General features: G+C 58.8%; 106 protein-coding genes, 3 tRNA genes, 1 pseudogene and 3 riboswitches (1 of these 113 running past the window's edge). Of the genes and pseudogenes, 79 read left to right on the forward strand and 31 right to left on the reverse strand.

Annotation, left to right across the window (positions count from 1 at the left end; genetic code table 11):
• The first annotated feature begins 469 nt into the window (after positions 1-469).
• The 23 genes and pseudogenes from WMO17_RS02700 (at position 470) to WMO17_RS02805 (ending at position 21,617) form a co-directional block, all read left to right on the forward strand.
• A complete protein-coding gene (locus tag WMO17_RS02700; protein ID WP_349137429.1) occupies positions 470-790 on the forward strand; it encodes an Hpt domain-containing protein in 321 nt (106 codons plus the stop codon).
• 105 nt (positions 791-895) lie between these two features.
• Positions 896-1,108, forward strand: a riboswitch (cobalamin riboswitch).
• A 168-nt stretch (positions 1,109-1,276) separates the two neighbouring features.
• A complete protein-coding gene (locus WMO17_RS02705; RefSeq protein ID WP_349137430.1) occupies positions 1,277-2,509 on the forward strand; it encodes a sirohydrochlorin cobaltochelatase in 1,233 nt (410 codons plus the stop codon).
• Positions 2,510-2,626: 117 nt separating this feature from the next.
• A complete protein-coding gene (locus WMO17_RS02710; protein ID WP_349137431.1) occupies positions 2,627-3,478 on the forward strand; it encodes an iron transporter in 852 nt (283 codons plus the stop codon).
• A 107-nt stretch (positions 3,479-3,585) separates the two neighbouring features.
• Positions 3,586-4,725 carry an ABC transporter substrate-binding protein gene (locus WMO17_RS02715; protein WP_349137432.1) on the forward strand — a complete coding sequence of 380 codons (1,140 nt, stop codon included), beginning with the start codon at positions 3,586-3,588 and terminating at the stop codon, positions 4,723-4,725.
• A 30-nt stretch (positions 4,726-4,755) separates the two neighbouring features.
• Positions 4,756-5,775, forward strand: coding sequence for a FecCD family ABC transporter permease (locus WMO17_RS02720; RefSeq protein WP_337679381.1), 1,020 nt, complete (start codon positions 4,756-4,758; stop codon positions 5,773-5,775).
• Positions 5,775-6,275: pseudogene (locus tag WMO17_RS13185) on the forward strand (ABC transporter ATP-binding protein); the annotation flags it as partial. The gene WMO17_RS02720 and the pseudogene WMO17_RS13185, both read left to right, overlap by 1 nt.
• 168 nt (positions 6,276-6,443) lie before the next feature.
• Positions 6,444-7,724: a cobalt-precorrin-5B (C(1))-methyltransferase CbiD gene (gene cbiD, locus WMO17_RS02725; RefSeq protein WP_435387694.1), complete on the forward strand. Its 1,281-nt coding sequence runs from the start codon at positions 6,444-6,446 to the stop codon at positions 7,722-7,724.
• Entirely contained in the window at positions 7,712-8,416 is a 705-nt protein-coding gene (gene cobI / locus WMO17_RS02730; RefSeq protein WP_349137434.1) for a precorrin-2 C(20)-methyltransferase, read from the forward strand. Before cbiD ends, cobI begins: the two co-directional genes overlap by 13 nt.
• A gap of 4 nt (positions 8,417-8,420) precedes the next feature.
• A complete protein-coding gene (gene cobM, locus WMO17_RS02735; RefSeq protein ID WP_005943270.1) occupies positions 8,421-9,182 on the forward strand; it encodes a precorrin-4 C(11)-methyltransferase in 762 nt (253 codons plus the stop codon).
• Positions 9,179-10,174, forward strand: a complete 996-nt coding sequence (locus WMO17_RS02740) for a cobalt-precorrin 5A hydrolase (protein ID WP_349137435.1) — start codon at positions 9,179-9,181, stop codon at positions 10,172-10,174. Before cobM ends, WMO17_RS02740 begins: the two co-directional genes overlap by 4 nt.
• Positions 10,167-10,934, forward strand: a complete 768-nt coding sequence (cobJ, locus tag WMO17_RS02745) for a precorrin-3B C(17)-methyltransferase (protein ID WP_154256020.1) — start codon at positions 10,167-10,169, stop codon at positions 10,932-10,934. Before WMO17_RS02740 ends, cobJ begins: the two co-directional genes overlap by 8 nt.
• Positions 10,931-11,677, forward strand: coding sequence for a precorrin-6A reductase (gene cobK / locus WMO17_RS02750; RefSeq protein ID WP_097781490.1), 747 nt, complete (start codon positions 10,931-10,933; stop codon positions 11,675-11,677). Before cobJ ends, cobK begins: the two co-directional genes overlap by 4 nt.
• Positions 11,665-12,861 carry a precorrin-6y C5,15-methyltransferase (decarboxylating) subunit CbiE gene (gene cbiE, locus WMO17_RS02755; protein ID WP_154256021.1) on the forward strand — a complete coding sequence of 399 codons (1,197 nt, stop codon included), beginning with the start codon at positions 11,665-11,667 and terminating at the stop codon, positions 12,859-12,861. The genes cobK and cbiE overlap by 13 nt, the downstream gene beginning before the upstream one ends.
• Positions 12,858-14,195 carry a cobyrinic acid a,c-diamide synthase CobB gene (locus tag WMO17_RS02760; protein WP_349137436.1) on the forward strand — a complete coding sequence of 446 codons (1,338 nt, stop codon included), beginning with the start codon at positions 12,858-12,860 and terminating at the stop codon, positions 14,193-14,195. The genes cbiE and WMO17_RS02760 overlap by 4 nt, the downstream gene beginning before the upstream one ends.
• Before the next feature lie 5 nt (positions 14,196-14,200).
• Positions 14,201-15,265 (forward strand): nicotinate-nucleotide--dimethylbenzimidazole phosphoribosyltransferase, encoded by a 1,065-nt coding sequence (gene cobT / locus WMO17_RS02765; protein WP_349137437.1) that lies wholly within the window; start codon positions 14,201-14,203, stop codon positions 15,263-15,265.
• On the forward strand, positions 15,259-15,780 hold the full coding sequence (locus tag WMO17_RS02770) for a bifunctional adenosylcobinamide kinase/adenosylcobinamide-phosphate guanylyltransferase (protein WP_154256023.1): 522 nt from the start codon (positions 15,259-15,261) through the stop codon (positions 15,778-15,780). The genes cobT and WMO17_RS02770 overlap by 7 nt, the downstream gene beginning before the upstream one ends.
• Positions 15,777-16,529, forward strand: a complete 753-nt coding sequence (locus WMO17_RS02775; RefSeq protein WP_097775034.1) for an adenosylcobinamide-GDP ribazoletransferase — start codon at positions 15,777-15,779, stop codon at positions 16,527-16,529. Before WMO17_RS02770 ends, WMO17_RS02775 begins: the two co-directional genes overlap by 4 nt.
• Positions 16,526-16,846 carry a bifunctional adenosylcobinamide kinase/adenosylcobinamide-phosphate guanylyltransferase gene (locus WMO17_RS02780; protein ID WP_005943245.1) on the forward strand — a complete coding sequence of 107 codons (321 nt, stop codon included), beginning with the start codon at positions 16,526-16,528 and terminating at the stop codon, positions 16,844-16,846. Before WMO17_RS02775 ends, WMO17_RS02780 begins: the two co-directional genes overlap by 4 nt.
• Positions 16,840-17,439 carry a histidine phosphatase family protein gene (locus tag WMO17_RS02785; protein WP_349137438.1) on the forward strand — a complete coding sequence of 200 codons (600 nt, stop codon included), beginning with the start codon at positions 16,840-16,842 and terminating at the stop codon, positions 17,437-17,439. Before WMO17_RS02780 ends, WMO17_RS02785 begins: the two co-directional genes overlap by 7 nt.
• The gene (gene cbiB / locus WMO17_RS02790; protein ID WP_349137439.1) at positions 17,436-18,389 is read left to right on the forward strand and encodes an adenosylcobinamide-phosphate synthase CbiB; all 954 of its coding nucleotides are present in this window, start codon (positions 17,436-17,438) and stop codon (positions 18,387-18,389) included. Before WMO17_RS02785 ends, cbiB begins: the two co-directional genes overlap by 4 nt.
• The gene (locus tag WMO17_RS02795; protein WP_349137440.1) at positions 18,386-19,453 is read left to right on the forward strand and encodes a pyridoxal phosphate-dependent aminotransferase; all 1,068 of its coding nucleotides are present in this window, start codon (positions 18,386-18,388) and stop codon (positions 19,451-19,453) included. The genes cbiB and WMO17_RS02795 overlap by 4 nt, the downstream gene beginning before the upstream one ends.
• Entirely contained in the window at positions 19,450-20,946 is a 1,497-nt protein-coding gene (locus tag WMO17_RS02800) for a cobyric acid synthase (RefSeq protein WP_349137441.1), read from the forward strand. Before WMO17_RS02795 ends, WMO17_RS02800 begins: the two co-directional genes overlap by 4 nt.
• Positions 20,943-21,617, forward strand: coding sequence for a precorrin-8X methylmutase (locus WMO17_RS02805; RefSeq protein ID WP_005943225.1), 675 nt, complete (start codon positions 20,943-20,945; stop codon positions 21,615-21,617). Before WMO17_RS02800 ends, WMO17_RS02805 begins: the two co-directional genes overlap by 4 nt.
• A 162-nt stretch (positions 21,618-21,779) precedes the next feature.
• Here the strand turns inward: WMO17_RS02805 and WMO17_RS02810 are convergent, their stop codons facing one another.
• Positions 21,780-22,016 (reverse strand): hypothetical protein, encoded by a 237-nt coding sequence (locus WMO17_RS02810; RefSeq protein WP_349137442.1) that lies wholly within the window; start codon positions 22,014-22,016, stop codon positions 21,780-21,782.
• 165 nt (positions 22,017-22,181) lie between these two features.
• Positions 22,182-22,289, forward strand: a riboswitch (TPP riboswitch).
• Positions 22,290-22,580: 291 nt separating this feature from the next.
• Between WMO17_RS02810 and thiW the strand changes: the two genes are divergently transcribed.
• The 6 genes from thiW to WMO17_RS02840 all read left to right on the forward strand — a co-directional run bounded on the left by thiW (position 22,581) and on the right by WMO17_RS02840 (position 28,192).
• Positions 22,581-23,096 carry an energy coupling factor transporter S component ThiW gene (gene thiW, locus WMO17_RS02815; protein WP_118528981.1) on the forward strand — a complete coding sequence of 172 codons (516 nt, stop codon included), beginning with the start codon at positions 22,581-22,583 and terminating at the stop codon, positions 23,094-23,096.
• Between the two features lie 15 nt (positions 23,097-23,111).
• The gene (gene thiM, locus WMO17_RS02820; RefSeq protein ID WP_294648101.1) at positions 23,112-23,933 is read left to right on the forward strand and encodes a hydroxyethylthiazole kinase; all 822 of its coding nucleotides are present in this window, start codon (positions 23,112-23,114) and stop codon (positions 23,931-23,933) included.
• The gene (gene thiE, locus WMO17_RS02825) at positions 23,920-24,555 is read left to right on the forward strand and encodes a thiamine phosphate synthase (protein ID WP_097775043.1); all 636 of its coding nucleotides are present in this window, start codon (positions 23,920-23,922) and stop codon (positions 24,553-24,555) included. Before thiM ends, thiE begins: the two co-directional genes overlap by 14 nt.
• Before the next feature lie 202 nt (positions 24,556-24,757).
• Positions 24,758-26,068, forward strand: a complete 1,311-nt coding sequence (thiC, locus tag WMO17_RS02830; RefSeq protein WP_044953845.1) for a phosphomethylpyrimidine synthase ThiC — start codon at positions 24,758-24,760, stop codon at positions 26,066-26,068.
• Positions 26,069-26,435: 367 nt separating this feature from the next.
• Positions 26,436-26,573 carry a hypothetical protein gene (locus WMO17_RS02835; RefSeq protein ID WP_165852596.1) on the forward strand — a complete coding sequence of 46 codons (138 nt, stop codon included), beginning with the start codon at positions 26,436-26,438 and terminating at the stop codon, positions 26,571-26,573.
• 233 nt (positions 26,574-26,806) lie between these two features.
• Entirely contained in the window at positions 26,807-28,192 is a 1,386-nt protein-coding gene (locus WMO17_RS02840; protein WP_005943194.1) for an alanine/glycine:cation symporter family protein, read from the forward strand.
• Between the two features lie 52 nt (positions 28,193-28,244).
• On the opposite strand, the gene brnQ is transcribed toward WMO17_RS02840, so the two are convergent.
• A complete protein-coding gene (gene brnQ / locus WMO17_RS02845) occupies positions 28,245-29,525 on the reverse strand; it encodes a branched-chain amino acid transport system II carrier protein (protein WP_294648092.1) in 1,281 nt (426 codons plus the stop codon).
• A 239-nt stretch (positions 29,526-29,764) separates the two neighbouring features.
• Between brnQ and WMO17_RS02850 the strand changes: the two genes are divergently transcribed.
• Complete coding sequence (locus tag WMO17_RS02850; protein ID WP_207698390.1) at positions 29,765-30,532, forward strand: ABC transporter permease; 768 nt, start codon at positions 29,765-29,767, stop codon at positions 30,530-30,532.
• Positions 30,526-31,101 (forward strand): ATP-binding cassette domain-containing protein, encoded by a 576-nt coding sequence (locus tag WMO17_RS02855; RefSeq protein WP_349137443.1) that lies wholly within the window; start codon positions 30,526-30,528, stop codon positions 31,099-31,101. Before WMO17_RS02850 ends, WMO17_RS02855 begins: the two co-directional genes overlap by 7 nt.
• 112 nt (positions 31,102-31,213) lie before the next feature.
• Here the strand turns inward: WMO17_RS02855 and WMO17_RS02860 are convergent, their stop codons facing one another.
• Both WMO17_RS02860 and WMO17_RS02865 read right to left on the reverse strand, forming a co-directional pair.
• Complete coding sequence (locus tag WMO17_RS02860; protein ID WP_165852915.1) at positions 31,214-31,972, reverse strand: M23 family metallopeptidase; 759 nt, start codon at positions 31,970-31,972, stop codon at positions 31,214-31,216.
• A gap of 275 nt (positions 31,973-32,247) precedes the next feature.
• Positions 32,248-32,958: a Bax inhibitor-1/YccA family protein gene (locus WMO17_RS02865; RefSeq protein ID WP_349137444.1), complete on the reverse strand. Its 711-nt coding sequence runs from the start codon at positions 32,956-32,958 to the stop codon at positions 32,248-32,250.
• A gap of 111 nt (positions 32,959-33,069) precedes the next feature.
• On the opposite strand from WMO17_RS02865, the gene hemW reads away from it, so the two are divergent.
• The 11 genes from hemW to WMO17_RS02920 all read left to right on the forward strand — a co-directional run bounded on the left by hemW (position 33,070) and on the right by WMO17_RS02920 (position 45,182).
• On the forward strand, positions 33,070-34,152 hold the full coding sequence (hemW, locus tag WMO17_RS02870) for a radical SAM family heme chaperone HemW (protein ID WP_349137445.1): 1,083 nt from the start codon (positions 33,070-33,072) through the stop codon (positions 34,150-34,152).
• An 86-nt stretch (positions 34,153-34,238) separates the two neighbouring features.
• A complete protein-coding gene (locus WMO17_RS02875) occupies positions 34,239-35,531 on the forward strand; it encodes a BaiN/RdsA family NAD(P)/FAD-dependent oxidoreductase (protein ID WP_207698387.1) in 1,293 nt (430 codons plus the stop codon).
• A gap of 346 nt (positions 35,532-35,877) precedes the next feature.
• A complete protein-coding gene (gene cmk / locus WMO17_RS02880; protein WP_097781510.1) occupies positions 35,878-36,555 on the forward strand; it encodes a (d)CMP kinase in 678 nt (225 codons plus the stop codon).
• On the forward strand, positions 36,552-37,163 hold the full coding sequence (locus WMO17_RS02885; protein WP_005944723.1) for a lysophospholipid acyltransferase family protein: 612 nt from the start codon (positions 36,552-36,554) through the stop codon (positions 37,161-37,163). Before cmk ends, WMO17_RS02885 begins: the two co-directional genes overlap by 4 nt.
• A gap of 3 nt (positions 37,164-37,166) precedes the next feature.
• Positions 37,167-39,077 carry a bifunctional 4-hydroxy-3-methylbut-2-enyl diphosphate reductase/30S ribosomal protein S1 gene (locus WMO17_RS02890; RefSeq protein ID WP_298638223.1) on the forward strand — a complete coding sequence of 637 codons (1,911 nt, stop codon included), beginning with the start codon at positions 37,167-37,169 and terminating at the stop codon, positions 39,075-39,077.
• 141 nt (positions 39,078-39,218) lie between these two features.
• Positions 39,219-39,839, forward strand: coding sequence for a GtrA family protein (locus WMO17_RS02895; protein WP_349137446.1), 621 nt, complete (start codon positions 39,219-39,221; stop codon positions 39,837-39,839).
• A 59-nt stretch (positions 39,840-39,898) separates the two neighbouring features.
• Complete coding sequence (locus WMO17_RS02900) at positions 39,899-40,033, forward strand: hypothetical protein (RefSeq protein WP_005944717.1); 135 nt, start codon at positions 39,899-39,901, stop codon at positions 40,031-40,033.
• A gap of 16 nt (positions 40,034-40,049) precedes the next feature.
• Positions 40,050-40,715, forward strand: coding sequence for a deoxyribose-phosphate aldolase (deoC, locus tag WMO17_RS02905; protein ID WP_120080940.1), 666 nt, complete (start codon positions 40,050-40,052; stop codon positions 40,713-40,715).
• Positions 40,716-40,956: 241 nt separating this feature from the next.
• Complete coding sequence (locus WMO17_RS02910) at positions 40,957-42,132, forward strand: GGDEF domain-containing protein (protein WP_349137447.1); 1,176 nt, start codon at positions 40,957-40,959, stop codon at positions 42,130-42,132.
• A 76-nt stretch (positions 42,133-42,208) separates the two neighbouring features.
• A riboswitch (SAM riboswitch) is annotated at positions 42,209-42,307 on the forward strand.
• Positions 42,308-42,425: 118 nt separating this feature from the next.
• Positions 42,426-43,580, forward strand: coding sequence for a methionine adenosyltransferase (metK, locus tag WMO17_RS02915; RefSeq protein WP_338428076.1), 1,155 nt, complete (start codon positions 42,426-42,428; stop codon positions 43,578-43,580).
• A gap of 459 nt (positions 43,581-44,039) precedes the next feature.
• Entirely contained in the window at positions 44,040-45,182 is a 1,143-nt protein-coding gene (locus WMO17_RS02920) for a ribose-phosphate pyrophosphokinase (protein ID WP_044954082.1), read from the forward strand.
• 71 nt (positions 45,183-45,253) lie between these two features.
• Here WMO17_RS02920 and WMO17_RS02925 read toward each other — a convergent pair whose 3' ends face one another.
• Positions 45,254-46,588 carry an MATE family efflux transporter gene (locus WMO17_RS02925; protein ID WP_349137448.1) on the reverse strand — a complete coding sequence of 445 codons (1,335 nt, stop codon included), beginning with the start codon at positions 46,586-46,588 and terminating at the stop codon, positions 45,254-45,256.
• A gap of 20 nt (positions 46,589-46,608) precedes the next feature.
• A complete protein-coding gene (locus WMO17_RS02930; protein ID WP_097781517.1) occupies positions 46,609-47,523 on the reverse strand; it encodes a pyridoxal-phosphate dependent enzyme in 915 nt (304 codons plus the stop codon).
• Between the two features lie 224 nt (positions 47,524-47,747).
• Between WMO17_RS02930 and WMO17_RS02935 the strand changes: the two genes are divergently transcribed.
• The 8 genes from WMO17_RS02935 (at position 47,748) to uvrC (ending at position 54,456) form a co-directional block, all read left to right on the forward strand.
• Entirely contained in the window at positions 47,748-48,128 is a 381-nt protein-coding gene (locus tag WMO17_RS02935; protein WP_097775061.1) for a sigma factor-like helix-turn-helix DNA-binding protein, read from the forward strand.
• A gap of 24 nt (positions 48,129-48,152) precedes the next feature.
• Positions 48,153-49,508 carry a signal recognition particle protein gene (gene ffh, locus WMO17_RS02940; RefSeq protein ID WP_120080934.1) on the forward strand — a complete coding sequence of 452 codons (1,356 nt, stop codon included), beginning with the start codon at positions 48,153-48,155 and terminating at the stop codon, positions 49,506-49,508.
• Positions 49,509-49,600: 92 nt separating this feature from the next.
• A complete protein-coding gene (gene rpsP / locus WMO17_RS02945; RefSeq protein WP_005944692.1) occupies positions 49,601-49,843 on the forward strand; it encodes a 30S ribosomal protein S16 in 243 nt (80 codons plus the stop codon).
• Between the two features lie 17 nt (positions 49,844-49,860).
• Positions 49,861-50,094 (forward strand): KH domain-containing protein, encoded by a 234-nt coding sequence (locus WMO17_RS02950; protein WP_005934928.1) that lies wholly within the window; start codon positions 49,861-49,863, stop codon positions 50,092-50,094.
• A gap of 60 nt (positions 50,095-50,154) precedes the next feature.
• A complete protein-coding gene (rimM, locus tag WMO17_RS02955) occupies positions 50,155-50,691 on the forward strand; it encodes a ribosome maturation factor RimM (RefSeq protein WP_005944690.1) in 537 nt (178 codons plus the stop codon).
• Positions 50,692-50,694: 3 nt separating this feature from the next.
• Positions 50,695-51,942: a tRNA (guanosine(37)-N1)-methyltransferase TrmD gene (gene trmD / locus WMO17_RS02960; RefSeq protein ID WP_154256038.1), complete on the forward strand. Its 1,248-nt coding sequence runs from the start codon at positions 50,695-50,697 to the stop codon at positions 51,940-51,942.
• A 341-nt stretch (positions 51,943-52,283) separates the two neighbouring features.
• Positions 52,284-52,547 (forward strand): HPr family phosphocarrier protein, encoded by a 264-nt coding sequence (locus WMO17_RS02965; protein ID WP_005920365.1) that lies wholly within the window; start codon positions 52,284-52,286, stop codon positions 52,545-52,547.
• 61 nt (positions 52,548-52,608) lie between these two features.
• The gene (gene uvrC, locus WMO17_RS02970; protein ID WP_349137449.1) at positions 52,609-54,456 is read left to right on the forward strand and encodes an excinuclease ABC subunit UvrC; all 1,848 of its coding nucleotides are present in this window, start codon (positions 52,609-52,611) and stop codon (positions 54,454-54,456) included.
• 231 nt (positions 54,457-54,687) lie between these two features.
• Here uvrC and WMO17_RS02975 read toward each other — a convergent pair whose 3' ends face one another.
• From WMO17_RS02975 to WMO17_RS02985, 3 genes are all read right to left on the reverse strand, one after another.
• On the reverse strand, positions 54,688-55,536 hold the full coding sequence (locus WMO17_RS02975) for a transporter substrate-binding domain-containing protein (protein ID WP_120120608.1): 849 nt from the start codon (positions 55,534-55,536) through the stop codon (positions 54,688-54,690).
• Positions 55,537-55,673: 137 nt separating this feature from the next.
• Positions 55,674-56,486 carry an amino acid ABC transporter ATP-binding protein gene (locus tag WMO17_RS02980; protein ID WP_005944678.1) on the reverse strand — a complete coding sequence of 271 codons (813 nt, stop codon included), beginning with the start codon at positions 56,484-56,486 and terminating at the stop codon, positions 55,674-55,676.
• Positions 56,487-56,504: 18 nt separating this feature from the next.
• On the reverse strand, positions 56,505-57,188 hold the full coding sequence (locus WMO17_RS02985) for an amino acid ABC transporter permease (protein ID WP_097781520.1): 684 nt from the start codon (positions 57,186-57,188) through the stop codon (positions 56,505-56,507).
• A 217-nt stretch (positions 57,189-57,405) separates the two neighbouring features.
• Here WMO17_RS02985 and WMO17_RS02990 point away from each other — a divergent pair, with 217 nt between their 5' ends.
• The 12 genes from WMO17_RS02990 (at position 57,406) to WMO17_RS03045 (ending at position 73,163) form a co-directional block, all read left to right on the forward strand.
• Positions 57,406-58,581, forward strand: a complete 1,176-nt coding sequence (locus WMO17_RS02990) for an NAD(P)H-dependent glycerol-3-phosphate dehydrogenase (protein WP_353963375.1) — start codon at positions 57,406-57,408, stop codon at positions 58,579-58,581.
• Positions 58,582-58,796: 215 nt separating this feature from the next.
• Positions 58,797-59,594, forward strand: a complete 798-nt coding sequence (locus WMO17_RS02995; protein ID WP_349137450.1) for a zinc dependent phospholipase C family protein — start codon at positions 58,797-58,799, stop codon at positions 59,592-59,594.
• 209 nt (positions 59,595-59,803) lie between these two features.
• Positions 59,804-61,060, forward strand: a complete 1,257-nt coding sequence (locus tag WMO17_RS03000; protein WP_349137451.1) for an MFS transporter — start codon at positions 59,804-59,806, stop codon at positions 61,058-61,060.
• Between the two features lie 392 nt (positions 61,061-61,452).
• On the forward strand, positions 61,453-64,203 hold the full coding sequence (locus WMO17_RS03005; protein WP_349137452.1) for an insulinase family protein: 2,751 nt from the start codon (positions 61,453-61,455) through the stop codon (positions 64,201-64,203).
• 377 nt (positions 64,204-64,580) lie between these two features.
• Entirely contained in the window at positions 64,581-65,942 is a 1,362-nt protein-coding gene (gene mgtE / locus WMO17_RS03010; RefSeq protein ID WP_349137453.1) for a magnesium transporter, read from the forward strand.
• A 487-nt stretch (positions 65,943-66,429) separates the two neighbouring features.
• The gene (locus WMO17_RS03015; protein WP_097775073.1) at positions 66,430-67,476 is read left to right on the forward strand and encodes a substrate-binding domain-containing protein; all 1,047 of its coding nucleotides are present in this window, start codon (positions 66,430-66,432) and stop codon (positions 67,474-67,476) included.
• A gap of 163 nt (positions 67,477-67,639) precedes the next feature.
• A complete protein-coding gene (locus WMO17_RS03020) occupies positions 67,640-69,181 on the forward strand; it encodes a sugar ABC transporter ATP-binding protein (protein ID WP_349137454.1) in 1,542 nt (513 codons plus the stop codon).
• Between the two features lie 18 nt (positions 69,182-69,199).
• The gene (locus WMO17_RS03025) at positions 69,200-70,198 is read left to right on the forward strand and encodes an ABC transporter permease subunit (RefSeq protein WP_120080912.1); all 999 of its coding nucleotides are present in this window, start codon (positions 69,200-69,202) and stop codon (positions 70,196-70,198) included.
• A 99-nt stretch (positions 70,199-70,297) separates the two neighbouring features.
• Positions 70,298-70,618: a hypothetical protein gene (locus WMO17_RS03030; RefSeq protein ID WP_349137455.1), complete on the forward strand. Its 321-nt coding sequence runs from the start codon at positions 70,298-70,300 to the stop codon at positions 70,616-70,618.
• A gap of 100 nt (positions 70,619-70,718) precedes the next feature.
• Complete coding sequence (locus WMO17_RS03035; RefSeq protein ID WP_349137456.1) at positions 70,719-71,705, forward strand: TAXI family TRAP transporter solute-binding subunit; 987 nt, start codon at positions 70,719-70,721, stop codon at positions 71,703-71,705.
• Positions 71,706-71,719: 14 nt separating this feature from the next.
• Positions 71,720-72,907: a sodium/glutamate symporter gene (gene gltS, locus WMO17_RS03040; RefSeq protein WP_097775078.1), complete on the forward strand. Its 1,188-nt coding sequence runs from the start codon at positions 71,720-71,722 to the stop codon at positions 72,905-72,907.
• A 52-nt stretch (positions 72,908-72,959) separates the two neighbouring features.
• Positions 72,960-73,163 (forward strand): hypothetical protein, encoded by a 204-nt coding sequence (locus WMO17_RS03045; RefSeq protein WP_005944644.1) that lies wholly within the window; start codon positions 72,960-72,962, stop codon positions 73,161-73,163.
• 138 nt (positions 73,164-73,301) lie between these two features.
• On the opposite strand, the gene WMO17_RS03050 is transcribed toward WMO17_RS03045, so the two are convergent.
• Positions 73,302-74,672 (reverse strand): NCS2 family permease, encoded by a 1,371-nt coding sequence (locus WMO17_RS03050; RefSeq protein WP_349137457.1) that lies wholly within the window; start codon positions 74,670-74,672, stop codon positions 73,302-73,304.
• A 381-nt stretch (positions 74,673-75,053) separates the two neighbouring features.
• Here WMO17_RS03050 and WMO17_RS03055 point away from each other — a divergent pair, with 381 nt between their 5' ends.
• From WMO17_RS03055 to WMO17_RS03100, 10 genes are all read left to right on the forward strand, one after another.
• Entirely contained in the window at positions 75,054-75,335 is a 282-nt protein-coding gene (locus tag WMO17_RS03055) for a chemotaxis protein (RefSeq protein ID WP_097775081.1), read from the forward strand.
• The gene (locus tag WMO17_RS03060; protein ID WP_097781530.1) at positions 75,332-76,780 is read left to right on the forward strand and encodes a phage terminase large subunit; all 1,449 of its coding nucleotides are present in this window, start codon (positions 75,332-75,334) and stop codon (positions 76,778-76,780) included. Before WMO17_RS03055 ends, WMO17_RS03060 begins: the two co-directional genes overlap by 4 nt.
• A gap of 12 nt (positions 76,781-76,792) precedes the next feature.
• Entirely contained in the window at positions 76,793-78,607 is a 1,815-nt protein-coding gene (locus WMO17_RS03065) for a portal protein (RefSeq protein WP_349137458.1), read from the forward strand.
• A gap of 16 nt (positions 78,608-78,623) precedes the next feature.
• Positions 78,624-79,712: a ribosomal-processing cysteine protease Prp gene (locus WMO17_RS03070; protein WP_349137459.1), complete on the forward strand. Its 1,089-nt coding sequence runs from the start codon at positions 78,624-78,626 to the stop codon at positions 79,710-79,712.
• A 22-nt stretch (positions 79,713-79,734) separates the two neighbouring features.
• A complete protein-coding gene (locus WMO17_RS03075; RefSeq protein ID WP_154256053.1) occupies positions 79,735-80,739 on the forward strand; it encodes a N4-gp56 family major capsid protein in 1,005 nt (334 codons plus the stop codon).
• 13 nt (positions 80,740-80,752) lie between these two features.
• Positions 80,753-80,968 carry a hypothetical protein gene (locus WMO17_RS03080; RefSeq protein ID WP_097775085.1) on the forward strand — a complete coding sequence of 72 codons (216 nt, stop codon included), beginning with the start codon at positions 80,753-80,755 and terminating at the stop codon, positions 80,966-80,968.
• 71 nt (positions 80,969-81,039) lie between these two features.
• A complete protein-coding gene (locus tag WMO17_RS03085) occupies positions 81,040-81,423 on the forward strand; it encodes a hypothetical protein (protein WP_005944627.1) in 384 nt (127 codons plus the stop codon).
• A gap of 12 nt (positions 81,424-81,435) precedes the next feature.
• On the forward strand, positions 81,436-83,319 hold the full coding sequence (locus WMO17_RS03090; protein ID WP_097776398.1) for a hypothetical protein: 1,884 nt from the start codon (positions 81,436-81,438) through the stop codon (positions 83,317-83,319).
• A gap of 3 nt (positions 83,320-83,322) precedes the next feature.
• Positions 83,323-83,508 (forward strand): hypothetical protein, encoded by a 186-nt coding sequence (locus WMO17_RS03095; protein ID WP_005944623.1) that lies wholly within the window; start codon positions 83,323-83,325, stop codon positions 83,506-83,508.
• 14 nt (positions 83,509-83,522) lie between these two features.
• Positions 83,523-84,887: a cell envelope biogenesis protein TolA gene (locus tag WMO17_RS03100; protein WP_349137460.1), complete on the forward strand. Its 1,365-nt coding sequence runs from the start codon at positions 83,523-83,525 to the stop codon at positions 84,885-84,887.
• Positions 84,888-85,229: 342 nt separating this feature from the next.
• Here WMO17_RS03100 and WMO17_RS03105 read toward each other — a convergent pair.
• The 4 genes from WMO17_RS03105 to WMO17_RS03120 form a co-directional block, all read right to left on the reverse strand.
• Positions 85,230-85,306: transfer RNA gene (locus WMO17_RS03105), tRNA-His, on the reverse strand.
• An 8-nt stretch (positions 85,307-85,314) separates the two neighbouring features.
• Positions 85,315-85,388: transfer RNA gene (locus WMO17_RS03110), tRNA-Arg, on the reverse strand.
• Between the two features lie 144 nt (positions 85,389-85,532).
• On the reverse strand, positions 85,533-86,069 hold the full coding sequence (locus WMO17_RS03115; RefSeq protein ID WP_243138972.1) for a phosphatase PAP2 family protein: 537 nt from the start codon (positions 86,067-86,069) through the stop codon (positions 85,533-85,535).
• Between the two features lie 32 nt (positions 86,070-86,101).
• Positions 86,102-86,665, reverse strand: a complete 564-nt coding sequence (locus tag WMO17_RS03120; protein WP_005944615.1) for a DUF1643 domain-containing protein — start codon at positions 86,663-86,665, stop codon at positions 86,102-86,104.
• A 172-nt stretch (positions 86,666-86,837) separates the two neighbouring features.
• Between WMO17_RS03120 and WMO17_RS03125 the strand changes: the two genes are divergently transcribed.
• Positions 86,838-88,763 (forward strand): BMP family ABC transporter substrate-binding protein, encoded by a 1,926-nt coding sequence (locus WMO17_RS03125; protein WP_349137461.1) that lies wholly within the window; start codon positions 86,838-86,840, stop codon positions 88,761-88,763.
• Between the two features lie 37 nt (positions 88,764-88,800).
• The gene (locus WMO17_RS03130; protein WP_097775089.1) at positions 88,801-89,457 is read left to right on the forward strand and encodes a metallophosphoesterase family protein; all 657 of its coding nucleotides are present in this window, start codon (positions 88,801-88,803) and stop codon (positions 89,455-89,457) included.
• A 132-nt stretch (positions 89,458-89,589) separates the two neighbouring features.
• Here WMO17_RS03130 and WMO17_RS03135 read toward each other — a convergent pair whose 3' ends face one another.
• From WMO17_RS03135 to WMO17_RS03180, 10 genes are all read right to left on the reverse strand, one after another.
• Positions 89,590-89,898: a DUF6465 family protein gene (locus WMO17_RS03135; protein ID WP_005944609.1), complete on the reverse strand. Its 309-nt coding sequence runs from the start codon at positions 89,896-89,898 to the stop codon at positions 89,590-89,592.
• Between the two features lie 298 nt (positions 89,899-90,196).
• Positions 90,197-90,676, reverse strand: coding sequence for a hypothetical protein (locus tag WMO17_RS03140; RefSeq protein ID WP_349137462.1), 480 nt, complete (start codon positions 90,674-90,676; stop codon positions 90,197-90,199).
• A gap of 244 nt (positions 90,677-90,920) precedes the next feature.
• Positions 90,921-91,559: a GDSL-type esterase/lipase family protein gene (locus tag WMO17_RS03145; protein ID WP_005944601.1), complete on the reverse strand. Its 639-nt coding sequence runs from the start codon at positions 91,557-91,559 to the stop codon at positions 90,921-90,923.
• A 6-nt stretch (positions 91,560-91,565) separates the two neighbouring features.
• Positions 91,566-92,495, reverse strand: coding sequence for an ROK family protein (locus WMO17_RS03150; protein WP_097781538.1), 930 nt, complete (start codon positions 92,493-92,495; stop codon positions 91,566-91,568).
• A gap of 15 nt (positions 92,496-92,510) precedes the next feature.
• A complete protein-coding gene (locus tag WMO17_RS03155; protein ID WP_097781539.1) occupies positions 92,511-93,215 on the reverse strand; it encodes an N-acetylmannosamine-6-phosphate 2-epimerase in 705 nt (234 codons plus the stop codon).
• Positions 93,216-93,218: 3 nt separating this feature from the next.
• Positions 93,219-93,668 (reverse strand): NanQ anomerase/TabA/YiaL family protein, encoded by a 450-nt coding sequence (locus tag WMO17_RS03160; RefSeq protein WP_097781540.1) that lies wholly within the window; start codon positions 93,666-93,668, stop codon positions 93,219-93,221.
• Positions 93,669-93,739: 71 nt separating this feature from the next.
• Complete coding sequence (locus WMO17_RS03165) at positions 93,740-94,669, reverse strand: dihydrodipicolinate synthase family protein (RefSeq protein WP_207698363.1); 930 nt, start codon at positions 94,667-94,669, stop codon at positions 93,740-93,742.
• A gap of 204 nt (positions 94,670-94,873) precedes the next feature.
• On the reverse strand, positions 94,874-95,848 hold the full coding sequence (locus WMO17_RS03170; protein ID WP_005944590.1) for a carbohydrate ABC transporter permease: 975 nt from the start codon (positions 95,846-95,848) through the stop codon (positions 94,874-94,876).
• Between the two features lie 15 nt (positions 95,849-95,863).
• Positions 95,864-96,787: a carbohydrate ABC transporter permease gene (locus tag WMO17_RS03175; protein ID WP_005944588.1), complete on the reverse strand. Its 924-nt coding sequence runs from the start codon at positions 96,785-96,787 to the stop codon at positions 95,864-95,866.
• 110 nt (positions 96,788-96,897) lie between these two features.
• Positions 96,898-98,247, reverse strand: coding sequence for an ABC transporter substrate-binding protein (locus tag WMO17_RS03180; RefSeq protein WP_120080885.1), 1,350 nt, complete (start codon positions 98,245-98,247; stop codon positions 96,898-96,900).
• A 473-nt stretch (positions 98,248-98,720) separates the two neighbouring features.
• Between WMO17_RS03180 and WMO17_RS03185 the strand changes: the two genes are divergently transcribed.
• Together WMO17_RS03185 and WMO17_RS03190 are read left to right on the forward strand one after the other, a co-directional pair.
• A complete protein-coding gene (locus WMO17_RS03185) occupies positions 98,721-99,566 on the forward strand; it encodes a MurR/RpiR family transcriptional regulator (RefSeq protein WP_349137463.1) in 846 nt (281 codons plus the stop codon).
• 727 nt (positions 99,567-100,293) lie between these two features.
• Positions 100,294-100,995, forward strand: a complete 702-nt coding sequence (locus WMO17_RS03190; RefSeq protein ID WP_349137464.1) for a hypothetical protein — start codon at positions 100,294-100,296, stop codon at positions 100,993-100,995.
• A gap of 199 nt (positions 100,996-101,194) precedes the next feature.
• Here the strand turns inward: WMO17_RS03190 and WMO17_RS03195 are convergent, their stop codons facing one another.
• The 7 genes from WMO17_RS03195 to WMO17_RS03225 form a co-directional block, all read right to left on the reverse strand.
• Positions 101,195-102,181: a TRAP transporter substrate-binding protein gene (locus WMO17_RS03195; RefSeq protein ID WP_349137465.1), complete on the reverse strand. Its 987-nt coding sequence runs from the start codon at positions 102,179-102,181 to the stop codon at positions 101,195-101,197.
• Positions 102,182-102,306: 125 nt separating this feature from the next.
• On the reverse strand, positions 102,307-103,608 hold the full coding sequence (locus tag WMO17_RS03200; protein WP_005939307.1) for a TRAP transporter large permease: 1,302 nt from the start codon (positions 103,606-103,608) through the stop codon (positions 102,307-102,309).
• A 3-nt stretch (positions 103,609-103,611) separates the two neighbouring features.
• Positions 103,612-104,166 carry a TRAP transporter small permease gene (locus tag WMO17_RS03205; protein WP_005939311.1) on the reverse strand — a complete coding sequence of 185 codons (555 nt, stop codon included), beginning with the start codon at positions 104,164-104,166 and terminating at the stop codon, positions 103,612-103,614.
• Between the two features lie 11 nt (positions 104,167-104,177).
• On the reverse strand, positions 104,178-105,212 hold the full coding sequence (locus WMO17_RS03210) for a TRAP transporter substrate-binding protein (protein WP_291015385.1): 1,035 nt from the start codon (positions 105,210-105,212) through the stop codon (positions 104,178-104,180).
• 216 nt (positions 105,213-105,428) lie between these two features.
• Positions 105,429-106,220 carry a response regulator transcription factor gene (locus WMO17_RS03215; RefSeq protein ID WP_291015383.1) on the reverse strand — a complete coding sequence of 264 codons (792 nt, stop codon included), beginning with the start codon at positions 106,218-106,220 and terminating at the stop codon, positions 105,429-105,431.
• Complete coding sequence (locus WMO17_RS03220; RefSeq protein ID WP_291015381.1) at positions 106,217-107,704, reverse strand: sensor histidine kinase; 1,488 nt, start codon at positions 107,702-107,704, stop codon at positions 106,217-106,219. The genes WMO17_RS03215 and WMO17_RS03220 overlap by 4 nt, the downstream gene beginning before the upstream one ends.
• Before the next feature lie 393 nt (positions 107,705-108,097).
• Positions 108,098-108,181 (reverse strand) — tRNA-Leu (locus WMO17_RS03225).
• Positions 108,182-108,523: 342 nt separating this feature from the next.
• Between WMO17_RS03225 and WMO17_RS03230 the strand changes: the two genes are divergently transcribed.
• The 3 genes from WMO17_RS03230 to WMO17_RS03240 form a co-directional block, all read left to right on the forward strand.
• Complete coding sequence (locus WMO17_RS03230; RefSeq protein WP_349137466.1) at positions 108,524-110,446, forward strand: response regulator; 1,923 nt, start codon at positions 108,524-108,526, stop codon at positions 110,444-110,446.
• Between the two features lie 155 nt (positions 110,447-110,601).
• Positions 110,602-111,651, forward strand: a complete 1,050-nt coding sequence (locus WMO17_RS03235; RefSeq protein ID WP_349137467.1) for a SpoIID/LytB domain-containing protein — start codon at positions 110,602-110,604, stop codon at positions 111,649-111,651.
• 130 nt (positions 111,652-111,781) lie between these two features.
• On the forward strand, positions 111,782-113,960 hold the 5' portion of the coding sequence (locus WMO17_RS03240) for a glycosyltransferase family 2 protein (RefSeq protein ID WP_337678934.1). Its footprint extends 245 nt past the window's final position; the window shows 2,179 of its 2,424 coding nt (coding positions 1-2,179); the start codon lies at positions 111,782-111,784; its stop codon lies off the right edge, out of view.

The raw sequence follows: 113,960 nt of genomic DNA on the forward strand, positions 1-113,960 counted from the left end.
GATTCGAACCACCGAAGCTGAAAGCAGCAGATTTACAGTCTGTCCCCATTGGCCACTCGGGAACACGCCCATATTCACTTTTTGTGTCCTTCGCCGGACGACTTGTTTATTCTATCATGCAGAAAGGCTTTTGTCAACTGTTTTTTTACCTTTTTCTTCAAATGCGTTTTCCGTGCAGAGAAACGGCGGGAAAAGCCCTGCAGCCATGCAGGCACGGTAAAGTCGGAGAAAAAAGCCAGCCGGAAGAAATTGATAGGCAAATTGCAAGAAAAACTCGGGACAATATGTGAAAAGTGCAAGACTTTTTGTCTCTGCATTGAAAAACGCAGTAAGGCGTGATATATTTAAAACGCAACAAAGTGCAACAAAATGGATGGCGCTTTTGTCACTCTGTGGCAAATCAGGCGGGATAAGTAGAAAAAGAAAGGCATAGCGACAAACCATGACGATTCAGGAATGTTATAGACAGATGGGCGCAAATTATGAGGACGTGCTCAAGCGGCTTTACAACGAAGGCATGATCTGCAGATTTACGCTGATGTTTTTGAACGACGACAGCTATCCGAAACTGGAGCAGGCATTGAAGAAAGAAAATGTGAAGGAAGCATTCCGTGCGGCACACACGCTCAAGGGCGTGTGCCAGAACCTGGGCTTTACCAACCTGTATCAGCCCACCTACGATTTGACCGAGGTGCTGCGCACAGGCACACTGGAAGGTACCAAGGAGCTGTTTGACAGCGTGGCCTGCCAGTACAAAATCACCATCAATGCGATCCGTGCGCTCCAGTAAGCTCCGCATTTGGCTCGATCTCCAAACGGCATCCTTCCTTATAAAAAGGCAGGATGCCGTTTTTTATTGCATTCTGCGCAGTTTTATGATATAATGCCGGACGAACTGAACAGAAAAACAGCAGGTGCCTTTTGCCGATGCACTGCACGGCGGAAAGGGTAAAAGGGAAGCGGGTGCAGATCCCGCACGATCTCGTCACTGTGATAAGGGAGTCCGCATCAGGGTGCTTTGCACCAGCCACTGGAGCTTATGCTCTGGGAAGGAGATGACGGGCGGCGATCTTTCAGTCAGGAAACCTGCCTGCTGTTGGTACGGGGGTGCAAACCCCAGATCACGAGGAATTGGTTGTACCAAAAAGCCCTGAAACAACAGAGGTCTTTTTGTCATGCCATCCGCAGGACAGAAGGGCCTCTTCTTTCATCTTTCTTTCCTGTACCCTTTGTTTGGTTCAAACCGCAATTTATCCAGCAGGAAAGGACAAGAACAATGAGAAAGATCGAAACCAAAAAGCTGGCCGCAGCTGTTACGGCTCTGGCTCTGTGCGCCGGCGTGCTCACCGGCTGCGGCGGTGCTGCTTCCAGCACTGCATCCAGCACCGCTGCGTCTTCCGCTTCCAGCGAAGCGAGCAGCGAGGAGGCTGACGAAATGGCAGCAAAGAACGTGGCAGACCTGATCGATGCCATCTATGTGCAGGAGCGCAATGAGGATACCGATGCTCAGTGCGAAGCCGCCAAGGCTGCATGGGATGCCCTGACCGACACCCAGAAGGAACTGGTGGAAGGTGAGAACGCCGACCCCGACTACTTTGGCCGTGACACCGGCGATGCTTCCAAGGATGATGCCCGCAATCAGGACGACATTGGCGACAACGAGCTGCTGGTGGTCTCCTTCGGCACCTCCTTCAACGACAGCCGCGTGAAGGACATCAAGGGCATCGAGGATGCCCTGCAGGCCGCATACCCGGACTGGAGCGTGCGCCGCGCCTTCACCGCACAGATCATCATCAACCATGTGCAGGCCCGTGACGGCGAAAAGATCGACAACATGCAGCAGGCCATGGACCGCGCTGTGGAAAACGGCGTGAAGAATCTGGTCGTCCAGCCCACCCACCTGATGCACGGTGCTGAGTACGACGAGATGATGGAAATGATCGACACCTACCGCGACAAGTTTGAATCTGTCGCTGTGGCTGAGCCCCTGCTGGGCGAGGTCGGTTCCGATGCCACCATCATCAATCAGGATAAGGAAGACGTTGCCAAGGCTGTCACCGCTGCTGCCGTGAAGGAAGCCGGCTACGACAGTCTGGATGCCGCTGCTGCGGACAAGGTCGCCTTTGTCTTTATGGGCCACGGCACCTCGCACACCGCAAAGGTGAGCTACAGCCAGATGCAGACCACTATGCAGACTCTGGGCTACGACAATGTGTTCATTGGCACCGTTGAGGGCAAGCCGGAAGAGACTGCCTGCGAGAACGTCATCGAGGCTGTTAAGGCTGCGGGCTACACCAAGGTCATCCTGCGCCCGCTGATGGTGGTTGCCGGCGATCACGCCAACAACGATATGGCCGGTGAGGATGCCGACTCCTGGCTGAGCCAGTTCAAGGCTTCCGGTGCTTTCGACAGCATCGACTGCCAGATCGCTGGTCTGGGCGGGATCGAGGATGTCCAGAAGCTGTATGTCGCCCACACCAAGGCGGCGATCGATTCTCTGAACGGTTGATCAAACGAACCCTCTCCGTCTCGCGGCCGCTTTGCGGCATCCGGTGGAGAGGGTTCATTTTTTATCTGAACAATGGTATAATAAAAGCTGATTTCTTATAATGTAGAGGTATTTCCTATGAAACGCGTTTTTTCCTGTATTGTCGCTGCTTCTCTGGCACTGAGTCTGCTGGTGGGCTGCGGCGCTTCTTCCACGGCATCTTCTGCAGCTTCCAGTGCTGCTTCTTCCGAGGCGGCATCCTCTGTGGCTTCTTCTGCCGCTGAGACCGCCGCTTTGCCGGATGGTGTGTATACCGCCGAGTTTGACACCGACAGCAGCATGTTCCACGCCAACGAAGCCTGCGACGGCAAGGGCACCCTGACCGTGGAGAACGGCCAGATGACCTTCCATGTCAGCCTTGCTTCCACCCATATCGTCAACCTGTATCTGGGCAAGGCTTCCGATGCCGCCGACCACGAGGCCGACTGGCTGCAGCCCACCACAGATACCGTCACCTATTCCGACGGCACCTCGGAGGAGGTGTACGGCTTTGACATTCCGGTCACTGCTGTGGATACGGACTTTGACCTTGCCATTCTGGGCACCAAGGGCAAGTGGTACGATCATGTCGTCAGCGTGCGTGATGCCGTGGAAAAGGCTGCGGAAGCCGAGACCCCGGCAGACGGCACCTACACCTGTGATGTGACGCTGGAGGGCGGCTCCGGCCGTGCCACCGTGGAGAGCCCCGCCGCCCTGACCGTGGCAGACGGCAAAATGACCGCCACCATCGTGTGGAGCAGCCCCAACTACGACTATATGCTCGTGGACGGCGAGAAGTATCTGCCCACCAACACCGAGGGCAATTCCACCTTTGAAATTCCGGTATCGGCGCTGGATACCGCACTGGATGTCACCGCCGACACCGTTGCCATGAGCACCCCCCACGAGATCGAGTATACGCTGACCTTTGATTCCGCAAGTCTGAAGTGACTCCTCCAGTCACCTTCTTTGGCAAAAAGATAAACTTTACCGTACTGCCAAAGCCTCCCTCTATGAGGGAGGTGGCACGGCGCAAGCCGTGACGGAAGGAGTTACCTATGAAAATCACTCGCAACCAATTTCTGAAACTGATCCCCGCTGCGGCGCTGACGCTGACCGGCTGCGGCAGCAAGGCTCAACCTGCCAATACGGAAAGTCTTGTTTTCTCCCATCATTACAAGCTGGACTATGCACAGCAGTTCACAGCGGACTGCTATGAGGGCGGCTATACCATGCTGACCATCGCGGAGTCGGATGCACGGTTCCTTGTTGTGCCGGAAGATGCTGCGGAGGTGGACGGTCTGCCTGCTGATGTGACTGTGCTGCGCCAGCCGGTGGAGAATATTTATCTGGTCTCCACCTCGGTGATGGATCTGCTTTTGCATCTGGATGTACTGGACAGCGTGGCCTTTTCCGGCACCAAGGCCGAGGGCTGGTATCTGCCCGAGGTGAAGCAGGCCATGGAAGAGGGAAAAATTGCCTACGCCGGCAAGTACAGCGCCCCGGATTACGAGCAGATCCTGGCAGCGGGCTGCCGCCTTGCCATTGAGAATACTATGATCCTGCACACGCCGGAGGTAAAGGAGCAGCTGGAACACTTTGGCATCCCGGTGCTGGTGGAGCGTTCCAGTTACGAGAGCGACCCGCTGGCCCGCATGGAGTGGATCAAGCTTTACGGCATCCTGCTGGGCAGGGAAGAACAGGCCGAGCAGGTGTTTTCCGCGCAGGAGACAGCCGTTCAGCCCATCCTCTCGCAGGAACCCACGGGAAAAAGCTGTGCCTTCTTCTCGCTGACCACCAACAACCTTGCCACTGTGCGCAAGGGCAGTGACTATGTGGCCCGCATGATCGAAATGGCGGGCGGCAGCTATGTCTTTGCGGACCTGACGGACAATGGCAACAGCCTTGCTACCATGAACCTGCCGCTTGAGGACTTCTATGCAGGTGCAAAGGATGCCGATGTGCTCATCTACAACAGCGCCATCGAGGGCATGATCGCATCGGTGAGCCAGCTGACCGAGCGTTTCCCACTGTTGAACGAGTTCAAAGCGGTGCAGAACGGTCAGGTGTGGTGCACCACCCAGAGCCTGTTCCAGCAGAGCATGGAGCTGGCAGACCTGATCGTGGATATGAACCGGGTGTTTACCAAGGGCACACCTGCCGCCAGTACCCTGAAATTCCTCACCCATGTGGACTAAAGAAGGAAAATTTTACAGAAAGGAAAGCCTATGACCCGTACCAGACGCCTTGCAGCCGCCTATATTGCCCTTGCGGCAGCCGTGGCTGTGCTTTTTGCGCTGAACCTGTTCTGGGGCAGCGTATCCCTTGCACCGGGTGCGGTGCTGACGGCACTGCTGGGCAAGGGCGGCGATGCGCTTGCGGGGAACATCATCCTGCAGCTGCGCCTGCCCCGCGCGGTCATGGCGGCGCTGCTGGGGGCAGCCCTCAGCGCAGCGGGATACCTGCTGCAGACTTTTTTTGCAAACCCCATTGCCGGGCCATTTGTTATGGGCGTTTCCAGCGGCGCAAAGCTGGCGGTGGCCCTGACCATGGTGGTGTTTCTGGACCGCGGGATGCTGACCAGCTCGGCCACGATGATCGCGGCTGCCTTTGCGGGTGCCATGGCTTCCATGGCCTTTGTGCTGGCGGTGGCCCGGCGGGTGCAGCGCATGAGCATTCTGGTCATCTGCGGTGTGATGATCGGCTATATCTGCTCCGCCATCACCGATATCGTGGTGGCCTTTGCGCAGGATTCCAACATCGTCAACCTGCACAACTGGTCGCAGGGCAGCTTTTCCGGCGTGACATGGGCCAATGTGCAGGCTGCGGCACTGGTGGTGCTGCCTGCGCTGGCGGCATCCTTTCTGCTTTCCAAGCCCATGGCCGCCTACCAGATGGGCGAAGCATATGCCCGCAGCGTGGGCGTGAATGTCAAGCCTTTCTCGGTAGCGCTGGTGCTGCTATCCAGCCTGCTGGCGGCCTGCGTCACCGCCTTTGCGGGGCCGATCTCCTTTGTAGGCATCGCGGTGCCGCACCTTGTCAAGCAGCTGCTGGGCAGCGCAAAGCCGCTGTATGTGCTGCCGGGGTGCTGCTTGGGCGGTGCGGCTTTCTGCCTGTTCTGCGACCTGCTGGCCCGCAGTCTGTTCGCGCCCACGGAGCTGTCCATCAGCTCGGTCACGGCCGTGTTCGGCGCACCGGTGGTCATCTGGCTGCTGGTGCGGCGCAATTCAGAGCGGGAGGGCGCATGATGAACGAAAAAGCACTTTGCACTGCGCGGTGTCTTGCCATCGGCTACGGCAAGACACCGCTGCTCTCGGATATTTGCCTCGGGGTGCAGCCGGGGCAGATCCTGACCTTGATCGGCCCCAACGGCGCAGGCAAATCCACCTTACTGCGCACACTGGCGGGCCAGCTGGCCCCCATGGGCGGCACAGTGCTGCTGGCGGGGAAGGATCTTACTGCCTATACCGGTACCCAGCGGGCGCAGAAGCTGGCCCTCATGGCTCCCCACAGCCGCCGGATGGAGCTGACCACCTGTTTTGACTTTGTTTCGGCGGGGCGCTATCCCTACACCGGACGGCTGGGCATTTTGTCTGCCGAGGACAGGCAGCAGGTGCACAGAGCTTTGGAGCTGGTGGGCGCGGCACACCTTGCAGACCAGGATTTTAACCGCATCAGCGACGGCCAGCGCCAGCGCATCCTGCTGGCCCGGGCACTGTGCCAACAGCCGGAAGTGATCCTGCTGGACGAGCCGACCTCTTTTCTGGATATCAAGGGCAAGATCGAGCTGCTCACCATTTTAAAGGAGCTGGCCCATACCGGTCAGCTGGCGGTGATCCTGAGCCTGCACGAGCTGGAATTGGCTGAAAAAATAGCGGACACGGTGGTGTGCGTTTCGCCCGGTGGTGTTTCCGGCGTGCTGACCCCGGAACAGGCGTTTCAGCCGGAGAACATCCGCACCCTGTACGGCCTGACCGAACAGCAGTACACGGCTCTGTTCGGCACACCGGAGCCGGAAGCCGAAAAGGCACCCGCCGGAAAACCTCAGTTTGAGCATTACGTCCGCAGCGGGCAGAAGTTGCTGCGCTGCGGCTATACCACCGGCACCTGTGCCGCGCTGGGGGCTGCAGGGGCGGCGCGTCTGCTGCTGACCGGCCGCGAACCGGAAACGGTGGCTCTGCGCACGCCCAAGGGCATTGTGGTGGAGGTGGCTCCCATTTACTGCCGCAGCACGGACACAGGTGCCGCATGTGCCATCCGCAAGGACGGCGGCGACGATGTGGATGTGACTACGGGCCTGCCGGTGGTCGCATCAGTGGTACTGGAACCGGATGCCCCCGGCGTGCGCATCCTTGGCGGCGAGGGGGTGGGCCGGGTGACGAAGCCCGGCCTTGACCAACCCGTAGGCGAGGCCGCCATCAACCATGTGCCCCGCCAGATGATTGCCGAAGCGCTGGAACGGGAAGCTGAAAATGCTGCCTACACCGGCGGCTTTGCGGTGACCATCTCTGTGGAAGGCGGTGCCGAGACGGCAAAGCGCACCTTCAACCCGCACATCGGGGTGGAGGGCGGGCTTTCCATTCTGGGCACCAGCGGCATCGTGGAACCCATGAGCCAGCAGGCCATTCTGGATACCATCCAGCTGGAAATGAATCAGGCCGCACTGCGCGCAAAAAATGCCCCCGGCCCCCGGCGGCTGGTGCTGGCCCCCGGCAACTACGGGCTGGATTATCTGGCCAGCGCTCTGCCGCAGTTCGAGCGGTTCCCGGTGGTCAAGACCTCCAACTTCATCGGGGATACGCTGGATATGGCGGCAACGGCAGGATTTGAACAGGTGCTTCTGGTAGGCCACGTGGGCAAGCTCTGCAAGCTGGCGGCAGGGGTCATGAACACCCACTCCCACACGGCGGATGGCCGTGCCGAGGTGTTCTGTGCCCATGCGGCGCTGTGCGGTGCCGCGCATGAGGTGTGCGCCGCCCTGATGGATGCCGCCACCACCGATGCCTGCCTTGACATTCTGGACGGCGCACAGCTGCGTGCACCGGTGCTGGAAAGCATCCTTGCCGCCATCCAGATGCATCTGGACCGACGGGCAGGCGGGGCGTTCCGGGTGGGCGCGGTGCTGTTCTCCAACCAGCACGGCCCGCTGGGCGAGACAAAAACGGCAAAGGAGCTGATGCAGGAATGGCAGAACTGAAAGGTACATTTTACGGTGTCAGCGTCGGCCCCGGCAACCCGGAGCTGATGACGCTGCAGGCTGTGCGGCTCATCCGGCAGTGCCCGGTGCTGGCCGCGCCGCAGACTGCTTCCGGCCAGATGCTGGCGCTGGACATCGCCCGCAGTGCGCTGGGAGAAGCGTTGGACGGCAAGACCATCGTCCCGCTGTACTTTGCCATGAGCCGTGACCCGGCCGCGCTGGCGGCTTCGCACGAAAAAGCCGCCGCCGCGGTGCGGCAGTATCTGGATGCCGGGCAGGACGTTGCCATGCTGAACATCGGTGATGTTTCCATCTATGCCACCTTTGGTTACCTGCAGGAGATCTTGCGGGCCGGGGGTTATGCCACCGCCATGGCGGCAGGCGTGCCCAGCTTTTGTGCGGCGGCGGCGCGGCTGAATGTGCCGCTGACCGGCGGCATGGATACGCCGCTTACCATTGCGCCCGGCGGCTGGACAGACCGCGTGCTGGAAATGCCCGGCACCAAGGTATTGATGAAAGCCGGCAGGCAATTGCCTGTCTTATTGGATACCCTGCAGCAGGCAGATAAGCTGAAAAAAAGCGCACTTGTGTGCAACTGCGGTCTGCCGGACGAGCGGGTCTACCCGGATCTTTCCCTTGAACGGCCGCAGGAACAGGCCGGTTATTTTGCCACCGTTTTGGTAAAGGAGTAACGTTATGGTACATTTTGTTGGTGCAGGCCCCGGCGCACCGGACCTCATCACCCGGCGGGGCGCGGCCCTGCTTCAGAAAGCCGACTGCATCATCTATGCGGGCAGTCTGGTGAACCCGGCCCTGCTGGGCCTTGCAAAGGCAGACTGCGCCATTTATAACAGCGCTGAAATGACGCTGGAGCAGGTGCTGGATGTGATGCGGCAGATGGAAGCTGCGGGTAAGATCACCGTGCGCCTGCACACCGGCGACCCCTGCCTTTACGGTGCCATCCGGGAGCAGATGGATGTGCTGGACGCCGAGGGCATTCCCTACGATGATACCCCCGGTGTGTCCAGCTTCTGCGGCGCAGCGGCGGCACTGAATGCAGAGTACACGCTGCCCACCGTCAGCCAGACCGTCATCATCACCCGCATGGAGGGCCGCACCCCGGTGCCGGAAAAAGAAAAGCTGGCAAGCCTTGCCGCCCACGGGGCAACGATGGTCATTTTCCTATCCATCGGCCTTGTGGACAAAGTACAGCAGGCGCTTCTGGAAGGCGGTGCCTATACGCCGGATACCCCGGCAGCGGTGGTGTATAAGGCCACATGGCCGGAGGAAAAAACGGTGCGCTGCACCGTAGGTACGCTGGCGGAAAGCGTTCATGCAGCGGGCATCACCAAAACGGCGCTCATTGTGGCAGGCGGCTTTCTGGGGCGGAATTATGAGCGCAGCAAGCTCTACGACCCGGCCTTTACCACCGAGTTCCGCAAGGGGACAGACCAGTGACCCGCGCCTATCTGGCCTTTACGGCAAAGGGCCTTGCACTGGCCCAAAAACTGGCGGCGGCATATCCCGGCAGCGTGGCCCGCTGCGGCCATGAAGCCGGGCAGGTGCACCTTGCCGATTGGACGGCCCGCCAGTTTGCCGGGAGCGATGCCCTTGTTTTTGTAGGTGCTGTGGGCATTGCGGTGCGGGCCATTGCGCCCCACTGCCAAAGCAAGGCGCAGGACCCTGCCGTTGTGGTGCTGGACGAGTGCGGCCGCTTTGCCGTGCCCATCCTCTCAGGCCACCTGGGCGGTGCCAACGACCTTGCCCGGGCGCTTGCCGCTGTGTGCGGTGCGGTGCCGGTGATCACCACAGCCACCGACGCAAACGGTGTGTTTGCGGTGGACGAGTGGGCAAAGCACCAGAACTGCACCGTGCTGGAGCCGGAGCGCATCAAGCTTGTCAGCGGTGCACTGCTGGCGGGCAAAACGGTGCAGTTTGCATCCGACTGGCCCATTGCTGGTGCACCGCCTGATGGGATCACGGCGGGAGATGACCCGGACTTTGCCCTCACCCTCTGCCCGGCGGGGGATGCGCTGCATCTGGTGCCGCGCATCGGCGTGCTGGGCGTGGGCTGCAAACGCGGCACCAGCACCGAAACGCTGGCCGAAGCCTTTGCAGCTTTCTGTGACCAGAACCGCCTTGCGCCGCAATGCATCACGGCGGCGGCAAGCATCGACTTAAAACAAAACGAGGCGGGCCTGCTGACCTTCTGTAAGAGCCACAGCTGGCCGGTGCAGTTTTTCACAGCGGAACAGCTGCGTGCCGCCCCCGGCAGCTTTACGCCTTCGGCCTTTGTGCAGAGCGTTACCGGCGTGGACAATGTCTGTGAACGGTCGGCAGTGCTGGCCGCAGACGGGACACTCGTTTTTCACAAATATGCCCATACCGGCGTGACCTTTGCGCTGGCCGTGCGGCCCTATGCCCCGGACTGGAGGTGGCAGAATGTTTGATCCGATGAAATTTGAAATCGACGAACCGGAAAAGGTAGTCTACGTGGTGGGCATTGGCCCCGGAGATGTTTACTACCTGACGCAGGAAGCCCAGAACGTTCTGGAACACGCAGATGCCATCTGCGGCTATAAACTTTATCTTGATCTGATCGAGCCGGAGTTCCCATGTGAGGAATATTATTCCACCGGCATGACCAAGGAGATCGACCGCTGCCGCTGGGCGCTGGAAAAGGCGAATACCGGTAGGCGCGTGGTGATGGTGTGCAGCGGCGACGCAGGCGTTTACGGCATGGCCAGCCCTGTGCTGGAACTGGCGCAGGATTACCCGGACGTTGCCGTAGAAGTGGTGCCCGGCCTTACGGCCGCCCTCAGCGGCGGGGCTGTGCTGGGCGCGCCGCTGGCCCACGATTTCTGCGTGATCTCCCTTTCCGACCGGCTTACCCCGTGGGAGGTCATCGAAAAGCGGCTGGCCTGCGCAGCGCAGGGAGATTTCTGTGCTGCACTCTATAATCCTTCCTCCAAGGGCAGGCCGGACTACCTGCAAAAGGCAGTGCGCATCCTGCGCGCAAACGGCAAGGCGGATGATACCGTCTGCGGCCTTGTGCGCAACATTGGCCGCGAGGGCCAGAGCGCCCGGGTGCTGACGCTGGCCGAGCTGGAAAACACGCCGGTGGATATGTTCACCACCGTGTATATCGGCAACAGCAATACCCGCGCCCTTTCGGGCCGGATGGTCACGCCGCGGGGGTACCGTAAGTGAAGGCGGTCGTGTTCAGCGGCACCACCGAGGGCCGTCGCTTTTCCAAAAAGCTGGCAGAGCTTGGCGTTGCGGTAACGGTGTGCGTGGCAACGCCGCTGGGGGCCGAGGAGCAGGGCGAAATGGCGGGCATCACGGTGCACGCCGGGCGGCTGCAGCCGGATGCCATGGCGGCATTGCTGGCGGGAGCTGATCTCTGCGTGGATGCCACCCACCCTTATGCAGTGGATGCCACCAGGAATATCCGCGCTGCAGCGGTGCAGGCGGGCGTGGAATACCGCCGCCTGCTGCGTGCGCAAAGCCCCTTGCCGCCCGGCTGTGCGGTGTTTGAAACAGCAGCGCAGGCTGCAGAATATCTGGCCGGGACAGAGGGCAATATCCTGCTTGCCACCGGTGCCAAGGAGCTGGCTGTGTTTGCCGGGCTGGAACCGGCGCGGCTTTACCCGCGCGTCCTGCCCACGCCGGAGGGCATTGCCGCCTGTGAAGCAGCCAATGTCCCGCACCGGAACATCATTGCCATGCAGGGACCGTTCAGTCTGGCGCTGAATAAGGCGTTGATAACACAGTTCCAGATCCGGTACCTCGTCACCAAGGACGGCGGCGCAGCGGGCGGCTTTGCCGAGAAGGTGCAGGCCGCTGCCGATACCGGCGCACAGCTGGTGGTGCTGCGCCGCCCGCCGGAAACTGGCGAGACGGAAACACAAATTTTAGCGTATTGCAAGGAGATTTTGCAATGGTCACACTGATCGGCATGGGCAGCGGAAAATGGGAAGCCCTTTCGGCGCAGGCACAGCAGGCTGTGCGCAGCGCGGGCCTTGTGTTCGGTGCAAAGCGGCTGCTGGCGGGCCTGCCTGCAGACTGCACGGCCCGGCAGTTCGCGCTCTACCAGCCCGCTGACATTCTGGAAACGCTGGCACAAAACCCTGGGCAGGATGCTGCCGTGCTTTACAGCGGCGATACCGGATTTTACTCCGGTGCGTCCGGTCTGCTCACGCCGCTGCGGGTGCTGGGCATCCCCGCGCGGGTGTATCCGGGCGTTTCCAGCATCCAGCTGCTTTCAGCGGCGCTGGGCCGACCGTGGCAGGACTGGAAGCTGGTCTCGGCCCATGGCTGCGCCTGCGACCCGGTGGCCGAGTGCATGATGAACCGTTCGGTGTTCTTCCTCACCGGCGGCACTGAAACGCCCGCCTCTCTGTGCCAGAAGCTGACCGATGCCGGTATGGGCGAAGCCCACGGCGTGGTGGGCGAAAACCTTGGCACCGAGGCGGAAGCCATCCGCTACGGCTCTGCTGCAGAGCTGGCGGGGCAGAGCTTTGCACCACTCAGCGTGCTTCTGGTGGAAAACTTTGATCTGCCGCAGCTGCGTGCGCCGGGCTTCCCGGACGAAAGCTTCATCCGGAGCGAGGTGCCCATGACCAAGCAGGAGGTGCGCGCTGCTGCGCTGGCAAAGCTGGCGGTAATGCCCACCGACACTCTGTGGGATGTGGGTGCAGGCACCGGCAGTGTGAGCGTGGAGCTTGCGCTGGCGGCACCCAAAGGCCGCGTTTACGCCGTGGAGTGTGAACCGGATGCCTGTGAACTGATCCGTAAAAACCGGGCAAAGTTCCATGCTTGCAACCTCATCCTCATCGAGGGCCGCGCACCGGATGTGCTGGCAGACCTGCCTGCGCCGGATGCCGTGTTCATCGGCGGCACCAAAGGCGGCATGGAAGCCGTGCTGGATGAAGTGCTCGGCAAGAATCCGAACGCACGCATCTGCATTTCGGCCATTGCGCTGGAAACGCTGGGCGCTGCCATTGCCGCCCTCACGGCCCGGGGCCTGACCGCAGAGGTAACGCAGATCGCCGTCAGCCGCACAAAACCGGCGGGCCGACTGCACCTGCTCATGGCCAATAACCCCATCTTCCTCATTACGGGTACACGCAAATGATGCAATTCCTCATCGCCGCGCCTTCTTCCGGCAGCGGCAAGACCACTGTTGCCTGTGCAGTGCTGGCGGCGCTGAAAAAGCGCGGGGCCGACCCCTGTGCGTTCAAAAGCGGGCCGGACTACATCGACCCCATGTTCCACCGCTCGGCTCTGCAGGTGGACAGCCACAATCTGGATCTGTTTCTTTCCAACAGGGATATGGTGCGGGCCATTTTTGCCCGCTATGCCGCCGGGCATGGTGCCGCCGTGTGCGAGGGCGCTATGGGCTTTTATGATGGTCAGGGCCTGACCACCCGTGCCAGCGCTTGGGAACTGGCGGATACGCTGGGCCTGCCGGTGCTGCTGGTGGTACAGCCCAAGGGTGCCAGCGTGACACTGGCCGCGCAAATTCAGGGCCTTATGAACTTCCGCAAAAACAGCCATGTTTCGGGCATCCTGCTCAATGATTGTTCCGAAAAGCTGTATAAAATGCTCAAGGCCCTGCTGGAAAGGGAGACCGGCCTGCCGGTGCTGGGCTATCTGCCCCATTTGCCGCAGGCAGCGGTAGAAAGCCGACACCTCGGCCTGAAGACTGCAGATGAAATTGCCGACCTGCAGGAAAAGATCGCCCTGCTGGCCGATGCACTGGTACTGGATTGGCAGCGCCTTGCCGTGCTGACCGAAAAGCCTGCGCCGGAAGCTTTGCCGGGAGCAGCTGCACCCACATCCGTCCGCATTGCGGTGGCAAAGGACGAGGCGTTCTGCTTTACCTATGCCGAAACGCTGGACGCACTGCGGGATGCCGGGGCGGAGCTTGTGCTTTTCAGCCCGGTGCAGGATGCGGTTTTGCCGGAAAATATAGGCGGGCTGTATCTGCCCGGCGGCTACCCGGAGCTGTACGCCAAAACGCTGAGTGAAAACAAAACCATGCTGGCTTCCATCCGGCAGGCCGTGCAGGCGGGCCTGCCCACAGCAGCCGAATGCGGCGGCTTTTTGTATCTGGGCCGGAGCCTTGAGGATGCCGACGGTAAGGCGTGGCCCATGGCAGACGTTCTGCCGGGCGATGGCATCCGGGTGGGAAGGCTGGTGCGCTTTGGCTATGCCGAAATGACCGCCAAGGCGGACAGTATGCTCTTCTGCGCCGGAGAAACGCTGCCCATCCACGAATTCCACCACTGGGATTCCACCGCAAACGGCACTGCATTTACTGCCTGCAAAAACGAAAAAATGCAGTGGGAATGCGGCTTTGCAAACGAGAATTTCTATGCGGGGTTCCCGCATTTATACTGGGCGGGCACGCCCCTGCCGGGCCGCTTTGTGCGCGCGGCAGAACGATACAGCAAAACAAAAGGATGACCAAAATGACCGAAACGGAACTGAATGCACTTTTGGCGGGTATCACCCCTGCCAACGAAGCTGCCCGCGCGGCGGCACACGCCCACTGGGCCAGCCTTGCAAAGCCTCTGGGCGGGTTGGGCCGGCTGGAGAACATGCTGGAGGATGCCGCCGCCCTTACCGGCAGTGCGGAGCTTGATCTTTCCCGCCGGGTGGTGGTGGTGCTCTGCGCGGATAACGGCGTGGTGGCGCAGGGCGTGAGCCAGACCGGGCAGGAAGTGACCCGTGCCGTGGCCGAAAACCTTGCTATGCGGCGCACCAGTGTGTGCCAGATGGCCCGCACGGCCCACTGCGATGTTCTGCCCGTGGATATGGGCATGGCAGGCGAACCGGTGCCCGGCGTGCGCAGCTGCCGCATTGCCGCAGGCACGGCGGATTTTACCCAAGGCCCTGCCATGAGCCGGGCCGAGGCCGTGCAGGCCGTTGGGGAGGGCATTGCCCTTGCCCGGGAACTGGCAGAGGATGGCTACAGGCTCATCGCCACCGGTGAAATGGGCATTGGCAATACCACCACTTCCAGCGCGGTGGCGGCAGTGCTGCTGGGCCAGCCCGTGGAGCTTATGACCGGGCGCGGTGCGGGCCTCTCGGACGAAGGGCTTGCCCGCAAGGTGGATGCCATCTGCCGCGGCATCCTTTGCAATGAGCCGGACCCGGAAGACACATTGGATGTTCTTGCAAAGCTTGGCGGCTTTGATATCGCGGGCCTGTGCGGTGTGTTTCTGGGCGGTGCACTGGCCGGTGTGCCGGTGCTGGCAGATGGCTTTATCAGCGGGGTGGCCGCGCTGTGCGCCGTGCGGCTGTGTCCGGCGGCGGCAAAGGCTGTGTTTGCAAGCCACTGCTCGGCAGAGCCTGCCGCGCGCATCGTGCTGGAAGCACTGGGCAAGGCACCCATCATTACGGCGGGGCTGCATCTGGGCGAGGGCACCGGCGCGGTGGCCAGCATCCCGCTGTGGGATATGGCGCTGGCCGTATACGGCGGGTGCTACTCCTTTGCGGAGGGCGGCATTGCGCCGTATACGCCCCAATGCTGACGCTGGTTCTGGGCGGTGCAGCCAGCGGCAAAAGTGAATACGCCGAGAGCCTTGTGCTGAAAACCACCGGCCCGCGCTACTATCTTGCCACCATGCAGGTGTGGGATGCCGAGTGTGCCGCCCGGGTAGAAAAGCACCGCAAAATGCGGGCCGCAAAGCAGTTTGAAACGGTGGAGTGCCCCTTGCATCTGGACAATGTGCGCCTGCCTGCGCGGGGCACCGCCTTGCTGGAAGACCTTGGCAACCTTGCCGCCAACGAGCTGTACGACCCGGCGGGAGCAGGGGAAAACGCGGCCAAAGCCATCCTGCACGGGCTGGAAAGCCTTGCAGCCCAGTGCGAAAACCTCATCGTTGTTTCCAACGAGGTGTTCAGCGGCGGGGCCGACTATGCCGGTGACACAGGCCGCTATCTGCTGGCACTGGCGCAGGTAAACAATGCCTTTGCCGCCCGGGCAGATGCGGTGGTGCGGGTGGTATGCGGCATCCCCGTGTACTATAAAGGAGTGGAAAAATGATCGTTTTGCAGACCATTGCGGTGGCCTTTGCCATGTTTTCGGCCATCCCGGTGCCGCAGTTCGACTGGAACGAAAAAAATATGCGCTACGCCATGTGCGCCTTCCCGCTCATTGGTGTCGTTATTGGTGCGGCGTGGTGTGTGTGTGGCGCGTTGCCCCTGCCGGGCCTTGCCAAGGCGGCAGGCTTTGCGCTGATCCCGGTATGGATCACCGGCGGCATCCATCTGGACGGCTATGCCGACACCTGCGATGCCCTTTCCAGCTACGGCGACCGAGAAAAGAAGCTGGAAATATTAAAAGACCCCCACTGCGGTGCCTTTGCGGTCATCCGACTGTGCAGCTATTTTCTGGCCTATTTTGCCCTGTGCACCTGTGTGAGTTTTACACCCCGCGTGGGTGTGCTGTGGGTTCTGGCACTGGTGCTGGAACGGGCGCTTTCGGGCCTTGCGGTGGCATCGTTCCCCATGGCAAAAAACACCGGTCTTGCACACACCTTTGCCACTGCAGCAGACAAAACTGTGGTGCGCCGGGTGCTGGCGGTGCTGGCCGCAGTGCTATGCGTGGGCATGGCGGCGCTGGGCGGCTGGGCGCTGGTGCTGGCAGCGCTGGTGGTGCTCTGGCGCTACCATGCCGTGAGTTGGAAGCAGTTCGGCGGCATCACCGGCGACCTTGCCGGGTGGTTTTTGCAAAAGGCCGAGCTCTGGATGCTGGCGGCGCTGTGTGCCTGCCAGTGGGGAGGGCTGCTATGATCTTTATTACCGGGCCGCTCTACAGCGGCAAGCGCACCTTTGCGCAAACACTTCCCGGCAAGCGTCTTTCGGACGTGCAGGTATTGGCTGCCGATGCCGCCGACCTGCCTGCCTTGGCAGACAAGCTTGCCCATGAATACGATATCCTCATCGCCACCGAGGTAGGCGGCGGTGTTGTGCCGATGGATGTCAAACAGCGCGCAGACCGCGAGGCGGCGGGCAGGCTTGCCTGCCTGCTGGCCGCACGGGCAGAGTGCGTGGTGCAGATGTTCTGCGGCATCCCCACGGTTTTGAAAGGAGAATTGTCTCAATGCTGATCTATCTTCTGCGTCATGGCCAGACGGAATACAACGCCCAGAAGCGTTATCAGGGCCAGCGCAACATCCCGCTCTCACCCGAAGGCGCTGCCCAGCTGCGCCGGGCAGATTTTGACCCCGATGTGGTCTATGTTTCCACCCTGCAGCGCACCAGCCAGACGGCGCGCATCCTGTTCCCGGAGGCAAAGCTTGTGCCGGTGGACGGCCTGAAAGAGATGTGCTTTGGCAGCTTTGAGGGCCGCAATTTCATCGAGATGGAAAAGGACCCCGAGTATCAGGCATGGGTGAAGGCCAACTGCGAAAGCCCCTGCCCGGATGGAGAGCGCAAGACGGATTTTTCAGACCGCATCTGCCGCACCGTGGCAGAGCTGATCGATAAAGCTCTTGCCGCAGGCGAAGAACGGCTGGTCATTCTGGCCCACGGCGGCACCCAGATGGCCGCCATGGAGCGGTTTGCCGTCCCCCACAGGGACTATTACGCATGGTGCGGACCCAACGCGGGCGGCTTTGTTCTGGATGCAAAGGACTGGACGGAAAAGCATCTGCTGTATCTCGTGAAGACCGTCCAGTACACAAAGGAGAGCAGGGCATGATCCTTCAGGCAGTTGTCGGCAGTTTTGTGCTGGACGCGCTCTTCGGCGACCCGGCGTGGCTGCCGCACCCGGTGGTGCTTATGGGCAGATGCATCTCCCGGCTGGAAAAATTCCTGCGCGCTCGCCTGCCCGGCACCCCGCAGGGCGAGCTGCTGGGCGGTGCCGTGACGGCGTTCTGCCTGCCGGTGGGCACCTTTCTGGTCACGAGCCTTGTGTGTCTGGCGGCGGCAAAGCTCAGCCCGTGGCTGGGCCTTGCGGTGCAGATGTTCTGGTGCGGGCAGGCGCTGGCGGCAAGGGGCCTTGCGCAGGAGAGCAGGAATGTGTACGCTCAGCTTATTAAAAACGACCTGCCCGCCGCTCGCAAAGCCGTGAGCCGCATCGTGGGCCGCGACACCCAGAACCTGACCGCAGAGGGTGTGACCAAAGCTGCGGTGGAAACGGTGGCCGAAAATGCCAGCGACGGCGTCATTGCGCCGCTGCTGTATATGCTCATCGGCGGGGCACCGCTGGCGCTGACCTACAAGGCCATCAACACCATGGACAGCATGCTGGGCTACAAGAACGAAAAGTACCTTTATTTTGGCCGCGCAGCCGCGAAGCTGGACGACCTTGCCAACTACATCCCCAGCCGCCTTGCCGCCCTTTTGTGGGTGGCCGCTGCGGCCTTTACCGGCAACGATGCCAAGGGCGCATGGCGCATCTGGCGGCGGGACCGGCACAACCACGCCAGCCCCAACAGCGCCCAGACCGAAAGCGCCTGCGCCGGTGCACTGGGCGTGCAGCTGGCCGGCCCGGCTTACTATTTTGGCGAATATTACCCCAAGCCCACCATCGGTGATGCCCTGCGCCCCATTGAACCGCAGGACATCCTGCGCGCCAACCGCATGATGTATGTGGCAAGCGGCTTTGCGCTGGCATGGGGTGCAGCAATACGGGGGTTCCTTGCATGAAACAATTGACCCATGGCGGCGACTGGGCGGGCTACCGCGCCGAGTTTGGCCGCGACCCGCTGGATTTTTCGGCTAATGTCAGCCCGCTGGGCCTGCCGGAAGGGGTGGCAAAGGCCATTACGGCAGTGCTTGCCACGGCCGACCGCTACCCCGACCCGCTGTGCCGGGCCCTGCGTGAAAAGCTGGCTGTGGCTGAGGGTGTGCCCGCCGAATGGCTGCTGTGCGGCAACGGCGCGGCAGACCTCATCTTCCGGCTGGCGCTGGCTGCAAAGCCCCGCACTGCACTGGTAACGGCCCCCACTTTTGCCGAGTATGCCACCGCCCTTGAAACGGAAGGCTGCACGGTGGAACGGCATTTTTTGCGGGAAGAAAACGATTTTGCGGTGACGAAAGATCTCCTGAACGCGGTGCACCCGGGTACAAATATGGTGTTCCTCTGTCAGCCCAACAACCCCACCGGTCAGCTGGCAGAGCCTGCCCTTGTGGAAGCGCTGCTACGCAGATGCGAAGCCGTGGGTGCGGTGCTGGCCGTGGACGAATGCTTTCTGGATTTTCTGCCGGAGGGCGAAGGCCTTTCGGCAAAGCATCTGCTGAAAAACAGCAAAAAACTGATTATTTTAAAAGCCTTCACCAAGCTTTACGGCATGGCAGGCGTGCGTCTGGGCTATTGCCTGTGCTCTGATACAGAGCTGCTTGCCCGGATGCGGGCAGCGGGCCAGCCGTGGGCGGTTTCCAGTCTGGCACAGGCGGCGGGCATCGCTGCGCTGGACGAGACGGAATATGTGGCGAAGGTGCGTGCATTGATCGAAGCACAGCGGCCTGTGCTGGCAGACGGCCTGCGGGCGCTGGGCCTGCGGGTGATCGAGGGCCGGGCTAACTATCTGCTGTTCCGCGCGCCGGAAGCGCTGGGCGAAGCGCTGCGCCGCAAGGGTGCGGTACTGCGCAGCTGCGGCAATTATCCGGGCCTTGATGCCAGCTGGTACCGCACCGCTGTGCGCACAGAAAACGAGAACCGGCAGCTGCTTGCGCTGCTGGCCGAGACCCTGCCGGAGGTGGCGCAATGAGCAAGGCAAAATGCATTATGGTGCAGGGCACCATGAGCGGTGCGGGCAAAAGCCTGCTGTGCGCGGCGCTGTGCCGCATCTTTGCGCAGGATGGCTACCGCGTGGCCCCTTTCAAAAGCCAGAACATGGCCCTGAACAGCTTTGTCACTCGCAACGGTGCAGAGATGGGCCGTGCGCAGGTGGTGCAGGCACAGGCTGCAGGCGTGGAGCCGGATGTGCGCATGAACCCCATCCTGCTCAAGCCCAGCAGCGATGTGGGCAGTCAGGTGATCGTGAACGGCAAGGCCCGGGGCCAGATGTCTGCTGCCGCCTACTTTAAAATGAAGCGCAGCCTTATCCCGGACATTCTGGAAGCCTACAACAGCCTTGCCGCCGAGAACGACATCATCGTGATCGAAGGCGCGGGCAGCCCGGCAGAGATCAACCTGAAAGCCGACGATATCGTGAACATGGGCCTTGCAAAGCTGGTGGATGCGCCGGTGCTTCTGGCGGGCGATATCGACCGGGGCGGCGTATTCGCCCAGCTGTACGGCACTGTGGAGCTGCTGGAAGCCGACGAGCGTGCCCGCATCAGGGGCCTGATCATCAACAAGTTCCGGGGCGATGTGGAGATCCTGCGGCCCGGCCTTGCCATGCTGGAAGAAAAAACACACCTGCCCGTGCTGGGCGTAGTGCCGTACCTGCGGGTGGAGATCGAGGACGAGGATTCTCTCTCCGACCGGCTGGATACAAAAGCTGCGGTCAAGCCGCTGGATATCGCCATCCTGCGCCTGCCGCATGTGTCCAACTTCACCGACTTTATCCCGCTGGAACAGCACCCGCTGCTGGGCGTGCGGTATGTGCAGCGCACCCGCCAGCTGGGTGCACCGGATCTCGTCATCCTGCCCGGCACCAAGAACACCATGGACGACCTGCGCTGGCTGTGGGAAAGCGGACTGGAAGCGGCGGTGCTCAGGCTTTCGGCAGCCGGTACGCCGGTGCTGGGCGTGTGCGGCGGCTACCAGATGCTGGGCGAACAGCTCTGCGACCCGGCAGGGGAGGAGAGCGGTACCCCCTGCACCCTGCGGGGCCTTGGCCTGCTGCCCACCACGACGGTGTTCGGCACCGAAAAGCACCTGACCCAGACCGCAGCCTGTGTGACCACAGAACCCTTTGCAGGCGCAAAGCTGACGGGCTACGAGATCCACGCAGGCCGCACCGAGGTGTGGGGCAGTGCGTTCTGCATCCTTGCAGACGGCACGCCGGAGGGCTGTGTGCAGGACAGTGTATTCGGTACCTACCTGCACGGCCTGTTCGACACCGGCGAACTGACCGAAAAACTGACCGCATTTTTGTGCAAACGGAAGGGCATCGATCCGGCCGGGGCCGAGCTTATCCCCATGGAGCAGTACCGTCAGCAGCAGCTTGATCTGCTTGCCGATGGTGTGCGTGCGGCACTGGATATGCCCGCCATCTATGCCGCTATGGGAATGCAAAAAGGAGACAACACATGACACCGCAGCATCATCTGCCCGCCGACATTGAACGGACGAGCATCTCCATTATCACAAGGGAATTGGACGAGCTGGGCCTGACCCCGCCGCCGGAGACGGCTGCGGTGGTCAAGCGGGTCATCCACACCACCGCGGATTTCGACTATGCCAAAAATCTGCGCTTTACACCCGGCGCGGTGGAAGCCGCAGTCAAGGCCCTGCACGCGGGTGCTTTCATCGTTACCGACACCAATATGGCGCTGGCGGGCATCACAAAGCCGGGCCTGAAAAAACTGAACGGTGAAGCCATCTGCTACATGGCAGACCCCGCTGTGGCCGAAGCCGCAAAGCAGGCGGGCACCACCCGTGCCGTTGCCGCCATGCACCGCGCTGCCCGGGAGCACCCGGGGGCCATTCTGGCCATTGGCAATGCGCCCACGGCCCTTTTGACCATTGCGGAGGAAATGGAAGCCGGTCTGCGGCCTGCGCTGGTCATTGGCGTGCCGGTGGGGTTTGTGAATGTGGTGGAAAGCAAGGAAGTACTGTTTGCCGCCTGCGAGCGATACGGCGTGCCTGCCATCGCCGCCATGGGCCGCAAGGGCGGCAGCAATGTGGCTGCAGCCATCTGCAACGCCCTCATTTACTCTGCCACCGAAATGCTGGACCCCTCTGCCAGAGGGTGGAACGGATAAGGCGGAAACGGCATAACATCAAAAACCCGGAACCCTTTTTGAGCCGTTTTGGCCGAGAAAAGGTTCCGGGTTTTGTTCATGATTTTTTCAGAGAGCTATTTTGCAACAGCCCCATTTTCACGGAAAAGGTCCGAACCGAGCACGGCATCCACACTGCCGGCATCAGGCTGCGGGGAATGTCTTGTTCCACACTTCGATCACCTTGAACTTCGGGGTCCAGCCTTCGGGTTCAAAGCGGTCGCCCTTGGCAGCCATGGTGCCCTGCTCGGTGCACCACTGTGCGGCCTTGGCCATATCAGGGTCGGTCACATCCGCAAAGGCGGGTGCGCACACGCTCAGCACCATGCACAGCGCCACGAGGGCCGAAAGCAGCCTTTGGGTCAGGGTCGTCTGCTTCATACGGAATTCCTCCTTTTTGCTTACGGGGGGGGTATGCGTCCACCTTGAAAATACCATATTTCACCTTCTTTTGCAATAAAACCTGCGTGAAAAACGTTTTGCACCGTTGTGCGCGCCTTTGCCCCCTCTTGCAATTTGTGCGCAAAGGGTGTAAAATACAGTCACAATCAAATACAGGGGAGCTTGTAAAGCAGGCTGAGAGGAAGTGCCCAAACTTCGACCCTTTTACCTGATGCGGATAATGCCGCCGTAGGAAGTCAGAATGGATGATTTTTTGCAGGAGGCACCGCGGAAGGTGTCTCCTGTTTTTTTGTTGTGTACCTATTACCATTAAGGAGGATGCCTTGTACTTTTCTGCGGAAGTGCCGCAGCGGGCTGAGGGGGAGCGCCCTGAGCTTTGTGACCGTCAGCGATGGGAAGCCGTGTTCCGGCGTGAGAGGAGACCAGCAAGTCTCGACCGCTTCTTATAGTTCCTGCGCCGGGTCTGGCACCGGGTGCGGGCTGTTTGCGGAGGCGCTGTATGGTTTTTGCTGCTTCCGCAGGTTTGGAAAGGAGCCTTGCCTTATGAAAAAACTCTCTGTGAAAAAGCTGGCGCTGGCCGGCATGCTGTGCGCTCTGTGCGTGGTGGGCAGCGTATTCAGCTTCCCCATGTTCGGCAGCAAATGTGCACCCATCCAGCACATGGTCAATGTGACCTGCGCGGTGCTGCTTGGCCCGTGGTGGGGCGTGGGCGTGGCCTTTGTGGCCTCGCTGCTGCGCAATCTGCTGGGTCTGGGCAGCCTGATGGCCTTCCCCGGCAGCATGTTCGGCGCACTGCTGTGCGGCCTTGTGTACCATAAGACCAAAAACATCCTTGCCACCATGGTGGGCGAGGTGTTCGGCACCAGCATTCTGGGCGGCCTGTGCGCTTACCCGGTGGCCATCTTCCTCATGGGCAAGAGCGCCGGCGACATCGCGTTCTATGCCTACATCGTGCCGTTCCTCATCTCCACTGCAGTGGGTTCCATCATTGCGGGCGTGCTGGTGTACAGCCTGCAGCGCTCCGGCGCACTGCGCTCCATGCAGAACAGTCTTTCCTGACGGAGGGGCACCCGAATGTTCAAAACAGAATTCGAGAACCTGCGCCGCACCTGCCCGCTCATCCATAACATTACCAACTACGTCACCGTGAACGACTGCGCCAACATGGTGCTGGCCTGCGGTGCTTCGCCCATCATGGCCGACGATGCCGCCGAGGTGGAGGATATCACCACCATCTGCGGCGGTCTGAACATCAACATCGGCACCCTGAACAGCCGCACCATCACCAGCATGCTACTGGCGGGCAAAAAGGCAAACCAGCTGGGCCATCCTGTGGTGCTGGACCCGGTGGGTGCGGGTGCATCCCGCCTGCGCACCGACACGGCTTTCCGCCTGCTCAGGGACGTAAAGTTCACCGTGATCCGCGGCAACATCTCGGAGATCAAAACGCTGGCCTCCGGCGCGGGAACCACCAAGGGCGTGGATGCCGATGTGGCCGATAAAGTTACTGAGGCCAATCTGGATTCTGCCGTGGCCTTTGCCAAGGCCTTTGCAGCCCAGACGGGTGCCGTTATTGCCATTACCGGTGCCATCGACATCGTGGCGGATGCCGAAAAAGCCTACTGCATCCGCAACGGCAATGCTATGATGAGCAGCATCACCGGTACGGGCTGCCAGCTTTCGGCCCTGACGGCGGCGTTCGTCACCGCAAACCCCGGCCATCCGCTGGAAGCCGCTGCAGCTGCAGTGTGCGCCATGGGCCTTGCGGGCGAGACCGCCCACAAGCGCCTGACCCCGCTGGACGGCAACTCCACCTACCGCAATTATATCATCGATGCCATTTACAATATGACCCCGGATCAGCTGGAAGAAGGAGCAAACTATGAAGTGCGATAAGCAGAACATGCTTCTGTATGCCGTCACCGACCGCGCATGGGTGGGCAAACAGACCCTCTATGAACAGGTGGAGAGCGCCCTGAAGGGCGGTGTCACCTGTGTGCAGCTGCGTGAAAAAGAGCTGGACGACGAAGCTTTTCTGAAAGAGGCTGTGGAGATCCATGCTCTGTGCCAGCGCTACGGCGTGCCGTTCTTTGTGAACGACAATGTGGACATTGCCATCCGCTGCCACGCCGAGGGCGTGCATGTGGGGCAGGAGGATATGGCCGCAGCGCAGGTGCGCGCCCGTGTGGGCGAGGGTATGATGATCGGCGTTTCCGTCCACAGTGTGGAGGAAGCACGGGAAGCCGTCAAGCACGGCGCAGACTGCCTTGGCGTGGGCGCAGCCTTTGCCACCCACACCAAGACCGATGTGGATGTTCTGCCCCACGAGACCCTGAAGGCCATCTGTGATGCCGTGGACATCCCGGTGGTGGCCATTGGCGGCATCCACAAGGAGAACATCCTGCAGCTCAAGGGCACCGGTGTGGATGGCGTGGCCCTTGTGAGCGCCATCTTTGCAGCAGACGACATCGAGACCGAGTGCAAAGAGTTGAAAGCCCTGTCGGAGCAGATCATCTGACCGATCCCGCGGCAAACCGGGGACACCACCTTGGGCCGCGTTATAAAATTCATGGAGAAAACCAACATGAAAAGCGCATTTTGCGCAGGTGCCGGCATCCAGAACGTTCTGTTTTTTCTGAATGACGGCTGCCTTTCCCTACCCTTGTATGACCAGCACCCTGCTGTTCAGAGATAAACTGTCATTTGGAGGAACAGAGCGTATGCAGACTTATACCACTCAGATGGATGCTGCCCGCAAGGGCATCATCACGCCGCAGATGGAGATCGTGGCTAAAAAAGAGTATCGCACCACCGAGGAGATCCGCCAGTGGGTGGCCGAGGGCAAGGTAGCCATCCCCGCCAACAAGCACCACGAGTGTTTGAACCCCGAGGGTGTCGGCTCCATGCTGCGCACCAAGATCAACGTGAACCTTGGTGTCTCCCGCGACTGCAAGGACTACAACGTGGAGATGCAGAAGGTGATGAGCGCCGTCAACATGGGTGCCGAAGCCATTATGGATCTGTCCAGCCACGGCAACACCCAGCCCTTCCGCCAGAAGCTGACCCACGAGTGCCCGGTGATGATCGGCACCGTGCCGGTGTACGATTCGGTCATCCACTACCAGCGCGATCTGGCTGAGCTGACCGCACAGGACTTCATCGATGTGGTGCGCCTGCATGCAGAGGATGGTGTGGACTTTGTCACCCTGCACTGCGGCATCACCCGCAAGACCATCGAGCAGATCCGCAAGCACAAGCGCAAGATGAACATTGTCAGCCGCGGTGGCTCTCTGGTGTTTGCATGGATGAGCATGACCGGCAACGAGAACCCCTTCTACGAGCACTTTGACGAGATCTGCGAGATCTGCGCCGAGCACGATGTGACCATCTCGCTGGGCGATGCCTGCCGTCCCGGCTGTCTGGCTGACGCCACCGATGTGTGCCAGATCGAGGAGCTGGTGCGTCTGGGCGAGTTGACCAAGCGCGCATGGGCACACAACGTGCAGGTGATGGTGGAAGGCCCCGGCCATGTGCCCCTGAATCAGGTGGCTGCCAACATGGAGGTGCAGAAGAGCATCTGCATGGGCGCACCCTTCTATGTGCTGGGACCCCTCGTCACCGATATCGCCCCCGGTTACGACCACATCACCGCTGCCATCGGCGGCGCTGTGGCTGCAGCCAGCGGTGCAGCTTTCCTGTGCTATGTGACCCCCGCCGAGCATCTGGCTCTGCCCAATGTGGACGATGTGAAGCAGGGCATCGTGGCCTCCAAGATCGCTGCCCACGCCGCCGATATCGCCAAGGGCATCCCCCACGCCCGGGACATCGACGATAAGATGGGCGATGCCCGCCGTGTGCTGGACTGGGATGCACAGTTCGCCTGCGCACTGGACCCGGAGACCGCAAAGGCCATCCGCGATGCCCGCCTGCCGGAGGACGACCACAGCGACACCTGCAGCATGTGCGGCAAGTTCTGTGCTGTGCGCAGCATGAACAAGGCGCTGGCCGGTGAGTACATCGACATTCTGTAAAAATCTTCTGTTTTGCGCGCAGCAGCGTGCATCTTCCTCCGCCGCCCGGTATGACCGCCGGGCGGCTTTTGTGTTGTAATTCCAAAAAGATTGTGTTAAAATAACAATAAGGCGCTGATTGCAAAATTGGTGGTCATGCTTTCTATCCCGTATCGCTGGTTTTTCTATTTCTACATAGAACAAGCAGAGGTCCGGGAGGAAACTTTTTTGAAAGTACCCTGCCCGGAGCCTTGAAGGCGAAGAGCAACGGCAACGACCGCCGCCAGTGGCGGAAACAGGGAGTTGCTGTTGGGGCCGCGGCCTGCAAGATGCGAGTGCCGCCCAAGGCACGAAGCAGATGCAGGGAGCCGCAACCCGGATATATCGAATGAATCTGCTGGAGACTCTCGCATTGCTCACGTTCATTCTCGCGTTGTTGAGCTTGGTCGTGGATGTGATCCGTCTGACCGTTGAGGTCATGGCAAAGTTTTCCCAGATGAAAAGCGATGATAACAAAAAAGATTGACCGCCTCACAGTTCCCCAACTCGAGCGGTCAATCTTTTTGACTAACGGGATGGAAAGCTGACCTTTGCAGTCAGCGCCCCTTCTGTTTGTAGTATAATCGAAGCTATGTGATTTGTCAAGTTATCCTGTTCCATCGATTATTTCTATCAATATTTTAGATTTTACAATTCTTCTGTACTGTACTATAATGAAGTTATCGTCTTCATTCCATTGATCTACAGGAGGAATCTGCCTTGCTGGTAAATCTTATCGAATCCGTCTATCGCCTGCTGTGGGGCGACCTGTTCACCATCCCGCTGGGCGGCGGCATCGGCATTTCCTTCATGGTGGTGCTGCTGTTCACGGCGGGCATCTGGTTCACCTGCCGCACCCGTCTTTTGCCGGTGCGGCTGTTCCGGGATATGATCGCCGCCGTGTGCGAGAAAAAGCAGGGCAGGGACGGCCTTTCCTCCTTCCAGACGCTGGTCATTTCCACCGCCACCCGCGTGGGCATGGGCAATCTGGTGGGCGTGGTGGCCGCTGTTTCTGCAGGCGGTGCCGGTGCGGTGTTCTGGATGTGGGTCACTGCCATTCTGGGTGCGTCCACCTCCTTTATCGAATCCACCCTTGCCCAGAAATACCGCCAGCCCGACCCGCTGTACGGCGGCTGGCGCGGCGGACCGGCCTACTATCTGCATGTGCTGGCGGAGCGCAGGCGCGGCAAAAAGCTCAAACGCTCTGTGGTAGCGGCGCTGTTTGCGGTGTCTGGCCTCATCTGCTGGTGCGGCATCAGTCAGGTGATCTCCAACTCGGTCAGTTCCGCGTTTGAAAATGCGTTCCATATTCCGCCGCTTACTACCACACTGGTGCTCACGGCCATTGCGGCGGTGATCGTGCTGCGCAAGAATGCCACCGTGAAAAGTCTGGACGTGATGGTGCCCATCATGGCGGTGTGCTATTTTGTCATCACCGTGGGCATCGTGCTGTTCAACCTGCCCAAGCTCCCGGCGGTGTTCGGGCGCATCTTTGCGGAAGCGTTCGGTCTGCGGCAGGCCGTGGCTGGCGGCTTTGGTGCTGTGCTGATGAACGGTGTCAAGCGCGGCCTGTTCTCCAACGAAGCGGGCAGCGGTTCGGCACCCTGTGCAGCTGCCGCCGCAGAGTGCGACGACCCGGTCAAGATGGGCTTTGTGCAGGCACTGGGCGTGCTGATCGATACGGTGGTGATCTGCAGCTGCACGGCCTTTTTGATGCTGCTGGTGCCGCAGGAGATCACAGAAGGACTTGCGGGCATGGACCTTTTGCAGACTGCCCTGCAGTACCATCTGGGCGGCTTTGGTGTCGTGTTCATTGCGGCCACGCTGGCGCTGTTCAGCTTTTCCACCTTTCTGGGCGTTTTGTACTATGCCCGCGGCAATGTGGCCTATCTGTGCGGCGACAACTGGTGGAGCCAGACCGTGTATAAGCTGATCGCGCTGGCCATGCTGGTGATCGGCGGTATGCAGGCCTACACGGTGGTGTGGGATCTGGGCGACGTTGGCATTGGCCTGATGACCATTTTCAACATGATAGCTTTGGTGCCCATGGCAAAGGAAGCGCTTGCCGCCCTGAACGACTACGAAAAACGCAAAAAACTGCAGTAAATAGCAAAGGCCCGGCTCCCTGTAACATGGGAACCGGGCCTTTCAGGTTATTTTATTGCAGATCAGATTTGTTTAAAAGCAGCCCGCCTGCAAGCCCGGCCAGCGCAGGCAGCACCCAGCCAAAGCCCATGCTGCCCAGCGGCAGAGCGTTGGCGGCGGCAGATACTGCCCCCAGCGGCAGCGCAGCGGCGATGCTCTGCAGGGCGGTCAGGCCCATGCACAGCGGATACACCGCCCGGTGCTTTTCAAGGCCCGGCATAAAGGAAAGCAGGATCAGCACGATGGCTGCGGGATAAATGGCGTTCAGCACTGGAGTGGACAGCCGGATGATGGCAGCAAGGCCGAGGTTCGATACCAGCATACTGGCCACAGCAAAAAAAGCGGCAAGGGCAGGGTAGGGGATGCGGGGCAGAAGCTGATGAAAATACTGACCCACGCAGGCGATCAGGCCCACGCAGGTGTTGAAGCATGCGATCACAAAAATGGCCGCAATGAGCACAAGGCCCGCCCGGCCGAACAGCTGCTGTGCCAGAGCGGTGAGCACCTCGGCACCGGTGGCAAGGCCCGGATACACCGTGCCGGTCTCGGCCCCGGCGTGGCCCAGCATGGCGTAGACCACCAGCAGCAGCCCGCCTGCAATAAAACCGGCCCGGATGGTGCCGCCCTCCACGGCACGGCTTTCTGTGACACCCCGGGCGCGGATGTTCAGGGCGATGACCGCGCCAAAATTCAGCCCGGCCAGCGTGTCCATGGTCTGGTAGCCGTACAGGATGCCCTGCACAGCGGGCAGGGCTGCGTACTCTGCGCTGGGTGTGCCGTAGTGTGCCGCCAGCGGATGGATGAGACACCCGGCAAACAGCACCACGATGAGCACGATCAGGCAGGGGCAGAGGATGCGGCCCAGCCAGTCGGTAAGCTTTTCCGGCCGCAGCGCCACCAGAAAGGCCGCTGCAAAAAACAGCACCGAGTAGGCCAGCTGCAGCCCGGTACCGCCGCCTATCAGCGGCACCAGCATCTGGAAGGAGGTACTGGCGGTGCGGGGGATGGCAAGGCAGGGCCCGATGGAAAGATACACCAGAATGGTGAACACCATGGCGAACACCGGATGCACCCGGCCGGCAAGCTTATCCAGACCGCCTGCCCGTGCCACAGCCACCACGCCCGCAATGGGCAGGCCGACGGCGCTGACGACAAGGCCCGCAAAGGCAGGCCAGAGGCTGGTACCGGCCTGTGCGCCCAGATGCGGCGGGAAGATCAGGTTCCCGGCTCCGAAAAACATGGAAAATAGCGTAAAACTGACCAAAAGCAGGCTTTTGCCGGAGAGCTTCTGCATAGGACAGACACCTCATTTCTTTCTTGCATCAAAGATGACAGAGATTTATACAGTTCAGTTTATCGTTTTATGCATTTCATGTCAAGAAAGAAAAACATGAAGAAAAGTAATGACAGGCATGATAAGCTCTTATGCATCATGATGCACGGGTCATTGGCGTTTGGAAAAAGATGTGGTATGATACTTATACGATCCGCAGAGCGGAGGCCATTTCAGACCGTCAGGAGCAGGAAAGAACCATGAACCAACATAAACAATTTTTTCAGCGGCTGGGCGCTGCAGCCTTCTGGCTGGCGGTGTGGCAGTGCGCCGCCATGGCGGTGGGACAGGAGGTGTTCCTTGTTTCGCCGGTGCAGGCGGTGCGCACTCTTTTGCAGCTTTTGCCGCAGGCAGAGTTCTGGCAGCGGGTGGGTTTCAGCTCCGGGCGCATTCTGCTGGGTTTTGGGCTGGGCGTGGCTGTAAGCATCGTGCTGGCTGTGGCCGCACAGGCGTGGCACACGGCAGATGTGCTGCTTGCTCCGGTGCTGCAGCTGGTCAAAGCCACGCCGGTGGCAAGCTTTATCATTCTGGCGCTGGTGTGGGTGCGGGGGGCATCGCTTTCGGTGCTCATCAGCTTTTTAATGGTGCTGCCCGTGCTGTACGGTGCGGTGCGCACCGGCATCCAGAGCGCAGACCCACAGCTGTTGGAGATGACGAAGGTGTTTCGCCTTCCGCTGGGCCGACGGCTGCGGGCGGTGTGGCTGCCTGCGGTGCTGCCGGCCTTCCGGCAGGGATGCAGCGTGGCCCTTGGCATCTGCTGGAAGAGCGGCGTTGCCGCTGAGGTGATCGGCCTGCCCAATGGCAGCATCGGCGATGCACTCTACCGAGCCAAGATTACCCTTTCCACCGGGGAGCTGTTCGCATGGACGTTTGTGATCATCCTGCTCAGCGCCGGGTTTGAAAAGCTGTTCCTGCTGCTTCTGGACTGCGTGACCCGCGCTGTGACCGGGGAGGTGCCGCAATGCTGACCATCGAGCATCTGACAAAACAGTTCGGGAAGAAAACGCTTTTCCGGGATCTCTGCCTCACGGTGGAAGGCCCGGCGGTGCTGTGGGCACCCAGCGGCTGGGGCAAGACCACATTGCTGCGCATCCTCATGGGGCTGGAAGAACCCACTTCTGGCATAGTACAGGGCGTTGGCCGGGTGGCAGCAGTGTTTCAGGAAGACCGGCTCTGCCCGCAGCTGACAGCTGTGCAGAACGTGACGCTGGTATTGCCCGGCAGTGCAGAACAATACAAAGAGCAAATCATAAAAGATTTTCAACAGTTTGGCATGGATGCTGCCGCATTGGCCCTGCCTGCCGCACGGCTTTCCGGCGGACAGAAGCGCCGCACGGCTCTGCTGCGGGCTTTGTGGGCCGCCAGCGATACGCTGCTGTTAGACGAACCCTTTACCGGCATGGACCCGGACACCCTTGCCGCTGCTGCGGCGCTGCTGCGGGAGCGCCGCGGAGAAAAGCCTGTCTTGCTGGCTACCCACGACCGCGAAGCCATCCGCCTTCTGGGCTGGCCGGTGGTTGAGCTGGAAAATGCCTGAGCCTGCATCGATCCTATAGAATGAAAAATCGGAAAGACCAGAACGGCCTTTCCGATTTTTTGCTGCTTGGAATATTTTACTGAAAAATACGCAGGGGATACGGCGAACTGCATCAGTTCAGCAGCTTTGCCGGGTCAAGGTACTGCTCACCCTGCAGTACTTCCAGATGGATGTGCGTCTCCTCGGCGCATTCGTTGGGAATGCTGCCTGCACGGCCAAGTATCTGGCCCACACTCACTTCATCGCCGGTCTGCACCGTGGGGTCGGCAGTGCCGCACACCCGCCACAGGTGCCCGGCGCTGTCCTCGATGCACACCACACTGCCCCAGCGGCTATCGGTGTCCACAGCGGTCACCTTACCGGCGGCGGGAGCACACACCTGTGCATCCTGCGCACAGGCGTAGTCCACACCGTTGTGGGTGCGCCAGTCGCCAAGGGTGCTGCTGTACACCAGCTCATCGCCGCTGTAGGCGTTCAAGACCCTGCCCGAGACGGGCTGCGTGGAGGCAGGCGCAGCTGAACTGCTGGCAGGCGAGGATGCGCCCTGCAGTGCGGAGGGTTCGTGCACCAAACCAGAGCCAGACTGCGCCCCAGAAGAGGACGCAGAGGATGCGGGCTTGGGTACATTTGCCGCAGATTCTGCGGCGTCGGTCACGGGCTGCTGCCATACATCGTCCTCCTGTGGGTCAAGGGTGAGCTGCGGCTCCGGTGCAGGTTCTTCCTGCGGGGTCGTCAGGTCGTCGTAGCTCTTTTTCAGTTCATCCCGCACGGTGCGCACTGCCCACACGCCCGCCGCTGCGGCTGCGACGAGACAGGCCAGCAGTGCCAGTGTAAAGCCCCTGCTGCGCAAAAACTTTTTGATCTGCTCCATTGTCGTTACTCCCATCTGCTGCATTGTGTACGCATTGCTTCTGGGCTTAGTGTGGGACAGCAGGGCAGGTTTTATGCATTCTTTTATTTAAATGCCCTCCGCGTTGCTCTGGGCATATTTAGAGGAAATGATATTTTGTAATATAGCAGCCGGAAAATGCATCTTCCCTCTGTGGCCTTCTGTGCTGATACCCAGAGTGAAGCGGAGGATATTCTAAATGATATTACCAAACAAAAAGGCCCTCCCTTTTCGGGAGAGCCTTTGCAGATCAAAAATCAGTTGCGGCGGCGGCTGTTCATGCCCAGCAGGCGCACAACATACAGGAAGATGTTGATGAAGTCCAGATACAACGTCAGTGCACCGTAAATGGAAGCCTTCTCGGCCAGCTCACCGTCATAGGCGTAGTAGGAGAACATCTGGCTCAGTTTCTGGGTGTCGTAGGCGGTCAGCAGCATGAACACCACCAGACCGACAGCGCTGTACAGCACCGTGGTAAGGAAGCTCATGCCGAACAGCATGCCCACAAAGCCGGTGATGATGAGCGCGAACAGGCCCATCATCAGCTTGGGACCCCAGCCGGACAGATCCTTGTGGGTAGTAGTGCCGTAGACCGCCATCAGGCCGAAGTACAGCGAGGTGGCAAGGAAGGCCAGAACCAGAGTGCCCAGATCAAATACCAGGAAGTAGTAGCTCAGCACCATGCCGTTGAGCAGTGCGTAGGCAAAGAATGTGGCTCTTGCACCGCCCACCGACATGTTCTGCACGCGGGAGCTGAGCACATACACCAGCACCAGCTCTGCGATGGTGAACACCAGATACAGCGAGTTGACAACGTACAGCAGCGGGGTAGCGGCTGTAACGAACGCCGCGGCAAAGGTGATGAGCAGGCCTACCGCCATCCAGCGATAGGTGCGGTTCATATAGTCAGCCGAGGTCATGGCAGGCTCCGTGTAGCCTCGATTGTAACCATTGTAATTGTAATCCATATGGGACTCCTCCAGTCTCTTTCTGCCGGAACACTTTTTCCTTGCTCCGGTCTACGGAATATAGTATACTGCATAGAAATGAACGTTTCATGAAAAAGGCTGTGATATTGTATGTCTCTTGGGCTTTATTTACACATACCCTACTGTTTTTCCAAATGCAGATACTGCGATTTCTATTCCCATCCCGGTGAGCGCGGCGTACCGGAAGCTTATGTGGATGCTCTTTTGCGGGAGCTTTCCCGCTTTGCGCCGGAAGCACCTCTGCAGCCGGACACCCTTTATTTTGGCGGCGGTACGCCCAGCCTGCTGCGCCCGGAGCAGGCAAAACGGCTGATCGATGCGGCCCGGCCGATGCCGGGGGCCGAGATCACACTGGAAGCAAACCCGGAGACGGTGACGGAAGAAAGCCTTGCAGGCTTCCGGGAGGCGGGCGTGAACCGCATCTCTTTCGGGGTGCAGTCTGCCCGGGATACCCAGCTGCGCACACTGGGCAGACCGCACACGGCAAAGCAGGCGCGGGCTGCATTTGCCGCCGCGCAGCGCGCAGGGTTTACGAACATCAGCGGCGACATCATGCTGGCACTGCCGCACTACACCGAAGCCGAGTTTGACGAAACGCTGGAACTGATCGAGGGTGGTGGGGCTACCCATATTTCGGCATATCTGCTGAAGATCGAGCCGGATTCGGCCTTTGGTAAACATCCGCCCGAAGGCCTGCCCACCGGCGATGAAGCCGCCGATTTTTACCTTTATGCAGTGGAACAGCTGGAACACCACGGCTACAAACAGTACGAGATCTCCAACTTTGCAAAGCCCGGCTATGAGGGCAGACACAACCTCATTTACTGGGACTGCGGCGACTATCTGGGCCTTGGCCCGGCGGCGCACTCCTGCATGGGCGGCAGACGGTTCTACTACCCGCCGGACACCGCCGCTTTCCTGAACGATGCCGCCGCCCCGGTGATGGACGGCAGCTGCGGCGCAGAGGACTACCTTATTTTACAGCTGCGCCTGCGCAAAGGCCTTTCGCTGGATGCATACAAAAAACTTTACGGGAAAGAATTTTCCACCGCACAGCTGGCCTTTGTGCAAAACTGCGTCCGGGCGGGCTATGCAAGCTTTGACGGCCGTACCCTTGCCCTGACCCCGGCGGGTCTCATCGTGCAGAACAGCATCCTTGCCCAGCTGTTGTAATTGGTAGAAATACGGCAGAACATTGCTTTTGTGTGTCGATTCTGGTATGATATACTCGTATTATTAGGCGATGGGAGAGAAAACGGATGGCGAAAGTATTGATCGTCGGCGCAGGCGCGGCAGGACTGATGGCGGCGGGTGCCGCCGTGCGGCAGGGGCATCAGGTGACGGTGCTGGAACACATGGATAAGCCCGGCCAGAAGATCCTTGTCACCGGCAAGGGCCGCTGCAATGTGACCAACGACTGCCCGGCAGAGGAGTTTCTGCGCCATGTGCGCACGAACCCGCGCTTTCTGTATTCGTCGCTGGGGGCCTTTCCACCGGCAAAGACCATGGAACTGTTCGAGGGCCTTGGCGTGGAGCTGAAGGTGGAGCGCGGCCGCCGGGTGTTTCCAGTATCGGACAAGGCCGAGGAGATCCGGCAGGCTCTTTTGCGCTATGCGCAGGATGCTGAACTCGTGCATGACGGCGCGAAAAAGCTGCTATTGGAAGAGGTAACACCGGAGCCGGAAGCAGCTCCCGCCGCACCGGAAAACCCGCGCCACCCCAAAAAGAAAAAGGCAGGCCCGGCACTGCGGTGCATCGGTGTGCGGGGCACCTCCGGCCGGGAGTACCGGGCGGATGCCGTGCTGGTGGCCACCGGCGGCGTGAGCTACCCCACCACCGGCTCTACCGGCGACGGCTACAAACTGGCCCAGCAGGCCGGGCACACCCTCATCGAGCCGGTGCCCAGTCTGGTCAGTCTTGTGAGCCATGACGCGGACTGCAAAAAGATGATGGGCTTGGCGCTGAAAAACGTCACCCTGACCCTGTTCGAGGACAGCAAGGCCATTTTTGACGAGCAGGGCGAAATGCTGTTCACTCATTTTGGCATCAGCGGCCCGCTGACTTTGAGCGCATCCAGCCATCTGGGCGACATGAAAAAACACAAGTATCATGCGGAGATCGACCTCAAGCCCGCTCTCAGCGAGGAGCAGCTTTATGACCGCATCACGCGGGATTTTGCCCTGCTGGCAAACCATGCGGCGCAGGGCGCGCTGGTAAAGCTTTTGCCGTCCAGTATGCAGCCGGTGATGGTGGCGCGCTGGGGCATCGACCCGGCTACCAAGGCAAACCAGATCACCCGGGAGCAGAAGAGGGAGCTGGTGCAGCTGATGAAGCACTGGCGGGTGTCCATTGATGCCCGGGGCGATCTGGCCCACGCGGTGATCACCAGCGGCGGCGTGTCCGTGCGGGAGGTGGACCCCAAAACCATGCAGAGCAAAAAGGCGCTGGGCCTTTACTTTGCAGGCGAAGTGCTGGATGTGGATGCCTATACCGGCGGCTACAACCTGCAGATCGCCTTCTGCACCGCACAGGCATTTGCAAATCATCTGTAATTACAGATAAAACAATTTTAAATGCCCTCCGCGCTGCTCTGGGCATATTTATAGGAATAGATTTTTTTGATTTGTATTTTGAAAACGACTGCGGTCGTTTTCAAAATACGTTTTCACAAAAAGGGTTGTTGCCGGGATAGTCTCACAGACCGCTGCGCAACTGTTCCTGAAGGGAACGAGCAGCAGATTCAGTTGGCCGTTGCGGCCCCGCTTGTGAAAAATCAAATCTGGAAAATCCGCAGATTTTCCAGATTTGTAAATATTTAAAATGATTTTCCGCTGAAGATGGCCACAGCGAATGCGGAGGCCATTTTAAATCGTTCAGTTTAAAAAGGAGAGATACAACATGGTATCTGTTGCGATCGACGGGCCTGCAGGTGCAGGCAAATCTACGCTGGCACGCCGTCTGGCGGCTGAAATGGGCTATATTTATGTGGATACCGGTGCCATGTACCGCGCCATCGGCCTGTATGCCCTGCGCGCAGGCAAGGACCCCAAGGACAACGCAGCGGTCAACGCGCTGCTTCCCCAGATCGAGCTGCGGCTGGCCTCCATTGAGGGCGAGCAGCACATTTATTTAAAGGAAGAGGATGTGAGCACCGCCATCCGCACCGAGGCCGCAGGTATGGCTGCCTCTGCCGTGGGCGCAAACCCGGCTGTGCGCGCCTTTCTGCTGGAACTGCAGCGGGATATGGCCAAAAAGCAGGACGTGCTGATGGACGGCCGCGACATCGGCACGGTGGTGCTGCCGGATGCCACGGTGAAGATCTTCCTTACCGCCACGCCGGAAGCCCGCGCCACACGCAGGTGGAAAGAGTATCAGGCCAAAGGCATCGATACTCCCTATGAAGAGGTGCTGGCCGACGTGAAGCAGCGGGACTATCAGGACACCCACCGTGCCGCTGCACCCCTGAAGCAGGCGGACGATGCCGTGCTGCTGGACACTTCGGAGCTGGATTTTGAACAGAGCCTTGCTGCAATGAAGAAGATCATTGCGGAGAAAGTGAATAAAACGATAAAATGATATTATATTACATCTTAGTGCCCTTTGCGTGGCTTTTGTGGCATATCGGCTTCCGCATCCATGTAGAGGGCCGCGAAAACCTGAAAAAGGTGCAGACAAAGGGCTGCATCCTTGCGCCCACCCATGTCTCCGCCATCGACCCGGTGTTCATCGTGGTCACCCGGTGGGGCAGGCGGATGATCGTGTTCGCCAAGAAGGAACTGTTCGAGATCAACGCCCTGCTGACCTGGTTCTTCCGCTGCTGCGGCGCGGTGTGCGTGCGCGGCACAAAGGATGAAATGGCTGCCATTGAGCAGACCGTAGAAAAGTGCAGAAACGGCGAAACACTGCTCATCTTCCCGGAGGGTACCCGCGAAAAGGACGGGAAGCTTCTGCCGCCCAAGAGCGGACTGTTCGTCATTGCGGCGGGGGCCGGGGTGGACGTAGTGCCCTGCCGCATCCTGTACGATACGCCGGATGGAAAAATGCACCTGTTCTGCAAAGTACGGGTGATCTACGGCGAGCCGATGCCTGCAGAGCAGTTTGCCATGGAGAGCCGCCGCGACACCAAAAAGCTGCGTGCCAACAAGCAGGCCCTGCTGGATGCGTGGGAAAAGATGGGGGCGTAAAAGATGGAGATCCGAGTTGCCAAAACGGCGGGGTTCTGCTTTGGTGTCAAGCGGGCGGTGGATCTGACCTATGGCCTGCTGAACGAAGGCTGCAAGGTGGCCACCCTCGGCCCGCTGATCCATAACCCGCAGGCTGTGGAGGATATGCAGAAAAAGGGTGCCCTTGTGGCGGATGCCATCGCCGATGTGCCCGCCGGGTACGAGGTGGTCATCCGCAGTCACGGCGTGCCGCGCACCGTGTACGACGAGCTGGATGCGCGCGGCATCACTTACCATGATGCCACCTGTCCCTTCGTGCAGAAGATCCAGCGCATTGCCGCCGAGGCCGAAAAGGCGGGAGCAGTGCTGCTGGTGGCAGGCGACAAGACCCATCCGGAGGTGCAGGGGATCGTGGGCCACACCCGCGGAGAGGTGTTCGTTTTTGCCGATCTGGCCGAGTTGAAGGCATGGAAAGGCCCCTCTGACCCGCAAAAACCCCTGTTTGCAGTTGCACAGACCACATTTCAGGTTACAAAATGGCAAGAAAGTTCGGAGTTTCTCAAAAAAGCCTATACAAACGCCCGAATTTTTGATACAATATGTAATGCGACGTGGGCGAGGCAACAGGAAGCGGAAGACCTCAGCCAAAAATGCGACATCATTGTTGTCATTGGCGGTCATCATTCTTCCAATACCCAAAAGCTGGTACAGGTCGCCGCAAAACACACGCGTGCCGTAACGGTCGAGACAGCGAGCGAACTTCGGCCGGAATGGTTTGCAGATGTTAAAGTGGCGGGCGTGACAGCCGGGGCTTCAACGCCATCGTCTATTATTGAGGAGGTACTTAACAGTATGAGCGCAGAAATCAATGACAGCATGAGCTTTGAGGAGATGCTGAATGCATCCGAGGAAAAGCGTGTTCATGCAGGCAGTATTGTGAAAGGAATCGTGACCAGCATCTCTGCCAACGAGATCCAGGTGGATATCGGAGCGAAGCAGACCGGCTTTGTCAAGCTGAGCGAGCTGACCGATGATTCCTCCGCCAAGGTCGAAGACCTGGTGAAGGTTGGCGATGAGCTGGACCTCATCGTCGAGAAGGTTATGGATCAGGATGGCGTCATCCAGCTCTCCCGCAAGAAGCTCGCATCTCGCAAGGGCATGGAAGAGATCGCTAAGGCCGCTGAGTCCGGCGAGGTCGTCGAAGGCGATGTCACCGAGTTCAACAAGGGCGGCGTTGTGGTCAACGTCAAGGGTGTCAAGGTGTTCGTTCCTCGTTCTCAGGCTACTATGCGCCGTGATGAGGACTACACCGCTCTGGTTGGCCAGCACGTTCAGCTGGTTGTCACCGAGTGCTCCGGCCGCAAGATCGTCGGCAGCATCAACAAGGTGACCGCTGAGCAGAACAAGGCAAAGCGTGAAGAGTTCTGGGCAAACGTTGAGGTGGGCAAGACCTACACCGGCGTTGTCAAGAGCCTGACTTCTTACGGTGCATTCGTCGATATCGGCGGTGTGGACGGTCTGTGCCACATCAGCGAGCTGAGCTGGAACCGCATCAAGCATCCCTCCGAGGTCGTCTCCGTTGGCGACACCATCGAGGTGTATGTGAAGGACATCGACACCGAGAACCACAAGGTCTCTCTGGGCTACAAGAAGGCTGAGGACAACCCCTGGGAGCAGCTGAAGAACAACTACCCCATCGGCAGCACCTTCCATGCTCCGGTCGTCTCCCTGACCAAGTTCGGTGCATTCGTCCGCATCCTGCCGGGTGTTGATGGTCTGGTCCACATCAGCGAGATCAGCAATGACCGCGTTGAGAAGGTCTCTGACGTACTGAAGGTCGGCGATATGGTCGATGTGAAGCTGCTGGATGTCGACTTCGACAAGAAGCGCATCAGCCTGTCTATGAAGGCCCTGCTGAACGACAACGCTGAGTAATCAGCCTTTCGTTCGGAAGAAAAGCTTCTGACACAATGCGATCAACAGCCCCGTTGCCGGGAAAACGGCGGCGGGGCTGTTTTTATAACTGAAATTCCAATTTTCTCTTTTAGAGAAAGTACAAAATAAAGACATAACTTTATGATAAACTGGATCAAGAAACACTGGGAAGTACTGAGCTATCTGGTTTTCGGCGTGCTGTGCACCCTGCTGAACATTGTGCTGTATGCGCTGTTCAACAAGCTGTTTGGCTATACAGCCGCCAACAGCTGGGGCAATGTGCTGGATAACATCATCTGCATCCTGTTTGCCTACTGCACCAACCGCGCCTTTGTGTTCCGCAGCAAAACGCAGGGCAAGGCCATGGCAAGGGAATTTGGTGCATTCGTCACCTGTCGTCTGGGTACAATGCTGCTGGACACTGCAATTATGCTGGTGCTGGGCAATCTGCTGGCTGCGCAGGGTGCAGCGCTGATGGACGAGCTGATGCAGGGGGTGCTGAGCGTGGTGGCCCACTGGCTTGGCCCGGATACGGCCATCCAGATGGCAGCCTCCTATGCAGGCACACCGGCGGGGGTCACGGATGGCTCTGCCGCCATTGCCGTCATCGGCGGTGCAGACGGCCCCACGGCAATCTTCGTTACCAGCCGCTACAATGCGCAGGCACTGTGGGGCCTTGCCGTGAAGGTCTTTTCCAATGTACTGGTGATCGTGCTGAACTATGTGTTCAGCAAGCTGATCATCTTTAAAAATCGCAAGTGAGATATTTTCTCCGCCGCAGGCGGAGAAAATATCCAATATAATTTAGGAGGTACGGTTTTATGAAGCGTGGTCTGAAAGGTTTTGCATTTCTGGTCTCCGGTCTGGTGCTGGGCATCATTGGTGCAACGGTCTCAGCAACTGCAATTGCCCTGAGTGCTGTCGGCATGGCAAAGGTGCGCCGTGCCAGCAAGTAAAAAAGGAGAAAAAAACATGACTCGTGAAGAAATTCTCTCCCATGTCGATCACACCCTGCTGAAGCCGGAGGCCACCTGGCCCCAGATCCAGACCCTGTGTGACGAAGCCATTGCAAACCACACCGCATCCATCTGCATCAACACCTGCTACGTCAAGCAGGCGGTGGAGTATATGGCGGGCCGCATCCCGGTATGCTGCGTGGTGGGCTTCCCTCTGGGTGCCATGGATACCGCCAGCAAGGCGTTTGAAGCCAAGACTGCCATTGAGAATGGTGCCGCCGAGGTGGATATGGTCATCAACATCGGCCGCCTGAAGAACAAGGAGTACGATGCCGTGCGCGAGGACATCCGCGCCGTGAAGCAGGCGGTGGGCGACAAGGTCCTGAAGGTCATCATCGAGACCTGCCTGCTGACCGACGAGGAAAAGGAAAAGATGTGCGATATCGTCTGCGAGGCAGGCGCGGACTACATCAAGACCAGCACCGGCTTCTCCACCGCAGGCGCAAACTTCCACGATGTGGAGCTGATGGTCAAGGGCGTGCATGGCCGCTGCAAGGTCAAGGCTGCCGGCGGCATTTCTACCGTGGAGGACATGGAGACCTTCCTTGCGCTGGGTGCTGACCGTCTGGGCACCTCCCGCGCTGTCAAAATTCTGAACGGCGAGCAGGCAAAGGGCTATTGATCTGTTCTGCGAAAAAAGCAATTATAAATAATATTTCCGCAGAACAGAACCAGAGCGCACGCGGAGGCTGTTCTGGATCGTTTGGTTTTCCCAAGGGCCGCTGCACAAATTGCTGTGCAGCGGCCCTTTTTGATGCCAAGCCTTGCAAGCAGGGCGCGGCAGGGTATATAATACAGATAGATACTGTATAAAACAGGGGCAGTCTGCCTTGTGGGATAAGGCGGGCAGGGGAGGAAATGCAATGAATATACCCGAGATCCTTGTGGCCAATGGCACAGGGGCGGTGCTGGTATGCTTTCTGTTTCTGCTGCGGGTGCGCGGCGAGAGTAAAAACAGTGTTGGAAGTGAGCTGTTCTGCCGGATGCTGGTGGTGACTCTGCTGGCACAGGCGACAGAAACGATCAGCTTTCTGCTGGACGGCGTGCCCGGCGCGGCAAGCCGGTTCTGGCTGTACCTCATGAACACCGTCTGCACCGGCGCTACCGTGAGCGTGGGCTTTGCGTGGTGTTTGTATGTGGACTTCCGGGTCTACCGCAGCACCGGACGCCTGCGCAGAAGACATCTGCTTCTGGGCGCGCCGCTGCTGGCTGTTCTGGCGCTGCTGGCGGCGAACCTTTTCGGCACAGGATGGATCTTTACCATCTCCGCGGACAACGTTTACCATCGCGGTCCGCTGAACAGTTTGCTTTACCTGCTGCTGTTCGGCTATTATGCCGAGAGCGTGTGGCAGGTGCATAAGGCCAAGCGCGATGGCGTTACGGTGGAGTTTTTCTCGGTGTACTACTTTGTGATCACCTGTGCGGTGGGCACGGTGCTGCAGGGTGCGTTCTACGGTATGGCCTTCGGCTGGCTGTCGGTGGCCATCGCCTTTGTGTTTGTGGACAGTCAGCTCCGCAGTCTGCGCAGCTATATCGACGAGCTGTCCGGCCTGTTTGGCCGCAAGTACATGAACTACTGTCTGGAGCGCATCCACGCCACGCAGGAAAAGGATATTTACGGCATCATGATGGACGTGAACTGCTTCAAGGAGATCAACGACACCTATGGTCATGGTGCGGGCGACCGCGCCATTCAGGAGATCGGTCACATCCTGTCCGGGGCGCTGGTGGCAAACTCGGTAGCCATCCGCATAAGCGGCGATGAGTTCATGGTGCTGATCCGGCACGGCTCGGAGGAGATCCTGAATAAGATCTGTGCCGCCATCGAGCAGCGGGTGCAGCGCTATAACGCCGCCGCCCCGGCGGGCAGCTTTCAGCTGTCTTTCTCCACCGGTGTGGCAAAGTATGAGGGCGGCAGCGTGGAGAAATTTCTGGCGGAACTGGACGAGCGGATGTATGCGGAAAAGCGCGCTTTCCACGCCGCCCGGAACGGCCATGCCGTACCGGAGCAGGGGAACGCTCCATCAATTTCAGAATAATGTCTAAAAAGAGTGATACTCTTCTTGACAATCTGACGAAGCAATGATAGAATACTGAACGTACCAACTGAATACCGACTTATCAAGAGCGGCTGAGGGGACAGGCCCTGTGAAGCCCGACAACCTGCGCGTGAGCGCAAGGTGCCAAATCCTGCGGGAAACCGAGAGATAAGAGTGCAACGCTCAGAGCTTTCGGGCTCTGGGCGCTTTTATTTTTCGCGCAAAAAAGCTTGAACGGAATGTTGGAGCAAGAAATACACACCCTGCTGTAAAAACTTTAGGAGGCAAAACAAATGGCAAGACACCTGTTTACTTCTGAGTCCGTCACCGAAGGACATCCCGACAAGATCTGCGACCAGATCTCGGATGCCATTCTGGACGAAATTCTGACCCACGACCCCAATGCCCGCGTGGCCTGCGAGACCTGTGCATCCACGGGCCTTGTGCACATCATGGGCGAGATCACCACCAACTGCTATGTGGATTTCCAGAAGGTCGTCCGCGAGGTGGTGGCAGATATCGGCTACACCCGCGCAAAGTTCGGCTTTGATGCCGACACCTGTGCCGTCATCTCCAACATCGACGGCCAGAGCCCCGACATCGCACTGGGCACCAACGATCAGGTGGGCGGTGCAGGCGATCAGGGCATGATGTTCGGTTATGCCTGCGATGAGACCCCGGAGCTGATGCCTATGCCCATCAGTCTGGCTCACAAGCTGGCAAAGCGCCTGACCGAGGTGCGCAAGAACGGCGAGATGGACTATCTGCGTCCGGATGGCAAGAGCCAGGTCACTGTGGAGTACGATGAGAACAACAAGCCCGTGCGTGTGGATGCTGTGGTCATCTCCAGCCAGCACAGCGACAGCGTCAGCATGGAACAGCTGCGTGCAGACGTGATGGAAAAGGTCATCAAGGCCACCATCCCCGCCGAGCTGCTGGACGAGAACACCAAGTACTACATCAACCCCACCGGCCGCTTCGTTGTGGGCGGCCCGCAGGGTGACACCGGCCTGACCGGCCGCAAGATCATCGTAGACACCTACGGCGGCTATGCCCGTCACGGCGGCGGTGCCTTCTCCGGCAAGGACCCCAGCAAGGTGGACCGCAGCGCTGCCTATGCGACCCGCTGGGTGGCAAAGAACATCGTGGCTGCAGGTCTTGCCAAGCAGTGCGAAGTGCAGGTGGCCTACGCCATTGGCGTGGCAAAGCCTGTGTCCATCATGGTGGACACCTTCGGCACCGGCACCGTCTCGGATGAGAAGATCGAGCAGGCTGTGGAAAAGGTCTTTGACCTGACCCCCGCCGCCATCATCCGCGAACTCGACCTGCGCAAGCCCATCTACCGCAAGCTGGCCGCATACGGCCACATGGGCCGCGAGGATCTGGGCGTGAAGTGGGAGAACACCGACCGCGTGGATGCCCTGAAGGCTGCGGTCGCTGCCCTGTAAGCGGAACACAAAGCACCTATCGCAATCATATAAAATAAGAAGGCATCTGCAACGATCGCTTCTGAGCTTCTGAAGCTCAGCAAATTTGTTGCAGATGCCTTTGTTTTTGCGGCTCTGCCGGGGAGGGCGAACGAGCAAAAACAGCAGCATCTCCGCTGCCCGGCACACTGCATTTTTATCTCCCGGAAGAGCGATCCCGGCAGACTGCTCAGACAAAGAAAAGTCTTACTTTTCCACGGAAATCAGCCGAAATTTGCGAAATGGCAAAGAATCGGCTGTCTTTTTGTCGAAAACACACATTCTCTTTGAGAAAAAAGAAAAACAGCTGTGCAAGGCGCAGAAAATCCTGACATGAAACAAATTGATATGGCAGAATCGACGAAATGTGATAAAATAAAACTAGATATGCGCTCTTGTGTGCATGATACGGATCGTAAACAGCAATAAGGAGTTATGACTATGTCTATTGAAATTTCCCCGAAGTCGTTCTTTGAGCAGCCCAGCGTGGCAGATATGCGGCTGATCTCCTGCCCCGGTGCAGAGGAACTGACCGGCCTGATCGACAAGCATCTGGTCCGCTGGGCCAAGGCTGCCGGAATTGACAAAGAGACCTTCATTATTCCTTGCGACTGCCCCCGCTTCCAGAGTGGCGATGCCAAGGGTCTGGTGAAGGAGTCGGTGCGCGGCGACGATATCTTCATCGTGGTCGATCCCGGCAACTACAGCGTGACTTACAAGCTGTTCAACTACGAGAACCACATGTCTCCGGACGATCACTTCGCCAACCTGAAGCGCCTGATCCAGGCAGTGGCCGGCAAGGCACACCGTGTGTCGGTCATTATGCCCAGCCTGTACGGCGGCCGTCAGCATCGCCGTGTGGTGCGCGAAAGTCTGGACTGCGCTGTGGCCCTGCAGGAGCTGCAGACCATGGGTGTGCGCAACATCATCACCTTTGATGCTCATGACCCCCGCGTGCAGAACGCTGTGCCGCTGATGAGCTTTGATAACGCAATGCCCACCTATCAGGTGCTGAAGAGCCTGCTGAAGAAGGACCCGGACCTCTCCTTTGATAAGAGCAAGTTTACCGTGGTCAGCCCGGACGAGGGCGCCATGAACCGCAACATGTACTTCTCCAGCGTGCTGGGCTGCAATCTGGGCATGTTCTACAAGCGCCGCGATTACACCCGCGTGGTGAATGGCCGCAACCCCATCGTTGCCCACGAGTATCTGGGCGAGAGCGTGGAAGGCAAGACCGTCTTTATCGCAGACGACATCATTGCTTCCGGCGAGAGCATGCTGGAGGTCGCCAGCAACCTGAAGGAGCGCGGCGCTGCCAACATCATCGCCAACGCCACCTTCCCCCTGTTCACCAGCGGTCTGGAGAAGTTCGACAAGGCTGTGGCCGAGGGCAAGCTGACCTATGTTGTGGGCACCAACCTGACCTACCGTATGCCTGAGCTGCTCACCCGCGACTGGTATGTGGATGTGGATGTTTCCAAGTACGCTGCATACTTTGTGGTGGCACTGAACCACGACATGTCTGTTTCCAGCATTATCGACCCGCTGAAGAAGATCGAGAATCTGCTGGCAAGCCGCAAGTAAGTTTAATACGAAAAAGGCTCTGCATCCTTGCGATGCAGAGCCTTTTTCGTATCACAAATCAAATAAAACGATTATAATTCCTCTCCATGGCTGCGCAGATACCGAACCAGCATGGGCAGCTCGTAGAGCAGCATGACGACCCAGCCCACCGCATAGCTGTAAGGCAGAGCTTCGATCTCCATTTTCCACACCAGCACGAACACCGCAGCTGCCGCCACACGGAACACCATGTTGAAGGTGCTGGACACCAGCGTGACCTTCAGATCGCCAATGCCGCGGAAGAAGCCCTGAATGCCGTTGGTGAAAGCGGGCATCAGGTAGAACAGGGAAACCGTGCGCAGGAAGCGCACGCCCAGATGGACGACCTCCGGGTCGGTGACGAACAGCTTCATGATAAAGGGCGCACCGGCAAAGCATACAACGGCGATCAGCACGCCGTAAGCGGCCTCGATGCGCATACCGCAGTGGAAGCCCTGCTTCACACGGTCGTGCTTGCCGGCACCCCGGTTCTGCGCCATGAGGGTGGTCATGGCGTGGCCGATGTTCTGCTGCGGGGTATAGGCAAAGTCGTCAATGCGGGAAGCAGCGGTAAAGGCAGCCATAGCGTTGACACCCATGGTGTTCACGATGGCCTGCACCGCGATCTTGCCAAGCTGCACGGTGGCTTGCTGCATGGCGCTGGCCCAGCCGTAGCTGACCGTTTTGCGCAGCAGCTTGCCGTCAAACACCAGCCAGCGCCTGCCCAGCTGCAGGATGGGCACCTTCCAGCGGATGTACAGTACGCACAGCACGCAGCACAGTGCTTCGCTGACCACGGTGGAAAGGGCGCAGCCGTTGCTGCCCCAGTTCAGCACCTGCACAAAGAACAGGTCGCCGCCGATGTTCAGCACAGAGCTGATCATCAGGAAATACAGGGCACTCTTGCTGTCGCCCAGTGCACGCATGGTGGCGGCAAGGAAGTTATAGAAGAAGGTGAAGATCAGGCCTGCAAACACGATGCGCAGGTAGCTGACCGCAATGGGCAGGATATCGGCGGGCACCTGCATCAGCTGCAGCAGGGGCGTGGCCAGAATGACGCACAGCGCCGAGAATGCCAGCGAGAACACGGTGCCTGCAATGGCGGTGGTGGACACCTGATGCTCCATCAACTGGGTATTACCGGCACCGAATGCGGTACTGACCAAAATGCCGGCACCCAGACACATGCCGTTGATAAACAGGATGGCCAGAGTCATGAGCGGGTTGGAGGTGCCGACGGCGGCAAGGGCTTCCTCGCCCACGAACTTGCCCACGATGATGCTGTCGGCGGCGTTGTAGGTGAGCTGGAACAGGTTGCCAAGTACCAGCGGAATGGTAAAACGAATCAGGAGCGGTGTAATGGCTCCCTTTGTCATGTCGTTTGTCATGGGAACGCTATGATCTCTCCTTATAATGTATTTACGATCTGCCGTCCGGGCAGGATGGCAAGGGCAGAGCGGCTGGCACCTACATGGATGAGCTGTGCGGCCGCCTGCAAAACGGCACCGGATGCCACCGAAGCCGGGATGGCATCGGTGCGCAGCACCTTTTGCGCGGCCCGCTGCGCATCGGTGGTGTTCACCGCCACCACGTTGTCCACCACATAGGCGTTGAAGTTTTCCGGCACAAAGCCGTAGCCCAAATCACTGATGCCGTGGGGGCCGGTCAGGCCGCCGCCCAGCGCCTGCGATTCGTAAGGCTCCACGGCGGCGATGCGCACATCGTTCGTCCATGCCTTGATGGTCTCGCCTACGCCGGTCACGGTGCCGCCACTGCCCACGCCGATCACGATAGCGTCCACAGCGCTTTTGCCCTCCCGCGCGATGCTCTGCACAATGGCAGGGCCGGTAACGCGGCGGTGGTACTCCGGGTTATCATCGTTGGCAAGCCAGTCCATGTAGTACCAGCCGTTGGCGGCGGCGGTCTGTGCCGCCAGACGGCGGGCACCGTTCACACCGCTGCGGGCCGGGCTGTGGCGGATCTGCGCACCCAGCCGCAGCAGGGTCTCCTGCCGCAGGGCGGGGGCATCCTCCGGCATCACCAGAACCACCGGGTGACCGGCGGTCAGGCCCGCCAGCGTGAGCGCAGCGGCAAACGGGCCGGAGGCCGCTTCAATGATGGGCTGACCGGAGATCAGCTTCTTTTTTTCAATGGCAAGGGCCAGCATCCCTTCGGCAAGGCCGTCCCGGGCCGTGCCGGTGGGGCCTGCAAAGTCCAGATAGGCATACAGCCGTCCCTTCAGCCCGCAGGCGGCAGCATAGCCGCGCAGCTCCACGATGGGGCAGGCGCTGAGCGTCTGGTAAAAATTGGGGTAGATCGGCACGAAGACCCTCCTTTCATGGGATACAACAATATTATCCTAACGCAAAAGGACTGCGCGCGTCAAGATGCCTTTTAGCAAAAACAGCGAATTTTTGGCGGATTTTCTGGAAAAATCTCCGAAAGGCTCTTGACAGGATGCGGTGCATCTGCTATACTTCATCCGTAAAGCAAATGAACTTTACATCACTTCTCGAAAGTACAGGCACAAAACCGGGGGATCAGAGGATGGCAAAAGATCTGGAAATGGGCTATCTGCTGGACTTTTACGGTGAGGTGCTCACCGAGAAACAGCGCGAAATGCTGCGCCAGTATTACAACGATGACCTTTCGCTGAGCGAGATCGGCGAGAACTTCGGCATCACCCGTCAGGGTGCGCGGGATGCCATCAAGCATGGCGAGAACGCGCTGAAGGAGCTGGAGGAAAAGGTCGGCTTTGCGGCGCGTTACCGCCGCGTGCAGCAGAAGCTGGAAGAGCTGGAGCAAATGGTGATCGATGCACGGTTCGAGTGCACCGGCCCGCAGGGCCTGACCACCACCGAGTACGAACACCAGCTGACCAAAATGTTAAAGCTCATCCGCTCCATCGACGAAGCAAACGAGAGCTGAAACCTGTGAAAGGAGCACCGTACAATGGCATTTGAATCCCTTACCGACCGCCTTGCCGGTGTGTTCAAAAAGCTGCGCGGTCACGGCAAGCTGACCGAGGCAGATATCAAGGCCGCGATGCGTGAGGTGCGCATGGCCCTGCTGGAAGCCGATGTCAACTATAAGGTTGCCAAGGACTTCTGTGCAAAGGTGTCCGAGCGCGCCATGGGTCAGGAGGTCATGGAAAGCCTGACCCCGGCACAGCAGGTGGTCAAGATCGTCAACGAAGAGCTGGTTGCCCTGATGGGCGGCAGCGAAGCGGCCCGCCTGAACATCAAGAACAAGGGCCAGACGATCATCATGCTCTGCGGCCTGCAGGGCAACGGTAAAACCACCCACGCCGCAAAGCTGGCAAAGTACTTTATCAAACAGGGCCGCCGCCCCATGCTGGTGGCCTGCGATATTTACCGCCCTGCGGCCATCGATCAGCTGCAGGTGGTGGGCAAACAGGCGGGCGCACCGGTGTTCACCCTGCCGGGCGCAAAGCCGCCGGAAATTGCAAAGAAGGCGCTGGCACACGCCAAGGATTACGGCAATGACATCGTGATCCTGGATACCGCCGGTCGTCTGCAGATCGACGATGTGCTCATGCAGGAGCTGGTGGACATCAAGGAAGCCGTTCCTGTGGACGAGACCCTGCTGGTGGTGGATGCCATGGCCGGTCAGGACGCCGTGAACGTTGCCAAGACCTTCAACGAGAAGGTGAGCATCGACGGCATCATCCTCACCAAGACCGACGGCGATACCCGCGGCGGTGCGGCACTTTCGGTGCTGGCCGTTACCGGCAAGCCCATCAAGTTCCAGGGCACCGGCGAAAAGCTGGACGATCTGGATGTGTTCCATCCCGACCGCATGGCAAGCCGCATCCTTGGCATGGGCGATGTGCTGAGCCTGATCGAGCGTGCGCAGGAGACGGCCGACGAAAAGGCAGCCGAAGAGACCGCCAAGCGGATGATGGAGAACAAGTTCGACATGAACGACATGCTGGACCAGTTCGCACAGATCCGCAAGATGGGCGGTGCAGGCGCGATGCTGAGCATGCTGCCCGGCGGCAGCGGCATCGATCCCAGTCAGGTCGATGAAAAGGCATTCGACCGCATCGAGGCCATGATCTATTCCATGACCAAGGAAGAACGCGAGAAGCCCTCCATCATCAACCCCAAGCGCAAGCGCCGCATCGCGGCCGGCAGCGGTACCACCGTGGCCGACGTGAACAAGCTGCTCAAGCAGTTTGAAATGATGCAGAAGATGATGAAGCAGTTCAAGAAAAGCCCCAAGGGCTTTGCCCGCCGCCTGGGCGGCATGATGGGCAACCCCAATGCCTTCCGCGGACTGAAATAATTTTTGTGATACAACCCCCTTGCGGGTTTGTACAATATAATCAACATGCGCCCGCAAGGGCCGCACAAAACAATTTTTGGAGGATATTTACCATGGCAGTTAAGATTCGTCTGCGCCGCGTTGGCGCCAAGAAGGCTCCCTTCTATCGTGTTGTTGTTGCTGACAGCCGCTTCCCCCGTGACGGCCGTTTCATCGAAGAGATCGGCACCTACGATCCCAACAAGGAGCCTTCCGAGATCAAGATCGACGCTGAGAAGGCAAAGCAGTGGATCGCCAACGGCGCACAGCCCACTGATACCGTTCGCGTCCTGCTGAAGAAGTCCAACGTTCTGTAAGTAGGGAGGGCTGACTCATGCAGGAGCTGTTGCTGGCAGTTGCCCGCGGTCTCGTGGAGGATAAGGAAGCCGTTAAGGTCACGGTGGACGAGCCTCGCGAGGACGGCACCATCGTCTACCACCTGAGCGTGGCAGAGGGAGATATGGGCCGTGTCATCGGCAAGCAGGGCCGGATCGCAAAAGCCATTCGTGTGGTGATGCGCGCGGCTGCTGTGCGGGTCGATGAAAAGGTCCTTGTTGAGATCGACTGAGCACCCTACAGGCCCTTTGCCCTTGCGGCAAGGGGCCTTTTTGATTATAGGAGCAAGATTATGCAGCAATATCTGGAAGCGGGCAAGGTCGTGACCACCCACGGCGTGCGCGGCGAAATGAAGCTGGAGCTTTGGTGCGACGGCGTCAACTTTCTGAAAAAGGTGGGCAGGCTGTACCCCTCGGCACAGGGCGGCAGGGCCTATAAGATCGTGTCCATCCGCGCACAGGGCCAGATGGCTCTGCTGCAGCTGGAAGGCGTGGACGATATGGATGCTGCCCGTGCGCTGCGGGGGCAGGTATTCTACTTTGACCGTAATGATGCCACCCTGCCCGCAGGCCGCTGGTATGTGGCCGACCTGATCGGGTGCGAAGTGCGGGATGCCGACACCGGCAGGGTGTACGGCGTTGTGACCAGCGTGGATCACCCCGGTGCACAGGATATCTACACCGTCAAAGCACCGAACGGCAAGGAATACATGTTCCCGGGCGTGGATGCTTTTTTGAAAGAGCGCAACCCGCCGGAGGGCTATCTCCTCGTCACCCCCATTCCGGGCCTGCTGGACGATGACTTTGACAGCGAACGGGAGGAAGAGTGAGCCATGGGAATGCGTGTGGACATCGTGACCCTGTTCCCGGAAATGTGCCAGCAGGTGCTGGATGCCAGCATCATCGGGCGCGCGGCAAAGAAGGGCTTTATTGAGACCCACTGCCACCAGATCCGGGACTACACCCTGAACAAACAGAAGCAGACCGACGATTACCCCTACGGCGGCGGCTGCGGCATGGTGCTGTATGCTCAGCCCATCGCAGACTGCCTGCGTGCTGTGCAGCAGGAAGTAGCTTCACAGGGCCGTCCGGCTCCGCATATCGTGTTCCTGACGGCAGGCGGCCAGCGCTACACCGAGGAGCACGCAAAGCGGCTGGCCCAGTACGATAATCTGACACTGGTATGCGGCCACTATGAGGGCATCGACGAGCGTGTGATCGATGCTTTTGCGGATGAAGAGATCTCCATCGGTGACTACATCCTCACCGGCGGCGAGTTGGCCAGCCTTGTGGTGGCGGACAGTGTGCTGCGCCTGAAGCCCGGCGTGCTGGCTGAGCAGAAGGGCTACGAGGAAGAAAGCTACTGGGACGGCCTGCTGGAGTATCCCCAGTACACCCGCCCCGAGGTGTGGGAAGGCCGCGCCGTGCCGCAGGTGCTGCTGGGCGGCGACCACCAGAAAATCGATGCATGGCGCGGGGAACAGAGCCGGGAGCGCACCCGCCTGCGCCGCCCGGAGCTGTACGAGAAGTGGTGTGAGACCCACCCTGTGACCGAGCTGCCCAAATGGAAGCGCGGCGAGAACATGCGCCTTGTCAAGACCGACGAGCAGTTTGCTGCTGCCGCCCGCATCTTTGTGGAGGGCCGCCGCACCACCTGTGCCGAGAACTGGACCCCGGAATACTGTGCCAGCCTCAACGAGGAAGAATATCTTTTGCAGCTGCGGCAGGAAAAGGCCGCAGGCTGGGTGTGCTACCTGCACACCACCAAGGATGTGCCGGACGGCATCGTGAGCATCAACCACAAGGTGGGGCACATCGAACATCTGTTCGTCACTGAAAAAGCCCGCGGCAGGGGCATTGGCATGAAGATGCTGGACTTTGCCCGCAAAAAGCTCAGCGAGCACGAGCACCCGGTGCTGAGCGTGCTGAACACCAACACCCGCGCCATAGCGCTTTACACCCGCATGGGCTGGAAGCTGACCAGCGGCACCGAGCTGGAGTTCACGCCGGAGCAATATCCGGCTGTGGTGAAAAAGTGTGCTTTGGTCTGGATGCGGTACGAGGGCAGCGCACAGAAGTAACTCCGGGCGGCAGCTGCAGGTGCATCGGACAGCGAAAAAGGCACGAAAATGGATACTCGGGCCAGAGGGTATGGTGCTGGAAACGCACAAAAACGGCCGAGATATTGCCCGATGGTCGAAAAAATGTTGAAAACTTTTGTATCTACCCTCTAACCTTCGGGGAATAATTTTATTATCTTTGTATAAATAATGAAAAATGGGCCGCTTTTCATTGGAGAAACCGCCAAAAATGCGCCGGGGGGCTGTACAACCGTTTCGACTTGCGCTAAAATAATCGTAACGCAACAGGCACAGGATACAGATTCTATACCCAAAACGATATTAGATAGGAGCGCTTTACTATGTACGTGAAAGAAGTTACCGTTGAAAATCAGGTTGGTCTGCACGCTCGTCCGGCTACCTTCTTCATCCAGAAGGCTAACGAGTTCAAGTCTTCCATCTGGGTCGAGAAGGAAGAACGCCGCGTGAACGCAAAGAGCCTGCTGGGCGTTCTGTCTCTGGGCATCGTGGGCGGTACCACCATCCGCATCATCGCTGACGGCGCTGATGAGCAGGCTGCTGTTGACGGCCTGATCAAGCTGGTGGAGTCCGGTTTTGCTGAGTAATTTGTGTCTATAAATGGAGCGGCGGGGGAACCTGCCGCTTTTTGTTTTTCAAGGAGAATCCATGACCAAAGCTGAACTGTATCAGAAAGCCTGTATGCTGCCGCTGCTGCCCGGCGTGTATATCATCCGGGATAAGACGGACACCATCATTTATATCGGCAAGGCAAAGCGGCTGCGCATCCGGGTGAGCCAGTATTTCCGCGAGGGCGTGCCCCACGACAACAAGGTCAGCCAGATGATCGCCCATGCCTATGCCTTTGACGTGATCGTCTGCCAGAGCGAGTTTGAAGCGCTGGTGCTGGAAGCCAGCCAGATCAAGGCCCACACGCCGAAGTATAACATCCTGCTCAAGGATGATAAAGGCTACAGCTATATCAAGGTGACAAAGGAGCCATGGCCCAGGCTCTCCTTCGTGCTGCAAAAGGAGGAGGACGATGCCGAGTATATCGGCCCCTATACCTCCAGCTTTGCGGCCCGGCAGATGGCGGAAACGGCCATGGATGCCTTTCTGCTGCCGCGCTGCAATAAGCGCTTCCCGCAGGAGATCGGCAAAGGACGTCCCTGCCTGAATGCGCACATCGGCAAGTGCATGGCAGTGTGCAGCGGCAGGATCAGCTGCGAAAACTACAATCAGGCCGTCAAGAGCGCCGTGCACCTGATCCGCTACGGCAAAAAGGACATCCTGAAGATCCTTAATGAGCGGATGCAGGAGGCCTCGGACCGGCTGGAATTTGAGACGGCGGCGCTGCTGCGGGACCAGATCGCAGCCATCACCAAGGTGAGCGCCGGGCAGAAGGTCATTGTGGACCCGGATGTGGAGATGGACGTGGTGGCGCTGGCAGGCACGCCGGACAGCGTGTGTGCGGCGGTGCTGCGCTTCCGGGACGGACGGCTGACCGATAAGCGGGAGTTTTTGTTCCACGATACCTCGGACATTGCCGCCGTGCGGGAGGAATTTCTGCCCCGGTATTATCTGGATGACGAGCAGATCCCCAAGATCATTGCGGTGGACGAGCTGCCGCCGGACAGCGACGCTTTGCAGCAGGCGCTGAACGAAAAGCGCGGCAGTGAGGTGCAGCTATATGTGCCCCAGCGCGGCGATAAGGCCCATCTGGTGGAGATGGCCCACACCAACGCGGTGGAGCGTCTTGCCCGGGAGAGCGGCCGTTATGCCCGGGAGGAAAAGCTGCTGGACGAGCTGGCGCAGGTGCTGGGCCTTGCAAAGCCGCCCCGTGCCATTGAGAGCTACGACATCTCCAACTGGGGCGATGGCTCCAGCGTGTGCGGCATGGTCACCTTCAAGGACGGCAAGCCCTACAAGGCGGGCTACCGCAAGTTCAAGATGAAGACCGTTGCGGGCACTGACGACTATGCATCGCTGGCAGAGACCGTCTCCCGGCGGGCGGCAGAGTACGAAAAGTACGCAGAGCTTGCAAAAAAGGGAGAGCCCTGCAGCAACTGGTTCGGGCAGAAGCCGGATCTGCTTTTGATGGACGGTGGCAGGGGGCAGGTGAGCGCGGCAAAAGAAGCACTGGCCGGGACTGCCCTTGCGGATGTGCCGCTCTACGGCATGGTGAAGGACGACCACCACCGTACCCGTGCCATCGTGGACAGCGAGGGGCGGGAAATTGCCATCAACATGAACCGGGGCACCTTTACCTTCATCACGGCCATTCAGGACGAGACCCATCGCTTTGCCAATGCCTACCGCAAGCAGCAGATGAAGCAGAAGAGTTATTCCTCCACCCTGACCGAGATCCCCGGCATCGGCCCCAAAACGGCCAAGGCGCTGATGGCCCAGTTCAAGAGCGTGACCGCCGTGAAGGAAGCCACGCCTGACCAGTTGGAAAACACCCCCGGCGTGGGTAAACAGACGGCACAGATCATCTACGCATATTTTCACGAATAAAACCCTCTCAGTCATCGCTGCGCGATGCCAGCTCTCCCGAAAGGGAGAGCTTTTTGCATTCAGATGCAATGAATGTGCAGAGCTGAAAAAACGCGATTGATGCATTTGCCGGTTATGGCCCTTCCCGTGAAAAGGCAAACCCCGGCAGACCACAGTCTGCCGGGGGTTGCAATATTAAAATAAATTTACCGCTGAAAAGGCCCAGAGCAAAGCGGAGGGCATTCAAATGATTCAGTTCTCCGCAGAAATATCCTGACCGAAATACTTCTCGCTCAGCTCTTTCAGGGTGCCATCGGCACGCAGCTCGTCGATGGCGGTGTTGATGGCATCCAGCAGGGTGGCGCTGGCATCGCCCTTGCGCAGAGGAATGGCAACGTGAGAAGCGTCCTCGGTCTGGGCCACCAGCTTGAAATCTGCGTCCGGATGGACGTTCAGGTAGTCGTAGAAGGAAACATCGGCGTTCAGGGTGGCGTCGATGCGGCCTGCGGTGAGCAGCTGGATGGTCTCTTCCAGCGTGTCGATGCCCTGTACGGTGGCACCATAGCTCTCGGCCAGTTCCATGTAGGTGGAAGCAAGGCTGTTGGCGGTGGTCTTACCTTTCAGGTCCTCAAAGCTGGTGATCTCGTCGTTATCCTTGCGGACGGCAAGGGCAGTGTGGATGTAGCCGTAGGGCTCGGTGAAATCATAGGTCTTGGCGCGCTCGTCGGTCACTTCCACGCCGTTGCACACGATGTCGTAGCGGCCTGCGTCCAGACCGGCAAACAGGCTGTCCCAGTCGCTTTCCACGTACTCCGGCTCCACGCCCAGCTTTTCGGCAATGGCGCGGGAGACTTCCACATCGTAGCCCACCAGAGTATCGGATTCGTCGTGGTAGCTCCAGGGCTGCCATGCGCCTTCCAGTGCAACGATCAGCTTGCCGCTGGACTGGATGTTGGACAGCTGGTCGCCGGCAGCAGGAGCCACAGAGGCGGCCGTGCCGGAAGCAGCGGTGCTGCCGGAAGAATTGGAGCAGCCGGACAGAGTCAGCACACCGGCAGCGGCCATGACGCTCATAAGAGAAATAAAGGTTCTGCGTTTCATAGTTGGATTCCCTTTCCTCTATAAAAATATTTGTGAAATAAACTCCTTCAGGCAAAGAGGGAGACTTTCTGGTTTTGCCAAAGGCCCCATCCCGGAGGGGGCTGTCTGCGAAGCAGACTGGGGGAGTTGGTTAAACCTCACTCGGTGTGAGCGATCTTCCGCAAAAATTCGCGGGTGCGCTCCTCTTTGGGGTTAGCGAAAAACTCATGCGAGGGAGCCTGCTCCACTACCACGCCGTTCTCCATGAAAACGGTCTTGGAGGAAACATTGCGGGCAAAGCCCATCTCGTGGGTGACCACCAGCATGGTCATGCCCTCTTCGGCCAGCTGCCGCATCACGGCCAGCACTTCGCCAGTCAGCTCCGGGTCAAGGGCCGAAGTCGGCTCGTCAAAATAGATGATCTCCGGGTCAGATGCCAGCGCACGGGCAATGGCCACGCGCTGCTGCTGGCCGCCGGAAAGCTGGCGCGGATAGTAGTCGGCTCGGTCGGCAAGGCCCACCTTTTCCAGCATCTTCATGCCAACGGCATCCGCCTGCTCTTTGGGCATTTTGCGGGCAATGATGAGGCCCTCGGTCACGTTCTGCAGGGCAGTCTTGTTGCGGAACAGATTGTAGCTCTGGAACACAAAGGCCGTCTTTTTGCGCAGCCGGGCAATGTCGGCACGGCTGGCCTGGGCAAGGTCGAACGTCTCGCCGTCAAAGGTGAGCTGGCCTGCGTCGGCAGTCTCCAGAAAGTTCAGACAGCGCAGCAGGGTGGTCTTGCCGGAGCCGGAGGGGCCGAGGATGGCCACTACATCGCCCTTTTCCACGGTCAGGTCCACGCCGCGCAGCACCTGCAGCTCGCTGGTCACTTTGCGTGCACCGGGCCGGTGGAAGATGCCTGCCTGCAGGCGGGGCTTTGTGTAGGTGAAAAAGGATTTGTGGACGTTTTTGATCTCTAACATGGACATGGTTGCCACACTCCTTTCTTACTGGAAGCCGTGGGCGTTGAGCCGACGCTCCAGCAGTGACTGCAGCTTGGTAATGACCGTGCAGAACAGCAGATACACCACGGCCACCTCACAGTAGATGGGCAGGAAGATGTAGGTGCGGGCGGCCACGCGCTGACCGGCCATGAACAGCTCGGCTACTGTGATATTGGACGCCAGCGAGGTGTCCTTGATCATGCCGATGAGCGAGTTGGAGAGGGCGGGCACTGCGGTGCGCAGGGCCTGCGGCAGCACGATGCGGCGCATGATCTGCCACCAGCTCATGCCCACGCAGTAACCGGCTTCCAGCTGGCCCTGCGGCACGCTTTCCAGTGCGCCGCGCATGGTCTCGGCACAGTAGGCACCCTCGTTGAAGGCAAAGGCGATGACCGCAGCAGGGAAAGCGTCCAGCATGATGCCCACGCTGGGCAGACCATAAAAGATGATGAACAGCTGCACCAGCAGCGGTGTGCCGCGGATGACCCAGATGTAGAACCGCGCGATCTGCCGCAGCACCGGCACATTGGCGTACTGCACCAGCGCAACGGCCACGGCAATGATCATGGCAAAAAAGAAGGAGACCAGCGTGAGCGGGATGGTCATGGTAAGGCCTGCCGTAAGGATACGGGGCAGGGCCTCCGCCAGCACGCTGACCGTACGGTTGGAAAGAAATGCTTCAAACATGAAAAATGTTCCCTCAGAACGGTATTCAAATACTCTGTAAATTGTAAGAACAAAGGTATTATAAGGCTTGGAGTGCGCTTGAAGTCAAGGGCTTTTTCTAAAATTCCTACAAAACCTACCAGAATACTATAGCATGAATCCGGATGGAGTGCAAACGGTTTGCTCAAAACGCGTGATGTGTACAAAAACGGACGACCCATCTGGAAAACTTTGTGCAATGCGGCAAGCGGTTGACGGCGCACCGGCTTTCGTGTACAATGAACATAACAACGCGCACCGGGCTTGGCCCGGCACAGGCGCAAATTCACCGCAGAGGGTGCAGTGCCCTTTGCGCGGTGCAGACACGGAGGACACGAACGTGACGAAGAAAAAAATTGGCGTTCTGGGTGCAGGTACCTGGGGCATGGCTCTGGCACGGATGCTGTGTGTCAGCGGCAATGATGTGCAGGTGTGGTCGGCGCTTCCGGCTGAGGTGGAGAACCTTTCCGCTACGCGGGTGCACCCCAATCTGCCGGGCATGAAGATCCCGGAAGAGCTGCAGTTTACCAAGAGCATTGAGGAAGTGTGCACCGGCAAGGATGTGCTGCTGTTTGCAGTGCCGTCGGTATTTGTGCGCTCCACCACGGCCAAGGCCCGGCCTTACATCCCGGACGGCCAGATCCTTGTGGACGTTGCAAAGGGCATGGAGCCGGAAACCTTATATACCATGACCGAGGTCATCGCCGATGAGCTGAACCGTGAGGGCGGCCCCAAGGGGGTAAAGCTGGTGGCCCTTTCCGGCCCGACCCATGCGGAAGAGGTGGCGCTGGACATGCCCACCACCATCGTTTCGGCCTGCCCGGATGAAGCCGCTGCCGAGTATGTGCAGGATGTGTTCAGCAACACCTGTATGCGTGTGTACACCAACGCCGACATCAAGGGCGTGGAGCTGAGCGGCGCGCTGAAGAATGTGATTGCGCTGGGTGTTGGCATCTCCACCGGCCTTGGCTACGGCGATAACGCCCGCGCAGCCCTCATCACCCGCGGCATTGCCGAGATCGCCCGGCTGGGCGTGGCCATGGGCTGCAACATCCACACCTTTGCGGGTCTGGCCGGTATCGGCGACCTGATCGTGACGGCGACCAGTATGCACAGCCGCAACAATCGTGCGGGCATTCTGATCGGCAAGGGCAAAAGCCCGGAGCAGGCCGTGAAGGAGGTCGGCATGGTGGTGGAGGGCATCAATGCACTGCCTGCCGCTATGGAACTGGCAGCAAAGTACAATGTGGAAATGCCCATTGTGCAGACGGTGAACGCCATCGTGAAGGAGGGCATGAGCGCCAGCGACGCGCTGCGCACCCTGATGGACCGCAACCGGAAAAACGAGATGCCGCAGGGCTACGAAAAAGTCTGAATTTTAAGGGAGAAGGCACAGCTGTCTGCAGATGGCTGTGCCTTTTTTGCTGCGCGGCCTGCCCACTGGCCGAAAACACAAAATAATTCAAATTTTTTACCAAAATCAGACGTAAAAGGGTAGAAGGTCGGGAAACTTTCTGCTATACTGAAACAGAACGCAAAAACTGGGGGACGTTTTGTGCACCCTGTCGGAGAGAAAGAGAGGAATCTGCCATGCCGTCAACTTATGCGCACCGCCGCTTTGGCACCAATGTGCTGGAACATCTGCCGGATGAACTGCGTGCTCAGCTGGAACAGAACCGTGAGCTTTATGATATCGGCCTGCACGGGCCGGACCTGCTGTTTTATTACCATGCTGCCAAGTCCAACCCGGTGGGTGCACTGGGCAATGCCATGCACGAGGAGCCGGGACGGGCCTTTTTTGACCGGGCGCGCAGGGTGGTGCACTGCGAGGCAGACCGGGATGCTGCGCTGGCATATGCGCTGGGCTTTGTGTGCCACTTTGCGCTGGACAGCACCTGCCACCCGTATGTGGAGCAGTTCACCCGGGAAAGCGGCGTGACCCACTGCGAGATCGAGACCGAGTTTGACAACATGCTGCTGCGCCGGGACGGATACGACCCGCTGAAGTTTTTCACAGCCAGCCATATCCACCCGTCGGAACAGAATGCAAAGGCAATCGCGCCCTTTTACGAGGGCATCTCGGAGCAGGTGGCGCTGGACTCGCTCAAGGGCATGATCTCAGTGCACAGGCTGCTGCAGGCGTCCAATCCTGTCAAGCGCTGGGTGGTGCTGACAGGCATGAAGGTGGTGGGCAAATACGACATGCTGCACGGACTTGTGGCAAACCCGCAGCCGAACCTGAAGTGCGTGGAGAGCGGCAAGCGGCTGGAAGAACTGTATGCGCAGGCGCTTCCACTGGCAGAAACGCTGATCCTGGAATTTGTGGCAAAGCTGGATACCGATGAGCCGCTGGATAAGGCCTACGACCATACATTTGGGGAGTTCTGAGCAAGTTGATGCAGCCCAGCAGGGAAAGATGCTGTTTCCCGCTACGACCCTTTTGGTGAAAATGTGTTTGGAGCGCTCCGCAGAGCGCGACAAACACGAAAATAAAAACAAAATTTCCGCTGTAGATGGCCAAAGCGAATGCGGCGGCCATTTTAAATGGTGAAATCTAAAAAGAGGGGGCACCGCCCGGCGGTGCGAGAGGAAACAAGATGAAACATGAAAAATTCAAGGTGACCCCGCTGGAGCGGTCATGGATCCTGTACGATGTGGGCAACTCGGCCTTTGTGCTGATGATCGCCACACTGGTGCCCATTTTCTTTAATGCGCTGGCCGAGGCCGGGGGATTGAGTCCGGTGAACTATCTGGCCTACTGGGGCTATGCAAGCTCGGTGGTCACGGTGATCACGGCAGTGCTGGGGCCGATTTTGGGCACGCTGGCCGATACCAGAGGCTTTAAAAAGCCCATCTTCATGCTCTGCCTGTTCGTGGGCGTGGCAGGCTGCTGTGCTATGGGCCTTGCCACTACATGGCTGCCGTTCCTGATCATCTTCATCCTTGCAAAGATCGGCTTTTCGGGCAGTCTGGTGTTCTACGATTCCATGCTGGGCGATGTGACCACCCCGGAACGCATGGATGTTGTGTCTTCGCAGGGCTATGCATGGGGCTACATTGGCAGCTGCGTGCCCTTTGTGGTGTGTCTGGCGCTGGTGCTGGGCAGCGGGGCCATCGGCCTGAGCCAGATGACCGCCCTTTCCGTGGCGCTGCTCATCACCGCTGTGTGGTGGCTGAGCACCACCCTGCCGCTGCTGCGGAGCTATAAGCAGATCAACTATGTGGAGGTAGAGCAGCACGCCATCCGGCAGAGCTTTGTGCGTATCGGCCACACCCTCAAGCATCTGCGCGAGGATAAGCAGGTGTTCTGGTTCCTGCTGGCCTTCTTCTGCTACATCGACGGCGTGTATACCATCATCGATATGGCCACCGCCTACGGCACGGCACTGGGGCTGGAGACCACCGGCCTTTTGCTGGCCCTGCTGGTAACGCAGATCGTGGCCTTCCCTTCGGCGCTGATCTTTGGTCGGCTGAGTGCAAAATACCCGTCCAGCCAGCTTATCCCGGTCTGCATCGCGGCCTACACCGGCATTGCGGTGTTTGCCTTCTTCCTGACCAGCCAGTGGCAGTTCTGGATACTGGCCGTGCTGGTGGGCATGTTCCAGGGCGGCGTGCAGGCACTGAGCCGCAGCCACTTTGCCAAGATCATCCCGGCTGAAAAATCCGGCGAATACTTTGGCCTGTTCGACATCTGCGGCAAGGGCGCGTCCTTCCTTGGCACCATGATCGTGAGCGTGGGCAGCCAGCTGACCGGCAGCGCCAATGTGGGCATTGGGATGCTGGCGCTGCTGTTTGCAGTGGGCTTTGTGCTGTTCCGGGTGTCCTGCCGGACTGAGGGCGCAAAACAGGTGTAAAAAATACGATTTAAAATTGTCGATGCTTTCGCTTTGGCAATATCAGAGGAAATATTATTTTATAATTTTGCAAACAAGCCAGCCCTGCGGGGCCGGCTTGTTTCCTTTTTCACGGGAAGGGGGGCGTGACGGCAAACGGCATATTGTTGCCATTACGCAGTAAAGATGCAGTTTTCGGCAGCGACTCTATTCGTGAAAGTGCGTTTGGAGCGGCCCGCAGGCCGCGACAAATGCGAAATAAAAATAAAATTTCCGCTGAATATGGCCAGAGTGTAACGGAGGCCATTTTAAATCGTCCTTCTGGTTATAATTAACAAACCGGTAATTGTCTTTTTGAGCGGCGAATGATACAATAGAGGCAATGATTTCAAAACCGCAAAGGAGAAAACGAAATGGAACGATTTCCCGGTTATACCCTCGTGCGTACCGAGGACTGCCCTGAACAGCACGGAACCCTGACCGTGCTTACCCACGATGTGAGCGGTGCCACGGTGCTGCTGGTGGAAAATGAGGATACCAACAAGGCGTTTGGCATCGGCTTTGGCACCTTCCCGTCCGATGACACCGGCGTGTTCCACATTCTGGAGCACTCGGTGCTGGCAGGCAGCGAAAAATACCCGGTGACCTCGCCGTTCTTGCAGCTGCTCAAAAGCAGCATGGCATCTTTCCTGAATGCGATGACCTTCCCGGATAAGACGGTCTACCCGTTCGCTACGCCCAATGAGACCGACTTCAAAAACCTGATGGATGTCTACCTGAACGCGGTGTTCTGCCCGCTGGCTATGGTGGATAAGAGCGTGTTTGAGCAGGAGGGCTGGCACCGCAGTGCCGACGGCACCGTGAGCGGAGTGGTGTACAACGAGATGCAGGGCGCTCTGGCTGCACCGGATGCTCAGTTGGAAAATGCACTGGAACGGGCCATGTTCCCGGATACGGCCTACGGCTTTGTTTCCGGCGGCGACCCGGCCAGCATCCCGGCGCTGACCTATGAAAAGTATAAGCGGGTATATCACCGCCACTACAGCGCCGACAACTGCTGCATTACCCTCTATGGCAAAATGGATATGGCTGAAAAGCTGGAACTGCTGGACAGGGATTATCTTTCAAAAATGCCCAAGGGCACCAGCCGTCCGCAGCTGACCGTGCAGCACGAGCAGGCGGGTGCCTGCGTGGAACTGCCCTACTATACCGAAAACCCGGAGCCGGACGAGGTGCAGTGTGCTCTGGCATGGTACACCGGTGCCTTTGCAGACCGGGAGCGGCAGCTGGGCGTGGAGATCCTGCTGGATGCCCTGCTTGGCACCAATAACTCCCCGCTGAAGGCGGCGCTGCTGGCCGAAAAGCTGGGCGCAGATATTGACATTGGCTTTGACGACAGCACCCTGCAGCCGGTGCTGGAACTGGTGCTGCGCGGTGCCACCGAGGAGAGCGCCCGCAAGTTCGCTGCCGCTGTGCGCAAGGCGGTAGACGGCATTCTGGCCGAGGGCATCCCGCAGGAACTGCTGTTGGCTTCGCTGAACGCAGCAGAGTTTGCATCGCTGGAGCGCCCGGGCACCCTGCCAGACGGCGTGCTGGATGCCATCAACGCTTCCACCGGTTGGCTGCACACCGGCGACCCCACTCTGCTGCTGCACACGGACAGGCTGTTTGCTTCCCTGCGGGAAAAGCTGGCCGATGGCTGGTTCGATGAGCTGCTGCGTGAGCTGTTTGCACCGGCTCCGGTGCAGGTGGTGCAGGTGCCCACCCTGCCTAAAAAGGAGGAGGGCGAACCCATCCGCACCGACGGCAAGCTTGTGCTGGAGCACCCGCTGACCGTTGCCGACCTTGGCGACGGAGCAAGGACGGCCCCAGGTGAGCGGGAACTTCTGGCCGGTGCGCAGCTGGTGCATCACCCTTCGGCAGGCAGCCTGTACCTGAACTTCTACTATGACCTCGGTAATGTGAAGCCTGAGGACATGCCGTATCTGGACCTGCTGACCGATGTGCTGGACGAGCTGGACAGCACCGAACACACCGCTCAGCAACTGAACACTCTGCGCAGCACATGGCTGGGCGACAGCCGCACCCAGCTGGACATCTGGACTGGGCGGCAGGAGGGTGCACCCTGCCATGCCAAGCTGAGCCTGTGCCTGAGCCTGCTGGAACGCAGTCTGGAAAAGGCTGTGGAGCTGGGCGGCGAATGGCTGTATGATACCATCCTTACCGGCCCGGCGGCAGAAGCTGCTTTTGCACGGGTGCTGAGCCAGCAGAAGTTGAACATGGAACAGCAGTTCATCCAGCAGGGCAATGTATACGCAGCCACCCGCGCCAGTGCCCACTACACGGTGGACGGTGCGGTGAGTGAACGCTGCAGCGGTGTGAGTTATTACAAGTTCTTGTGCGGCGTGCAGGAGCGCGGCAATTGGGCAGCACTGGGCGAAAAGCTGGATGCCCTGCGCACAGAGGTGCTGCAGCACGCGGAGCTGACGGTCAGCCTGTACGGCAGCGAGGATGCCCTTGCAAAGCTGCGCACTCTGCTGCCGGACAGCCGCTTTGCTGCCGAGGTCCGCGCTGCGGCAAAGCCCTATGTGGAGCCGCTGACACCGCCGGTGAACGAAGCGTTTATCATTGACGGCGGTGTGAACTACGATGTACAGGTATGGCCCATGGAGCGCCGCAGCGACCGCAAGGCGCTGGCCCGCGTGATGAGCTACGAATACCTGTGGCACAACATCCGCGAGGTGGGCGGCGCTTACGGCACCGGAATGCTCTCCTCGGACGGCGTGGAATACCTGTACACCTACCGCGACCCCCATGTAAAGGAAAGCTATGACACCTTTGCAAAAGGTCCGGCAGAACTGGCAGCACGGGAGTACACCGAAAAAGACCTGAACGATTTTATTGTGGGTACTGTGGCCAAGCTGGACACCCCCCGCAAGCCGCGTGCTGAGGCCCGCGAGACGGATCGTCGGTATTTCTGCGGCATCACTGATGAAATGATGGCGGCAGACCGCAAGGCCCTGTGTGCGGTGGATGCCGCCCTGCTGAAGGAGCAGGCCGCAGAGCTGGGTGCCGCCATGGCAAACGGCGTGCGGGTGGTGTTTGGCAGCAAGGATGCTGTGGAAGCCGCAAAAGAACTGTTTGATACGGTAGAGACCCTGTAAGCAAAGAGCCTTCCATCCCGCCCGGGACATGCTCTGACAGGATAAAAGTGCCTGATGATACGAAAAATGTCATCGGGCACTTTTACTTTTTGTAAAGAAACGGAAAAATTTAAAAAGCAGGGTTGACGCGGCAAAAAAGCAGTGGTAAAGTAATGGGCGGAAAAGGCAAAAAGTGTCTTTTTACAACAGGAAAACGAGGTGGTTGTCATGGAACCTGCTGGCAGTAGCAGCAGTCTTTCTCCCCGATTACTTTATATGATGGCAGCCGCCGTTTCTGCTTTGCGCAGACCCTGCTGTGTGTGAATGCACACGGTGCGTGTTTGCGTTCCCTGAAAAGAAGAAACGAGAGCTGCCACTGAAAAGGAGGCAGCTTTTTTATGTCTGAAATCTCGATCGATACCCTCAAGACCATGCTGGCAAATCTGGACGATGCCAAGAAATACCAGAGCCTGCGGGATGTGATGGAAACTCTGCCCGCGCCCGACCTTGCGGCGGTATTTGAGGATCTGCCTGCAGAAAAGCTCCCGGTGCTGTTCCGTCTGTGCCCGAAGGATCTGGCCGCAGATGTGTTCACCGAACTGGCCCCTGAGACCCAGCAGAAGCTGATCGACGGCCTGACCGATACCGAGCTGAAGGCTGTTGTGGACGAACTGTTCGTGGACGATGCCACCGACCTTGTGGAGGAAATGCCTGCCAACGTGGTCAAGCGCATTCTGGGTCAGGCCGACCCCACCACCCGCCGCATGATCAACGAGCTGCTCCAGTACCCGGAGGACTCGGCCGGCGGCGTGATGACCACCGAGCTGATGGAGCTGCGGCCGGACATGACCGTGGCACAAGCTATGGAGGCCATCCGCAGGAATGGCTTTGACAAGGAGACCATCAACAACTGCTATGTGACCGATGACAGCCGCAGGCTGATCGGCGTGGTGTCCCTGCGGGCGCTGGTGCTGGCAAAGAACACAGAAGAGCCTATCAAGGACCTGATGGATTCCAATGTGGTCAGCGTGAGCACCACCACCGATCAGGAGGATGTTTCCAACCTGTTCGAGAAATACGGCTTTCTGGCTATTCCGGTGGTGGACGCCGAGAACCGGCTGGTGGGCATCGTGACCATTGACGATGCCATCAGCATCCTGCAGGACGAGGCCAGCGAAGATATTGCAAAGATGAACGCAATCGGCCCCTCTGACAAGCCCTACTTCAAGCAGAGCATGTGGGATCTGTACAAGAGCCGCGCACCGTGGCTGCTGTTTTTAATGATCAGCGCCACCTTCTCCAGCATGGTCATCCGCGGATACGAGGACGCACTGGCCGCTGTGACCGTGCTGACCGCCTACATCCCCATGCTGACCGACGCAGGCGGCAACGCGGGCAGCCAGAGCACCTCCACCATCATCCGCGGCATGGCGGTGGGCGATATCCAGCCCCACGATCTGCCACGCATCCTCTGGCGCGAGAGCCGCGTGGCCTTGCTGTGCGGCGGCACGCTGGCCGTATGCAACTTTGTAAAGCTGCTGGTGTTTGACCGCATCGCGGCTCCGGTGGCGCTGGTGGTGTGCCTGACTTTGATCTGCACCATCCTGCTCTCGCAGATCATCGGCGGCATTCTGCCGGTGGCGGCAGAAAAGCTGCATGTGGATCCGGCCGTGATGGCTTCACCCCTGATCACCACCATTGTGGATACCACCACGCTGCTGATCTACTTCAACATTGCAAAGATGCTGCTGCATCTGTAAAAGATACTCGGATCGGGATGCCCGGAGGCTCAGGAAAGCTTCCGGGCATTTTCTTTGCAAAAAGGCGGGCGGTAGGAACCGGGAATGGCAGGCGATTTGCAGAAAATTGCAGAAATGAGGCGAAAAAATGCGGAAGAACAGGGATGAACTATTCCTGAAAATATTTTTCAAGATATACAAGAAATAAAAAAGCTGCAAAAACCGGACGATGCAACATTTTGTAATCTTTTTGAGAGAAAAATGACATAATTTTTTTGCTTTTGTAGGGAGGCTGCAAATGTATGAAAAATTGTGATGTTTCGAGAAAAGAAATTGGCGAGCCCAAAAAGCATTTGTTGAAATAGCACAAAAGAACTCCTTCAATCTTGTGAACTTGTTCTCTTGAACAGTGGGGTGCTGCAAGGGTATAATACGAACAGGAATTACAGGTGCATGCAAGATTGCTCCTGTGAAAATGCTGAGATACGAATTGAAGGAGAACATTATTATGAAAATGATTTCGCGTCGTGACTTCCTGAAGGCATCTGCTGTTGTTGGCGCAACTGCTGCTATGACCGCCTGCGGCGGCTCTTCCTCCACCAGCACCGCTGCTTCCAGCGTTGCTTCTTCCACCGCTGCTTCTGCCGCTGCTACCAACGGCTCTGCCAACATCGGCGTGTGCATCTATCAGTTTGCTGATAACTTCATGACCCTGTACCGCTCCGATCTGGAAGAGTACCTGAAGGACATGGGCTACTCCGTCACCATCATGGACGGCAAGAACGACCAGAACACCCAGACCGAGCAGATCAACACCTTCCTGCAGCAGGGCGTGGACGTGCTGGTCATCAACCCTGTCCAGACCACTTCCGCACAGACCATCGTTGATACCGTCAAGCCCTCTGAGACTCCTATCGTCTTCATCAACCGTGAGCCCGACAAGAGCGTTCTGGACTCCTACGCAGACAAGTGCTGCTACGTTGGTGCTGACGCACGTCAGTCCGGTACTTATCAGGGCGAGCTGATCCTGGAGACCGAGACTCAGGGCGATATCAACGGCGACGGCAAGATCACCTACATTATGTGCAAGGGCGACCCCGAGAACATCGATGCTCAGTACCGCACCGAGTACTCCATCAAGGCCCTGACCGATGCAGGCAAGGAAGTTGAGTGCCTGTACGAGTACCTGGACAACTGGGATCAGACCACCGCTCAGCAGGACGTTGCAAACGCTCTGTCTCAGTACGGCGACAAGATCGAAGTTGTCTTCTGCAACAACGACGCAATGGCACTGGGCGCTCTGCAGTCCATCCAGCAGGCTAACCGCACCGTCGGCAAGGACATCTATCTGGTTGGTGTCGATGCACTGGCTGAGGCTGTTCAGGACGTTCTGGATGGCAACATGACCGGTACCGTTCTGAACGATGACGTGGGTCAGGCTACTGCAGCTGCTGAGGCTACCAAGCTGTACGTCGAAGGCTCCAAGGTCGAGCAGTACTACTGGGTCGACTATGTGAAGGTGACCAAGGACAACGCTTCCGAGTACGCGAAGTAAGACCAAAGTTTTCCTGAAACAATGCAAGGTGCGCAGTGGACCTTGACGGCTTGAGCAAAGCTATAAAGCGCGTGCGTGCGAGAAATATTCTCCGCGCACGCGCCTTGTTTTGAAAAAAGGTTTTTCTGCGGCCCGATGATAAACGACAAGGAGGCTCTGCGGAATGTCAGAATACCGTCTGGTAATGAAAGGCGTGGTCAAGACCTTCCCCGGCGTCAAAGCGCTGGATCACGCCCAGTTGGAGCTTCGCCCCGGTAAGGTCATGGCGCTGATGGGTGAAAACGGCGCCGGTAAGTCCACCCTGATGAAATGCATGTTCGGCATTTACAAGATGGACGAGGGCGAAATTGAATACGAGGGCGAAAAAGTTACCATCACCACCCCTCTGGATGCACTGAACCGCGGCATTGCCATGGTGCATCAGGAACTGCAGCCGATTCCGGCACGTACTGTGGCCGAGAACATCTGGCTGGGCCGCTACCCCACCAAAAAGTACGGCCCTGTTACGGTGGTGGATCACGCCAAAATGTACAAGGATACGGAGGAGCTGCTGAAAAAGCTGAAGCTGGAGATCAATCCCCGTGCAAAGCTTGGCTCTCTGAGCATCGCACAGATGCAGATGGTGGAAATTGCAAAGGCTGTTTCCGCAAACTGCAAGGTGCTGATCCTGGACGAACCCACTTCCTCACTGACCGCAAACGAAGTTGAGTCGCTGTTCCGCATCATGCGCGAGCTGAAGGCTCTGGGCGTGGCACTGGTCTATATCAGCCACAAGATGGACGAGATCAAGGTGATCGCGGACGAAGTCACCATCATGCGCGATGGCCAGTACATCGGTAAGTGGGACGTTGCCAACATGACCAAGGAGCAGATCATTGCAAAGATGGTCGGCCGTGAGCTGTCGAACCTGTATCCCCCGCTGGAGAACCATCCCTCGGACGAGGTGATGATGAAGGTGGAGGACTTTACATCCATCCATCCCCGCTCCTTCCGCCACTGCAGCTTCGAGGTCAAAAAAGGCGAGATCCTGGGCGTGGCCGGTCTGGTGGGCGCACAGCGCACCGAGCTGATGGAAGGCATCTTCGGCCTGCGTGCCCATACCTCCGGTAAGGTGTGGATCAAGGGCGAAGAGGTGAACATCAAGCAGCCCCGCGACGCCATCCAGAAGAGCGTGGCTCTGCTGACCGAGGACCGCCGTGCCACCGGCATCATGGGTGTGCTGAGTGTTGCGGATAACATCTCCATTGCATCGCTGGATGCCCTGCGCAAGGGCCCCATCATGCTGGACAACAAGAAGATCCTGGATCTGGTGGCTACCAACAAGGAAAAGATGGCCATCAAGGTGCCCAGCCCCAAGACCCAGATCAAGAGCCTTTCCGGCGGCAACCAGCAGAAGGTGCTGATCGCCCGCTGGCTTGCCAACAACCCCGATGTGCTCATTCTGGACGAGCCTACCCGCGGCATCGACGTCGGTGCAAAGTATGAAATTTACTGCATCATCGCCGATCTGGCCAAGCAGGGCAAGAGCATTATCATGATCTCCTCTGAAATGAGCGAGATCATCGGTATGTCCAACCGTGTCATGGTCATGTGCGATGGCCGTATCACCGGCTTTATCGACGGTAAGGATGCCACGCAGGAGAACATCATGGCGCTGGCTACCCAGTTCGAGACCGCACCTGACGCAGCTGCGGCAAATCAGTAATTAAGGAGGCTGTCTATCGTGGAAGCTACCAAAAAATTGAATGGCAAGGCTGTGGGCAAGTGGCTCAGCAACAACGCCATTATCATGATGATGCTGGCCATCACTCTGATCGTTGGCATCATGCACCCCAACTTCTTCTCCGGCACCAACATGATCAACCTGTTCAAGAACGTGTCCATCCGCTACATCATCGCTCTGGGCATTTCCGGCTGTTTGATCACCACCGGTAACGACCTGTCCGCTGGCCGTCTGGCTGGTTTTGCCGCATGTCTGGCCTGCATTTTTGCGCAGACCGAAGGCGCTTCCGGCAAGTTCTACCCCAATATGCCCACCCTGTCCACCCCCGTGGTGTTCATTCTGGTCATTGCCATCTGCGCCATCGTGGGTCTGTGCAATGGTCTGGTGGTCAGCTACCTGAAGGTGCAGCCCTTCATTGCTACCTTGGGTATGCAGCAGGTGGTCTACGGTATCTGTCTGGTGTACACCGGCGGTACCCCCATCGGCTCCCTGAACAAGAACTTCACCTCTCTGGCCTCCAACACCATCATCGGTGTGCCCGTGCTGATCTGGATCGCACTGGTGGTGGCTGCATGCTTCTGGTTCCTGTACAACAAGACCCGCCACGGCAAGTACATGTACGCCATCGGCGGCAACGAAGCTGCTGCTGAGGTGGCCGGTGTCAACGTGCATGCTACCAAGATCCGCATCTACATTCTGGCTTCCTGCATGTTCGGTCTGGCAGGCTGCCTGCTGGCTGCAAAGTCCGGCGGCGCATCCGTCAACACTGCAATGGGCTATGAGCTGGACGCCATCGCAGCCTGCACCATCGGCGGTGTTTCCACCACCGGCGGCGTCGGCACTGTGCCCGGCGTTCTGGTCGGCGTTCTGGTCTTTGAGCTGATGAAGGTGGCTCTGCAGTTCATGAACGTGAACTCCTCCTACACCTACATCGTTCAGGGCCTGGTCATCATTGTGGCTGTGGCCATCGATATCCGCAAGTATCTGGCAAAGAAGTAAGAGCTTTTTCTGTGGGCTGTCTGCCGTTGGGCAGGCGGCCCGCTTTTTTTATCTGCATTTGTGTGGTATTATAATAAAAACACCATCAGGAGGTACGTTATGGCACAGGAAAAACAGATGCCCGAAGAGCGCGAGGCTGAGCTTGCCCGGCGGGAAGCTGCCCTTGCGGCCCGGGAAGAACAGCTTGCACAGGAGCAGGCAGAGTTGGCCGCGCAGAAGGCGAATTTTGAGGAGGGCAAAAAGAGCCTGCTGAACAACGGCGACAAAAACTTTGTGAATGCGAAAGAAAAGATGTACGATCATTTTCCGCTGACCGTGCACCAGATGGATATTATCATCGGGGTACTGTTTGCACTGATCGCACTGTTCCTTGTGCTGGGGGTGACCCATACCAGCTTCTTCGGGCTGTTCGGAGGGTAAGTGCATTCCTTTTCTGCAGCAGGTGATTGCATTTCATCCGCAATATGCGTATAATTTAGGAAAAAAGTTCTGCCGCACTGCGGCGGCAGGAAGAGGAGTGGTGATCTTGAAAAAGAAATGGCTCGCGGCGGTGCTGGCCGGAGCTTTGCTGGCAGCAGCACTGCTGAGCGGATGCTCGTCGGTGGAGACCGTTAAACGGCTACGCTTCGGCGTGGCTGGCGAGGGCGGCATCTACCGGGAGTTCGGTGAGCGGTTCGCAGCATTGGAAAATGAGACGGACAACGGGCAGGTGGAGCTGAAGGCTACCGCCGGTTCCGCAGCGAACCTGCGTCTGCTGGCCGGCGAATACCTGCAGCTGGCCATTGCACAGGCAGACCTTGTGCAGGATGCCTATGACCAGACCGGCATCTTTGCCGACGAGGAGGAAAGCCGGGGCTTTGGTGCCGTGGCGGCGCTGTACACCGAGACCTGTCAGGTGGTGGTGCGGGCGGATTCCGACATCCAGTCCATTGAGGACCTGCATGGCAGGACGGTGAGCATTGGCGCGGAGGAATCCGGTTCGGAGCAGAACGCGCGGCAGATCTTATCTGCCTATGGTCTGAACGACAAGATGGTGAGCATGGTAAACCTGAACTATGAGGATGCCGCTGCCCAGCTGAAGGCGGGCAGGGTGGATGCCATCTTTATGACAGTGGGCGCGCCCAGCCCGGTGCTGACCGCTCTGGCAGGCGAGTGCGGCATCCGGCTGCTGAACGTGGACGGTGCGGCAGCACAGCGCCTGCAGAGCGCTTACAGCGCCTACAGCGGCGTTACGCTGCCGGCAGGCACCTATCCCGGACAGACGGAGGAGGTGCAGACGGTGGGCGTGAAAGCCGTTCTGCTGGCCAGCAACGCGCTGCCTGCAAAGCAGGTGCAGCAGCTGACACAGCTTCTGTTCTCCAGCCGGGAAGGGCTGGAAGAGCAGCTGGGCATCCCGCTGGACCCGGAGGAAAACGCAGTAGAGGGCGTTGGCATCCCGTTTCATGCGGGTGCGGCCGCATATTATAAGGCGGCAGGAATTACGGTCGATGAAGCGGCTGGGAACTGAGGGAAAGTAGAGCAATGAAGATCGAATTGGATATGTATCAGACACTGGCCGTTGCTGTGCTGGTGCTGATGCTGGGCAAATTTTTGCGGGCAAGGGTGCAGGTGCTGGAACGTTTCTGCATTCCGGCTCCGGTCATTGGCGGCGTGCTGTTCGCCATTTTTACCTGTGTGTGCTATGTGACCGGCGTTGCCGAGTTTGCATTTGATGATATTCTAAAGGAAGTCTGCATGGTGATGTTTTTCACCTCAGTGGGCTTTCAGGCGAACCTCAAGGTGCTGAAAAGCGGCGGAAGAGCGATGATCGTGTTTCTGGGCGTGGTCATCGTGCTGATCGTCAGCCAGAACTTTGTAGCCGTGGGGCTGGCAAAGCTGCTGGGCGTGGATGCGCTGGTGGGCCTTTGCACCGGCTCCATCCCCATGGTGGGCGGTCACGGCACCGCCGGTGCCTTTGGCCCGGTGCTGGAGGACTTTGGCATTCAGGGGGCCACCACCCTGTGTACGGCAGCGGCCACCTATGGCCTGATTGCAGGCAGCATGATGGGCGGCCCCATCGGCAAGATGCTCATTGAGCGGCACAACCTGCTGGCCACGGTGGTGCCGGAGGATGACAGCCTGCTGGTGGAAGAAGAAATGAAGCACGAGCGCCACACCACCATGTACCCGGCGGCAAGCTTCCAGCTAATCGTCGCCATGGGCATCGGCACGGTGCTGTCCAGACTCCTGAGCCTGACGGGCATGACCTTCCCCATCTATATCGGTGCCATGATCGCGGCGGCCATCATCCGCAATGTGGGTGAGTATGGCGGCGGCTACACCGTGTATATGGGCGAGATCAATGACATTGGCGGCATCTGCCTTTCGTTGTTCCTAGGCATGGCTATGATCACCCTGAAGCTGTGGCAGCTGGCAGAGCTGGCCCTGCCGCTGATCGTGCTGCTGGCCGGGCAGACCCTGTTCATGATCCTGTATGTGGTGCTGGTGGTGTTCAACATCATGGGCCGCGATTACGACGCGGCGGTGATCGTATCCGGCACCTGCGGCTTTGGCATGGGCGCAACGCCCAACGCTATGGCCAACATGCAGGCCATCTGCGATAAATATTCGCCCTCGGTCAAGGCGTATCTGCTGATCCCGCTGGTGGGCAGTCTGTTTGCGGACTTTCTGAACAGTCTGGTCATTACGGTGTTCATCAATTTTATCTGAAGCTGATCTTTACAGTTCGGGCGGGCTTCCGCACCGGGAAAGGAGACGTGCAATGTCGCTTTATCACCATCTGAAAACGTGGCTCGGAAAAAAGCGGGAGCATTCCCATGAGGAAGAAACCGTGGCCGTGCCGGAAATCCATACCGGCAAGGTGGCACATCATACGGATGCGGACGGCACTCCGGCGGCAGATAAGCCGATCCACTATGATAACGTGGCTATCCCGGAAGTGCATATCCACCCGCGGCGCAAATAACCCCTATTGCTAAAAAAGAATAGTTCCACGTCGGACAGCCCGGAGCGAATGCACAGGCTGTTCCGGATCACAGGAAGCAGAAAAGCTCCCGTCCATCATCAGGACGGGAGCTTTTTTGCTTGCGGTAAGATCAGCGGCTTAGAGGAACACGTACTTGAGGATGAACAGCACGGTCAGCACATACATCAGGGGGCTGATCTTCTTTTCCTTGGCCTTGCCGGAGACGACATTGATGATGGTCCAGGAAATGACGCCGATGGCGATGCCCTCAGAGATGCTGTAGGCAGTGGGCATGGCCAGAATGGTCAGGAAGGCGGGGATGCCCTCGCTGGGGTCATTGAAGTCGATCTTGACGGCGGAACCCATCATGTAGAAGCCCACGATGATCAGGGCCGGAGCCGTTGCAAAGGACGGGATGGTGAGGAACAGAGGGCTGAAGATGGTGGCCAGCAGGAACAGGATGCCGGTGGTCATAGCGGTCAGACCGGTGCGGCCGCCCTCGGTGACGCCGGAAGCACTCTCGACGAAGGTGGTGGTGGTGGAAGTGCCCAGCACAGCGCCTGCGCAGGTGGCGATGGAGTCGGCCATCAGTGCGCCCTTGATGTGGGGCAGCTTGCCGTCCTCGTCCAGCATGTCGGCCTTGGAGGCAACACCGATCAGGGTGCCCAGAGTATCGAACAGGTCAACGAACAGGAAGGAGAACATGACGGCGAAGAAGTTCAGGATGCCAACGCCGGAGAAATCGGTCTTGAATACCTGGCCGAAGGTCTTGCCCAGCGCGGAGAAGTCGAAGCTGACGAAGGCGGTGGGAATGACGGAGTACATGCCTGCGTCGGGGTTGGGAACATAGATGCCGGCGATCTCGCAGAGGATGCCCAGCACCCAGGTGATAAGAATGCCGTACAGGATGCCGCCCTTGACCTTTTTAACCAGCAGAACGGCGGTGATCACGATACCCAACAGGGCCAGAATGGCACCCACGCCTACGCTGGAGAAGGTGTCGCCCTTGAAGTGCTGGTAGGTGACGAGGGTGGAATCGCTGTTGACGATCAGTTTTGCGTTCTGCAGGCCAACGAAAGCAACGAACAGGCCGATGCCCACGCTGACGGCGCTCTTCAGGGTCATGGGGATGGCATTGAAGATGCCCTCACGGACATTGGTGAGGGACAGCACGATGAAGATGATGCCCTCTACAAAGACGGCCATCAGGGCCAACTGCCAGCTGTAGCCCATGGTGAGAACGACCGTGTAGGAGAAGTAGGCGTTCAGGCCCATGCCGGGTGCCAGTGCAAACGGATAGTTGGCAAGCAGAGCCATAAGCGCAGTGCCAACAAAGGATGCCAGCGCGGTGGCGATCAGAACGGCTTCCGAATCCATGCCGGAAGCAGAAAGGATGTTGGGATTGACCGCAAGGATGTAAGCCATGGTCATGAAGGTGGTGATACCTGCCATGATCTCGGTCTTGACATCGGTGTGGTTCTCCTTCAGATGAAAGATGTTTTCTAACATGAGGAACCTCCTGATTCAGATAAAACATCCCGTCCGTGCGTGGGACGGGAAAGAACAGAACCTATTGTAACATTTTACAAAAGCATTTGTCCACAGAATAAACACACTTTTTTCATTTTCTGTCCAAAAATCGCAAATGAGTATGACTTTGAAGGTTTTCTGCGGGTCTGCCACAAATTTTGATGGAGAAAAAACACTGCTTTTGAAAAGATACGAAACAGCGATGAATTACAAGGGACAAAAGTATACGAATCGGATTCTTTGATTTAAAATATACACTATGGCCCTGTAAAAGTGCACACTGTTGTGAAAGCAGCACCAGTGGTATCCTTTTGCCATAGCCCAGCACACCAGGGCGGAAAGGAGCTGATACCCAACACCATGGGGCAGACAAAACAGGCCAGAGGGCTGGCCAGCCTGAGCCGAGCCACGGACACCCTGAGCACCCTGCTGGCACAGCAGGTGCGGGAACTGAATGCCCGGCAGAAGGCGGCAAAAAAGGAAGGCGCATCGGGAGCAGGCACCATGAAAGACCTCAAGGAGGCCACGGCGGTGCTCAAGGATCTGGCCGGTGTAGCCAAGACCCTGAACGATCAGGGGGCACAGGCAGAAGGAGCGGAGTGCGGCGTGGTGCTGCTGCCGACGGTGGAGGAAGAACCATGAGCATTGTACAAGCAAGAGTGCCGGTGGTCTGGAGGCCCCAGCCGCGGCAGGCCGAATTTATGAGCCGCCCGGAACCGGAAGCGCTGTACGGCGGTGCAGCAGGCGGCGGCAAGAGCGACGCGCTGGTGATCGAAGCGCTGCGGCAGGTGCACATTCCGCACTACCGGGCGCTGATCCTGCGCAAGACCTACCCGCAGCTTTCTGATCTGGTGGACAAGAGCCAGGTGTACTACCACAGGGCGTTCCCGCAGGCACAGTACAACGCCACGGCCCATGTGTGGAACTTCCCCAGCGGGGCAAAAATTTACTTTGGCTCCATGCAGTACACCAAGGATCGTACCAATTATCAGGGCAAGGCCTTCGATTTTATCGGCTTTGACGAGCTGACCCACTTTGAATGGGAAGAGTACAGCTACATGATGAGCCGCAACCGTCCCACCGGCCCGGGCACGCGGGTGTACATGCGGGCCACCACCAATCCCGGCGGCATCGGCCACGGGTGGGTGAAGGCACGGTTCATCACGCCCGCACCGCCCGGCACGCCTATCACCGAAGAATACACGGTAAAGCTGCCGGACGGCACCGAACAGAAGCTGCAGCGGGCGCGGGTGTTCATCCCTTCCAGCATTTTTGATAACCCCGCTCTGCTGGCAAACGACCCCGGCTACCTTGCAAGCCTTGCCAGTATGCCGGAAGCAGAAAAGCAGGCGCTGCTCTACGGCAGCTGGGACAGCTTTTCCGGGCAGGTGTTCACCGAGTGGCGCAACGACCCGGCCCGCTACGAAGACCAGCGCTGGACCCATGTGATCGCACCGTTCACCATCCCGAAGCACTGGCAGCTCTACCGCGGGTTCGACTTTGGCTTTTCCAAGCCGTTCTCGGTGGGGTGGTACGCAGCGGACGAGGAGGGGCGGCTGTACCGCATCAAGGAGCTGTACGGCTGCACCGGCAGGCCGAACGAGGGCCTGCGCATCGACCCGGTGGAACAGGCCCGGCGCATCCGGGAGGCAGAGCAGAACGACCCGCTTTTGCGCGGCAGGGTGATCCACGGCATTGCCGATCCGGCCATCTTTGATGAGAGCCGCGGCGAGAGCATTGCCGCTATGATGGAGCGCAGCCCGAACTTCCTGCGCTGGTCCCCCGGCGACAACACCCGGCTTGCGGGCAAGATGCAGTTCCACTACCGGCTGAATTTTGATGCGGACGGCAGGCCGATGTTTCAGGTGTTCAATACCTGCAAGCACTTTATCCGCACGATCCCGAACCTTGTGTACGACGAAAGCAACGTGGAGGACATCGACACCCGGCAGGAGGATCACATTTACGACGAGTGCCGCTATGTGCTGATGGAGAACCCTATCAGCCCGCCGGTGCGCTGTGCTGCGCCGCCCATGCCCGACGACCCGCTGAACCTGCACAAGCGGGCAAGATTTTACAGAATTTAAAGGAGAAACGCAATGGACGATTACGAGAACGAAGCTTTGCCCGTGGGTGAAGCACAGGTGGCCGAGGCCATACAGACCTTGCAGCGGTACAAGGCGGGCAAGGCCGCGCTGGACAAGCGTATTGTGGATAACGAGCTGTGGTTCCGCATGGGCCACTGGAAGAACTACCAGAACCCCATGATGCCCGGCAAGGCCCAGCCTTCCAGCGGGTGGCTGTTCAACAGCATTGCCAACAAGCACGCCGATGCCATGGACAACTACCCGGAACCGAACGTGCTGCCCCGAGAGGCAGATGACGAGGACACCGCACGGGCACTTTCCAGCGTTTTGCCGGTGGTGCTGGAACAGGCCGACTACGAGCAGGTGTACAGCGACTGCTGGTGGCGCAAGCTCAAACAGGGCACCGGCGTGACCGGTATCTTCTGGGACCCTGCAATGCGCGGCGGCATTGGCGACATTGCGGTGCGCAGCGTGAACCTGCTGATGCTCTACTGGGAGCCGGGCGTGGCGGATATTCAGGCATCGCCGGACTTTTTCAGCCTGAGCCTTGAGGACACGGCCCGGCTGTGCGCGCAGTACCCGCAGCTGGCAGGACACACCGCCAGCGTGCTGGACGTGCCCCGGTACATCCACGATGAAGGGCAGGACACCAGCTCCAAGAGCGTGGTGGTGGACTGGTACTACAAGCGCCCAGATGAAACGGGGCGCATGGTGCTGCACTACTGCAAGTTCTGCAACGGCGTGGTGCTGTACGCCAGCCAGAACGACCCGGCGCTGGCAGAAAGCGGCCTGTACGACCACGGGCAGTACCCCTTTGTATTTGACCCGCTGTTCGTGGAGGAGGACAGCCCGGCGGGCTTTGGCTACATCGATGTGATGAAGGACTGCCAGACGGCCATTGACAAGATGAACCATGCCATGGACGAGAACGTGCTGCTGAGTGCAAAGCAGCGGTATGTGCTCAGCGACACGGCAGGGGTCAACGAGGAAGAGCTGGCCGATTTCAGCCGGGACATCGTGCATGTGGTGGGACGGCTCAACGACGACAGTTTCCGTCCGCTGCAGACGGCGGGCCTGCAGGGCAACAGCCTGAGTTACCGCCAGAGCCGCATTGAAGAGCTGAAGGAGATCAGCGGCAACCGGGACATGACGCAGGGCGGCACTGCCGGAGGTGTGACCGCAGCCAGCGCCATTGCGGCCTTGCAGGAGGCCGGCAGCAAACTCAGCCGCGATATGCTCAAGAGCGCCTACCGTGCTTTTGCAAAGCAGTGCTATCTCATCATCGAGCTGATGCGCCAGTTCTACGACGAGCAGCGGGTATTCCGCATCGTGGGCGAAAGCGGCGAGAGCCGGTTCGTGCCCTTCTCGGCGCAGGCGCTGCGGGCGGTGCCCGGCGGCAGCGTGGGTGGCGTGGAACTGGGCAGCCGGGAGCCGATTTTTGACATCGTGGTGAGCGCCGCCAAGAAGAGCACCTTCAGCCGCCTTTCCCAGAACGAGACGGCCAAGGAGTGCTATCAGCTGGGATTTTTCAAGCCGGAAAATGCCGATGCCGCCCTTGCGGCACTGGAAATGATGGACTTTGAAGGCATTGAGAAGGTGCGCCAGCGGGTGCGGCAGAACGGCACCCTTGCCCAGCAGCTGGCTAGGATGCAGCAGCAGATGGCACAGATGGCGGCGGTGATCGCCCAGCAGGGCACCGGGCCTGACGAACCGGCCCGCAGTGCAGGCGGTGCGTCTGCGCAGAAGGACGGGCAGGCGGTAAAGCTGGCGGGCCTTGGCAATGCCCTGCCGGTGGCCGCCGCTGCACGTGCCATGGACATCCATTAAAAAGGAGGTGAATTTTATGATGAAAGTTTGTTACAGCGAGATGGATACCCCCGCCGGGCTGAGCTGCCGGCTGGAAGCTGACGGTCATGCAGGCTATGCGCCTGCCGGGCAGGACATCGTTTGTGCAGGAGCCAGCACCGTGATGCAGGGCCTTGTGTACCTGCTGGCCGGGGAAGAGAACGCCCACAGCGAAGCCTTTGATGAGCCGGACGGCCCGCGTCTGGCAGTGAGCGTGGATGCGCCCTGCGAAGAATGGGTGCGCGGTGCCTTTGAGCTGGCCAAAGCCTGCTTTGTGCTGCTGGCCGAACGCTACCCGGAGAATGTCCGCTTTGCGGATGTGAGCCGCAGAGGAAAGGAGAGCATGATGGATCTGCAGCTGTTTGCAGCGGAGGCGACCGCCGCCTGCGGCGGAAACAGGGAGCCGAGGCTGGGGCAGCGGCCAGCAGAACACGAGTGCCGCTCAAGGCACGAAGTGGACGCTGGGAGCCGCAACCCGTGGGGAACCTTTATGCTACAGCTCTTTGCAGAGGGAGAAGCCGCTCCCCCGGCCCTGAGCGAAGCGCAGACCCGGCAGGCGGTGGCCTCCGGCACCATGAAGCCGGACGAAGCAAAAGTACCCGCTGCGCCGCAGGCTTCGGCAGAGAAAACCGTAGAGCTGCAGCCGGAAAAGCCCCGGCAGGAACTGCCTGTGCAGCGCCCGGAACTGCCGCCGCTGTCCAGCTTTGCCCGCAGCACACAGGCTGCTGTGCACAGCCTGCATGCCCGCTGGGCGGCAGAGGAAGCGGCCATGCGCCGCAGCCAGCCGGATTTTAATCTGCAGAACGAGCTGCGCAGCCCGGAGATGCGCCGCCTGATGCAGCTGCCCGGCATGAGGGTGCGGGATGCGTACCGTCTGGCCCACTACGACGAAAACCTGCGCACTGCAGCGCAGGCTGTGGAGCAGGGCGTGGTGGAACGCATTCAGCAGCGGGCCGCACGGCCCACCGAAAACGGTATCCGGCCCGGCGGCGCGGCTACCGTCCGCCCGGATGTAGCCAGCATGACCCGCGCCCAGCGAGAAGCACTGGAACGCCGTGTGCTCCACGGAGCACAGATCGAATTGTGACTATTTTACAAGAGAAAGGAATATGAGCATGAACAAGAATTTCAACATCCAGCTGTTTGCGGAAAACCTGAACACCACCGCTACCATGTCGAAAGAGATGAAGACCTTCTACGAGAAGCGTCTCATCGATCAGGCAGAGCCGCGTCTGGTGCACGACCAGTTTGCGGACTACTATCCTGTGCCCCAGAACGGCGGCAAGACCATTGAGTTCCGCAAGTACGACAGCCTGCCCAAGGCATCCACTCCGCTGACCGAGGGCGTGACCCCGAACGGTCAGGCACTGAATGTGACCACCATCACCAGCGATCTGCACCAGTACGGCGGCTGGACTCCGCTGACCGACGTGCTGCAGATGACCGCCATTGACAACAATGTGGTGCAGGCCACCCGTGTGCTGGCAAGTCAGGCAGGCCGCACCATGGACAGCATTACCCGCGATGTGCTGGCGGGCGGCACCAATGTGATCTATGCGCCCAAGCTGGCCGCAGGCGGCACCGAGACTGCCGTTGCCAGCCGCAAGGCACTGGACAAGACCTGCACCCTGACCCCGAAGCTGTTCTTTCAGGCAGCAGCACAGCTGGGCGCGATGAACGCCGACCCCATCGGCGACAGCTACATTGCCATCATCCACCCCTACGCTGCCTACGACCTGAAGACCAGCAAGGAGTTCATTGAGGTGCACAAGTACGCCGACCCGGACACCATGTTCCGCGGCGAGATCGGCAAGCTGGGCAACATCCGCTTCATCGAGACCAGCGAGGCCAAGATCTGGAAGGATTCCACCTGCCCGGACGGTCTGGCTGTGTTCGGCACGCTGGTGCTGGGTGCCCACGCCTATGGCGTGACCGAGCTGGAAGGCGGCGGTCTGGAGCACATCGTCAAGCAGCTGGGCTACGGCGACGACCCGCTGAACCAGCGCGCTTCCGTGGGCTGGAAGGGTATGCGTGCGGCAGAGCGTCTGGTGGAGCAGTACATGGTGCGCATTGAAAGTGCGTCCAGCTATTCCGCCACCGCTGCTGCAAACTGAGGAGGCGTGAGCCATGGCTGAAAAGAAAAATGTGCGCATCCGGCTGTTCAAGGATAACAGCCGCTACAAGGGCGATCTGTTCGTCAGCGTGAACGGTGTGAACTATAAGATCCGCCGCGGCGTGGAGGTGGAAGTGCCGCCCGAAGTGGCCGAGGTGCTGGAGCACAGCCAGATGCAGGATGAGCTGACCGCCGCCCGCATTGCGGCGGCAGAGAACGCCGCCCAGTAAACCCGAAACAGACAAAAAGCCCGGCTGGGGAGCCTGCCCGGCCGGGCCTTTATAAAAAGGAGAGTGAGTATATGACCGTAGGACAGGCGCTGGAACGCGCCGAAGAGCTGCGCCCGGGCAGCCGCATTGCGCTGGCCACCCGGCAGGCGTGGCTGAAGGAAGCAGACGCGATGCTGCGGGAACGCTTTTTTAAAAACAGCATCACAGATGCATACGACGATGTGGGCGCAGACCTTGCATGGGACGACAGCCTGCAGGACGACGATGTGCTGCTGGCACCGGCACCTTTTGATGCGCTGTATCCGCATTATCTGTGTGCCATGACCGATGCGGCCCTTGGTGAGACCGACCGCTACGTCGGGGAGCAGGCCCAGTACAACAGTCTGCTGGCAGATCTGGCGGCGTGGCTGCGGCGCAGCTACCCGACCCTGACGGGTGCCCAGTGGCGCTGGTAAGGAGGTGAGAGCATGGTTCTGGCAAACAGAGCGAAGCTGCAGAACAGCCGCAGTCTTGTGCGGGTATTCGGCGGGCTGAACGAGACCTATGCCTGCTCGGAAGCAGAGTACAGCGCGGGCGTGAATTTTTCTGCCCGGGATTTCCCGGCGCTGAGCACCCGCAAGCCGCGCCGCAAGCTGAGGGAGTTGACCGGGCTGAACGGCATGTATCACCTGAACGGGCTGCTGACCGTCTGCGGGAAGGATCTGATCTACACGCCGGATGCCGACGGCGCGAACCCGGTGACCTGCACCGAGGCAGTGACCGACGGCAAAAAGGCACTGGTGGGCATTGGTACAAAAATCCTGATCTTCCCGGACAAGGTAGCCTTTGATACAGCGGACGGAAGTGTTTCGGCACTGGGAGCTGTATGGCAGGCAGAGGGACAGAGCGTGCAGTTTGCACCCTGCGATGCCGCAGGCAAGGCCTACGAGGTGAGCGGTTACGGCAAGGAGGAACCGGAGAAGCCTGCAGACGGACAGCTCTTTTTGAAGGTGGAGGACGAGGAGCACCCATGGGCCAGCACCAGCACACTGGAAGAGTACAGCGCATCCTCCGGCAGCTGGACGGCAGTGCCGCTGGAATACTGCCGCATCACAGCGGCGGGCGCGCAGAGGCTATTTGCCCAGTGGGACACCGTGACCGTGCAGGGCACGGCAGCACAGCAGGCTGGCATGTGGACAAAGCTGGACGGGGATCTGGTAGTTTACGATGTGCTGGAAAACGGGCTGCGCGTGCGGGTAAGCCCGGAGGGAGATCATGTTTACGGCACGCTGGTGCAGAGCGCCGAGAGCGCCCAGTGGACCAGCTTGGACGGCAAGGAGACACGCAGCTTTGCGGTGAGCACGCCGGTGCGGATGGAACGCCGCGTGCCGGATCTGGACTACGTTACCGAGTGCGACAACCGGGTATGGGGCTGCAGCAGCAAGGAAAACGTGATCTATGCCTGCCGCTTAGGCGACCCCACCAACTGGTTTTCCTACCGGGGCATTGCGGCAGACAGCTACGCAGTGACGGTGGGCAGTGATGGTGCGTTTACCGGCGCGGCCACATGCATGGGCTATGCGCTGTTCTTTAAGGAGAACACACTGCACAAGCTCTATGGCTCCAAGCCTTCGGATTTTCAGCTCACTTCGCTGCGCTGCCGGGGCGTTGCCAAAAACGCGGCGCGCAGCCTGTGTGTACTGAACGAGACGCTCTATTATCTTTCGCCGGACGGTGTGATGGCATGGGACGGCAGCATTCCAACAAAAGTGTCCGGCGCGTTGGATTCGGGCCGACTGGCCAATGTGCAGAGCGCGGTGGGCAGTGCGCTGGATGGCCGCTATTACCTGCATGTGGCCCGCACGGCGGCAGGCGAAAATACGGCAAGGCTGCTGGTGTACGATACCGAGCGCGCGCTCTGGAGCGAAGAAAACGTGTGCTCCTACGAGATGACCAGCACCGGCGGACAGCTTTATCTGTGGGACGGGCAGGCACTGTGGGCCGCAGATCCCAGCCGCGAAGCGGACTGGCAGGCCACCGACGGTGTGGAGGAAAAGCTGAACTTTGAGCTGACCACTGGTGACATTGGGCTGGACGGGGCCGAGGACCGGTATCTTTCCCGACTGACGCTGCGGCTGGATGCCGAGTGCAGCAGTACGGTGGAGGTGGCCGCCAGCTATGACGGCGGCCCATGGGAGACGGTGGCAAGCCTGACGGCACAGGACAAGCGGCGCAGCTTTGATCTGCCGTTCGTGCCCCGGAGGCACGGCACCCTGCGGCTGCGCCTGAAGGGCAGGGGACAGATCACCCTGCGCAGCATTGCAAAAACAATGGCCGCTGCCAAGGGCGGCATTGCAGGCGGGGAGGTGTGACGAATGGCAAGCGTGATGGGCATTAACAAGATCGGCCTGCCCAAGCTCAGCGAGAACATGGACCCGGAGGATGCCCGTGCCCTGCGCAGCTACCTGTACCAGATGCAGGAACAGCTGCAGTATGTGCTGAGCAATCTGGACGTTGAGAACATGTCCGACGAGATGCGCACGAAACTGCAGAATTTATAAGGAAAGGATCATATATGGCAAACAGAAAGAAAAAGGACGAAGCGCTTGCCGTTGTGCAGGCGCAGACGGAGGGCAGCGGCCAGCCTGCCGTGCAGAGCGGCTATTCGGCGGCAGGACTGGAAAGCCGCTCGGAGGTGGAAAACGCGCTGGCAAATTCCAGCTACAAGCCTAGCCAGACCGTGATGGATGCCGCAGATGCGCTGAAGGAGTGGCAGGCAAACCGCCCGGGCGATTATCAGAGCAGCTATCAGGAGCGGATCGACCAGCTTTTGAACCAGCTGCTGCAGCGTGAGAGCTTCCAGTACAGCTACACCAAGGATCCGCTCTACCGCCAGTACGAGCAGAACTATTTGCAGAACGCCCACAACGCCAGCGCAGATGCTGCGGCGCAGGCTGCAGCCCTGACCGGCGGTTATGGCTCCAGCTATGCCACGAGCGCCGCCCAGCAGGCGTATCAGCAGCAGATCGGTGCGCTGAGCAGCGCCATCCCCACGCTATACAGTCTGGCACTGGATACGTATACCAGCGGCGGCAACGAGCTGGTGAGCCAGCTGGATCAGCTGAACAACAGCGAACAGGATGCCCAGCAGCAGTACAACAACAAGCTCTCGGACTACTACACCCAGCTGCAGCAGAAGGGCGAAGCATACAACAACGCCTATGCGCAGGACTACGGCAAGTATCAGGATTATCTGAGCCAGCTGGGCACCCTGCACGATTATTACTCCGCGCAGGAACAGCAGCAGGCAGCACGCCGCCAGCAGGTGTTCAGCAATGTGATGACCGTGCTGGGTGTGCTGGGCGATGCGGTGCAGATCGTTCTCAGCGGCACCACGGGCGTTGGCTCCATGCTGAGCGGCCTGCTGAATACCGGCTACAACATCTACTCCGGCAACCGTCAGTATGAGGCAGACCGTGCGGACACTCAGTGGAACCAGCAGCTGCAGGAGCGTCAGTATCAGGACAGCCTGAACCAGCAGCGCTACGAGAACGAGGCGAGCGAGCGGGAGTATCAGGACAAACTCAACCAGCAGAAATTCAACAACGATGTCACAAGCCAGAAGCTGAACATCGCACTGGGCGAGTGGAACCTGAAAAAGTCCAATGCAGCGCAGAAAGCAAGCCGCGCTGGCAGCACGGCGGCAGGCAGTAAGACTGGCGGCACTGGCACGGGCAGTACGTCCTCCGGTACAGCCAACCGCAGCACGGGCACTGCCACCCGTCTGGGCAGTGATACCTCCCGGAATGTGACGGTGCCCTACATGGCCATGCTGATGCGCAGCCAGGGCAAGAGCGATACCAGCATCAGCACCGCACTGCGACAGGATGGCTATTCCAGCGCAGAGATCGCACAGATCCTGCAGCAGATGAGGCGCTGACCGTTCGGGTGGATACCAAACAATAAAAAGCATGTGCAGAGCACACAGGAGCCGTTCCGGCCAGAGGTGTTCTGCACATGCTTTTTTAGCAGAAAATAATGGCGTGCTGTTCGAGTCCCACTGGGATACCCCACCAAATAAAAAAATCCGCCGATGCAAAGCATCAGCACAGCATTTGCCTTGGTAGACATTCCTACTGATTGGAATCCGCAGGCTAACCAACAGCCCACTGGGCTGTTGGTTGCTCTGCCGCTGATGCGTCAGAGCCGCCTTGTTCGAGCCCCACTGGGCACCCCGCCAAATAAAAAAATCCGCCGATGCAAAGCATCAGCGGATTTTTGGTGGGGTGCCCAGTGGGACTCGAACCCACGGTCTCCAGATCCACAATCTGGCGCGTTAACCGACTACGCTATGGGCACCACATAGATGCGCCCGAAGGGACTCGAACCCCCGGCCCACTGCTTAGAAGGCAGTTGCTCTATCCACCTGAGCTACGGGCGCACGTTGTAATCCCATGGGTTCCATTATGGCGGCAGCTGTGTGTCGGCACACGCTGCGAGAAGTATAATACCATACAGGCCCCATTCTGTCAAGCAAAAAATGCAAAAATCTTTTTTCTTTTTTCAAAGCCCGCAAAGCACTGCTTTACAGCAGCCACATGCCCGCAAAGCCCAAAGCAAAGCCAAGCGCGGCTCCGCCCACGACATCGCGGATATGGTGCACGCCGGTCAGCACACGGCCAACACAGATGAGCACCGTGATGCCCACCATCACCCAGCCCGCCTTCGGGTAGAAATACATCCATGCCATGGCCAGCACGGAAGCGCTCAGCGCGTGGCGGGATGGGAAGGAGTGTCCCCGGGTCTCCTTGTGCCGCAGCGGTTCAAAGCCGGGCTGTTCATAGGGACGCGGCAGGTTCAGCCTGTCCCGCAGGATGGTGCCGCCCCAGAAGGTAAGCCCCGGCACGAACACCGTCCGCGCAATGACGGCGGTGAGGTCCAGCGCGGCTTGACGCTGACTGCCCAGCAGCCGAAACAGCCGGACGTTCAGCAGGCAGAGAAGCACCGGATAACATACAAAAGGGATGAGCGGCAGCCAGCGGTCCAGTGCCACCACACAGCGCTTGGCTGTGGGGTGGGCATCCATCCAGCTGTGCAGGGCGTGATAATGTTCTGCGGTCAAAAAAGATCCCTCCGCATCGAGCACCTGAAAAATTAAAAGCAGGTGTCCAGATAATTTTCCACATCAAAGGGTTCCGGGGTGGAATCCTTGCGCAGGTACAGCGGGTGGTGGGGGTGGCCCTTTTTGCTGCGCCTGCCAAAGGTGACCCACGGGATCTCCCGCTCCCGCGTCAGGGCCACCATCTCCCGCATCAGGCCGGGCAGATAGTCCCGCTTTTCGATCAGCGTGCCCCACGCTGCCCACATGGTGGGTTCGGTCTGGGCCAGAACGGCTTTGAGCCAGCGCAGGTTTTCGTCACACAGGGCGCGGTCCGGCACACGGTCCATATCGTTAGGGTCGGTGGCGCGCTGGGGATACACGTTGAACATGATCCAGCTGTCAAAGCCGTTGGCGGCGGCAAGGCGCTCCACACTTTTCAAGGTGGGATCCAGCGCACCGGGCTGGGCGGTGCTGGGGTTGATGCCAATGCATACCAGCGGGTGGGTGCCAACGCGGCCCAGTACGTAACGGTAAGGCTGATATGTATGCGGCTCGTAATACCAGATGCCGCCGGGATATTCGTCGGCCTTGAGTACGGGGATCTGTTCGGTCTGCATGGAAAGAATGCTCCTATCATTGTTTGCTTTCTATTATCGTACCTGAAACTGCAGGATAAATCAACTCTTTTGTGCGGAAAATCCTCCCATAAAATCAAATTTCATGGTATACTAAAGAAGGACGCTGCGGCAGCTGGCTGCAGCGCATTGCAGCTGAGAAAAAGGAGCAACTATGCTGGAAGATTACAAGAACGCACTGAAGAGCGGCCAGCGTGCTTACCGTGCCTGTGTGGCGCGCGGCCAGTCGCCGTATCTTGCGGTGCTGGACGATATTCTGGTCAATGTGAACATCGTGGCGCAGGAGCCACTGGGCCTTGTGGAGATCCCGGCGGAAAGCATCGTCGGCACAAAGACCAGCGGCCGTCACACCGCCTTTGCACCGAACTTTATGCCCCTGCTGGAGCCGGACACCGAGTTTGCAGGCAAGTGGTCAAACCTCTGCGATGCACATCTGGAAGAGGGCATCCACACCCCCATCATCGCCTACGAGTTCCTGAACAAATTCTATGTGCAGGAAGGCAACAAGCGGGTATCGGTGCTCAAGTATTTTGATGCGGTCAGGATCGCGGGCACGGTCACGCGGCTCGTCCCGGAACGGAACGACAGTCTGGAAAACCGTATCTACTACGAATTTCTGGATTTTTATAAGCTCTCCAAGGTCAACGATGTGCATTTCTCCCGTCTGGGGGGTTACGCAAAATTGCAGACGCTGGTGTGCAAGGCCAGCGGTGAAAGCTGGACGGATGATGACCGGCTGAGCTTTTCCGCCTTCTATACCATGTTCCGCCAGCAGTTTCTGGCTCTGGGCGGCGGCGGACTGAATCTGACTGCCGGCGATGCCATGCTGGTGTATCTGTCGGTCTACCGTTACGCGGATGCCTGCGAGAGTACGCCCAGCCAGATGAAGCAGAATCTGGAAAAGCTGTGGGATGAGGTGAAGGTGCTCACCGAGCCGCAGGCCGTGGCCCTTTCGCTGGAGCCGAAGCAGGGCCCCGGCGAACCGCTGCTGGCAAAGCTGAACATCTTTACAAAGCCCAGCGAGCTGAAGGTGGTGTTCCTGCACGAGCACAATGCCGAGAGTAGCGCATGGGTGCGTGCCCACGACAAGGGCATCGAAGCGCTGCAGCAGGCGTTCCCGGACCGGGTATTCATCACCCGCAAAGAGAACATCGAGCCTGAGGTGGACGCGGAGCAGGTGCTGGAGGATGTGGCTCACGACAATGCCGACGTGGTGTTCACCTCAAGTGCCCGGATGCATACCGCCTGCCTGAAGGTGGCGGCCCAGCACCCCAAGACCCGCATCCTGAACTGCTCGCTCAACGCGCCGCACCCGCTGGTGCGCACCTACTACCCCCGCACGTATGAAGTGACCTATCTGCTGGGCATTCTGGCCGGTGTACTGACCAAGACCGACCGCGTAGGCTATGTGGCGGCAAACCCGGTGTACGGCATCCCGGCGGCAGTAAACGCCTATGCGCAGGGCCTGAAGACCGTGCGCCCGGACGCAAAGGTGGTGCTGCGCTGGGCCTGCCTGCCGGACCCGGCACACCCGCTGGATTTCTCCGACCGGCAGGATGTGGAGATCTTCTATGCCCGGGATAACCGCGAGCCGGAAGGCACCCACCGGGATTACGGCCTTGTGCGCCGCATGCCGGACGGCAGTTTGCAGCCGCTGGGCCTGCCCGTGTGGCGGTGGGATACGTTTTATATCGAGATTGTGCGTTCCATTTTTGACGGTGCATGGGACAGCGATGCAGCGGGAGCCAGAGCCGTGAATTACTGGTGGGGCATGCGCAGCGGCGCAGAGGAGATCGATTATAGCAAAGACCTGCCCGCAGGCACTTTACAGCTGCTGGACCTGATGGAAAAGATGCTGCACGAGGATGACCTGCGCATCTTCCCGGAAGACCTGTACGCGCAGGGGCATGTGCTGCACTCGCCGGAGGCCGTGGTCTACAGTCCCAAGGAATTGATGGAGATGGACTGGCTGGACGAATGCGTGGAAGGTGCGCTGCCGCACTACGATGAACTGGATGTAAAAACGCATGTGCTTATGGCGATCAACGGCCTCAATACCCTGAAAGGGTTTGTGAAATAAGCGGCCCTCAGGCCGAGAGAGAACGGAGCAAACCGATGTGAAAATTCTTGCAATTTCGGATGTGCCCTCTAAAGCACTGTGGGACTACGGTACCCGCGAACATCTGGAAGGCATCGACCTGATCCTTTCCTGCGGGGATCTGCCGCAGAAGTATCTGGAATATCTTACGAACTTTACGGCTGCGCCCATCTTGTATGTCCACGGCAACCACGACGGCAGTTACAGGGAAAATGAACCTGGCGGATGCATTTGTGTGGACGACAGCGTGTATGTGTGGAAGGGCCTGCGCATTATGGGACTGGGCGGCAGCATCCGCTACAATAACCGGGAGGACAGCTTCCAGTATACGGAAAGGGAAATGCGCCGCCGTGTGCGCAAACTCTGGCGCAAGGCCCATCATGTGGGCGGCATCGACCTGCTGCTCACCCACTCCCCGGCGGCTGGCCTGAACGACAGCACGGATCGTGCTCACAAGGGCTTTGCGTGCTTCAATGATCTGATGGATGAATACGAGCCGCAGTGGTTCGTGCACGGCCATGTGCACCTGAACTATGATGCAAAGCTGCCGCGCGTATGCACCCGCGGCAAGACCACCGTGATCAACGCTACCGAGCGCTATGTGTTCGAGATCCCGGACCCGGACCCCGTGATCCAGCATTATCCGTTCTGGAAAAGATGGTTTGATGTAAAATGAAAAGCTGCCTTGCATTTTTGGATGCAGGGCAGCTTTTTTACGGTTTAAAATGGAGCCTTGTGTGGGAACGGACAACCTGCCGCAAAACAGGTGCGGAGTGCTTTGCAGCAGGAGAAAAGAAGACAGGAAAAGTTACAGCTCCAGCTTGCCGGAGACTTTGTTGATCACGTAATAGGCAGCGTCTTCCTCGGGCTTGACGTATACCTTGCAGGACTGCACGCCAACCTTGTGGGTAGCGCGGTAATCGGCCTTGGCACGGTCAATGATATCGGTCACGTTGTACTGTTTGCCGCTGAACTCCACGTACAGCTCCGGTGCAAGCGGGGGACGGCCGCGGCGTGCAGGGGCCTTGGCAGATTTACGGGTCTTAGACTCCTTGGCCTCAGCGGCAGGAGCTTCCACAGCAGGAGCAGCCGCTGCGGTCTTTTTCTTTTCGGGCATAGATAAACCCCTCCTTGATCGTATTTGGATGCTGCACAGGGGGCTGCACAGCATTGGCTCCATGAAATATATTACTTATATAATAAGTTTTTAGAAATGGTTTGTAAAGTCTTTTTTGCAAAAAACTTTCGGAAAAAGGCAGGAAATCGGGTGTGAAACTCACTGGAATGCATTTTGATGCAACAGTATTACGGAACTGCCACAAAAACACGCAAAAAAGGCGGACCTTTCTGGTTTGCGCCGGGAACGCTCCCGCTACAAACCCGGCGGGTAAAAGCGGCGGCTTTCCGGCCCGGATTTACTCCCGGCAAAGCTCCCTGGCGCGTTGCACAACAGGGGCAAGAAGCTCCTCGTCCCAGTCCTCGGCAAGGGTGAACAGCAGCTGATAAACGGCGGCCTGCGCCTGACCCTGCGGGCGCTTTTGGGCCAGCGCAAACGCGGCAGAAAGCATTTGCAGCTTGAGGGTGCGGATCGTTTCCGGTGCGGCCCACAGGCGGGCAAGGTCGTAATCGTTCGTGTTGCCGCAGGGCATGGCACAGGTGGCGCAGCCCGGGGCAACGCGGTGCTTTTCAGTCTGGACGATGGCAAGCATCCGCTGCAGCCTTTCCTCCGGTGCATCCGGCTGCGCGGCAAGGCGCAGACCGGCGTTCAGCACCTCGTCGGTGTCGTCCGTTTTGGGCTCGTTGGTGGTGGCCCGGGCAAGCCCCACGAGGGCACCCAAAAGGGTGTCTCTTGCCTGCTGAGCAGGGGTGACAGGCGCTTTTAAAAGTTCAGGCATGGCACAGTTCCTTTCAATGGTTCTTTCTGCGGAAAGTATAGCCGATTCTGCTATGTTTTACAAGATGAACAAAACGGAAATTAAAAATAAAATATAGGCTGCTTGTGAGTTTGATGCCGTTTGTGGTTATGACCCTATTTCGTGAAAAAAGTTCTCAAAAAGCCCGCAGGCTTTTTGAGAACCCAATAAAAATAATAATTCCGCTAAAGATGCTCAGAGCGGAGCTTTTAAAATCGTGCTCTGCTCAGATCAGGCCCGGTACTTCTTTTGCCAGCAGCTCCGCCAGCTGTGCGTGGCCCTTGCGGGTCAGGTGCATGAAGTCCACCTTGTTGAACTCGCAGTCCTTTGCGTCCAGGAAGTGCACGCCCTGCCGCTCGCAGATGATGCGGAGCTGCTCTGCCACACCGGCAGATTTTTCCACACAGCCATCGCCCATCACAGCGTCGTGGAAGCCTGCGCCGATGGGAGGAGGTGCCACCACCAGAATGTTGGGCTGCTTGGTGCCCCAGCAGTCCACGCTCTTTGCTTTGAGGATGAGCCGCTCCATGCCTGCAGCAATGCAGGCGGCATTGGCACCAAAGCGCTCCTTCACATCGTTCGTGCCCAGCATGATGATGAGCAGGTCGATGACCTCGTGGCTCTTGAGCAGGGCATAGATGACGCTGAGGGCATCCATGGATTCGTGGATGGGGTCCACAAATACGGTGGTGCGGCCGGAAAGTCCCTCTTCGGTCACAAGGTATTCGTCGCCCAGCGCCTTCTGCAGGCGGCAGGTCCAGCGCTCCTCTTCATTGAAGCGGATGCCGTGGTCGGCGCAGTCGTTCGGGTCGGCACAGTAGCCGTGGGTGTTGGAATCGCCCAGACAGAGGATATGTGTTTTCATATATGATTACTCCTTTTCCATGGTCTGCCGGAAGTAGTACACTGCGCCCACCATACCGGCGTCGTTGTGCAGCTGAGCGGCACGTACTTCCAGCCCCTCTGCAAAGGCGGGCATGACCGATGCTTTCACCTTTGCGGCAATGGGTTCGATCAGCAGTTTCTGCTGCGCGCTCACGCCGCCGCCGATCAGAATGAGCTGCGGGTTGAAGATGTGCACCATGCCTGCAAGGCCCTGTGCGATCTCGTCCGTCCAGTGGTCCAGCAGGGCAAGAACTGTCTCGTTGCCTGCTTCGGCTGCGGCAAAGATGGCGCGGCCATCCTTCCAATCGGGGCTCTTTTCCTGTGCGGCGCGCACCAGCGCGGTGGTGGCAGCGTAGCGTTCCCAGCAGCCCTTTGCGCCGCAGGTACAGTCCACACCGTCCAGTGCGTGGGTGCGGTAGTGACCCAGCTCACCGCCAAGGCCCCGTGCACCCTCTAACAAATGGCCTCCGGTCAGGATGCCGCCGCCCACGCCGGTGCCAAGGGTCACACCGATCACGTCCGTACAGCCCTGTGCGGCGCCGACCCACACTTCACCCAGCGTCATGCAGTTGGCGTCGTTGGCCACTGTGACGGGCAGGCCGAAGTCCTCTTCCAGCGCAGACTTGATAGGGCTGCCGATGTAATTGGGAAAGTTGCCGCAGGTACCGGCCACGATGCCCTTGCGGCTGTCGATCTGACCGGTGGCCGAAACGCCGATGCCCGCAAGGCTTTCCACCGGGATGGAATTTGCAGTCAAAAACTCCTTTGCGGCCCTGCGCACGGTGGTGAGAACAGGCGTCTGGTAGCCGTCAAAGCTCACGCTCTCTTCGCCCTTGAGCAGCACCCTGCCGGTCTCGTCCACGATGCCCAGCTTGACGGCTGTGCCGCCGATATCAATGCCAAAATACTGTTTCATCCGGCACACTCCATTTTACTTTTTTGCGGCGTTGATGGCACCGGTAAAGCGGGCCGTGATCTCTGCCGGGCGGGTGATGGCACCGCCCACCACCAGTGCGAATGCACCGGCTTCCAGCGCCTTGACCGCCTGCTCCGGGTAGTGGATGTGGCCCTCGGCAATGACCTTTGCCGGGCACTCTGCGGCCAGCTTATGGACAAAATCAAAGTCGATATCGTCAATGCCTTTTGTCTCCGGGGTGTAGCCGCGCATGGTGGTGCCCACAAAGTCGGCACCGGCTTCGGCGCAGGCCATGGCATTCTCAAAGTTGTCGCAGTCGGCCATGACCAGCTGGTCGGGGTACTTTGCCTTGATGGTGCGGATGAACTGGGCGGAGGTGGAGCCGTCCGGGCGCAGGGCACCGGTGCCCTGCACGGCAAGGATGTCTACCCCGCAGGCCACCAGCTCGTCCACTTCCTTCATGGTAACGGTGATGTACATGGGCGTGCCGGGGTAGTCCTTTTTGATGATGCCGATGACCGGCAGATCCACCACCTGCTTGATCTGGGTAATGTCGCGCACGGTGTTGGCACGGATGCCCACAGCACCGCTCATGGCGGCGGCTTTTGCCATCAGCGGCATCACGCCGCCTTCTTTCGTGTACAGGGGCTCCGTCTCCAGTGCCTGACAGGAGACAATCAGACCACCCTTGATCTGAGCAAACAGCTTTTCCTTATCCATCGTTCAATCCTCCATCCGAATCTTTACAACAGCCTTGCGCACGCCCACACAGCCGTGCTGTACAAGGCCGGGTTTGTGCAGCTCCGTGGGGAAGAACAGCACAAAGCGTCCTTCGCCCAGTGCGCCGGTCACGACACTGGCGCTGTCCTGAAAACCGCAGTCGCCGGTAAAATCGCCGATCTCCCTGCCGGGATTTGTGGTAAAGCCCCAGCCCTCGCTGCCGGTGATGTCGAGCTGCAGGTCGGCGTACTTTTTGTGATATTCCGGGTGGTAGCCGTGGTCGGAATGGAGCGTGGCATCCATCGTGTTAATAAAAACTTCCTCGCCATCCACCTCGGTGCGGCCCAGAGGCAGGCTGGCAGGGTCGTGGGTCAGCAGGTAATCAATGGCCGTGTCGAGATTTTTGCAAAGGCCCTTGTAGCGCGTCAGGTGCTGCAGGGTATCACAGATCATAAAACGTCCCTCCAAAAACAAGCGCCCGCTCTCCCCTCTGAAAAGAGACGGAGAGGGGCGCTGCTTCAATTTTACAGTTTTGCGATGGCAGCTTCGATCATGGCCTGTGCTTCGGCCACGATGGCTTCATCTTCCGGGATCAGGCCGGGCATCGGCTCACGCACGCCGCCCAGCTCCAGACCGTACATCCGGCGCAGGATCTCCTTCTGCACGGCGTACAGGTTGCCGTGGGCTTCGCACATCTTGTAGATGATGCGGTCGGCATCGTACTGGATGGCGCGGGCGGCTTCGATCTCGCCCTTGTTGATGTGGTCGTTCATGGCCAGATACAGCTCGGGCATGACGGCGTAGGTGCCGCCGATGCCGCCGTCTGCGCCGATCACACGGCCGGAAACGAACTGCTCATCGGGGCCGTTGAACACCACAAAGTTCCCCTCGCCGCGGGCGGCGATACCGGCATCCTTGAACATCTGGATGTCCTGCGTGGGCATGGAGCTGTTCTTCACAGCCACTACATTGGGGTTCTTGAGCATTTCCTTCAGCAGGCTCATGGTCAGGCCGGTGCCTGCCAGCTGCGGGATGTTGTAGATGACGAACTCGGTGTTGGGAGCAGCAGCGGACATATCGTTCCAGTACTTTGCAATGGCGTACTCCGGCAGGTGGAAGTAGATGGGAGGAATGGATGCAATGGCATCCACGCCCACGCTCTCGGCATGGCGGGCCAGCTCCACGCTGTCGGCGGTATTGTTGCAGCCGACATGCGCAATGACGGTCAGCTTGCCCTTGGCTTCGCTCATCACGGCTTCCAGAACGGCCTTGCGCTCATCTACGTGCTGGTAGATGCACTCGCCGGAGGAACCGCCTACATACACGCCCTTGACGCCTTTGGCGATCAGATGGCGGGTAAGGGCCTTGACGCCCTCGGTAGAAATATTGCCCTCTGCGTCGTAGCAGGCGTAAAAGGCGGGGATGACACCCTGATATTTTTTGATATCTTTCATGTTCCAAACCCTTCTTTAAAAATAGTAATAAATACAGATGAAATGGTTTTGCATCAAGCTCGTACGCTTTCTGTTCCGGGCAGCGGCATCAGCGCCCTCTTGCGGTGCCCTGCATCCGCTTCGGCCCTTGGGCGGGCCTTGCGTCTTGCAGACCGCTGCGCCAAAAATCCCTCCCTGTTTCCGCCGCAGGCGGCAGTCGGGATTTTAGCCCTTAACAGCACCCATAGCGATGCCCTTGGTAAAGTACTTCTGGAAAATGAGGAAGATGATGATGATAGGCACAGCAGCCAGTGCGGCACCTGCCATGATCAGGCCAAAGTCGGTGCTGTTCTCAGCCTGCAGCTTTGCAATGCCCAGCGAGATGGTCAGGTTGCTGGTGCTGGACAGCATGATCAACTGCATGAAGTAGTCGTTCCAGCTGTTGATGAAGGTAAAGATGGCCAGTGCACCGATGCCCGGCTTGACCATGGGCAGCACGATGTCGATAAAGGTCTTGGCCTCGCTTGCACCGTCGATGCGGGCTGCTTCCAGCATCTCAGTGGGGATGCCCTCACTGAACTGCTTCATCAGGAACACACCAAAGGGCCAGCCCACGATGGGAAAGATAACGGCCCAGATGGTGTTGTACAGATTCAGGCTGCTCATTTCGCGCAGCAGGGGGATCAGGATGACCTGCTTGGGCAGAGCCATTGCACACACGATGAGGGTGAACAGCAGCTTGCGGCCTACAAAGCGCTTTTTTGCCAGTGCATAGCCGGCCATGGCGGCGGTGATGCAGGTGAGGATCATGGACATGACGGCCATGAACACGGTGTTGATCATCCAGCGGATGGCAGCGGGAGCGGTGGGGCCTACCGAGAAGTAGATGGGCTCGCCGTTAGCGCTGAACTTGGAGCCAAAGGGCACAGCCAGCTGCCACAGCGGGGCGCTCTTGCCGGAGAACAGCTTCTGATAGTTGGTCAGCACCCACTGGCTGGGCCACCATTCGGGGGTGGTGGCGTTGATGGCGGCACCGGTCTTGAAGGAACCGGTGATGATCCAGTACAGAGGGAAGGCGAACAGCACCGCAACGATGCTGATGAGGATCAGCGTCAGGATCATGTAGGCGCTCATTCTCTTGAGCTTGCTGGGGTGACGCTTCAACGGTTTTTGCTTTTTTGCAGCGGCATTTGCACTCATTGTCCGGCACCTCCTTTAATTATCCTGGTTGCCCAGCTTGAACTGGACAGCCGACAGAATGGCGATGATGACTGCCAGCACAACACCCATTGCGTTGCCGTAGCCGTAGCGGTACAGCTTGAAGGCGGTGTAGTAGATGTAGTACATGATGGTATCGGTGCTGTGGTTGGGGCCGCCGGAAGTCAGCAGCTGGATCAGCGCAAAGCACTGGAAGGAGTTGATGGTGGTAATGACCAGAATGTACAGGGTGGTGGGCATGATGGCGGGCCACTTGATCTTCCAGAAACACTGGAAATCGGTGGCACCATCCACTTCTGCGGCTTCCACGATGGACTGGTCCACATTGCCCAGAGCGGAAACGTACAGCACGATGGGCTGGCCCACAGAGGTGGTGAGCAGGATCAGGATGATGCAGCCCAGAGCAAAGCGCTCATCGCCCAGCCAGTTGATGTTCTTGTCAATGAGGCCCAGAGTCTTGCCCAGATAGTTGAAGATGCCGTAGTAGTTGTTGTACATCCACTTCCACACCACGGTAACAGCCACGGAGCCGGTGACCACGGGCAGGTAGAACACGCAGCGGAAAAGGCTGGTAGCCCACTCGGGCAGGTCTACGATGGCAGAGGAGACCCACAGCGAGAAGGCGCAGGTGACGGGCACAGACACCACCACGATGATGAAGGTGTTCTTTAAGGCACCCAGAAAGATGGGGTCTGTGAACAGTTCCTTGTAGTTTGCAAGGCCCACAAAGATATCGGCACGGTTCATGGTGGAATCGAAGAAGCTGGTCACCACGCACAGCACCATAGGATAGATGACGAAGCCCAGAAAGAAGATCAGGCTGGGCAGCAGGAAGCAATAGGAAGCGAAGGTCTCGCGCCGTACCAGCGCACTGCTGCGCTTAGGCTCTTTGATCGCCGTTTTTGCAGCCAAGAGGATCACCGTTCCTTTCGGTTATGATTTTTTTTTACAAATAAAGCCCCTCCCTCGTCGGGATCTTCGAGGAAGGGGCGAAGCGTCAATAATTATCTGCCCCTGGCAGAACGGATGCGTTATGCCTGTGCGGCAGCGTTTGCGTTGTCCACAAAGGTCTTGACGGCAGTCTCGACATCCTCACCGGAGCCGACGCGCTGCAGCATGTTCCACCACTCGGTACGTGCGGTTGCCCAGCCCGGAGTGATCTGGTAGTAGTCGCCCAGATAAGCCATGAACTTGCTGTACTCGCTCATGATCTCGTTGTCGGCGTAGATATCGCCCACGCTGGTACGGACCGGGAAGTAGGTGGAAGCCAGCACGCTGTCCTTGACCTGATCGGGGTCGGCAGCGATGAAGTCGATGAAGGTCCTGGCTGCTTCGATCTTGGCCTCGTCGCCGTTATCAAAGATGCCGAAGCCCCAGATGCCGCCACACAGCTTCGGGTCGCCGCTGTCGGTGGGGAAGGCCATGGGGAAGATCTCGTCGCCATCGTTGGTCAGACCGGCGGCGTTGTTGTCGCTGTTGGCCTGCTGTGCAATGTTCCAGCAGAATGCCATCTGCAGGGTGCCGTTGCGGAACAGGGTGATCTCGTCGCCGCCTGCGATGGAAGCGTCAAAGTTGATGCCCTTGGTGTCGTGCAGGGTCTGGATCGCCTTGATGTTCTCGGCGGAGTCGGCAGTGTACTTGGTGTGGGCTGCATCGGTAAAGGTGCCGCCGTACATGTTGTTGATGATGGCGCGGGTGCCCTGGTCGCCGCCCTGACCTGCGCAGTAGATGGCTGCAACGTTCTCGTAACCGCCGTTGTACAGGGCGTCAACGGTCTTCAGGAAGCCGTCAGTGCTCCAGGTATGCTTGTCGGTATCAATGTACTGGTCAGCGCCCACTTCCTTGACCTTGGTCATGTTCACGGCCATGCAGTGTGCGGTCATGCACAGGGGATACTCGTAGTAGTTGCCGGCAGTGTCCTTGCAGGCGGACTCAACGGACTCGTAGATGTCCTTCTTGGCATCGTCGGTCCACAGGTCGTTCAGCGGAGCCATAACGCCCTTTGCGCCCCAGTTTGCAACCAGACGCTCGGGACCCTCCATGATCAGATCAGGTGCGCTGCCGCCCTCGATGGCGGTGTTCACCTGATCGTCGCCGTTGGTGTAGTCCAGATACTCCACAGTGACCTTGATGTCAGGATACTTTGCGTTGAAGCTGGAAACCAGACCCTGAACGGTCTCGTCATTGCCCCAGCCGCCGATGGGGTATGTCCACAGCTTGATGCTGGTGGAAGAAGCAGCTGCGCTTGCAGCGGTAGAACCTGCGGTGGAAGCAGCAGTGCTGGTGCTTGCAGAAGAGCCGCCGCATGCGGCCAGAGCGCCGGCTGCGCCCAGAATGCCAGCGGCCTTCAGGAACGAACGGCGGGAAATGCAGTTTTTCATAGTAGTTTCTCCTTCGCATTCAAGATGCTTCACGTTGTTGGCGGCCTGCCGTGCCAGCGGCCGCTCTTGATGGCTCCATTATAGAAAAATATTTTCATTTTGTCCATTCATGGTTTTCATAAATTTTCAGAATGACAGTGTGCATTGTGCACAAAAGTGTGGGATATATGTTGAAATGCAAAGAAAACCTTGCTTTACTCTTCTGAAACTATTACAAAATGGTACAAACCCACAAAAACGATAGTGAAAATGTTTTTCTAAACAAAAATGCAAAATTGAAAGATATTTTCACAAAATGGCCGGTTTTTCCGCCAAAACTGTGTGCTCTGCACAGAACTGCGAGCCAAAATGTGGGCAATGCGTCTCTTGCGAAGCGGGGACGATTCTTTTATACTTTTTACAAAGGTGAATGAAACGGTCGGCAGCTGATCCGAGTCGGTGGACTGCTGCGCCGGAAAAGAGGAAAAAGAAAAATGGCAACGAATTTTTGGGAGCTGCTGCAGCAGTATCAGGGCGACCTGACAAAATCGGGCCGCACCGTGGCGGACTATCTTGTGCAGCACGCGGCAGAGGCACAGTATCTGTCCATCTCCTCGCTGGCAAAGGAGTGCTGTGTGGCAGAGGCAACGGTGTTCCGCTTCTGCCGGGCGCTGGGGTTTGAGGGCTATCATGAAATGCGCATTGCGCTGGCGCAGGCCAACGCCACCGGTGCACTGGTCAACCAGCATGTGCCGGAACCGGATGCCGACACGGCAACTTTGTGCGAGCACGCCAGCGCCCTGCTGATGACTACTATCAACGGCACCCAAAACAATCTTTCGCCGGAGGCGGTGGACAAGGCTTCGGAGCTGATGCACAAGGCCCGGCAGGTGTACTGCCTTGGTCAGGGCGGCAGCATGTATATTGCAAATGATATCTGCGCCCGCTTTGCCTGCATCTCCACCAAGTTCCGCACGGCAGGCGACAGCCATATGCAGCTGATCACGGCCAGCCTGATGACCCCGGAGGATGTGGTGCTGTTCGTTTCCTATTCCGGCGCTACCCGCGATATGCTGGAAACGCTGCGCGCGGCCAAGGCGGCGGGCGCAAAGATCATTCTGCTCACCCATTATGAGGATTCGCCCGGCGCAAAGCTGGCGGATATCGTGCTGCTGTGTGGTGCGCAGGAAAGCCCGCTGGACTCCGGCAACATCCCGGTCAAGGTGGCGCTGCTGTATGTGGCTGAAGTGCTGGTGCTGCGCTACACCATGGACGACCCCGAAAATGCCAACGCCGCACAGGATCGCACCAGTGAAGCACTGGCGGTCAAAATGCTGTAAAAATATTGCCCGCAAGGCCCCTGCAGATCCCGTGTTCTGTGGGGGCCTTGGCATATCCGGCAAAGGGTGCGCAAAATTTGTTTCTGATCTTTTTCAAAAAAAAATAGACCTCATCTTTTTGATGAAGTCTATTTTTCTTTAGCCTCTTAACTTAACGGCATTGGGCGAATGCCTGATGGGCTTTTATGCCGGTGGTGGGGGGTCTCCCGCGCACTGAGCAACAGCCCGCAGGGCTGATTGCTCCCCTGCTGTGCAGGGTCGTGCTGTTCGACCCGCTCACACGCCGCAGATAAAAAGAAAGCCCCCCAGACAAGCTGGAGGGCTTCCTTTTTATGCCGGTGGTGGGGGTCGAACCCACACGTGTTATTAGCACAAGGGATTTTGAGTTTTGGGGAGGGTTTTCCATTTGGTGTCATCTAGTCCCCACTGCGCAAAGGAAAAATTCACGTCTCGACGAACAATAATTTGAAATATCCACGATTTTTCGATGCGTTTTCCCTCTACTCTGTTTTTTCGATTTGGATTGCCCAAATGGAAATTGGAGGGATGTTCAGGAGGGATGCAGAGCCTGTCATTCAGGACTGTGCACACAGGCTTTTTTCTTTTTTTGGAAAATATTTCAAACCCGTGCAATTCCGAGGGCGGCTCATTTGTATCCAGAATGAAGCGACAAAACCGGGTGCACACCCCGGCAGCGACACACAATAAGAAGAGGGGATATATTATTATGAAAAAGACGGTTTCTGTTTGTATGACGGCTGTGATGGCTCTTTCCCTGCTGGCAGGCGGCGCGGTACAGGCATACGCACTTTCGGCAGAGACGGTGGAACCAGTTTCTGCTGTGGCTGAGGAAAACTGCATTTCCGGCAGCTGGAAGCGTGCTTCCGACCCGGCACTGACCGAGAAAGTCCGCAAAGTGTTCGACAAGGCCTTTGAAGGTCTGGAGGGCGTTTCCTACACGCCCGTGGCCCTGCTGGCAAGCCGCACCACCGGCTCCGGTATCCAGTACCGCATTCTGTGCAAGGCGACTGTCGTCGTACCGGGCGCACAGGAAGAGTATGTTGTGGTCACGCTGCAGCGCGGCTGGCTGGGCAAGGCAGAAATTCTGGACATCGGCGACCCGCTGTGCCTGACAAATCTGGACTATGAGGAAGGCGCTGTGGGCACCTGGCAGGAAGCGGAGTCCCCCGCCATGACGGAGGAAGCCACGGCGGCGTTCAACGAGGCCACCGAGGGCTTTGTGGGCGTGGACTATGTGCCGGTGGCTCTGTTGAGCACCCAGACCGTGGCAGGCACGAACTACCGCATCCTGTGCGAAGCAACCACGGTTTATCCGGGTGCTGAGAGGCACTATGCCGTCGTGAACGTGTATGAAAGTCTGGAAGGCAATGCCAACATCATCAGCGTGACCGATGGATATGTGAGCTAAGGGAGAGTTTTTGATTCAGAAGGTCCTCCGCTGCACCTTGGGTATATTCAGCGGAAACATTTATTTGGATATTGCAAACAAGCCAGACCGGCGGGTCTGGCTTGTTTGCTGTTCCACGGAGTGGGCGTGGAGGAAAAGTGCTCCGCAGCATAACCTCAAAGCTGGGAGCCTTTTTATTTGACTCGTCCCTTTTCTGTTATCACTCTGCCTGTATCTCTTCCACCAGCGGCAGATAGTCGGCACAGTATTTTCGGTATAGCGGCTGCACCAGCTGCCGGAAGTTCTGCATTTCTTCTTCGGGCAGCGGCAGTTCCTGGCACCCGCCAGCCAATGCCGCTTTTCGGGCAGCTGTTTCCTCCTGCGCCCAGAGCTGGCGCTCGTATTGCGCCGATGCCCGGGCGCACGCTTGCAGGATCTGCCGGTATTCCTCCGGCAGTGCATCCCATGTGCGGCCGGAAGCCAGCTGCACCTCCGGTACGCGGCTGTGCTCATCGGCCATGTAGTACCGTGCCACCTTGTAGTGCTCCATGGAATAGTAGGCCGGCCAGTTGTTTTCGGCGGCGTCGATCTGCCCGGTCTCAAGTGCCGAGTACACATCGCTGTACGCCGTGGTCTCCGGCACTGCACCCAGCAGGCGGATCATGTCGATCACGATCTGCGAATCCTGCACGCGGATGGTCTTGCCCTGCAGATCGTTCAGGCTGCGCACCGGCTGACGGGCATAAAACGAGCGGGCACCCGCGTCGTACCAGCTCAGGCCTACCCGTCCCTGCGCGGTAAAGTCCTGCAAAAACTCAGCCCCGATGCTGCCGTCCAGCACGCGCCACATGTGGTCGGCATCCCGGTAGAGATACGGCAGCAGCAGCACGTTGAGCCGGGGCAGATCGTCCGTGACCACCGAGAGCGACACACGCGCAAAATCTACGCCGCCAATGGCAAGCTGTTCCCACACCTGCTGTTCCGAGCCGTACTCGCCGTTCGCCTTGACCTGAATGACCACCTTGCCCCCGGTCTGCTGCTGCACAAGGTCTGCAAAATACTGCGCGCCCTGCGTAGTGGGGTACCCGGCGGGCTGGTTGTCGGCATAGGTCAGCACATAGTCCGGTGTGGTCTGCGGCTTTGCGGCACAGCCTGCCAGCTGCAAGGCTGCAAAGCCCAGCCCGGCTAAAAAAGTCCGTCTGCGCATGGTGCCCTCCCTCCCTTTGCAGATAGTATAGCGCACAAGGCTGCCTTTGTGCAAGAGACAGAAAAAGGCGGTGCCCGCCGCAAAGCAGGTACCGCCTTTTTTAGGAGAAGAAGGGAATGTCTCAATTACATCAGGCCCATTGCCTGCGGCAGTGCGGTAGACACTGCCGGGATAAAGGTGACCAGCAGCAGGCCGCCGATGATGGCCACATAGTACATAAGCATGTACGGCATGACCTTGGAAAGCGAGGTGCGGCCCACCTTGATGCCCACGAACAGGGCGTTGCCCACAGGCGGGGTGATGTTGCCGATGCACAGGTTATACACGAGGATCAGACCGAACTGGATGGTGCTCATGCCAAAGCTCTGGCAGATGGGCAGGAACAGCGGGGTGAAGATGAGGATGGCCGGGGTCACATCCATAAAGGTGCCGGACACCAGCAGGATCACGTTCATGATGAGCAGGATGATGTACTTATTGCTGGTCAGGCTCAGCAGGGCTGCCGCAACCGCATCCGGGATCTGCAGGAAGGCCATGACCCAGCCCAGAATGTTGGAAACGCCTACAAGGAACACCACCATGCCGGACATCTTGGCAGAGTCCACGAGGATCTTCCACAGGCTCTTCAGGTTGATGGAGCGGTAGCAGAAAGCAAGGATCAGCGCATAGACAACGGCAATGGCAGAGCCTTCGGTGGCAGAGAACACACCGCCGATGATGCCGCCGATGACCACGATGATCAGGGACAGGGAAGGCAGAGCGCGCAGGGTGCAGATGCCAAGATTTTTCCAGTCAAACTTGCCGGGGGTGCCTTTATAGCCCAGCTTGACCGCCAGCAGCACGCCCACCACGCAGCAGCACAGCGCCCAGATGATGCCGGGAATGTAACCGGCCATGAACAGCGCAGCCACAGAGGTGCCGCCGGATGCCAGAGAGTAGGTAATCAAGGCGTTGGACGGTGGGATCAGCAAACCGGAGCAGGAGGAAGCGGCATTGGTGGCAGCGGTCACGGCGGGGTCGTAGCCCTGCTCCTCGGCACCGTCGCGGATCATGGAGCCAACGGCAGCCGCCGCAGCGGAAGCAGAGCCGGAGATGGCGCCGAACAGGGCGTTGGTGCCGATGTTGGTCACCAGCAGTGCGCCGGGCATCTTGCCCAGAATGGCCATGACGAAATCCACCAGACGCTTGGCGATGCCGCCCTGATTCATGATGTTGCCGGCCAGAATAAAGAACGGGATGGCGGTCAGACTGAACTTGCTCATGCCCACAAAGGTGCGCTGGGCAGCGGTCAGCACGGCCACGTTCAGGTCAATGGAAGAAAGAATGGCAGTCAGGGAAGAGACTGCAATGGCGTACGAGATGGGCACGCCGAGGAACAGCAGCACCAGCAGCACTGCCAGAATTACGAGTAACGCTTGAATTGCCACAGCTTAGTCCTCCTTATTTTCCTTGTCGGCATCGGCAGCCATTTCGGCTTCCACCTTTGCAAAGTCTGCATCCTCCGGGGTATCCAGACAGATGGAGCCGTTGGCGATGCCGATAATGTTCAGCACGGAATACACCAGAATGATCACGCCGCAGATGGGCATGACCCAGTAGAACACGCCCACGGCTACGCCCAGCGAGGAGGTCTGCTGTCCCATAGCCAGCTGGGACACCTGAAAACCGCCGAACACCAGAATGGTCGCAGAGAAGATGAAGGCGATGACCTCAGCAAAGATGTGGAACGCCTTGCGCATGGTGGGGTTGAACCGGTCCACCAGCACGGGGATGTTCATGTGGCCGCGCTCGCCGGAAACGATGGTGGCACCCAGCATGGTGCTCCAGCCGAACAGATAACCCACCAGTTCCTCCGACCATGTGGAGGGAGAGTTGAAGATATAACGCACGATGACCTGATAGGTGGTCAGCACCACCATGACCGTCATGCTCAGACCTGCCAGCAGGTTGAGCACCTTGTTCAGGGTATTTCTCAGTTTTTCCATGATGCTCCTCCTCAGTCCGCAGTGTGGGCAGCGTTGTGCTGCTGGATCAGGTCATAAATGGGCTGCAGTTCCGGGTTTGCTGCCAGCACGGAATCGTGCAGGGGGGCCATAGCCTCCTGAAACGGTGCAGTGTCCGGGTAAATAAAGTTGACGTGCTGCTCGTTCTCGGCCTTATCTTTCGCCTCAGCCACAGCATCCTCCCAAGCATCCTGCTCGGTGTGCTTCACGATCTGGAAGCCCTCTTCAAAGATCGCGCGCTCCTCGTCGCTGAGCTCGTTCAGGAAGGCGTAGTTTGCCACCAGCAGATCCGGCACCATCTGGTGCATATCGTAGGAGTAATACTTGCAGATATCGCCGTGACCGTTATCGGTCAGAGCCAGCTCGTTGTTCTCGGCACCATCCAGAATACCGGCCTGCAGTGCGGTGTACACATCGCCGAAGCCCATGGGCGTAGCGGTGCCGCCCAGCAGACGCATCATTTCCACGTTGGTGGGCGACTGCTGTACGCGGATCTTCAGACCCTTCAGGTCGGAGGGCTGGTTGATGGGGGTCTTGATGGTGTAGAAGTTGCGGGTGCCGGCATCCAGCCATGCCACCGTTTCCAGACCGGCCTTGGAAGTGGTCTTGAAAATGGGGTCCGTCACCTCGGGGTCGTCCATCGCCTCGTGGTAGGCTTCTACGCTGGAGAACAGGTAAGGCAGGTTGAAGATCTGGTATTTGGCACTGAAGGTCTCCATGATGGCAGTGGACGCCACCACAAAGTCGATGGCACCGGTCTGGGTCAGCTGCACCATTTCGGTCTGGGAGCCCAGCAGCTCGCTGGGGTACACCTCCACGCGGTACTTATCGCCCAGCTTCTCGTTGATGTAGTTGGCAAAGGCTTCCAGTCCCAGATGATCCGGGTGGGTCTGGGACTGCACATGGCCGATGCGCACGATCTTGCGGTCGTCACCAGAGCCGGCACCGCAGCCGGTAAGCATCATGCTGCTGGTCAGTGCCGCTGCGCCCATCAGCGACAAAAACGTTCTTCTCTTCATGAATGGCATCCTCTCTTTTCACGTTTTTTCTATGATTATATTTTAACAACTCGTTCATTTTTGCGAAACCGGATTATTTTGTGAAACGCAGTACGATTTTGTCTTTGTTGTATCCAAGTACAATTTTTGTGTTTTTTGGACGAAAAAAACTGGCAAAAACAAAAAAGCACCCGTTCCTCTCCTGTTCACAGGCAGGAAAGAACGAGCGCTTCTTTTGGATCCGATTTATCCTTGTGCCGCTTTTTCCGCTGCGGCTACGCGGTATTCCGAAGGGGTCTGGCCGGTCAGGCGCTTGAACACCCTTGTAAAATAGTTGGCGTCGCTGTAACCCACAGTAGCGCCGATATCCTTCAGGCTCAGGCGCGGGTCCAAAATCAGCTGGCGCGCCTTGTCCACCCGGTATTCGTTCAGGTAGGCCGAAAAGTTTACCTTAAAGCACTGCTTGAACAACTTGCAGAAGTAGGCGTCCGAGTAGCGCAGCGCAGCGGCGGCATCCTGCATGGAGATATCCTCCCTATAATGAGCGTCGATGAAGCGGCTGATCTCGGCACGGATGATGGCGGTGCGCATATCCTCGTCCTCTTCCCGGCGGAGGGGCTCTGCAGGCGCAGGGGGCTGTGCCGGGTGGGCAGGCAGCGGCACCGACACCTGCCGGATGGCATCCTCCACCGCGAATACCAGTTCCTGCTCGTTGTAAGGCTTGAGCAGATAGTCCATCGCCCGCACAGAGATCGCCTGCCGTGCATAGTCGAACTTATCAAAGCCGGTCAGGAACAGGATGGCGCAATTTTTGTCTGTTTCACGGATCTTGCGCGCCACCTCCAGCCCGGTGAGACCCGGCATTTCAATGTCCAGCACAGCCACCTGCGGCGCTTCGCGGGCAAAAATTTCCAGAGCCTCTCTGCCGTTTTTGGCTTCATACAGGCTTATCAGATCTCCCAGATACTTCTGCAAGGTCCGGCACAGCACCTTGCGCTCGATCAATTCATCCTCTGCCACCAGCAATTTGCACTTCACGAGAGCGTCTCCTCCTTTTCTTCCGACTGCTGCGTTTGCGGTAGTTCAAACCGCACCACCGTGCCATGACCTGCGCGGCTGTACACCTGCATTTTACCGCCCGGATACAGCATCCCGATGCGGCGGGAAATATTGCCAAGGCCAATGCTGCGGCCGGTCTGTTCGCTCTGGACAATTTTTGCCTGCACGGCGTCCAGTTCCTCTGCGGTCATCCCATTGCCGTTGTCCGCGACCGTGAGCACCAGCACCTTGTCCTGCATCCATGCCCGCAGCAGGATGCGTCCGCCTTCCTCGCGGGACTTGAGCCCATGCGAGTAAGCGTTTTCCACCACCGGCTGCAGCATAAAGGACGGCACCAAAACCGCCGCAGACTGTACATGGATGCTTTTTTCTACGGTAATGCGTCCGTCGAACCGCATCTGCTGCAAATAAATGTAATCCTCCAGCCCGTCCAGTTCCTCCTCCAGCGTGATCTGCTGGCGCTTGGTGCGCAGATTGTGCCGGAACAAACTGCCCAGATGCACGATCATCTGGTCGGTGGTGGCAGCATCCTCCAGCCGCGCCATACAGGAGATCATGTTCAGGGTGTTGAACAGAAAATGCGGATTCACCTGACTTTTGAGCACCTCCAGCCGGGTGTGCTCCAGATCTTTTTCCAGTGCAAGGTTCCGCACCTCTTCCCGGTGCAAAGCCTGCTGGGTGGTCAGCTGCTGCGCCATGGCGTGCTTCATCTGGTTGAAGGTCCCCGTCAGCCGCCCCACCTCGTCGCTGCTTTTCACCGGTAGGTCCGGTCTGGAAAAATCCCCCTCGGCAATGCTGCGGGAGGCCTGCGCCAGCCGCAGCAGCGGACGCACAACCGCGCGGCTCAGCACCCGGATGAGCAGCAGCATCAGCGCGGCTGCCGTCAGGAACAGCCCCAGATACAGCCACGGCAGATGCCGGATGTGAGCCGCCGTGCTGCTGTAAAGGGCGTTTTCCTGTTCCAGCGTGGCCTGTGTCAGACGTAGCGCATACTCGGCAAGGTAGTCCTGCAGTGCCATCACATGGTACATCTGTTCAATATAGGTATCTGCCGAGGGGGAAAGCTGCAAAAAGGCATCCCGCTCCTGCCGATAGCCCGCATACCCTTGCAAAAGATTCCATGTGCGGGCATAGCGCTCCTCGCCGATGCGGGCATAATCGAAGGGCAGGGCCGCAAGGCTCTGCTCGGAAGCGGTGCAGGCGGCGGTATAGGCCTGTTCGGTTTCAGAAGTAGGCTGGCGCACATAGCGAGCAAAGGCCTGTGTTTCGTCCTTGAGGGCGTTTTGCACCGTGTAGCAGACGGCGTTGTCGGCCAGCAGCATATCAAAGGAGCGTACCGTCCACTGACCTGCCATGGTAGCAATGCCAGTAGAAAGCATGGTGACCAGCAAAATCGCGGCAAGCCATGCCGTGACCTTGCGGCGCAGGGATATACCACCCTGCGCGGTTTTGTTCCGTGCCATACGCTTTCCCTCCTGTCCTTGCAGCACCCGGCCTTTTTTATAAGTATAATAATCTCCCGGGGAAAGTGCAACTGCAAAAAAGCACCGGTTTTCGTAAGGGAGCCGGTGCTTGCAGGCAATGTGCCAGGCTGTCAGCGGGTCAACAACTGAAAATGATTCCGCATCTTCCCAGAAAACACCAAAGTATAAGAAACTGAGCAGAAAAAGAAAAGCAGCCCAAAATCTTTCGATTTCGAGCTGCTTGCTATGCCGGTGGTGGGGGTCTCCCGCGCACTGAGCAACAGCCCGCAGGGCTGATTGCTCCCCTGCTGTGCAGGGTCGTGCTGTTCGACCCGCTCACACGCCGCAGATAAAAAGGAAGCCCCCCAGACAAGCTGGAGGGCTTCCTTTTTATGCCGGTGGTGGGGGTCGAACCCACACGTGTTATTAGCACAAGGGATTTTGAGTCCCCCTCGTCTGCCATTCCGACACACCGGCTGATATGCAATTCAAAAGAACGTTACTATTATAGCGGATTCTGCGCACAAAATCAAGACTGAGTTTCCGGCGGAAACACGTGGACTGTTCCCGGGCAGCAGACGGCCGGAAAACTGCACTCCCCAATTTGCGTCGCTTTGTGCGGCACAGTACGGTGTCTGATGAGAAAATTTGGCAAAAATAAAGAGCTTACGTTGATTTTACAGGATCAAAACGACACATTCCGCACCGCAGGCTGCAAGGGGTGAAGATTGACGTATTCTGGTAAAAAATAGTATAATGTTATTCGTGAAGGAATGCCGTGCGGCCCAAAACGCGCGGTTTTGCAGCGGGGGATATGCGATGATGAGCAAAAAAGACAGAACACGCCAGCAGATGGAAGAGGAAATGCGCCAGCTCCGCAAGGTGTTCATGACAGTGCGCCTGATGAAGGCGGACGAGGTGCAGGGCGGCAAAAAGGGCAGCGCGCCCTGCTATGCCCAGTGGCGGCGCAGCCGTCCGTGTGAAAACTGCGTGGCAAGGCAGGCGCTGGAAAAGAACACCCGGAAAACAAGGCTGGAATACTTTGGGCAGGAGCTGTACGAGATCACGGCCAGCTGTGTGCAGGTGGATGGCCAACTCTGTGTGCTGGAGCTGACCCGCAAGATCGACCGCAGCGTTCTGCTGGACCCGGAAAACGGTGAGCGGCTGCTCAACAGCATTACCGACGAGCGGGAAAAGCGCTACCGCGACCCGCTGACCGGTGCCTACAACCGCACCTATTATGATGAGAACTACCGCTACCGCAGCATTACCGCCGGTGTGGCGATGCTGGATATGGACGATCTGAAGTTCTCCAACGATGTTTACGGCTCCGGTGCGGGCAACAGCGTGCTGGAAACGGCGGTAAGCACCATCCGGCGCGGCCTTTCGGAAAAAGACCGCCTGATCCGCTACGACGGCGGCAGGCTGCTTTTGCTGCTGCCGGACATCCGGCAGGAACAGCTCAGCCCGCGTCTGGAACAGATCCGTCTGCAGCTGCAGGCGGCCAGCGTGCCGGGCTACTCCCGCATCCGCATGTCGGCCAGCATTGGCGGCGTGTGGATCGACGACGAAAATGTGGACGATGCGGTGCAGCACGCGGAACGGCTGATGCACTATGCACGCATCCAGAAAAACACCGTGATCACCGAGCGTCAGCCGGAGCCGCACGCCCTGCAGCCCACCCACAGCCGCCAGAGTGTGCTCATCGTGGACGACTCGGCCATGAACCGGATGCTGCTCAGCCAGATGCTGAACAGCCAGTTCGACACTGCCGAAGCGGCTTCCGGCGAGGACTGCCTGCGCCTGCTGGAACAGAACCCCACCGGCATCTCCGTTGTGCTGCTGGATATCCACATGACCGGCATTGACGGCTTTACCGTGCTGGAAGCCATGAGCCAGCGCGGAATGCTGGAAGAGATCCCGGTCATCATGATCTCCAGCGAGGACAATGTGGACACGGTGCGCCGCGCCTTTGATCTGGGTGCGTCCGATTATATCAGCCGCCCCTTTGATGCAAGGGTGGTGTATCAGCGCATTACCAACACCATCCGCATGTATGCAAAGCAGCGCCGCCTGAGCGCCATGGTGGCGGATCAGGTGTCGCAAAAGGAAAAGCGCAGCCAAATGATGATCGGCATTCTGAGCCGGGTGGTGGAGCGTCGCAACGGCGAGAGCCGCACCCATGTGCAGCACATCAGCACCCTGACCGGAATGCTGCTGGACCATCTGGTGCAAAAGACCGAGACTTACCCCCTGACGCAGGAGATGCGCCGTACCATCAGCATGGCCTCGGTGCTGCACGACATTGGCAAAATGGAGATCGGGGAGCAGGTCCTGAACAGCCCGGAGCCGCGCACGCCGGAGGATGAAGAAACCATGCGCCAGCATACCCTGCTGGGTGCACGGATGCTGGAAGAGCTGGATGCCTACCGCGACGAAGATTTTGTGCGGGTAGCCTATCAGATCTGCCGCTGGCACCACGAGCGGTACGACGGCAGCGGCTACCCGGACCAGCTGGTTGGCGAACAGATCCCCATTGCGGCACAGGTGGTCGGCCTTGCGGATGCCTACGAAACGCTGACTACTGGAAGCGGAAGCCAGCCGCCGGTACCCTGCGCGACTGCAGTGCAGATGCTTTGCACCGGCGAGGCCGGGGCGTTCAATCCGGTGCTGCTGGACTGCCTGCGGGAGATCGAGAACGAGATCGACGATGCCATGCGTCGTCGGCCGGAGACCTTATAAATCAGACCGGAGAGCTGCCCGAACGGGAAAGGCCCTCCGGTTTCTTCTTTGTCCAGATGTGAAAACGAAAGTCCAGTCCTTGCCCGCAGGCGCAGGCTGTGTTACACTGTAAAAAACACAGTCGGAAATCTGCAAAAAACAGGAGGAGATCACTTTTGAAACATCTGCATCGGTTTGTGCGCCGCGCGGCGGCGTTTGTGCTGGCAGCAGCGCTGTGCGTTTGCGTGCTGGCCCCGGCGGCTTCGGCAGCCACCACTATGGGTGGCGCGGACACGACCCTGATCCCTGCCGAGGAGGAAAACTGCCTTGCATGGCTCTTTGGCACCAGTGATACCATCACCATGCCTTACCTCAACATCAAGGGAAAAGGCCTGCAGCGCAATGTCACGCTGAACCTTGTGGACTGTCTTGTGGGCATTACCTACACGGAGCTTGGCTCCATTGGCAGCTATGTCAGCGCCAGCGCCGCCCAGCAGGCGTGGAAGGCGCAGGCGGTGGCCATCCATTCCTATCTGGAATACCACAAGCAGTACGGCTCCTCTGCCAATGCGCTCATCTACACTCCGGTGGAACAGATCCCGTCCTCGGCACGGGAAGCCATCCGCAGGGCGGTGGAACCGGTGAAAAATGAGATCCTTACCTACAACGGCAGCGTCTGCGACGCCGTATGGTCGGCCAGTGCGGGCTATAACACCCAGACCGGCGTGTACGGCACCTGCTCCAGCCGGGACGCATGGGGCACCGATGTGCCCTATCTGCAGAGCGTGGAGAGCCCCTACGAGGAGCAGTACCACAACAAGCTGCGCCGGGTCATCGGAAAAGACTATACCTATAAAGAGTATAACGACAGCCGCACCGGCGAGCCCTACGTCAGCGCAGACACCACCCACAAGGATCTGGGCGGCTTTGTGCAGTACAACACCTTTGTTTCCAATGGCCGCAGCTACCGCTATATCGGCCAGTTCGTTTCCTCCCGTTACTGCTTCGACTTTGGCGCGGACGAAAGCGGCACTCCCTGCATGACCTATTACGGCTTTGGCCATGGCGTGGGTATGAGCCAGTGCGGTGCTGTGGGTTACGCACAGGAGCAGGGCATGGGCTACCGGGAGATCCTGAGCCACTACTACACGGGTGTGAGCATTTCCACTTCCGGCAGCTCCGGCGGTGGGTTCTTTGGCTGGCTGCACAGCCTGTTCCACTGGTAAGCAGTGGAAAACTGCAAAGAAATGCGCGCAAAACCTTCTCAAATCATGCCGGATTTGGTATACTATAAATCGTGTGATTTTTTGAGAGATCATTTTAAGATAAAAAAGTTCCATAGGAGCGGAGATCGGAATGGATCAGGAAAAAGAAACCAAACGACAGGCCGAGCGCTGCCGTGCACTGGCGCAGCGCATCGTGCGGGAGCTGACCCCTGCCAGCATTCAGGTGCTGGGCGGAAGCGGCGCACTGGCCGAAGCACTGGAAAAGGCCGGCGCACAGCTGCTGCCGGAGAATGCAGAGCAGGGCACCGCTGCCCTGCTGGTGGTGGAGGACCCGGAATGGGTGGATCTGCCCGCACTGCAGTGTGCACAGGTGCTGCTGGTATGCACCGATGCATCGGCCATGGCTGACTGTGCAAAGCAGTTGGCCGCACAGGGCCTGTACCGGGATTTTGAGTGGAAGAACCGTGGCAAAGCCCAGCAGACCGCGCTGTTCTGCCGCAGCGCCGCTGTGCAGGATGCACAGCAGCTGCTGGCAGGCTACGAGATGACGCTGGACGATCTGCGAGAGCGGATGCAGCAGGCCGAGCGCACCGGCGAAGAGCAGACGGCTCAGCTGGAACGCCTGCGCAGCGATCTTTCGCTGAGCCGCAGCCATGAGCAGGATCTGGAAAAGACACTGAACAATGTGACCAGCTCTACTTTCTGGAAGATGAGCTGGCCGCTGCGCTACTTTGTCAGCAAGGGCCGTCAGCTGGCACACACCTTCCCGCCGTTCGTCTTTCTGGGCCAGCTGCGCCGGGTGGGCATTTCCGGCGTGCGTGCGCAGGCAAAGGCCAAAAAGGAATATGCGAAGCTGTTCCCGGGCAGGACCATGCGCGCCGATCGCTTTGCCAGCGCAGAGCTGCTGGTAAGGCAGGCGGCCGACCAGCCCGCCGCGCCGCGCATCAGCATCGTGGTGCCGCTGTACAATACGCCGCAGCAGTTTCTGGTGGAGCTGCTGGACTCGGTGCAGAACCAGACCTATCAGAACTGGGAGCTGTGCCTTGTGGATGCCGGTCAGGACGAGACGGTGGGCCAGACCGTAGCAGCCCGTGCTGCGGAAGACCCCCGCATCCGCTACCAGAAGCTGGAAAAGAACGAGGGCATTGCGGGCAACACCAATCAGGGCTTTGCACTGGCAACGGGCGAGTTCATCGCCCTGCTGGACCACGATGATATCCTGCACCCCTGTGCTCTGTGGTACGTGGCACAGGCCATTGCCGAACAGGGCGCAGACTTTGTGTATACGGATGAAGTGACCTTTGAGGGCGACATCGACCATCTGACCGTTTACCATTTCAAGCCGGATTATATGCTGGATAATCTGCGCTCCAACAACTATATCTGCCACCTGAGCGTGTTCAGCGCAAAGCTGCTGGCCGCTGTGGGCGGCGATGAGCGTGCAGCCTACAACGGCAGTCAGGACTATGACCTCTACCTGCGCCTGACCGAAAAGGCGCACAAGATCGTGCATATCCCGCACCTGCTGTACTACTGGCGCTCCAGCCCCACCAGCGTGGCAAGCAACATTTCGGCCAAGACCTACTGTCTGGAAGCTGCGGTCAAGGCCCTGTATGCCCACTACGAGCGTGTGGGTGTGCCGGTGGATGAAGTTTCCATGATCCCGGGTACGCCGGGCTTCTATAAGACGGACTATACCATCACAAAGCCGGGCCGGGTCAGCATCCTGATCCCCAGCTGCGACCATTCTTCCGACCTGCGCACCTGCGTGGAGTCCATCTACCGCAGGAGCACCTATGAGGATCTTGAGATCATCGTCATCGAGAACAACAGCAGGGAGCCTGCCACCTTCCGCTGCTATGAAAAGCTGCAGAAGGAGCACAAGAACCTGAAGGTGATCACATGGCAGGGCACCGGCTTCAACTACAGCGCCTTGAACAACTTTGGCGCAAGGGAAGCCACCGGCGAATACCTGCTGCTGCTCAACAACGATACCGAGGTCATTTCTCCGCGCTGGATCGAAGAAATGCTCATGTACGCCCAGCAGGACCGTGTGGGCTGCGTGGGCGCAAAGCTGCTTTATCCGGACAACACCATCCAGCACGCGGGCATCGGCTTCGGCTTTTTGACCCTTGCGGCCCACATGCACAAGAACTTCCCGGTGGGCCACCCCGGCTATATGGGACGTCTGGTCTATGCACAGGATGTGTATGCGGTCACTGCCGCCTGCCTGATGGTGCGCAGGAGCGTCTACGAGCAGGTGAACGGTCTGGACGAGAGCTTTGCTGTGGCCTTCAACGATGTGGACT

It is taken from the genome of Faecalibacterium faecis, assembly GCF_040096475.1.
GTDB lineage: Bacteria > Bacillota > Clostridia > Oscillospirales > Ruminococcaceae > Faecalibacterium > Faecalibacterium taiwanense.

What these genes read in the sequence shown, in the direction of transcription:
- WMO17_RS02700 (WP_349137429.1), top strand. Translation starts at nt 470, where the DNA reads ATGGGCGCAAATTATGAGGACGTGCTCAAGCGGCTTTACAACGAAGGC.
- WMO17_RS02705 (WP_349137430.1), top strand. Translation starts at nt 1,277, where the DNA reads ATGAGAAAGATCGAAACCAAAAAGCTGGCCGCAGCTGTTACGGCTCTG.
- WMO17_RS02710 (WP_349137431.1), top strand. Translation starts at nt 2,627, where the DNA reads ATGAAACGCGTTTTTTCCTGTATTGTCGCTGCTTCTCTGGCACTGAGT.
- WMO17_RS02715 (WP_349137432.1), top strand. Translation starts at nt 3,586, where the DNA reads ATGAAAATCACTCGCAACCAATTTCTGAAACTGATCCCCGCTGCGGCG.
- WMO17_RS02720 (WP_337679381.1), top strand. Translation starts at nt 4,756, where the DNA reads ATGACCCGTACCAGACGCCTTGCAGCCGCCTATATTGCCCTTGCGGCA.
- cobI (WP_349137434.1), top strand. Translation starts at nt 7,712, where the DNA reads ATGGCAGAACTGAAAGGTACATTTTACGGTGTCAGCGTCGGCCCCGGC.
- cobM (WP_005943270.1), top strand. Translation starts at nt 8,421, where the DNA reads ATGGTACATTTTGTTGGTGCAGGCCCCGGCGCACCGGACCTCATCACC.
- cobJ (WP_154256020.1), top strand. Translation starts at nt 10,167, where the DNA reads ATGTTTGATCCGATGAAATTTGAAATCGACGAACCGGAAAAGGTAGTC.
- cbiE (WP_154256021.1), top strand. Translation starts at nt 11,665, where the DNA reads ATGGTCACACTGATCGGCATGGGCAGCGGAAAATGGGAAGCCCTTTCG.
- WMO17_RS02760 (WP_349137436.1), top strand. Translation starts at nt 12,858, where the DNA reads ATGATGCAATTCCTCATCGCCGCGCCTTCTTCCGGCAGCGGCAAGACC.
- cobT (WP_349137437.1), top strand. Translation starts at nt 14,201, where the DNA reads ATGACCGAAACGGAACTGAATGCACTTTTGGCGGGTATCACCCCTGCC.
- WMO17_RS02770 (WP_154256023.1), top strand. Translation starts at nt 15,259, where the DNA reads ATGCTGACGCTGGTTCTGGGCGGTGCAGCCAGCGGCAAAAGTGAATAC.
- WMO17_RS02775 (WP_097775034.1), top strand. Translation starts at nt 15,777, where the DNA reads ATGATCGTTTTGCAGACCATTGCGGTGGCCTTTGCCATGTTTTCGGCC.
- WMO17_RS02780 (WP_005943245.1), top strand. Translation starts at nt 16,526, where the DNA reads ATGATCTTTATTACCGGGCCGCTCTACAGCGGCAAGCGCACCTTTGCG.
- WMO17_RS02785 (WP_349137438.1), top strand. Translation starts at nt 16,840, where the DNA reads ATGCTGATCTATCTTCTGCGTCATGGCCAGACGGAATACAACGCCCAG.
- cbiB (WP_349137439.1), top strand. Translation starts at nt 17,436, where the DNA reads ATGATCCTTCAGGCAGTTGTCGGCAGTTTTGTGCTGGACGCGCTCTTC.
- WMO17_RS02795 (WP_349137440.1), top strand. Translation starts at nt 18,386, where the DNA reads ATGAAACAATTGACCCATGGCGGCGACTGGGCGGGCTACCGCGCCGAG.
- WMO17_RS02800 (WP_349137441.1), top strand. Translation starts at nt 19,450, where the DNA reads ATGAGCAAGGCAAAATGCATTATGGTGCAGGGCACCATGAGCGGTGCG.
- WMO17_RS02805 (WP_005943225.1), top strand. Translation starts at nt 20,943, where the DNA reads ATGACACCGCAGCATCATCTGCCCGCCGACATTGAACGGACGAGCATC.
- WMO17_RS02810 (WP_349137442.1), bottom strand. Translation starts at nt 22,016, where the DNA reads ATGAAGCAGACGACCCTGACCCAAAGGCTGCTTTCGGCCCTCGTGGCG.
- thiW (WP_118528981.1), top strand. Translation starts at nt 22,581, where the DNA reads ATGAAAAAACTCTCTGTGAAAAAGCTGGCGCTGGCCGGCATGCTGTGC.
- thiM (WP_294648101.1), top strand. Translation starts at nt 23,112, where the DNA reads ATGTTCAAAACAGAATTCGAGAACCTGCGCCGCACCTGCCCGCTCATC.
- thiE (WP_097775043.1), top strand. Translation starts at nt 23,920, where the DNA reads ATGAAGTGCGATAAGCAGAACATGCTTCTGTATGCCGTCACCGACCGC.
- thiC (WP_044953845.1), top strand. Translation starts at nt 24,758, where the DNA reads ATGCAGACTTATACCACTCAGATGGATGCTGCCCGCAAGGGCATCATC.
- WMO17_RS02835 (WP_165852596.1), top strand. Translation starts at nt 26,436, where the DNA reads ATGAATCTGCTGGAGACTCTCGCATTGCTCACGTTCATTCTCGCGTTG.
- brnQ (WP_294648092.1), bottom strand. Translation starts at nt 29,525, where the DNA reads ATGCAGAAGCTCTCCGGCAAAAGCCTGCTTTTGGTCAGTTTTACGCTA.
- WMO17_RS02850 (WP_207698390.1), top strand. Translation starts at nt 29,765, where the DNA reads ATGAACCAACATAAACAATTTTTTCAGCGGCTGGGCGCTGCAGCCTTC.
- WMO17_RS02855 (WP_349137443.1), top strand. Translation starts at nt 30,526, where the DNA reads ATGCTGACCATCGAGCATCTGACAAAACAGTTCGGGAAGAAAACGCTT.
- WMO17_RS02860 (WP_165852915.1), bottom strand. Translation starts at nt 31,972, where the DNA reads ATGGAGCAGATCAAAAAGTTTTTGCGCAGCAGGGGCTTTACACTGGCA.
- WMO17_RS02865 (WP_349137444.1), bottom strand. Translation starts at nt 32,958, where the DNA reads ATGGATTACAATTACAATGGTTACAATCGAGGCTACACGGAGCCTGCC.
- hemW (WP_349137445.1), top strand. Translation starts at nt 33,070, where the DNA reads ATGTCTCTTGGGCTTTATTTACACATACCCTACTGTTTTTCCAAATGC.
- WMO17_RS02875 (WP_207698387.1), top strand. Translation starts at nt 34,239, where the DNA reads ATGGCGAAAGTATTGATCGTCGGCGCAGGCGCGGCAGGACTGATGGCG.
- cmk (WP_097781510.1), top strand. Translation starts at nt 35,878, where the DNA reads ATGGTATCTGTTGCGATCGACGGGCCTGCAGGTGCAGGCAAATCTACG.
- WMO17_RS02885 (WP_005944723.1), top strand. Translation starts at nt 36,552, where the DNA reads ATGATATTATATTACATCTTAGTGCCCTTTGCGTGGCTTTTGTGGCAT.
- WMO17_RS02890 (WP_298638223.1), top strand. Translation starts at nt 37,167, where the DNA reads ATGGAGATCCGAGTTGCCAAAACGGCGGGGTTCTGCTTTGGTGTCAAG.
- WMO17_RS02895 (WP_349137446.1), top strand. Translation starts at nt 39,219, where the DNA reads ATGATAAACTGGATCAAGAAACACTGGGAAGTACTGAGCTATCTGGTT.
- WMO17_RS02900 (WP_005944717.1), top strand. Translation starts at nt 39,899, where the DNA reads ATGAAGCGTGGTCTGAAAGGTTTTGCATTTCTGGTCTCCGGTCTGGTG.
- deoC (WP_120080940.1), top strand. Translation starts at nt 40,050, where the DNA reads ATGACTCGTGAAGAAATTCTCTCCCATGTCGATCACACCCTGCTGAAG.
- WMO17_RS02910 (WP_349137447.1), top strand. Translation starts at nt 40,957, where the DNA reads ATGAATATACCCGAGATCCTTGTGGCCAATGGCACAGGGGCGGTGCTG.
- metK (WP_338428076.1), top strand. Translation starts at nt 42,426, where the DNA reads ATGGCAAGACACCTGTTTACTTCTGAGTCCGTCACCGAAGGACATCCC.
- WMO17_RS02920 (WP_044954082.1), top strand. Translation starts at nt 44,040, where the DNA reads ATGTCTATTGAAATTTCCCCGAAGTCGTTCTTTGAGCAGCCCAGCGTG.
- WMO17_RS02925 (WP_349137448.1), bottom strand. Translation starts at nt 46,588, where the DNA reads ATGACAAACGACATGACAAAGGGAGCCATTACACCGCTCCTGATTCGT.
- WMO17_RS02935 (WP_097775061.1), top strand. Translation starts at nt 47,748, where the DNA reads ATGGCAAAAGATCTGGAAATGGGCTATCTGCTGGACTTTTACGGTGAG.
- ffh (WP_120080934.1), top strand. Translation starts at nt 48,153, where the DNA reads ATGGCATTTGAATCCCTTACCGACCGCCTTGCCGGTGTGTTCAAAAAG.
- rpsP (WP_005944692.1), top strand. Translation starts at nt 49,601, where the DNA reads ATGGCAGTTAAGATTCGTCTGCGCCGCGTTGGCGCCAAGAAGGCTCCC.
- WMO17_RS02950 (WP_005934928.1), top strand. Translation starts at nt 49,861, where the DNA reads ATGCAGGAGCTGTTGCTGGCAGTTGCCCGCGGTCTCGTGGAGGATAAG.
- rimM (WP_005944690.1), top strand. Translation starts at nt 50,155, where the DNA reads ATGCAGCAATATCTGGAAGCGGGCAAGGTCGTGACCACCCACGGCGTG.
- trmD (WP_154256038.1), top strand. Translation starts at nt 50,695, where the DNA reads ATGGGAATGCGTGTGGACATCGTGACCCTGTTCCCGGAAATGTGCCAG.
- WMO17_RS02965 (WP_005920365.1), top strand. Translation starts at nt 52,284, where the DNA reads ATGTACGTGAAAGAAGTTACCGTTGAAAATCAGGTTGGTCTGCACGCT.
- uvrC (WP_349137449.1), top strand. Translation starts at nt 52,609, where the DNA reads ATGACCAAAGCTGAACTGTATCAGAAAGCCTGTATGCTGCCGCTGCTG.
- WMO17_RS02975 (WP_120120608.1), bottom strand. Translation starts at nt 55,536, where the DNA reads ATGAAACGCAGAACCTTTATTTCTCTTATGAGCGTCATGGCCGCTGCC.
- WMO17_RS02980 (WP_005944678.1), bottom strand. Translation starts at nt 56,486, where the DNA reads ATGTCCATGTTAGAGATCAAAAACGTCCACAAATCCTTTTTCACCTAC.
- WMO17_RS02985 (WP_097781520.1), bottom strand. Translation starts at nt 57,188, where the DNA reads ATGTTTGAAGCATTTCTTTCCAACCGTACGGTCAGCGTGCTGGCGGAG.
- WMO17_RS02990 (WP_353963375.1), top strand. Translation starts at nt 57,406, where the DNA reads ATGCGGCAAGCGGTTGACGGCGCACCGGCTTTCGTGTACAATGAACAT.
- WMO17_RS02995 (WP_349137450.1), top strand. Translation starts at nt 58,797, where the DNA reads ATGCCGTCAACTTATGCGCACCGCCGCTTTGGCACCAATGTGCTGGAA.
- WMO17_RS03000 (WP_349137451.1), top strand. Translation starts at nt 59,804, where the DNA reads ATGAAACATGAAAAATTCAAGGTGACCCCGCTGGAGCGGTCATGGATC.
- WMO17_RS03005 (WP_349137452.1), top strand. Translation starts at nt 61,453, where the DNA reads ATGGAACGATTTCCCGGTTATACCCTCGTGCGTACCGAGGACTGCCCT.
- mgtE (WP_349137453.1), top strand. Translation starts at nt 64,581, where the DNA reads ATGTCTGAAATCTCGATCGATACCCTCAAGACCATGCTGGCAAATCTG.
- WMO17_RS03015 (WP_097775073.1), top strand. Translation starts at nt 66,430, where the DNA reads ATGAAAATGATTTCGCGTCGTGACTTCCTGAAGGCATCTGCTGTTGTT.
- WMO17_RS03020 (WP_349137454.1), top strand. Translation starts at nt 67,640, where the DNA reads ATGTCAGAATACCGTCTGGTAATGAAAGGCGTGGTCAAGACCTTCCCC.
- WMO17_RS03030 (WP_349137455.1), top strand. Translation starts at nt 70,298, where the DNA reads ATGGCACAGGAAAAACAGATGCCCGAAGAGCGCGAGGCTGAGCTTGCC.
- gltS (WP_097775078.1), top strand. Translation starts at nt 71,720, where the DNA reads ATGAAGATCGAATTGGATATGTATCAGACACTGGCCGTTGCTGTGCTG.
- WMO17_RS03045 (WP_005944644.1), top strand. Translation starts at nt 72,960, where the DNA reads ATGTCGCTTTATCACCATCTGAAAACGTGGCTCGGAAAAAAGCGGGAG.
- WMO17_RS03050 (WP_349137457.1), bottom strand. Translation starts at nt 74,672, where the DNA reads ATGTTAGAAAACATCTTTCATCTGAAGGAGAACCACACCGATGTCAAG.
- WMO17_RS03055 (WP_097775081.1), top strand. Translation starts at nt 75,054, where the DNA reads ATGGGGCAGACAAAACAGGCCAGAGGGCTGGCCAGCCTGAGCCGAGCC.
- WMO17_RS03060 (WP_097781530.1), top strand. Translation starts at nt 75,332, where the DNA reads ATGAGCATTGTACAAGCAAGAGTGCCGGTGGTCTGGAGGCCCCAGCCG.
- WMO17_RS03065 (WP_349137458.1), top strand. Translation starts at nt 76,793, where the DNA reads ATGGACGATTACGAGAACGAAGCTTTGCCCGTGGGTGAAGCACAGGTG.
- WMO17_RS03070 (WP_349137459.1), top strand. Translation starts at nt 78,624, where the DNA reads ATGATGAAAGTTTGTTACAGCGAGATGGATACCCCCGCCGGGCTGAGC.
- WMO17_RS03075 (WP_154256053.1), top strand. Translation starts at nt 79,735, where the DNA reads ATGAGCATGAACAAGAATTTCAACATCCAGCTGTTTGCGGAAAACCTG.
- WMO17_RS03080 (WP_097775085.1), top strand. Translation starts at nt 80,753, where the DNA reads ATGGCTGAAAAGAAAAATGTGCGCATCCGGCTGTTCAAGGATAACAGC.
- WMO17_RS03085 (WP_005944627.1), top strand. Translation starts at nt 81,040, where the DNA reads ATGACCGTAGGACAGGCGCTGGAACGCGCCGAAGAGCTGCGCCCGGGC.
- WMO17_RS03090 (WP_097776398.1), top strand. Translation starts at nt 81,436, where the DNA reads ATGGTTCTGGCAAACAGAGCGAAGCTGCAGAACAGCCGCAGTCTTGTG.
- WMO17_RS03095 (WP_005944623.1), top strand. Translation starts at nt 83,323, where the DNA reads ATGGCAAGCGTGATGGGCATTAACAAGATCGGCCTGCCCAAGCTCAGC.
- WMO17_RS03100 (WP_349137460.1), top strand. Translation starts at nt 83,523, where the DNA reads ATGGCAAACAGAAAGAAAAAGGACGAAGCGCTTGCCGTTGTGCAGGCG.
- WMO17_RS03120 (WP_005944615.1), bottom strand. Translation starts at nt 86,665, where the DNA reads ATGCAGACCGAACAGATCCCCGTACTCAAGGCCGACGAATATCCCGGC.
- WMO17_RS03125 (WP_349137461.1), top strand. Translation starts at nt 86,838, where the DNA reads ATGCTGGAAGATTACAAGAACGCACTGAAGAGCGGCCAGCGTGCTTAC.
- WMO17_RS03135 (WP_005944609.1), bottom strand. Translation starts at nt 89,898, where the DNA reads ATGCCCGAAAAGAAAAAGACCGCAGCGGCTGCTCCTGCTGTGGAAGCT.
- WMO17_RS03140 (WP_349137462.1), bottom strand. Translation starts at nt 90,676, where the DNA reads ATGCCTGAACTTTTAAAAGCGCCTGTCACCCCTGCTCAGCAGGCAAGA.
- WMO17_RS03145 (WP_005944601.1), bottom strand. Translation starts at nt 91,559, where the DNA reads ATGAAAACACATATCCTCTGTCTGGGCGATTCCAACACCCACGGCTAC.
- WMO17_RS03150 (WP_097781538.1), bottom strand. Translation starts at nt 92,495, where the DNA reads ATGAAACAGTATTTTGGCATTGATATCGGCGGCACAGCCGTCAAGCTG.
- WMO17_RS03155 (WP_097781539.1), bottom strand. Translation starts at nt 93,215, where the DNA reads ATGGATAAGGAAAAGCTGTTTGCTCAGATCAAGGGTGGTCTGATTGTC.
- WMO17_RS03160 (WP_097781540.1), bottom strand. Translation starts at nt 93,668, where the DNA reads ATGATCTGTGATACCCTGCAGCACCTGACGCGCTACAAGGGCCTTTGC.
- WMO17_RS03165 (WP_207698363.1), bottom strand. Translation starts at nt 94,669, where the DNA reads ATGAAAGATATCAAAAAATATCAGGGTGTCATCCCCGCCTTTTACGCC.
- WMO17_RS03170 (WP_005944590.1), bottom strand. Translation starts at nt 95,848, where the DNA reads ATGAGTGCAAATGCCGCTGCAAAAAAGCAAAAACCGTTGAAGCGTCAC.
- WMO17_RS03180 (WP_120080885.1), bottom strand. Translation starts at nt 98,247, where the DNA reads ATGAAAAACTGCATTTCCCGCCGTTCGTTCCTGAAGGCCGCTGGCATT.
- WMO17_RS03185 (WP_349137463.1), top strand. Translation starts at nt 98,721, where the DNA reads ATGGCAACGAATTTTTGGGAGCTGCTGCAGCAGTATCAGGGCGACCTG.
- WMO17_RS03190 (WP_349137464.1), top strand. Translation starts at nt 100,294, where the DNA reads ATGAAAAAGACGGTTTCTGTTTGTATGACGGCTGTGATGGCTCTTTCC.
- WMO17_RS03195 (WP_349137465.1), bottom strand. Translation starts at nt 102,181, where the DNA reads ATGCGCAGACGGACTTTTTTAGCCGGGCTGGGCTTTGCAGCCTTGCAG.
- WMO17_RS03205 (WP_005939311.1), bottom strand. Translation starts at nt 104,166, where the DNA reads ATGGAAAAACTGAGAAATACCCTGAACAAGGTGCTCAACCTGCTGGCA.
- WMO17_RS03210 (WP_291015385.1), bottom strand. Translation starts at nt 105,212, where the DNA reads ATGCCATTCATGAAGAGAAGAACGTTTTTGTCGCTGATGGGCGCAGCG.
- WMO17_RS03220 (WP_291015381.1), bottom strand. Translation starts at nt 107,704, where the DNA reads ATGGCACGGAACAAAACCGCGCAGGGTGGTATATCCCTGCGCCGCAAG.
- WMO17_RS03230 (WP_349137466.1), top strand. Translation starts at nt 108,524, where the DNA reads ATGATGAGCAAAAAAGACAGAACACGCCAGCAGATGGAAGAGGAAATG.